The sequence below is a fragment of the Rhodanobacter sp. DHG33 genome (assembly GCF_014843005.1).
Taxonomy (GTDB): Bacteria; Pseudomonadota; Gammaproteobacteria; order Xanthomonadales; family Rhodanobacteraceae; genus Rhodanobacter_A.
This window is the reverse complement of sequence record NZ_JACYXM010000001.1, coordinates 1-111,915: the sequence shown is the minus strand read 5'-3', so window position 1 is coordinate 111,915 and position 111,915 is coordinate 1. Positions and strand designations below refer to the sequence as shown.

The 111,915-nt window shown below is 66.2% G+C and carries 102 protein-coding genes, 1 tRNA gene and 1 riboswitch (1 of these 104 only partly in view); of the genes, 44 read left to right on the top strand and 59 right to left on the bottom strand.

What is annotated here, in order from left to right; genetic code table 11:
• From IHE46_RS00515 to IHE46_RS00480, 8 genes are all read left to right on the top strand, one after another.
• Window positions 1-530: the end of a glycosyltransferase family 4 protein gene (locus IHE46_RS00515; RefSeq protein ID WP_192162475.1), read on the top strand. 595 nt of this gene lie to the left of the window's left edge; 530 of the gene's 1,125 nt are visible here — the last part of the coding sequence; its start codon lies off the left edge, out of view; the stop codon is at window positions 528-530.
• Window positions 531-713: 183 nt separating this feature from the next.
• Entirely contained in the window at window positions 714-1,580 is an 867-nt protein-coding gene (locus IHE46_RS00510) for a hypothetical protein (RefSeq protein ID WP_192162474.1), read from the top strand.
• 94 nt (window positions 1,581-1,674) lie between these two features.
• Complete coding sequence (locus IHE46_RS00505; RefSeq protein WP_192162473.1) at window positions 1,675-2,841, top strand: glycosyltransferase family 4 protein; 1,167 nt, start codon at window positions 1,675-1,677, stop codon at window positions 2,839-2,841.
• Window positions 2,842-2,911: 70 nt separating this feature from the next.
• Window positions 2,912-3,949 carry a polysaccharide biosynthesis protein gene (locus IHE46_RS00500; protein WP_225562695.1) on the top strand — a complete coding sequence of 346 codons (1,038 nt, stop codon included), beginning with the start codon at window positions 2,912-2,914 and terminating at the stop codon, window positions 3,947-3,949.
• A gap of 2 nt (window positions 3,950-3,951) precedes the next feature.
• Window positions 3,952-5,064 carry an NAD-dependent epimerase/dehydratase family protein gene (locus IHE46_RS00495; protein WP_192162472.1) on the top strand — a complete coding sequence of 371 codons (1,113 nt, stop codon included), beginning with the start codon at window positions 3,952-3,954 and terminating at the stop codon, window positions 5,062-5,064.
• Complete coding sequence (wecB, locus tag IHE46_RS00490) at window positions 5,061-6,197, top strand: UDP-N-acetylglucosamine 2-epimerase (non-hydrolyzing) (RefSeq protein ID WP_192162470.1); 1,137 nt, start codon at window positions 5,061-5,063, stop codon at window positions 6,195-6,197. The genes IHE46_RS00495 and wecB overlap by 4 nt, the downstream gene beginning before the upstream one ends.
• Before the next feature lie 7 nt (window positions 6,198-6,204).
• The gene (locus IHE46_RS00485) at window positions 6,205-6,762 is read left to right on the top strand and encodes a WbuC family cupin fold metalloprotein (protein ID WP_225562694.1); all 558 of its coding nucleotides are present in this window, start codon (window positions 6,205-6,207) and stop codon (window positions 6,760-6,762) included.
• Entirely contained in the window at window positions 6,762-7,946 is a 1,185-nt protein-coding gene (locus IHE46_RS00480) for a glycosyltransferase family 4 protein (RefSeq protein WP_192162468.1), read from the top strand. Before IHE46_RS00485 ends, IHE46_RS00480 begins: the two co-directional genes overlap by 1 nt.
• A gap of 207 nt (window positions 7,947-8,153) precedes the next feature.
• On the opposite strand, the gene IHE46_RS00475 is transcribed toward IHE46_RS00480, so the two are convergent.
• The 6 genes from IHE46_RS00475 to IHE46_RS00450 form a co-directional block, all read right to left on the bottom strand.
• On the bottom strand, window positions 8,154-9,305 hold the full coding sequence (locus tag IHE46_RS00475; protein WP_192162466.1) for an undecaprenyl/decaprenyl-phosphate alpha-N-acetylglucosaminyl 1-phosphate transferase: 1,152 nt from the start codon (window positions 9,303-9,305) through the stop codon (window positions 8,154-8,156).
• A gap of 292 nt (window positions 9,306-9,597) precedes the next feature.
• Entirely contained in the window at window positions 9,598-11,439 is a 1,842-nt protein-coding gene (locus IHE46_RS00470) for an SLC13 family permease (RefSeq protein ID WP_192162464.1), read from the bottom strand.
• A gap of 272 nt (window positions 11,440-11,711) precedes the next feature.
• Window positions 11,712-12,440 carry a tRNA (guanosine(46)-N7)-methyltransferase TrmB gene (gene trmB, locus IHE46_RS00465; RefSeq protein ID WP_192162462.1) on the bottom strand — a complete coding sequence of 243 codons (729 nt, stop codon included), beginning with the start codon at window positions 12,438-12,440 and terminating at the stop codon, window positions 11,712-11,714.
• 4 nt (window positions 12,441-12,444) lie between these two features.
• Complete coding sequence (locus IHE46_RS00460) at window positions 12,445-13,245, bottom strand: thiazole synthase (RefSeq protein WP_192162460.1); 801 nt, start codon at window positions 13,243-13,245, stop codon at window positions 12,445-12,447.
• Window positions 13,246-13,298: 53 nt separating this feature from the next.
• Entirely contained in the window at window positions 13,299-13,499 is a 201-nt protein-coding gene (gene thiS, locus IHE46_RS00455) for a sulfur carrier protein ThiS (protein ID WP_192162458.1), read from the bottom strand.
• 80 nt (window positions 13,500-13,579) lie between these two features.
• Entirely contained in the window at window positions 13,580-15,697 is a 2,118-nt protein-coding gene (locus IHE46_RS00450) for a FecR family protein (protein WP_192162456.1), read from the bottom strand.
• 250 nt (window positions 15,698-15,947) lie between these two features.
• On the opposite strand from IHE46_RS00450, the gene IHE46_RS00445 reads away from it, so the two are divergent.
• From IHE46_RS00445 to IHE46_RS00425, 5 genes are all read left to right on the top strand, one after another.
• A tRNA-Gly gene (locus IHE46_RS00445) sits at window positions 15,948-16,021 on the top strand.
• A gap of 66 nt (window positions 16,022-16,087) precedes the next feature.
• Complete coding sequence (locus tag IHE46_RS00440) at window positions 16,088-16,555, top strand: RimK/LysX family protein (RefSeq protein ID WP_192162454.1); 468 nt, start codon at window positions 16,088-16,090, stop codon at window positions 16,553-16,555.
• Window positions 16,552-17,469 (top strand): 30S ribosomal protein S6--L-glutamate ligase, encoded by a 918-nt coding sequence (gene rimK, locus IHE46_RS00435; RefSeq protein WP_192162452.1) that lies wholly within the window; start codon window positions 16,552-16,554, stop codon window positions 17,467-17,469. Before IHE46_RS00440 ends, rimK begins: the two co-directional genes overlap by 4 nt.
• A 427-nt stretch (window positions 17,470-17,896) precedes the next feature.
• Window positions 17,897-18,583 (top strand): response regulator transcription factor, encoded by a 687-nt coding sequence (locus tag IHE46_RS00430; protein WP_192162450.1) that lies wholly within the window; start codon window positions 17,897-17,899, stop codon window positions 18,581-18,583.
• Window positions 18,583-19,860, top strand: a complete 1,278-nt coding sequence (locus IHE46_RS00425; RefSeq protein WP_192163098.1) for a HAMP domain-containing sensor histidine kinase — start codon at window positions 18,583-18,585, stop codon at window positions 19,858-19,860. Before IHE46_RS00430 ends, IHE46_RS00425 begins: the two co-directional genes overlap by 1 nt.
• A gap of 6 nt (window positions 19,861-19,866) precedes the next feature.
• On the opposite strand, the gene IHE46_RS00420 is transcribed toward IHE46_RS00425, so the two are convergent.
• The 3 genes from IHE46_RS00420 to IHE46_RS00410 all read right to left on the bottom strand — a co-directional run bounded on the left by IHE46_RS00420 (window position 19,867) and on the right by IHE46_RS00410 (window position 21,756).
• Entirely contained in the window at window positions 19,867-20,301 is a 435-nt protein-coding gene (locus IHE46_RS00420; protein WP_192162448.1) for a hypothetical protein, read from the bottom strand.
• Between the two features lie 73 nt (window positions 20,302-20,374).
• The gene (locus IHE46_RS00415; protein ID WP_192162446.1) at window positions 20,375-21,319 is read right to left on the bottom strand and encodes a serine/threonine protein kinase; all 945 of its coding nucleotides are present in this window, start codon (window positions 21,317-21,319) and stop codon (window positions 20,375-20,377) included.
• Window positions 21,316-21,756 (bottom strand): hotdog fold thioesterase, encoded by a 441-nt coding sequence (locus tag IHE46_RS00410; RefSeq protein WP_192162436.1) that lies wholly within the window; start codon window positions 21,754-21,756, stop codon window positions 21,316-21,318. The genes IHE46_RS00415 and IHE46_RS00410 overlap by 4 nt, the downstream gene beginning before the upstream one ends.
• Window positions 21,757-21,819: 63 nt before the next feature.
• Between IHE46_RS00410 and IHE46_RS00405 the strand changes: the two genes are divergently transcribed.
• A complete protein-coding gene (locus IHE46_RS00405; protein WP_192162434.1) occupies window positions 21,820-22,869 on the top strand; it encodes a 2Fe-2S iron-sulfur cluster-binding protein in 1,050 nt (349 codons plus the stop codon).
• 3 nt (window positions 22,870-22,872) lie between these two features.
• Here IHE46_RS00405 and IHE46_RS00400 read toward each other — a convergent pair whose 3' ends face one another.
• The 9 genes from IHE46_RS00400 to IHE46_RS00360 form a co-directional block, all read right to left on the bottom strand.
• Window positions 22,873-23,319, bottom strand: a complete 447-nt coding sequence (locus IHE46_RS00400) for a rhodanese-like domain-containing protein (RefSeq protein ID WP_192162432.1) — start codon at window positions 23,317-23,319, stop codon at window positions 22,873-22,875.
• Between the two features lie 71 nt (window positions 23,320-23,390).
• The gene (locus tag IHE46_RS00395; protein WP_192162430.1) at window positions 23,391-23,798 is read right to left on the bottom strand and encodes a hypothetical protein; all 408 of its coding nucleotides are present in this window, start codon (window positions 23,796-23,798) and stop codon (window positions 23,391-23,393) included.
• 51 nt (window positions 23,799-23,849) lie between these two features.
• Window positions 23,850-24,308: a YiiD C-terminal domain-containing protein gene (locus IHE46_RS00390; protein ID WP_192162428.1), complete on the bottom strand. Its 459-nt coding sequence runs from the start codon at window positions 24,306-24,308 to the stop codon at window positions 23,850-23,852.
• A 149-nt stretch (window positions 24,309-24,457) separates the two neighbouring features.
• Window positions 24,458-26,047: an aldehyde dehydrogenase (NADP(+)) gene (locus IHE46_RS00385; protein WP_192162426.1), complete on the bottom strand. Its 1,590-nt coding sequence runs from the start codon at window positions 26,045-26,047 to the stop codon at window positions 24,458-24,460.
• 1 nt (window position 26,048) lies between these two features.
• The gene (locus IHE46_RS00380; protein ID WP_192162424.1) at window positions 26,049-26,954 is read right to left on the bottom strand and encodes a dihydrodipicolinate synthase family protein; all 906 of its coding nucleotides are present in this window, start codon (window positions 26,952-26,954) and stop codon (window positions 26,049-26,051) included.
• Entirely contained in the window at window positions 26,951-28,237 is a 1,287-nt protein-coding gene (locus tag IHE46_RS00375) for an FAD/NAD(P)-binding oxidoreductase (RefSeq protein WP_192162422.1), read from the bottom strand. The genes IHE46_RS00380 and IHE46_RS00375 overlap by 4 nt, the downstream gene beginning before the upstream one ends.
• A complete protein-coding gene (locus IHE46_RS00370) occupies window positions 28,230-28,484 on the bottom strand; it encodes a (2Fe-2S)-binding protein (protein WP_192162420.1) in 255 nt (84 codons plus the stop codon). Before IHE46_RS00370 ends, IHE46_RS00375 begins: the two co-directional genes overlap by 8 nt.
• Window positions 28,481-29,581 (bottom strand): FAD-dependent oxidoreductase, encoded by a 1,101-nt coding sequence (locus IHE46_RS00365; RefSeq protein WP_192162418.1) that lies wholly within the window; start codon window positions 29,579-29,581, stop codon window positions 28,481-28,483. Before IHE46_RS00365 ends, IHE46_RS00370 begins: the two co-directional genes overlap by 4 nt.
• On the bottom strand, window positions 29,578-30,522 hold the full coding sequence (locus IHE46_RS00360; protein WP_192162416.1) for a 4-hydroxyproline epimerase: 945 nt from the start codon (window positions 30,520-30,522) through the stop codon (window positions 29,578-29,580). The genes IHE46_RS00365 and IHE46_RS00360 overlap by 4 nt, the downstream gene beginning before the upstream one ends.
• 139 nt (window positions 30,523-30,661) lie before the next feature.
• Between IHE46_RS00360 and IHE46_RS00355 the strand changes: the two genes are divergently transcribed.
• On the top strand, window positions 30,662-31,363 hold the full coding sequence (locus IHE46_RS00355) for an AraC family transcriptional regulator (protein ID WP_192162414.1): 702 nt from the start codon (window positions 30,662-30,664) through the stop codon (window positions 31,361-31,363).
• 9 nt (window positions 31,364-31,372) lie between these two features.
• Here IHE46_RS00355 and IHE46_RS00350 read toward each other — a convergent pair whose 3' ends face one another.
• Window positions 31,373-32,557 (bottom strand): glycoside hydrolase family 27 protein, encoded by a 1,185-nt coding sequence (locus tag IHE46_RS00350; protein ID WP_343229965.1) that lies wholly within the window; start codon window positions 32,555-32,557, stop codon window positions 31,373-31,375.
• A 13-nt stretch (window positions 32,558-32,570) separates the two neighbouring features.
• The gene (locus IHE46_RS00345) at window positions 32,571-33,803 is read right to left on the bottom strand and encodes a glycoside hydrolase family 27 protein (RefSeq protein WP_225562692.1); all 1,233 of its coding nucleotides are present in this window, start codon (window positions 33,801-33,803) and stop codon (window positions 32,571-32,573) included.
• Between the two features lie 208 nt (window positions 33,804-34,011).
• On the opposite strand from IHE46_RS00345, the gene IHE46_RS00340 reads away from it, so the two are divergent.
• The 4 genes from IHE46_RS00340 (at window position 34,012) to IHE46_RS00325 (ending at window position 37,643) form a co-directional block, all read left to right on the top strand.
• Window positions 34,012-34,767: a uroporphyrinogen-III synthase gene (locus IHE46_RS00340; RefSeq protein ID WP_192162412.1), complete on the top strand. Its 756-nt coding sequence runs from the start codon at window positions 34,012-34,014 to the stop codon at window positions 34,765-34,767.
• A gap of 53 nt (window positions 34,768-34,820) precedes the next feature.
• Window positions 34,821-35,936 (top strand): uroporphyrinogen-III C-methyltransferase, encoded by a 1,116-nt coding sequence (locus tag IHE46_RS00335; protein WP_192162410.1) that lies wholly within the window; start codon window positions 34,821-34,823, stop codon window positions 35,934-35,936.
• Window positions 35,933-37,186 (top strand): heme biosynthesis HemY N-terminal domain-containing protein, encoded by a 1,254-nt coding sequence (locus IHE46_RS00330; protein ID WP_192162409.1) that lies wholly within the window; start codon window positions 35,933-35,935, stop codon window positions 37,184-37,186. The genes IHE46_RS00335 and IHE46_RS00330 overlap by 4 nt, the downstream gene beginning before the upstream one ends.
• Window positions 37,187-37,397: 211 nt before the next feature.
• Complete coding sequence (locus IHE46_RS00325) at window positions 37,398-37,643, top strand: GlsB/YeaQ/YmgE family stress response membrane protein (RefSeq protein ID WP_192162407.1); 246 nt, start codon at window positions 37,398-37,400, stop codon at window positions 37,641-37,643.
• Window positions 37,644-37,740: 97 nt separating this feature from the next.
• On the opposite strand, the gene uvrD is transcribed toward IHE46_RS00325, so the two are convergent.
• From uvrD to polA, 3 genes are all read right to left on the bottom strand, one after another.
• Window positions 37,741-39,960 carry a DNA helicase II gene (gene uvrD, locus IHE46_RS00320; protein WP_192162405.1) on the bottom strand — a complete coding sequence of 740 codons (2,220 nt, stop codon included), beginning with the start codon at window positions 39,958-39,960 and terminating at the stop codon, window positions 37,741-37,743.
• 26 nt (window positions 39,961-39,986) lie between these two features.
• Window positions 39,987-40,205 carry a hypothetical protein gene (locus IHE46_RS00315; protein ID WP_192162404.1) on the bottom strand — a complete coding sequence of 73 codons (219 nt, stop codon included), beginning with the start codon at window positions 40,203-40,205 and terminating at the stop codon, window positions 39,987-39,989.
• Between the two features lie 481 nt (window positions 40,206-40,686).
• Complete coding sequence (polA, locus tag IHE46_RS00310) at window positions 40,687-43,434, bottom strand: DNA polymerase I (protein WP_192162403.1); 2,748 nt, start codon at window positions 43,432-43,434, stop codon at window positions 40,687-40,689.
• Window positions 43,435-43,527: 93 nt separating this feature from the next.
• On the opposite strand from polA, the gene IHE46_RS00305 reads away from it, so the two are divergent.
• Window positions 43,528-44,061, top strand: a complete 534-nt coding sequence (locus IHE46_RS00305) for a DUF2782 domain-containing protein (protein ID WP_225562691.1) — start codon at window positions 43,528-43,530, stop codon at window positions 44,059-44,061.
• Between the two features lie 96 nt (window positions 44,062-44,157).
• Here IHE46_RS00305 and purH read toward each other — a convergent pair whose 3' ends face one another.
• The 11 genes from purH to cutA all read right to left on the bottom strand — a co-directional run bounded on the left by purH (window position 44,158) and on the right by cutA (window position 54,897).
• Window positions 44,158-45,768, bottom strand: a complete 1,611-nt coding sequence (purH, locus tag IHE46_RS00300; RefSeq protein WP_192162401.1) for a bifunctional phosphoribosylaminoimidazolecarboxamide formyltransferase/IMP cyclohydrolase — start codon at window positions 45,766-45,768, stop codon at window positions 44,158-44,160.
• An 87-nt stretch (window positions 45,769-45,855) separates the two neighbouring features.
• Complete coding sequence (locus IHE46_RS00295) at window positions 45,856-46,140, bottom strand: helix-turn-helix domain-containing protein (protein WP_192162400.1); 285 nt, start codon at window positions 46,138-46,140, stop codon at window positions 45,856-45,858.
• 178 nt (window positions 46,141-46,318) lie between these two features.
• Complete coding sequence (locus tag IHE46_RS00290) at window positions 46,319-47,143, bottom strand: DUF3426 domain-containing protein (protein WP_343229964.1); 825 nt, start codon at window positions 47,141-47,143, stop codon at window positions 46,319-46,321.
• A gap of 75 nt (window positions 47,144-47,218) precedes the next feature.
• The gene (gene prmA / locus IHE46_RS00285; RefSeq protein WP_192162398.1) at window positions 47,219-48,121 is read right to left on the bottom strand and encodes a 50S ribosomal protein L11 methyltransferase; all 903 of its coding nucleotides are present in this window, start codon (window positions 48,119-48,121) and stop codon (window positions 47,219-47,221) included.
• 188 nt (window positions 48,122-48,309) lie between these two features.
• Window positions 48,310-49,671, bottom strand: a complete 1,362-nt coding sequence (accC, locus tag IHE46_RS00280) for an acetyl-CoA carboxylase biotin carboxylase subunit (RefSeq protein ID WP_192163095.1) — start codon at window positions 49,669-49,671, stop codon at window positions 48,310-48,312.
• A 21-nt stretch (window positions 49,672-49,692) separates the two neighbouring features.
• Window positions 49,693-50,151 carry an acetyl-CoA carboxylase biotin carboxyl carrier protein gene (gene accB / locus IHE46_RS00275; protein ID WP_192162396.1) on the bottom strand — a complete coding sequence of 153 codons (459 nt, stop codon included), beginning with the start codon at window positions 50,149-50,151 and terminating at the stop codon, window positions 49,693-49,695.
• A gap of 60 nt (window positions 50,152-50,211) precedes the next feature.
• Window positions 50,212-50,652: a type II 3-dehydroquinate dehydratase gene (gene aroQ / locus IHE46_RS00270; RefSeq protein WP_192162394.1), complete on the bottom strand. Its 441-nt coding sequence runs from the start codon at window positions 50,650-50,652 to the stop codon at window positions 50,212-50,214.
• Between the two features lie 140 nt (window positions 50,653-50,792).
• Window positions 50,793-51,368 (bottom strand): TlpA disulfide reductase family protein, encoded by a 576-nt coding sequence (locus IHE46_RS00265; RefSeq protein WP_192162392.1) that lies wholly within the window; start codon window positions 51,366-51,368, stop codon window positions 50,793-50,795.
• Window positions 51,365-53,542: a protein-disulfide reductase DsbD gene (locus tag IHE46_RS00260; RefSeq protein ID WP_192162390.1), complete on the bottom strand. Its 2,178-nt coding sequence runs from the start codon at window positions 53,540-53,542 to the stop codon at window positions 51,365-51,367. Before IHE46_RS00260 ends, IHE46_RS00265 begins: the two co-directional genes overlap by 4 nt.
• Before the next feature lie 70 nt (window positions 53,543-53,612).
• Window positions 53,613-54,509, bottom strand: coding sequence for a DMT family transporter (locus IHE46_RS00255; RefSeq protein ID WP_192162388.1), 897 nt, complete (start codon window positions 54,507-54,509; stop codon window positions 53,613-53,615).
• 58 nt (window positions 54,510-54,567) lie between these two features.
• Complete coding sequence (gene cutA, locus IHE46_RS00250; RefSeq protein ID WP_192162386.1) at window positions 54,568-54,897, bottom strand: divalent-cation tolerance protein CutA; 330 nt, start codon at window positions 54,895-54,897, stop codon at window positions 54,568-54,570.
• 236 nt (window positions 54,898-55,133) lie between these two features.
• Between cutA and groES the strand changes: the two genes are divergently transcribed.
• Both groES and groL read left to right on the top strand, forming a co-directional pair.
• Window positions 55,134-55,427 carry a co-chaperone GroES gene (gene groES, locus IHE46_RS00245; RefSeq protein WP_049623107.1) on the top strand — a complete coding sequence of 98 codons (294 nt, stop codon included), beginning with the start codon at window positions 55,134-55,136 and terminating at the stop codon, window positions 55,425-55,427.
• A 103-nt stretch (window positions 55,428-55,530) separates the two neighbouring features.
• On the top strand, window positions 55,531-57,174 hold the full coding sequence (groL, locus tag IHE46_RS00240) for a chaperonin GroEL (RefSeq protein WP_192162384.1): 1,644 nt from the start codon (window positions 55,531-55,533) through the stop codon (window positions 57,172-57,174).
• Window positions 57,175-57,350: 176 nt separating this feature from the next.
• Here groL and IHE46_RS00235 read toward each other — a convergent pair whose 3' ends face one another.
• From IHE46_RS00235 to IHE46_RS00225, 3 genes are all read right to left on the bottom strand, one after another.
• Window positions 57,351-57,893 carry a hypothetical protein gene (locus IHE46_RS00235; protein ID WP_192162382.1) on the bottom strand — a complete coding sequence of 181 codons (543 nt, stop codon included), beginning with the start codon at window positions 57,891-57,893 and terminating at the stop codon, window positions 57,351-57,353.
• On the bottom strand, window positions 57,890-58,525 hold the full coding sequence (locus tag IHE46_RS00230; protein WP_225562690.1) for an ADP-ribosylation factor-like protein: 636 nt from the start codon (window positions 58,523-58,525) through the stop codon (window positions 57,890-57,892). Before IHE46_RS00230 ends, IHE46_RS00235 begins: the two co-directional genes overlap by 4 nt.
• A 337-nt stretch (window positions 58,526-58,862) precedes the next feature.
• Window positions 58,863-60,767, bottom strand: coding sequence for an LTA synthase family protein (locus IHE46_RS00225; RefSeq protein ID WP_225562689.1), 1,905 nt, complete (start codon window positions 60,765-60,767; stop codon window positions 58,863-58,865).
• Between the two features lie 151 nt (window positions 60,768-60,918).
• Between IHE46_RS00225 and glnE the strand changes: the two genes are divergently transcribed.
• A complete protein-coding gene (glnE, locus tag IHE46_RS00220) occupies window positions 60,919-63,759 on the top strand; it encodes a bifunctional [glutamate--ammonia ligase]-adenylyl-L-tyrosine phosphorylase/[glutamate--ammonia-ligase] adenylyltransferase (protein ID WP_192162380.1) in 2,841 nt (946 codons plus the stop codon).
• Window positions 63,760-64,020: 261 nt separating this feature from the next.
• On the opposite strand, the gene IHE46_RS00215 is transcribed toward glnE, so the two are convergent.
• Window positions 64,021-64,986, bottom strand: coding sequence for a mitochondrial fission ELM1 family protein (locus IHE46_RS00215; RefSeq protein ID WP_192162379.1), 966 nt, complete (start codon window positions 64,984-64,986; stop codon window positions 64,021-64,023).
• A gap of 148 nt (window positions 64,987-65,134) precedes the next feature.
• On the opposite strand from IHE46_RS00215, the gene IHE46_RS00210 reads away from it, so the two are divergent.
• From IHE46_RS00210 to IHE46_RS00190, 5 genes are all read left to right on the top strand, one after another.
• Window positions 65,135-65,716, top strand: a complete 582-nt coding sequence (locus tag IHE46_RS00210; protein WP_192162378.1) for a YceI family protein — start codon at window positions 65,135-65,137, stop codon at window positions 65,714-65,716.
• Between the two features lie 121 nt (window positions 65,717-65,837).
• Complete coding sequence (locus IHE46_RS00205) at window positions 65,838-66,044, top strand: zinc-finger domain-containing protein (protein ID WP_192162377.1); 207 nt, start codon at window positions 65,838-65,840, stop codon at window positions 66,042-66,044.
• Between the two features lie 94 nt (window positions 66,045-66,138).
• Window positions 66,139-67,266, top strand: a complete 1,128-nt coding sequence (locus IHE46_RS00200) for a glycosyltransferase (RefSeq protein ID WP_225562688.1) — start codon at window positions 66,139-66,141, stop codon at window positions 67,264-67,266.
• Between the two features lie 211 nt (window positions 67,267-67,477).
• Window positions 67,478-68,779: an O-antigen ligase family protein gene (locus IHE46_RS00195; RefSeq protein ID WP_192162375.1), complete on the top strand. Its 1,302-nt coding sequence runs from the start codon at window positions 67,478-67,480 to the stop codon at window positions 68,777-68,779.
• Window positions 68,769-69,524, top strand: coding sequence for a glycosyltransferase family 2 protein (locus IHE46_RS00190; RefSeq protein ID WP_192162374.1), 756 nt, complete (start codon window positions 68,769-68,771; stop codon window positions 69,522-69,524). The genes IHE46_RS00195 and IHE46_RS00190 overlap by 11 nt, the downstream gene beginning before the upstream one ends.
• 5 nt (window positions 69,525-69,529) lie before the next feature.
• Here the strand turns inward: IHE46_RS00190 and IHE46_RS00185 are convergent, their stop codons facing one another.
• The 3 genes from IHE46_RS00185 to lpxL form a co-directional block, all read right to left on the bottom strand.
• Complete coding sequence (locus IHE46_RS00185) at window positions 69,530-70,612, bottom strand: glycosyltransferase family 4 protein (RefSeq protein ID WP_192162373.1); 1,083 nt, start codon at window positions 70,610-70,612, stop codon at window positions 69,530-69,532.
• Window positions 70,609-71,328, bottom strand: a complete 720-nt coding sequence (locus tag IHE46_RS00180; protein ID WP_192163092.1) for a polysaccharide deacetylase family protein — start codon at window positions 71,326-71,328, stop codon at window positions 70,609-70,611. The genes IHE46_RS00185 and IHE46_RS00180 overlap by 4 nt, the downstream gene beginning before the upstream one ends.
• A gap of 69 nt (window positions 71,329-71,397) precedes the next feature.
• Window positions 71,398-72,333 (bottom strand): LpxL/LpxP family Kdo(2)-lipid IV(A) lauroyl/palmitoleoyl acyltransferase, encoded by a 936-nt coding sequence (gene lpxL, locus IHE46_RS00175; RefSeq protein WP_192162372.1) that lies wholly within the window; start codon window positions 72,331-72,333, stop codon window positions 71,398-71,400.
• A gap of 56 nt (window positions 72,334-72,389) precedes the next feature.
• On the opposite strand from lpxL, the gene waaA reads away from it, so the two are divergent.
• A complete protein-coding gene (waaA, locus tag IHE46_RS00170; protein ID WP_192162371.1) occupies window positions 72,390-73,664 on the top strand; it encodes a lipid IV(A) 3-deoxy-D-manno-octulosonic acid transferase in 1,275 nt (424 codons plus the stop codon).
• A 65-nt stretch (window positions 73,665-73,729) separates the two neighbouring features.
• Here the strand turns inward: waaA and IHE46_RS00165 are convergent, their stop codons facing one another.
• Entirely contained in the window at window positions 73,730-75,079 is a 1,350-nt protein-coding gene (locus tag IHE46_RS00165; protein WP_192162369.1) for a TolC family outer membrane protein, read from the bottom strand.
• Window positions 75,080-75,116: 37 nt separating this feature from the next.
• Entirely contained in the window at window positions 75,117-75,761 is a 645-nt protein-coding gene (locus IHE46_RS00160) for a protein-L-isoaspartate O-methyltransferase (protein ID WP_192162367.1), read from the bottom strand.
• A 241-nt stretch (window positions 75,762-76,002) separates the two neighbouring features.
• On the opposite strand from IHE46_RS00160, the gene IHE46_RS00155 reads away from it, so the two are divergent.
• From IHE46_RS00155 to IHE46_RS00140, 4 genes are all read left to right on the top strand, one after another.
• Window positions 76,003-76,653, top strand: coding sequence for a TetR/AcrR family transcriptional regulator (locus IHE46_RS00155; RefSeq protein WP_192162365.1), 651 nt, complete (start codon window positions 76,003-76,005; stop codon window positions 76,651-76,653).
• A 41-nt stretch (window positions 76,654-76,694) separates the two neighbouring features.
• Window positions 76,695-76,791: riboswitch (TPP riboswitch) on the top strand.
• A gap of 162 nt (window positions 76,792-76,953) precedes the next feature.
• On the top strand, window positions 76,954-78,831 hold the full coding sequence (gene thiC, locus IHE46_RS00150) for a phosphomethylpyrimidine synthase ThiC (protein WP_192162363.1): 1,878 nt from the start codon (window positions 76,954-76,956) through the stop codon (window positions 78,829-78,831).
• 117 nt (window positions 78,832-78,948) lie between these two features.
• Window positions 78,949-79,524 carry a DUF892 family protein gene (locus IHE46_RS00145; protein WP_192162361.1) on the top strand — a complete coding sequence of 192 codons (576 nt, stop codon included), beginning with the start codon at window positions 78,949-78,951 and terminating at the stop codon, window positions 79,522-79,524.
• A 74-nt stretch (window positions 79,525-79,598) separates the two neighbouring features.
• Window positions 79,599-80,165: an HdeD family acid-resistance protein gene (locus tag IHE46_RS00140; RefSeq protein WP_192162359.1), complete on the top strand. Its 567-nt coding sequence runs from the start codon at window positions 79,599-79,601 to the stop codon at window positions 80,163-80,165.
• Window positions 80,166-80,274: 109 nt separating this feature from the next.
• Here the strand turns inward: IHE46_RS00140 and ppa are convergent, their stop codons facing one another.
• From ppa to IHE46_RS00115, 5 genes are all read right to left on the bottom strand, one after another.
• Complete coding sequence (gene ppa / locus IHE46_RS00135; protein ID WP_192162357.1) at window positions 80,275-80,811, bottom strand: inorganic diphosphatase; 537 nt, start codon at window positions 80,809-80,811, stop codon at window positions 80,275-80,277.
• A gap of 424 nt (window positions 80,812-81,235) precedes the next feature.
• Window positions 81,236-82,717 (bottom strand): PLP-dependent aminotransferase family protein, encoded by a 1,482-nt coding sequence (locus tag IHE46_RS00130; protein ID WP_225562687.1) that lies wholly within the window; start codon window positions 82,715-82,717, stop codon window positions 81,236-81,238.
• 243 nt (window positions 82,718-82,960) lie between these two features.
• Window positions 82,961-83,995 carry a redoxin family protein gene (locus tag IHE46_RS00125; protein ID WP_192162355.1) on the bottom strand — a complete coding sequence of 345 codons (1,035 nt, stop codon included), beginning with the start codon at window positions 83,993-83,995 and terminating at the stop codon, window positions 82,961-82,963.
• Window positions 83,996-84,093: 98 nt separating this feature from the next.
• Window positions 84,094-87,255, bottom strand: a complete 3,162-nt coding sequence (locus tag IHE46_RS00120) for a TonB-dependent receptor (RefSeq protein ID WP_225562686.1) — start codon at window positions 87,253-87,255, stop codon at window positions 84,094-84,096.
• Between the two features lie 137 nt (window positions 87,256-87,392).
• Window positions 87,393-88,106: a YdaS family helix-turn-helix protein gene (locus IHE46_RS00115; protein ID WP_192162353.1), complete on the bottom strand. Its 714-nt coding sequence runs from the start codon at window positions 88,104-88,106 to the stop codon at window positions 87,393-87,395.
• Between the two features lie 522 nt (window positions 88,107-88,628).
• On the opposite strand from IHE46_RS00115, the gene IHE46_RS00110 reads away from it, so the two are divergent.
• Window positions 88,629-89,150: a hypothetical protein gene (locus tag IHE46_RS00110; protein WP_192162351.1), complete on the top strand. Its 522-nt coding sequence runs from the start codon at window positions 88,629-88,631 to the stop codon at window positions 89,148-89,150.
• Between the two features lie 4 nt (window positions 89,151-89,154).
• Here IHE46_RS00110 and IHE46_RS00105 read toward each other — a convergent pair whose 3' ends face one another.
• The 4 genes from IHE46_RS00105 to IHE46_RS00090 form a co-directional block, all read right to left on the bottom strand.
• Window positions 89,155-89,991: a 2OG-Fe(II) oxygenase gene (locus tag IHE46_RS00105; protein ID WP_192162349.1), complete on the bottom strand. Its 837-nt coding sequence runs from the start codon at window positions 89,989-89,991 to the stop codon at window positions 89,155-89,157.
• 90 nt (window positions 89,992-90,081) lie between these two features.
• Window positions 90,082-90,435: a hypothetical protein gene (locus tag IHE46_RS00100; protein WP_192162347.1), complete on the bottom strand. Its 354-nt coding sequence runs from the start codon at window positions 90,433-90,435 to the stop codon at window positions 90,082-90,084.
• A 129-nt stretch (window positions 90,436-90,564) separates the two neighbouring features.
• On the bottom strand, window positions 90,565-92,685 hold the full coding sequence (locus IHE46_RS00095) for a prolyl oligopeptidase family serine peptidase (protein ID WP_192162345.1): 2,121 nt from the start codon (window positions 92,683-92,685) through the stop codon (window positions 90,565-90,567).
• 137 nt (window positions 92,686-92,822) lie between these two features.
• Window positions 92,823-94,853: a sodium-translocating pyrophosphatase gene (locus IHE46_RS00090; protein WP_192162344.1), complete on the bottom strand. Its 2,031-nt coding sequence runs from the start codon at window positions 94,851-94,853 to the stop codon at window positions 92,823-92,825.
• Window positions 94,854-95,137: 284 nt separating this feature from the next.
• Between IHE46_RS00090 and IHE46_RS00085 the strand changes: the two genes are divergently transcribed.
• Both IHE46_RS00085 and IHE46_RS00080 read left to right on the top strand, forming a co-directional pair.
• Entirely contained in the window at window positions 95,138-95,956 is an 819-nt protein-coding gene (locus tag IHE46_RS00085; protein ID WP_192162342.1) for an isocitrate lyase/phosphoenolpyruvate mutase family protein, read from the top strand.
• Between the two features lie 276 nt (window positions 95,957-96,232).
• Complete coding sequence (locus tag IHE46_RS00080) at window positions 96,233-96,592, top strand: STAS/SEC14 domain-containing protein (protein WP_192162340.1); 360 nt, start codon at window positions 96,233-96,235, stop codon at window positions 96,590-96,592.
• 7 nt (window positions 96,593-96,599) lie between these two features.
• Here the strand turns inward: IHE46_RS00080 and IHE46_RS00075 are convergent, their stop codons facing one another.
• Complete coding sequence (locus IHE46_RS00075) at window positions 96,600-97,868, bottom strand: 6-phosphofructokinase (RefSeq protein ID WP_192162338.1); 1,269 nt, start codon at window positions 97,866-97,868, stop codon at window positions 96,600-96,602.
• 131 nt (window positions 97,869-97,999) lie between these two features.
• Here IHE46_RS00075 and IHE46_RS00070 point away from each other — a divergent pair, with 131 nt between their 5' ends.
• A complete protein-coding gene (locus tag IHE46_RS00070) occupies window positions 98,000-98,575 on the top strand; it encodes an adenylate kinase (protein ID WP_192162336.1) in 576 nt (191 codons plus the stop codon).
• 14 nt (window positions 98,576-98,589) lie between these two features.
• Window positions 98,590-99,957, top strand: coding sequence for a UDP-N-acetylmuramate:L-alanyl-gamma-D-glutamyl-meso-diaminopimelate ligase (mpl, locus tag IHE46_RS00065; RefSeq protein ID WP_192162327.1), 1,368 nt, complete (start codon window positions 98,590-98,592; stop codon window positions 99,955-99,957).
• A 352-nt stretch (window positions 99,958-100,309) separates the two neighbouring features.
• Here the strand turns inward: mpl and IHE46_RS00060 are convergent, their stop codons facing one another.
• From IHE46_RS00060 to IHE46_RS00050, 3 genes are all read right to left on the bottom strand, one after another.
• Window positions 100,310-102,274: a CocE/NonD family hydrolase gene (locus IHE46_RS00060; RefSeq protein WP_192162325.1), complete on the bottom strand. Its 1,965-nt coding sequence runs from the start codon at window positions 102,272-102,274 to the stop codon at window positions 100,310-100,312.
• Window positions 102,275-102,602: 328 nt separating this feature from the next.
• Window positions 102,603-104,018 (bottom strand): hypothetical protein, encoded by a 1,416-nt coding sequence (locus IHE46_RS00055; protein WP_192162323.1) that lies wholly within the window; start codon window positions 104,016-104,018, stop codon window positions 102,603-102,605.
• The gene (locus IHE46_RS00050) at window positions 104,015-104,935 is read right to left on the bottom strand and encodes an ABC transporter ATP-binding protein (protein ID WP_192162321.1); all 921 of its coding nucleotides are present in this window, start codon (window positions 104,933-104,935) and stop codon (window positions 104,015-104,017) included. Before IHE46_RS00050 ends, IHE46_RS00055 begins: the two co-directional genes overlap by 4 nt.
• A gap of 117 nt (window positions 104,936-105,052) precedes the next feature.
• Here IHE46_RS00050 and IHE46_RS00045 point away from each other — a divergent pair, with 117 nt between their 5' ends.
• The 5 genes from IHE46_RS00045 (at window position 105,053) to IHE46_RS00025 (ending at window position 108,708) form a co-directional block, all read left to right on the top strand.
• On the top strand, window positions 105,053-105,871 hold the full coding sequence (locus tag IHE46_RS00045) for an NAD(P)-dependent oxidoreductase (RefSeq protein ID WP_192162319.1): 819 nt from the start codon (window positions 105,053-105,055) through the stop codon (window positions 105,869-105,871).
• A gap of 18 nt (window positions 105,872-105,889) precedes the next feature.
• Window positions 105,890-106,492, top strand: a complete 603-nt coding sequence (locus IHE46_RS00040; protein ID WP_192162317.1) for an LON peptidase substrate-binding domain-containing protein — start codon at window positions 105,890-105,892, stop codon at window positions 106,490-106,492.
• A gap of 80 nt (window positions 106,493-106,572) precedes the next feature.
• Entirely contained in the window at window positions 106,573-107,805 is a 1,233-nt protein-coding gene (locus IHE46_RS00035) for an acetylornithine/succinylornithine family transaminase (RefSeq protein ID WP_192162308.1), read from the top strand.
• Window positions 107,802-108,251 carry an HIT domain-containing protein gene (locus IHE46_RS00030; protein ID WP_192162306.1) on the top strand — a complete coding sequence of 150 codons (450 nt, stop codon included), beginning with the start codon at window positions 107,802-107,804 and terminating at the stop codon, window positions 108,249-108,251. Before IHE46_RS00035 ends, IHE46_RS00030 begins: the two co-directional genes overlap by 4 nt.
• Before the next feature lie 37 nt (window positions 108,252-108,288).
• Window positions 108,289-108,708 (top strand): VOC family protein, encoded by a 420-nt coding sequence (locus IHE46_RS00025; protein ID WP_192162304.1) that lies wholly within the window; start codon window positions 108,289-108,291, stop codon window positions 108,706-108,708.
• 36 nt (window positions 108,709-108,744) lie between these two features.
• Here the strand turns inward: IHE46_RS00025 and hemL are convergent, their stop codons facing one another.
• Window positions 108,745-110,028 (bottom strand): glutamate-1-semialdehyde 2,1-aminomutase, encoded by a 1,284-nt coding sequence (hemL, locus tag IHE46_RS00020; RefSeq protein ID WP_192162302.1) that lies wholly within the window; start codon window positions 110,026-110,028, stop codon window positions 108,745-108,747.
• 14 nt (window positions 110,029-110,042) lie between these two features.
• A complete protein-coding gene (gene thiE / locus IHE46_RS00015; protein ID WP_192162300.1) occupies window positions 110,043-110,669 on the bottom strand; it encodes a thiamine phosphate synthase in 627 nt (208 codons plus the stop codon).
• A gap of 70 nt (window positions 110,670-110,739) precedes the next feature.
• Between thiE and IHE46_RS00010 the strand changes: the two genes are divergently transcribed.
• A complete protein-coding gene (locus IHE46_RS00010) occupies window positions 110,740-110,937 on the top strand; it encodes a rubredoxin (RefSeq protein ID WP_192162298.1) in 198 nt (65 codons plus the stop codon).
• A 214-nt stretch (window positions 110,938-111,151) separates the two neighbouring features.
• On the opposite strand, the gene IHE46_RS00005 is transcribed toward IHE46_RS00010, so the two are convergent.
• Window positions 111,152-111,607: a DUF192 domain-containing protein gene (locus IHE46_RS00005; protein ID WP_192162296.1), complete on the bottom strand. Its 456-nt coding sequence runs from the start codon at window positions 111,605-111,607 to the stop codon at window positions 111,152-111,154.
• Window positions 111,608-111,915: the final 308 nt, after the last annotated feature.

Here is a 111,915-nt window from a genome sequence, read left to right as displayed (position 1 = left end):
GTCTGGATCTGTTAATTGATGCAATGGCGGCTTTGCCGGCTCAGCTTGCTCGTCAGTCCCGGCTGCAGGTCATAGGTAATGGGCCCCTTGACATCGATCTTCGGGCGCATGCTGAACGATGCCTTGGCAACAGGCTTCAGTGGGCTGGACGGTTGTACGGTGAGTTGGCGCGGCAAAGTATGGCTGCCGCCGACTGCCTAGTGCTCCCTAGCCGCCACGATGGCTGGGGAGCAGTAGTATCGGAAGCCTTGATGGCTGGCACACCGGTTATTTGTAGTGACACTTGTGGTGCGAGTGAAGCTGTGCTGGCGAGTGGGGTTGGTGGGGTGTTCCGTAATGGCGATATCCACGGCCTTGTAGGTTTACTGTCTCGGCAAATTTCGTTAGGGCCACCCAAATATGCAGAGCGATTGACGCTTGCAAACTGGGCTCGGTCTTTGGGTAGTGATGAGGGTGCTCGATATCTACTTGCGATTCTGTCGCATGCAGAAGGTAAATCGGGTAAGCCCGAACCGCCTTGGAAAGAGTGAAACAACAACTAACATAAAGTGAATCATGGGAGAGTGGCGATCGATAGTTCTGTCTGTGCTACGTCAGCTTGCACTTCGGGCGGAGTCTTAACCAGGCGATGACTTTCTCATGATATGGTGTGGCTAGCGTCAAACATGACTGGTGTACTGTCTTGCGTGCTAACACTGAGGAGTGTAAACAAAATGAGTGCACTACGTAGTTTGGTGAAGCTTGCCTCTTGGCCTCGGGTGGCTTTTCCTTTGGCCGCAATCACTCTGGCTCTGAATCTCGTTGCGACGACGGCGGCCGCGTTTCCAGCCACCGCAAAGCCATTCAGTGTCTTCAATTCTGTAGCCTATGACGGCACTCCCGATTTAAGCGCCTATGGAATTAGATCCATAAAAACTATTTATGAGGCGGATCTGGATGATCCGCCTGCGTCGCATTCAAACGATCGTCAGTTCAGTATGGAAAAGGTAGATAATGCAGCGCAATCGGCGGGAAAGAATCCTGGTGAGCTGGTTGTTTTGGATATGGAGACGTGGGGCTGGAATCCTGCCGCAATGCAGAAGTATGCAAAAGCGCTACAAGAGTTCAAGCGGCTCAATCCGCAAAGCAAAGTCAGTATGTTTAACAAGCCTGCGCCATCCGCCGTTTGGAGAATTTATCAGTCGGACGCGAAGCCGCTGGTGGATCACATCGATTTCCTGACGCCGATGCTCTACACACATGGGGCGGATGCTGCGGCATGGGCAAAGGAGGCGAAACTGATCGTTCAGCTCTTGCGGCAGGAGGCTCCAGGCAAGCCGATTTATGCGTATGTGTGGCCGCAGTACAATGCGCCGCATGCGGGATGCAAGCAGGGATCGCTGGGCGCACAATTTCTGCCGGCATCGGTCTGGCGAAGCGAGTTGGAGACACTCTATCCAATAGTCGATGGGGTGATTTTGTGGTCTCCACGCTGGGCGTGTTCAGGTTCAGACGAGGAAACTAAATATCCTAAGTTCGATGCCAAGATGCCTTGGTTTGTTCAAACGGAGGCTTTCATGAAGGCCCACAATATTCACTAACTTTTTAAGAGCCCTCTAAGTGATGCGCTAACAGTGCGTGCCGCGTGATTGTTGTAGCGGCATTAGTAATTGACCTACGGAAGGAAATGAGCTGGTGGTGTTAAGGGTCGCTAACGTCATTGAAGAAGGCAAGCTGGGCGGCCCGCAGATAAGGATTATGCGTGTGGCTGCTGCCTTGATTGGGCGCGTCGATACACTTGTCGTAATGTCGAGAGATAATTCGGGTGCTTTCTATGAAAAATGTGTGGCACTCGGCATCCCCTGTCGTGTAATTGCTCTCACCCGCATTACTCGGGAATGGCGAGTCGCAATTGCATATGTGGCGTTATTTCCGAGTGAGGTAATCAAACTTGCGCGACTTTTTCGGTGTGAACGAATTGACCTGGTTCATGCGTCTGGTGGTAGTTGGCAGATAAAGGCCGTCATTGCGTCACAACTAGCCGGCATACCGTGTGTATGGCATTTGAACGATACGCTCATGCCAGGGTGGATACGCTGGCTATTTCGAGCTGTCCAGCCTTTAGCGGCTGGATTTATTTATACTGGACAAAGAGTGAAGGAATACTATGGCAGGTACGTGACCAACAATCGACCTTCTGCCATAGTGCAGCCACCAGTTGACATTCACGAGTACGATCCGGAATCGCCACCGTGTGTTGATGAAGAGCCGGCTGACTTGTTTGGCGACGGCTTCGTCATTGGTACGATAGGAAATGTAAATCCTGTAAAGGGCATTGAAACAATTATTCGTGCAGCTGCGTTGCTAAATAATAGTGGGCGCTTTGTGCGTGTCGTTGTAATAGGTCCCGTGTTTCAGCGCCAGAGGCATTATGCAGATCATCTGAAAGTGCTTGCGGATCAGGTTGGGCTAAATGACATATGCTTTTTGGGTGGGCGGGCAGATGTACGTCCCATTCTGAAACGTGTTGATGTCTATGTATGTGCCTCGCTTTCGGAAAGTTGGGGCATGTCGTTGTGGGAAGCCATGGCGATGGCAAAACCGGTTGTGTCCACCGATGTAGGCGATGTGGCGCGGTATGTCGTGGATGGTGAGTCCGGCTTTGTGGTCCCCGTTGAAGATAGTGAGGCGATGGCCGAGCGGATTGGGCGGCTCATTGATTCACCCGAGCTGCGACAACGGATCGGACACGCTGCACGTAATTTGGCCGCCGAGTTTTCGCCTGAAAACATTGCGGATAAGACACTCGAGATTTATGACCGTGTGCTAGCGTCGTCGCGGTGCCGCGGTCTACGCCCTTGAAGGTTGAAGCGACGGCTTGGCGCTGTAGAGTTGTTATGGTTGAGGCTTGTCCCTCCAAAGTAGGACGCAAATGATATTTGATGACAAGACATTGCTGGTGACGGGCGGTACCGGATCGTTCGGACATGCGGTCGTCAACAGGTTCCTTGAGACGGGTATTCGTGAAATACGCATCTTCAGCCGCGATGAAAAGAAGCAGGACGATATGCGCAAGCATTACTTGTCTGACAAGTTGAAGTTCTACATCGGCGACGTGCGTGATTTGGCGAGCGTGACCGGCGCCATGCGCGGGGTGGATTTCGTGTTCCACGCTGCGGCCTTGAAGCAGGTGCCGTCGTGCGAGTTCTATCCGATGGAGGCGGTGAAGACCAACGTCCTGGGGGCCGAGAACATCACCGAAGCGGCGATCCGGTGCGGTGTGCGCAAGGTCATCTGCCTCAGTACGGACAAGGCTGTCTATCCCATCAATGCCATGGGGATATCCAAGGCGATGATGGAGAAGGTGTTCATCGCCAAGGGACGCAATGTGGATCCTGGCAAGACGATGATCTGCGGGACTCGCTACGGCAATGTCATGGCTTCACGCGGTTCGGTGATCCCGCTGTTCGTGCAGCAGATCCTGTCGGACACGCCAATTTCGATCACCGATCCCGACATGACGCGATTCATGATGACGCTGGATGATGCGGTCGAGCTTGTGGTGTATGCGTTCGAGCACGGCAACAGCGGTGACATCTTCGTGCAGAAGGCGCCAGCCGCAACGGTGCATACGCTGGCCTGCGCGTTGCGCGAGCTGCTGAAGAAGCCCGAGCACCCGATCAAGATCATCGGCACCCGTCACGGCGAGAAAAAGCACGAAACCCTGGTTAGCCGCGAGGGCATGGCGCGTGCTGAAGATCTTGGCGACTACTACCGGATCCCGCCGGACCGGCGCGACCTCAACTACGGGGCATTCTTCGAACACGGCGAGCAACGCGTGAGCGAAGCCGGCGACTACACGTCAGCCAACACGCAACAGCTCGACGTGGAGGGCATGAAAAAGCTGCTGCTGAAGCTGCATTTCATTCGCGAGCTGGCGGCGGGCCGACCTGCCGAGCCGGAGGATTGACGATGGTGACGCGGGTGCTGGTGACTGGCGCCGATGGCTTCATCGGCAAGAATCTGGTGGTTGCGCTGGGCGAGCACAAGGATTTCGAAGTGCTGCCGGTGACGCGCGCCACGTCGGCTGCGGAATTGGCCGAGTTGGCCGGCCGCGCGGATCGTGTGGTGCATTTGGCTGGTGTGAACCGGCCCAAGGACGTCGCAGAGTTTGAGCAAGGCAACGCCGGGTTCACGGCGAGCCTGTGCGAGGCGCTGCTGGCAACCGGGCGATCGCTGCCCCTGGCGTTCGCCTCGTCGATTCAGGTGGAGCAGGACAATCCTTACGGCGTCAGCAAGCGCCACGCCGAAGAGGCCTTGGCGGACTACGGGCAGCGCAGTGGCGCGTCGGTGGCGATCTATCGCTTGGCCAACGTGTTCGGCAAGTGGAGCCGGCCTGACTACAACTCGGCGGTGGCCACGTTTTGCCACAACATCGCGCGCGGGCTGCCGATCCGCATTGACAACCCTGAATCGCCGGTGCGGCTTATCTATATCGATGACGTGGTGGCTGAGTTGTTGCGGTTTCTGGCCGAGCCCGGGGAGGGCCTGCGGTTTGCCGAAGCTGGGCCGGTCTACGCAACAACAGTAGGCGAACTCGCGCAGCAGATCCGTGCGTTCGGGAACGTGCGCCAATCACTGGTCAGCGAGCGTGTCGGCACCGGATTGGTGCGTGCGCTGTACGCGACTTACGTGAGTTTCTTGCCCCCGGAGGCCTTCAGCTACAAGGTCGAGAAACATGCCGACCCGCGGGGCATGTTCGTGGAGATGTTGAAAACGCCGGACTGCGGGCAGTTCTCGTTCTTCACCGCGCATCCGGGGATCACGCGGGGTGGCCATTACCACCACACCAAGACCGAGAAATTCCTTGTCATCAAGGGCAGCGCACGTTATCGCTTTCGGCATCTGGTCACCAACGAAACGTTCGAAGTCGAGAGCACGGGCGACGAACCGCTGGTGGTGGAAACCATTCCGGGTTGGGCGCACGACATCACCAACATTGGCGACGATGAGCTGGTAGTGATGCTGTGGGCCAACGAGATCTTCGACCGGGAACACCCCGACACGGTGGCGAGCAAGGTATGAGTGTACGCAAACTCAAGGTTGCCACCATCGTCGGCACACGGCCGGAAATCATCCGGCTGTCGCGTGTGATGGCCAAGCTGGATGCGTTTTGCGAACACGTGCTGGTGCATACGGGGCAAAACTACGACTACGAATTGAACGGCATCTTCTTCGAGGATCTAGGCATCCGCAAACCGGACCACTTCCTCGAGGCGGCCGGCAGCAGCGGGGCGGAAACGATCGGCAAGGTCATCATTGCAGCGGACCAGGTGTTGGCTGAAGTGCAGCCGGATGCGGTGCTGATCCTGGGCGACACCAATAGCTGCCTTGCGGCGATCCCGGCCAAGCGACGCAAGATTCCGGTCTTTCACATGGAAGCCGGCAATCGCTGCTTCGACATGCGCGTGCCGGAAGAAATCAACCGGCGTATCGTCGATCACACTGCGGACATCAACCTGACCTACAGCGACATCGCGCGCGAATACCTGCTGCGCGAAGGCTTGCCACCGGATCGGGTCATCAAGACCGGCAGCCCGATGTACGAGGTGCTGACGTACTACGCACCGAACATCGAGCGTTCGGATGCGTTGCAGCGCCTTGGTTTGCAGCCTGGCAAGTATTTCGTCGTCAGCGCGCATAGGGAAGAAAACATCGATTCGGACCACAACTTTGCCGGATTGATGGAAACCCTGAACGCCGTGGCATCGACGTACGGACTGCCGGTTGTGGTGTCGACGCACCCGCGCACACGCAAGCGCATTGATGCGCTGGGCGTGAAGTTGGACGACCGGATCCACCTGTTGAAACCGCTTGGATTCAGCGACTACGTGCGTTTGCAGAAGGATGCCAGGGCGGTGCTGTCCGACAGCGGTACAATCAACGAGGAAGCATCCATCCTCAACTTCCGTGCGCTCAACCTGCGCGACGCGCACGAGCGTCCGGAAGGCATGGAGGAAGCCGCGGTAATGATGGTGGGGACGCGCCCGGAGCGCGTGATGCAAGGCCTGGCCATCCTCGAATCGCAACCTGCTGGCGAGCAGCGCTTGTTGCGGCAGGTGGCCGACTACAGCATGCCGAACGTTTCGGACAAGGTCGTGCGCATCGTGCTCAGTTACGTCGATTATGTGAACCGCGTGGTCTGGAAGCGCGACTGAGCGGCATTTGTTCTGGAACTGGATGGGACGGGAAACCATGGGTGTCACGGAATTCGATGCGGCAATGCTGGATGAGCTGACAAGGCGCGCAGTCGCCTCCCCGCGCCTGCGCCAGCACCACAACATCCACACGTCGTATGCCGATCCTTGCCAGCGCTTGTTGAACGCCATCGAGCCAGGCAGCTACCTGCGGCCATACAAGCATTCAGTCAACCCGCGCAGCAAACTGCTGGTGGCGTTGCGCGGTCAGTTTGCCGTGGCGCTGTTCGACGATGAAGGGAATGTTGAGCGTGTCGTTCCGTTTGGCGCCGGAGGTGGCGTGTCGATGGGGGCCACGGTCGAAGTCAGCGGTGACTGCTGGAATTCGGTGTTGTCGCTGGCACACGGCTCGGTATTGCTCGAGGTGAAGGCGGGGCCATTCAACCCGGACGAACCGCATGAATTTCCATTGTGGGCACCCGCGGATGGTACGCCGGAAGCACAAGAGTACGCTCGTATGCTTGGAGACGCAGCGCGCAAGCATTTCTCGACCGGACAGGCGGGCAACGGCCGGACGCCACATTGATGCGCCTTTTGTTGGTGGCCGACACCTATCCGCCCGCACGCATTTCCGGCGCGGTGCAACTGCATGACCTTGTCACGGAAATGGTGGCGCAGGGACACCGGGTTACGGTGCTGATACCTGCTGCAGGATTACCGACACCTGCTGCCATCGAACAGATGGATGGCGCAACCGTGTTGCGGGTGCGCGCGCCGCAGACCAAAGACGTGGGCCTGGTGCGTCGCGCATTTGCGGAGATGTGGCTGCCGTTCGCACTGCTCAGGGGATTGCGCAAGTCGGGTCTTGCGGCAACTCGTTGGGAAGGCGTGGTGTGGTACTCGCCCACGATATTTCTTGGCCTGGTTGCCAAGCGGGTCAAGCGGGCCAGCGGTTGCCGCGGGTATTTGATCCTGCGCGACCTGTTCCCCGATTGGGCCGCGGATGCCGGCATCATGCGACGCGGCCTGGCTTATCGTCTACTGAAACACGTGGAGCGCTATCAATACCGGCAGGCTGACGTGATCGGCGTGCAAACACCCGGCAATGCGCCCATGGTCGCAGCAACTGCTGGCAGTGGCGCGCGAATTGAAGTGCTGGAGAACTGGCTGTCCGCGCCGACGCATGGCGAATGCAACATTTCGTTGCAATCCACACTGCTTGCCGGAAGGATGATCTTTGTCTATGCCGGAAACATGGGGGCAGCGCAGGGAATGGACTGCTTGCTGGAGCTGGCAGAGGATTTGGCCGGTCGTAATGACGCAGGGTTTCTTTTCGTGGGGCGCGGCAGTGAGGTGGAACGTTTGCGTGAGCACGCAAAACTGCATGACCTGCGCCACGTATTGTTCATGGATGAGGTCGACTCCAAGTCGATACCCGGTTTGCTGGCGCAATGCCATGTAGGCCTGATTGCGCTCGACCCGCGGCATACCACGCACAACATACCGGGCAAGTTTCTGACTTACCTGCGTGCGGGCTTACCCGTGCTCGCGCGAATCAATGCCGGGAATGACCTGGAGCAAATCATTGAAACCGAGGGCGTTGGTTGCGTTTGCGTCGGCGAAGCGGAGCACCAATTGGAATCACTGGCTACAAAGCTCCTGGATCAGCCAGCGTTGAGGAACGAAATGGCCAAAAAGGGCAAACCTCTGGTGGAAAGCAGGTACTCGTCTGCGTCCGCCGTGAAGCGCATCATTGCGGGGATCACATAGGAGTCAAGACTCGGATGACTCTTTGATTTCAGTGGAAGAGCTCGGGGCGCTTGGCATGCCACTGCTGGACGATCCACAACGGCATTTACCCCCCCTCTGCCTGTTGTAGCAGGTGGCCGTTGAGTACTTACATCGGCGACCAGAATACCTGACTGTATTGCGGACGGTGCACGACATTGACGTCATTATGCTAATTTCAGCAGCCTATTAGCTACCTTGTGCCCCGTCCTGGGGCGTATTGCGGTTCGCCAGCACGCCCATTGGCGTGATATCGGCATCGTTAGCAGCCGCGGCTGCGCGGCTCTGTGGCTGCACCCTGCCCATTGTGCGAGCTTGCTGTCTCGCCCAAGTGCGATTGGCCAGCGCGATGTATCCGATCATAAGGGTGATGAACGCGATGAGGTTGGAGCCGGCGCCCAAATTTAGCTGCCGGACCAAGCTGCCAGCAAAAGCAATGGTGGTAGCCAACGCAAGCAAGACAATGAGCGTAGCGCGCGGGCCCAAGCCCATACCCATCAGGATGTGATGTATATGTCCGCGATCGGGCATGAATGGCGATTTGTGTTCGCGCAAACGGCGGAACATCACGGCTAGCGTATCGAGTACGGGGAGCGCCACACACCACAGCACGTCTACTGGGGACAAGTGAGAGCCAGATTGCTGGCTCAGGCGTATCAGTATCCATGACAGCAGATAGCCGATCAGCATGCTGCCGGCGTCACCCATGAATATCTTGCGGCCCAGCAGGCCGAGATTGACGGCCAAGTAGGGCAGAATCGCTGCGACCAGCAGGGCTAAAAGGAATTGAGCTCCGGCGGGTGGAGCATTAGTGAAATGCAGGATCGCCGCTGCACAGACCAGCGCGAGGCCGCCAGCGAGACCATCGATGCCATCCATCATGTTGAAGGCATTCACCAGCCCGATTACAGCGACCACGGTGAGTGGAATGCCTAGCCACCCCAGGACCAGATCATGGCCGAACACCCGCCCCAGGGTGTGGATGTAGACGCCGGTGGTGCCGATCATGACGAGGATGGCTGCGGTTTGCACCACGAGGCGCATGCGCACACTCAGATCCTCGCGGTCGTCGAGTGCCCCCACCAAGACCAAGATCGTCGAGGTAGCGAGCAGGATTTGCGCGAAGTGCGGGAGCTGATGGCGGTCGATGAATGCGCCAACCAGCACACCGGTAAAAATGGCGAGTCCCCCGACCAGTGGCACGCTGCCTGCGTGCAGCTTGCGATGGCCAGGGTGGTCCAGCAGGCCGAGTGGTTCCGCAAACCTGCGCAACACAAGGATGGCTGCGAACGAAGTCGCAGTTGCCGCCAGTGTGGCGGCAAGCATTCCGGTGTCCAACATGGTGCGTACTCCTTAATGAGCCGTCCGCGCTGGCCCCTACCGGCGCGGATTGGCCCCCCTGAACTCTCACATTGTCACATTGGCAGTGCATTCGCCACCACTTTGGTAGCTGGCTGTTCAGGGTGGGGGCGGGTGAATCCCCTTGCTCTCCGATTCAACCGCCAATTCGTGACGGATTCAGGTCATTCACTGAACAAGTCCCCAATGCCTAGGTCCTGGTGGCACCGCAGGCGCGCCTTCCTGCTTAGGCCGTACCGGGCGAGGCGCCCCGTCGATGCCCGTCCGAGGGGCCTCAGCGGAACAGCAGATTGATCGATACCAGGGTGACCACCAGCATGGCCAGCGTCAGCGGCGCGCCCACGCGCAGGAAATCCCTGCCTTTGTAGCCGCCAGGGCCGGTGACCATCATCAGCGCGGGGTGACCGGAGCTGAGCAGGAAGGTGTTGGACGAGGACACGGCCACGATCAGCGCGTAGGCCGAGGGGTTGCCGCCGGTGGCCACCGCCACCGAGATGGCGATGGGCACCATCATCACCGTGGCGCCCACGTTGGACATCACCTGCGAGAACAGCAGGGTGAGTATGGCCAGCGTGGCCTGCAGCACCCATGGCGAGGCGTGCCCCAGGTAGTGCAGCACGTACTGTGCCACCCACGCGGCGGTACCGGTGGCATCCATCGACCAGCCCAGGGGGATCAGGCAGGCGGTGACGAAGATGGTTTTCCAGTTGATCGCCTTGTACGCCTCGTCCATGTTCAGCACGCCGGAGAGCAGCATGCCGATGGCGCCGGTCATCATCGCCACCGACAGGTCGAGATTGGTGAACAGGGCCAGGCATTTGGCCAGCACGAAGAAGCCCACCGCCTGCCAGATCTTGCCGGGACGCTGCTCTTCCTTCGGGATGTCGGTGACCACCACGAGGTCGCGGTCTTCCGCTGCCAGCGAAAGGTCGCGCCAGGTGCTGTGCACCACCACGGTATCGCCCGCGCGCAGTGTCACCGCGCGCACGTCGTCGCGCAGCACCTGGTCGCCGCGGTTCACCGCCAGCACCGAGATGCCGAAGCGCTTGCGCAGGCGCAGGTCGCCCACGGTGTGCTTGATGAAGCGGGACACCGGCGGGATCACCACTTCGGAAATGCCCGCGCGCGTGGGGTTGAACAGCTCGCCCAGCTGGCGCATCCGCGTGGACAGCTTGCACAGCTGGTTGTTGGCGAACTGGTTGAGCTGCTCGCGCGGCCCCAGCACGCCCAGCACCGAGCCCACCCAGATCACGAGGTCGGCCGGCGGGGCCATGCGTGATTCGTTGCCGGTCTTGATGGCAAGGATCAGCGGCGCGTCGTGCAGTTGTTCGGCCTCGCCGATGCTCATGCCCACCAGCGGGCTTTCGGCGGTGACGGTGAGTTCGGACGTCTCGCCGGCGATGCCGTAGGTGTCGGCGAAGTAGCTCTCGGTACGGCCGGGCGTCACCTTGAGGCGTTCGTCTTCGTGACCCGGCAGTAGCTTGCGGCCGAAGAAGTAGAAATAGCCGATGCCCACCGCGGCCAGCGCAAGGCCAGCGGGAGTCACACTGAAGAGGCCGAACTTCGGAATCGTGTGCGCACCGGGCAGCAGGTTCGCGTTCGCGCTGGCGATCAGGTCGTTCAGCACGATCAGCGGCGAGTTGGCGATCAGCGTGGTGTTGGTGGCGGTGAGGATGCAGAACGCCATCGGCAGCAGCAGCTTCGACAGCGGCACGCCGGTGCGCGCAGACAGGCGGCTGGATACCGGGATCATCAGTGCGGCCAGCGCCTGGCTGGGAATCACCGCGCTGAACAGGCTGGCCATCAGGTTGATGACCAGGCCGAGGCGGGACTCCATGCCCTTGGCCAGCCTCATCACCATGTGCGCGGTGAGGTTGAGCACGCCGGCGCGGTCCAGACCCTCGCCCATGATCATGATCGCGATGATCGCGATCACGGCGTTGCCGGCGAAGCCGTTGAATACCTTCTCCGAAGGAATCACGCCGGTGAGGCCGATTACCACCACCACCAGCAAAGCCACCATGTCGGCGCGGATCCACTCCAGCACCAGCATCAGCATGGTGAAGCCCACCAGCCCGAGCACCAGGATCATTTCGGGGGTGAGCGCGAGCGGCATCAGTACGCCCCCCGACGGGGCGTCGAATCGTGGAGTGGCAGTGGCGAATTCACGCTGCGGCGCTCGTCCCTGATTGGGTTGCGCAAGTATAAGCGGCGAGGTGCAAGTGCTGGTGAACCGTTGCCTCTGTCGCCGCTGGCTGGGGCAGGCGGAAAGTGGGGTAACGGTTGCTTTGGAAAAGGGTTTCCGTAGCGTCCCCCTTCGCTCCGAGGCTATCCCGGCAAAGATGAAGGGCAAACGAAGCACCGCCCGAAGGCGGCGCCGCTTTCACGTCATGGCGCGCGCCGGTAGAGCAGGTCCCACACGCCATGGCCCAGTTTCAGGCCCCGTCGCTCGAAGTGGGTCTCGATGCGCCACGCCGGCTTCTCGGCGTACTGGCCGGGCGCGATGGCGTTGCGCCAGCCGGGCGCGGCCTCCATCGTTTCCAGCATGTGCTCGGCGTAGGGCTGCCAATCGGTGGCCAGGTGCAGGAGGCCGTCGGGCGCCATGCGCGAGGCGAGCAGGGCGACGAAACCAGGCTGGACGATACGGCGCTTGTTGTGGCGCTTCTTGTGCCAGGGGTCGGGAAACCAGATGCGGGCCTCGGTCAGCGTGCCCGGCGGGATCTCGTTTTCCAGTACTTCCACCGCGTCGTGCTTGTAGAGGCGTACGTTGCGCGCATCGCGCGCGGCCAGCGTGTTCATCAGCCGGCCCACGCCGGGCCCGTGCACCTCGATGCCGAGATAGTCGCGCGCAGGGTCGTGCTCGCTGGCCCATGCCAGGGCCTCGCCGTTGCCGAAGCCGATTTCCATCACCAGCGGCGCAGTGCGCCCAAAGCGGGCGGCATAGTCCTGCGCGCTGCCGCTGTAATCGATGCCGAAGCGCGCCCAGTGCTCGTCGAACGCGCGCTGCTGCGCCGGCGTCATGCGGCCCTCGCGCAGCACGAAGCTGCGGATGCGGCGCATGACCTGCAGGTGTTCGGCGCCTTCGTGTTCGCCGCCGTGGTCGTGCGTGTCGCTCATGGCATCAGCCGATGGTGCCGTCGATCGGGCTGGAAGCCGATGCATAGCGCTTGCGCGGGATGCGGCCGGCCTTGAACGCAGCGCGGCCGGCCTGGATCGCCAGCTTCATCGCGTGCGCCATCAGCACCGGGTCCCTGGCGCCGGCGATGGCCGTGTTCATCAGCACGCCGTCGCAGCCCAGCTCCATCGCCACCGCGGCATCGGACGCCGTGCCCACGCCGGCATCGACGATGATCGGCACCTTGGCGCTTTCCACGATCTCCAGCAGGTTGTAGCGGTTCTGGATGCCCAGGCCCGAGCCGATCGGCGCGGCCAGCGGCATCACCGCCACGCAGCCGATTTCCTCGAGCTTCTTCGCGAGGATCGGGTCGTCGCTGGTGTAGACCATCACGTCGAAACCGTCGGCGACGAGGATTTCGGCGGCTTTCAGCGTTTCCACCACATCGGGAAACAGGGTTTTCTGATCGCCCAGCACTTCCAGCTTCACCAGCTTGTGGCCGTCCAGCAGTTCGCGCGCCAACTTGCAGGTGCGCACCGCATCCGCCGCGTTGTAGCAGCCGGCGGTGTTCGGCAGCAGGGTGAACTGGTCAGGCGGCAGCGCGTCGAGCAGGCTGGGCGCGTTCGCGTCCTGGCCGATGTTCACGCGGCGGATCGCCACGGTGACGATCTCCGCGCCGGCGGCCTGCGAGGCGGCGCGCGTCTCGTCGAAATCCCGGTATTTGCCGGTGCCGGTGAGCAGGCGCGAGGCGTAGCTGGTGCCGGCGATGACCAGCGGGTCGGTAACGTCGAGGGTCTTGAGGTTCATGGTGGGCCTTCTTCCGCGGCACTCGCCGCGATGGATCGGATGGCGAGGTGGGATCAGCCGCCGCCGATGGCGTGGACGATCTCGACCTGGTCGCCGTCGGCGAGCAGGTGGCTGGCGTGCTGGCTGCGCGGCACGATTTCGCGGTTCAACTCCACCGCCACGCGCCGGCCGCCGTAACCGGCGGTCTCCAGGAGCTGGGCAATCGTGGTGGAGGGCGCGCAATCGCGCGGCTGGCCGTTGAGCATGATCTGCATGCGGCCATTGTAGCCGCTGGCGGCGCCTTGCTCCCTCCCCTGCGTGCAGGGGGGGGTATGCAGGCCCAGCCCTTCGAGGTTCAGTGCTGCTGTTCGTACTTGCTGGGCGGTGGCGCCCTGTTTGACGACTCGGCGTGCCGTTGTGGTTGCGCCTGGGATGGCGTCGCGGAATGGGGCGCCTGCTGGAAGCGTTGCTGCGGCTGCCAGGACGGCTGGCTGTTTCCGCGCTGCATCGGTTCGTAGGAAGGATTGAAGCTTTGGCGCTGCTGCGGTTGGTAGTACGACGGCCGCAGCGATTGCCCCTGCACCGGCTGGTTGCGTGGCTGTGCGTATTGCGGGACACGTTGGAACTGCGGCGCTTGCGGAAGCGTGTCAGCGGGACGCGCGCTGTAATCGGACGGCTGCGGACGGGACGGCTCCGGACCGGAGATGAAGCTCACGCCCGGTCGCGGCTGCATGTCGGCCGGCGAGGCGCGGCGGATCGGTTCGACCGTGGGCAGCGTGCGCATGGTCGTTTCCGGACGGACGTAGCGAGCCGAGGGCAGGGTATCGGCACGCGGCGGCATGGCCTCCACGCGGTGCATGTTCGGCAGATTGGCGGGAGCAGGACGTGCCGCACCGGCTTGCGCGTTCAACAGGTGCACGTTGTCGAATGTCGTGCCCGGGCGTTGCGGTGCGCGTTCGTTCGATGGGGCGGAATTTGTCTGCGCAGCCGGAGGCGTGCGCGCCACCACGCTGCGGCGGAAATCCGCAGTAGGCAGCGAACGCATCCGCGGGTTGAACGGTTGCGTCATGGACCGCGGCGCTGGGCGCAGCGAAGTCACGCCGGCGGACGTCACGGGCGCGGCGGCAAGCTGGTGCGAGTCGACCTGGAGCAGGTCGCGTTGCACGTGCTGCCCGCTGGCAAAGGCCGAGCCGGGCACGGCGGTGAAGCCGCGCGGCGCGGCGCGGTTCGCATAGTTGACGCCCTGCGGTGCGCGGCCTTCGCGATAGAGGTTGTACTGGCTGTTGATGCGGTTGATGACCGAGTTGCGGTACATCGTGTTGTGCACGTTGATGTTGGTGATGTTGACGCGCTGGTAGCAGGCGAAATTGCAGCGGTACCAGGGGTTGTAGACCTCGCCCGGCCCCAGCGGGAACCAACCCACGGGGGCGCCGCCCCGGAGTCCGGCGGATACGCCCCAGCCGCCGCCGCCCACGAACCCCACCAGCGCCGGCGCGTACACCGGACGTTCGCGCCGGGGGCCCGGGACCCAGCCCCAGGCACCGTGGATCCAGGCCCAGCGTCCGTAGTGGTAGGGCGCGAAGCCCCACGGCAGGTCGTCCACCCAGGTCCAGCCCCAGGGGGCGATCCAGGTCCAGTGGCCGTTGCGGTACGGTGCCCAACCCACCGGTACCTGGCTGGGGTACCAGACCGTGCCGTAGTCGGGCGAGTCCTGCCAACTGCCGTATTCGTCGAGATCCTGGTAGCCGACCACGTCGGCGGATACGTAGCGCGTGTCCGCGGCCTGGGCGTAGCGCTGGTCGCGTTCGCTGCACCAGTTGTCGAAGGCGTCGCCGCTGCCGATATCGGAGACCGCTATCACGGTCAGCGAGGAATCATCGACCTGGTAGCTGCGCCCGGCGGACACGTCGTGCTGTGCGTTGTTCTCGCCGTACACCTCGGCCTGGCCGTCGAACACGGTGACGCGCGTGCCGGTGCCGCCGTTGTCCACGTCGATGCGGTAGGTGCCGGGCTGGTTCACCACCAGCGCCAGCGTGGGCGTGTCGATCTCGTAGCTCTGGCCGGGGTCGAGGTCGCGCACGCTGAGGTTCAGCGTGCCCTGGGTCAGCTCCATCTGCGCGAGGCTGTCGTTGAGGTTGAGCATGCCGAAGTCGGTATCGCCGGCCATGCGCAGGCTGCTGTTGCCCAGATCCAGTTCGGCGACCGCGCCGTCGCCGGTGGAGAGCCGGTCGCCCGTGGTCAACGGGCGGTTGAGGTCGGCGCTGCCCCAATCCTGGCTGCCGGCCGGCAGCAGGCCGAGATCGCCGGCGATGTAGGACAGGCGCGCCACGCGATCCGGCGGGGCGCCGCTGTCGCCGCCATCGTCGACGGATTGCGCCTGGGCCAGCGTGGCCGCGGCACACACGAGCAGCGCGGCCAACAGCGGCTGCCAGCGGCGGCGCCAAGGGGCAGGCAGATGGACAAGCGTATGCATTTCGGGTCTCCCGGTTCCCGCGTGGTACGAAGCGGCGGAGTGCGCCGTGCCTGGTCGCAAGCCTGCTGTTCGCCGCGCTTTGACGACCCGATTATGCCTACGGCAGGGATTAGGGTCGGCTTAGTTTTCGCGCTCGGCGCGTCGACGGTTCAGCGAGTGGATATCGATGGGCGAGGAGCGGTTCACGCCGGGCTCCGGTTCGGCGATTCCCACCATGCTGTCTCCCGGGTTACCATCCGCGGGCCGACACGCGGGTGTAGCTCAATGGTAGAGCTGTAGCTTCCCAAGCTACTGACGAGGGTTCGATTCCCTTCACCCGCTCCACTTCCCCGTATCACACGTATGAGTCGGCCAGTTCCCATCGCCACCCCAGCGAGTGCGACCACACCCATGACGGATCCGGCCACCTCGAGTCCGTGCGTGTTGGGCTGGCGCGAGCGGTTGGCGTTGCCCCAACTCGGCATCGCCCAGCTCAAGGCCAAGCTCGATACCGGCGCGCGCAGCAGTGCGCTGCATGTGGAAACGCTGGAGAGTTTCCTGCGCGACGGCGCGATATGGCTGCGCTTCACGGTACGCCCGGGGCGGCATGCGCCGGGCATCGTGTGCTGCGAGGCGCGCGCGCTGGATCGGCGTACGGTCACCGACACCGGCGGCCGCCGCACCGAGCGATGGTTCATCCGCAGCGAAATCCTGCTGGCGGGGCGGCGTTTCGAGGCTGACATCAACCTGACCGATCGGCGGCACATGCTGTTTCCCATGCTGCTCGGCCGCAGCGCACTGCACGGGCGTTTCGCGGTCGACCCGGCCCGCGCCTACACCCAGCCACGACCGCCGCAGGCGGCCACGGACCATCCATGAAGATTGCCATCCTGTCGCGCAACACGCGGCTGTATTCGACCCAACGGCTGGTGGACGCGGCGCGCGCGCGCGGCCATGTGGTGCGCGTGCTCGACCCGCTGCGCTGCTACATGCGCATCGCGCCCGGCGATGTGGCGATGCGCTACAAGGGCAAGCCCGTGCGCGACCTCGATGCGGCGATCCCGCGCATCGGCACGCAGACCACGTTCTACGGTACCGCCGTACTGCGCCAGCTGGAGACGATGGGCGTGTACACGCCCAATTCCTCCGACGCCGTGCTGCGCGCGCGCGACAAGCTGCGCAGCCTGCAGATGCTCGCCGCGCAGGGCATCGCCATGCCGGTCACCGTGTTCGGCGACAACCCCGACGATACCGAGGACCTGCTCGCGATGCTGGGCGATCCGCCCCACGTCATCAAACTCAACGAAGGCAGCCAGGGCACCGGCGTGGTGCTGGCCGAGAAGCGCAGTGCATCGCAGAGCGTGATCGAGGCTTTCCGCGGCATGTATGCGAATTTCCTGGTGCAGGAGTTCATCGCCGAGGCGAAGGGTTGCGACCTGCGCTGCTTCGTGGTCGGCGGCAAGGTGGTGGCGGCGATGCAGCGCGAAGCCAGCGCGGGCGACTTCCGCGCCAACCTGCATCGCGGCGGCAGCGCGGAGCCGGTGAAGCTGAGCGCTGAGGAAAAGCGCGTCGCCGTGCAGGCGGCGGCGGCATTGGAGCTGGGCATTGCCGGTGTCGATCTGCTGCGTTCGGACCGCGGCCCGCTGGTGCTGGAGGTGAATGCCTCGCCGGGGCTGGAAGGCATCGAAGCGGTCACCGGCGTGGATGTGGCCGGCGCGATCATCGAGCTGCTCGAGGCGCAGGCCGGCGAAGCGAAGCGCATCAAGCGTCGCGCCAAGGCAAACGCGAAATGAACGCCGTGCATGCGAGTTAACCAAGGCCTAACTCCCCCGCCTCTATAAACGATTGCACTGTCGCTGCCGATGCGTGTCGCAAGGCCTGCAGCGACGGATGCGGTAAACGGGACGAGCCCTGTATCCGGATGTGGCGTCAGACGCCACATCCGTTTTTTTATGGGCCGTATTCGTGCGTTCGTCCGTGAACGCGAAGATCAAGAGGCGGCCATCCATGGCGGCACTCCGAAGAAAAGCCGCCAAAACGATCGCCGCCGTTTTGTGGCTATCTCCCTTGGGTGCTTGCCTTGCGGGGCCCGTTTCCGGCGGTTTGCCGTCCGGCGGCGCCAGCGTTCAGGCCGCAGCGGGTTTCCTGCGGGTTTCGTGCGGTGCGAATGTTAAGCTTGCGGCTCAGGCCGGCCCCGCCGGCGGCATCGCGGAGTGACGCATGCGCGTACTGGTGATTGAAGACAACAGCGATATCGCGACCAATATCGGCGACTATCTGGAAGATCGCGGCCACGTGGTGGATTTTGCCGGCGATGGCGTGACCGGCCTGCATCTGGCGGTAGTGCACGATTTCGATGTGCTCGTGCTCGATCTCACGCTGCCCGGCATGGACGGCCTGGAAGTGGCGAAGAAGCTGCGCCACGAGGCGCACAAGCAGACGCCGATCCTGATGCTGACCGCGCGCGACGCGCTGGAGCAGAAGCTCACCGGCTTCGAATCCGGCGCCGACGACTACATGACCAAGCCCTTCGCGCTGCAGGAGCTTTCCGCGCGGCTGGAAGTGCTGGCGCGCCGCGGCAAGGGTCCGCAGAGCCGCGTGCTCAAGGTGGCCGACCTCACCTACAACCTCGACACGCTCACCGTGAGCCGCGCGGGCAAGGCCATCCAGCTCAACCCGATCGGCCTCAAGCTGCTGCAGGCGTTGATGGAAGCCAGCCCCTCGGTGGTGACGCGCCAGGACCTGGAGCAGAAGGTGTGGGGCGAGGAGCTGCCCGATTCCGACTCCCTGCGCGTGCACATCCATGGCCTGCGCGCGGCCATCGACAAGCCTTTCGACAAGCCGCTGATCCACACGCGGCATGGCATCGGCTACCGCATGGTCGAGCCTGACGCAGTCCAAGCTTGATGCAGTCCAGGCGCAAACTTCGCTTCCGGCTCATTCTTTCCTTCGCGCTGTTCGGCTTCGGCCTCAGCGCGTTGTTTGCCGTGGCTTCGTTGTATGTGCGTGCCAAGGTGGAAGATCAGCTGATCAACGCCAGCATGCAGAACGATGTGGATCAAGCGGTGGATCACGCCATCGCCGGTGAGCCCTTCCAGTCCGAACTTATTGAGGGATGGGTCAAGAGCAACCGCACGCTCTACAAGATGCCGCTGGCCTGGCAGAACCTTCCTGCCGGCGTCCACGACATCTACGAGATGGATGCCAGCGGCAAGATGCGTCACTACAAGCTGGCTGTGCAGCGCAAGGACGACATCATCGGTTTCACGCGTTACGACATCAGTCGCGAGGATCTGGGCAAGCGCCAGCTGATCACCTCGCTGATCGCGGTAGTGGTGCTTTTCAGCCTGCTCTCGCTCGCCATCGGCCTGTGGCTATCGCGCAAGGTGCTGAAACCGGTAACCCAACTCGCGCAGCGCATCCGCGATTTCCGCAAGGCCGGCAAGGCCGAGCCGCTGGCGCTGCATTTCGCCGACGACGAGGTGGGCGAGCTGGCGCAGGCGCTGGACGATTACTCGGCCCGGCTCACCGCGATGGTGGAACGCGATCGCGAGTTCAACTCCGACGTCAGCCATGAATTGCGCACGCCGCTGGCAGTGATCTCCAGCACCACGGAGTTATTGCAGGGTTCGCCCGACCTCACCCCCAAGCTCGCCGAGCGCTTGAAGCGCATCGAGCGCGCCTCACGCCAGGCCACCGAGCTGATCGAGGCGCTGCTGCTGCTGTCGCGCGCCGAGCGGCGCGGTCCCACCCGCGGCGAGACCACCGAAGTGGCCAAGGTCGCAGCCGACGTGATCGAGAGCCAGCGCCCGCAGGTACGCGGTAAGCCGATCGAGGTCGAGCTGGCAGCGCGCGAGCCGCTCAGCGTCAACGCGCCGGCCTCGGTGCTGTCGGTGGCGCTCACCAACCTGATCGGCAACGCGATCAAGTACACGCTGGAAGGCACCGTGCGCGTGGAAGTGGGCGCGGGCCGCATCGAGGTGATCGACACCGGCCCCGGCATCAAGCCCGAGGACGCCGAGCGCCTGTTCCAGCGCGGCGTGCGCGGCGAAGGTGCGGGCGGCAGCGGCGCGGGCCTGGGCCTGGCCATCGTGCGCCGGTTGTGCGACCTCTACGGTTGGCAGGTGTCGATGCGCCCACGCACCGACACCAACGGCGCCATCGCCACGATCGTGTTCGGCTGAGCCGGATCAACGCAACTTCAGGGCCAGCCAGGACAGCAGCGCGAGCAGGTTGATGCCCAGATGCGAGGCGGCTGGGCCGCCGACGCGCAGCATGAAACCCTGACTGGCGAAGTGCGATGCCAGCTCCAGGTGCGGCGGCAGATGCAGCGTGGCGAACACGTTGACATAGCCCCCGCTGTACAGCGCGTACGTGAACACCGGCGTGGCGATCAAAGGCAATTGCAGCAACTGCGCCCAGCCCGACCAGCGCACGCCGCGCTCGTCGTTCTCGAGCAACAGCACGCCCGCCACCAGCACAAAGGCATACAGCGCCAACCCGATCAGGGCGAGCACGCTGTCGCTGGCGCGGAACGGGAGCAGGCGGTACAGCATCAGGATCATGCCGTAGCAGCCGCCGGCTACTTCAAGAATGCCGATCAGGCGGAACAGGATGTTGCGCACGCATTTGCCTCGCTGCAAAAAACGGAAGCTTAGGCGATCGACGCGCAACGCGCGCTGTCTTTCGCGACACCGGTCATTCCAGCGCGTCGGCCAGCTCGTGCAGGTCGGCGATGTGCTCGTCCCACCAGCGCGCCTCGGCCGCGAACGGGAACGCCGCGGGGAAAGCGGGGTCGTGCCAGCGCTGGGCGATCCACCCGGCGTAGTGCAGCTGGCGCATCGCGCGCAGCGCGGGGACCAGCGCAAGCTCCGCATGGTCGAAGTCGCGTAGCTGGGTATAGCCATCCAGCAGCGCATGCATCGCGGCATCGTCGCTGGCGAGCATCCACAGGTCCTGCACCGCCGGGCCCATGCGCGCGTCGTCGAGATCGACGAAGTGCGGACCGGTGTCGGTCCACAGGATGTTGCCGGGGTGGCAGTCGCCATGCAGTCGCAAGCTGCGCACGGGACCGACGACATCGAGGCGCCCGGCGACGGCATCATCCAGCCGTTGCGCCGCGCTGCGATAGCCGCCTTGCAGATGCGCGGGCAGCAGCGACGAAGCCAGCACGGCCTGCATCGGCTGCGCGATCATCGTGCTGCGATCCAGCGTGCCGCGGTGGGCGAACGGTTGCCGTGCGCCTACCGCATGCAGTCGCGCGAGCAGGCGCCCCAGCCACTCCAGCTGTTCGCGCGATTCCAGCGCCGGCGCGCGGCCGCCGTGCCGCGGCGCCAGCGCGTAGCGGAAGCCGCCGTGGTGCAGCAGACTGCGGTCGTCGAACGTCAGCGGCGCCACCATCGGCACCTCGTCGGCGGCCAGCTCCTGCGCGAAGGCGTGTTCCTCGAGGATGGCCGCATCGCTCCAGCGGCCGGGCCGGTAGAACTTCGCGATCACCGGCGGCGCATCTTCGACGCCCACCTGCCACACGCGGTTCTCGTAGCTGTTGAGCGCGAGCAGGCGGCCGTCCGGCCACAGCCCGCAGCTGCCCACGGCATCCAGCACGAGGTCGGGGGTGAGGCTGGCGTAAGGGGCGGCGTTCAACGCGACGCCACCGCCTCGGCCGGCACCACCGCCATGGTGATGCGCGACATGCACACCAGTTTCTGGCGCTCGTCCTCGATGCGGATTTCCCACACTTGCGTGCTGCGGCCGAGATGCAATGCCTTCGCGGTGCCGGTGACGGTGCCTTCGCGCACGCCGCGCACGTGGTTGGCGTTGATCTCCAGGCCCACCGCGCGAAACCGCGCGGGGTCCAGCGTGAGCATCGCGGCGGTGCTGCCCAGCGTCTCGGCCAGTGCCACCGAGGCGCCGCCGTGCAGCAGGCCATAGGGCTGGTGGGTACGGGCATCCACCGGCATGGTGCCGCTCAGCCAGTCCTCGCCGATCCCGGTGATGCGTATGCCCAGCACCTGCATCAGCGTGTTGGCGCTCCATGCGTTGATGCGTGCCAGATCGGTTTCCTGCTGCCAGATGGCCATGGTCAATCCTCGCGAAACAGGTACGCATTGTCGGCCGGGGAGCATCGCGGCGACAATGTGCGCGTGTATACCGTCACCCTGAAAAGCACCGGCCGCCGCTTCGACGTGGCCGCGGGCGAAACCGTGCTGGAAGCCGCGCAGCGCGCCGGCATCGCGTTGCCGTACTCGTGCCGGGCGGGCGTCTGCGGCAGTTGCAAGGCCACCCTGCTGGCAGGCCGCTGCGAGTATCCGCGCAATCCGCCATTGGCGCTGGACGCGGACGAACGCGCCCACCACGCCGTGCTGCTGTGCCAGGCGGAGCCGGCCAGCGATCTGTTGCTGGAGGCGCGCGAGGTGGCCTCGGTGGAGGACATCGCGCGTCGCCAGCTGAGCGTGCGCGTGGCCGAAAAGCACGCACTGGCGCCCGACGTGACCGGCCTTCACCTGCAGCCCGTCGATGGCGAGCCGCGCCTGCAATGGCTGCCGGGCCAGTACCTCGATGTGCTGCTGGACGACGGGCGGCGCCGGCCGTTCTCCATCGCCAACGGACCGCAGGCCGACGGCAGCATCGAACTGCACGTGCGGCATGTCGCCGGTGGCGGCTTCACGTCGCACGTGGCCGGGGGCTTGGCCGTAGGCGAGACGTTGCGCATCGAGGCGCCACTGGGCACCTTCGTGGCGCGCGAGGATTCGGAACGGCCGATGATCTTCGTGGCCGGCGGTACCGGCATCGCGCCGGTGAAAGCCATCGTCGAGCATTTCATCGAACTCGGCACGCGCCGCGCCATGGACGTGTACTGGGGCGTGCGCCGCGCGGCGGACCTGTACCTGCTGCCGCAGATCGGGCAGTGGCAGCGTCAGGCGCGGCAGCTGCGCTTCCATGCCGTGCTGTCGGAGGAGGGCTGCGCCTCGGGCCTGCGCGTGGGGCTGGCGCACGACGCGGTGCTGGCCGACCATGCCGACCTCTCGGCGCACGACGTCTACATGAGCGGGCCGCCCGCGATGATCGAGGTGGCGCGCCACCGTTTCGTGGCGGCGGGCCTGCCGGAGGCGAGGCTCTACTACGACTCGTTCGACTACGCGCCGGACGTGCTGGCGCAGATCATCGCCGCCCGCGCGGGCATCCACCCGTAGCGGTTATTTGTTGCCCTTCGCCACCGGCAGCTGCGCCTGGTGCCAGGCGAGCACGCCGCCGCCCAGGAAATAGACCTTCTGGAAGCCCGCTTTGACCAGCCGCTGCGCGGCCTTGGTCGAGTTGCCGTTGCCGTCCTTGTCCATCACCACCACCGGCAGTTCCTTGGCCTTGGTCAGCTCCTTGTTCTCGGGGTCGAACTGGCTCATCAGCACGTGGCGCGCGCCGGGCACATGCATCTTCTCGTAGTCGGCGATGGCCGAGAGGTCGATCAGCAGCGGGCTGTCGCGGTTGATGAGCTGGGTCAGGCCGGCTGGCGTCAGCTCCTTGGTCTTGCTGAACAGCAGGCCGATCTGCACCACGATCACCGCGACCAGCAGGATCGCGAACAGCGCGGCCAGCGCCACATGGTTGCCGATGAACTGGGGCAGCTTGTGCAGGAAATCTTGCATGTCGGTTCCACGGGCGCGAAGGGCGCGCCGGTACGGTTAAACCGTCGATTATAGGCGATCCGGGTGGCGGCTCAGTTATGTCCGAGGTCGGGCATGCCGCTTTCCAGCCACCAGTGCTTGGTCTTGTCGTCGTAACGCCAGGTCTGGCGTACGACGATGCTGCGTTCGGACTGCGTATGGATATTGACGAAACTGATCTTCACCGTCTGCTGCACTTCGTCGTCGCCCAGCGGCGCAGGGCCGGAGCCGTCGTCGTAGTCGGTCACCCGCAGTTGCTGGTAGCGTTGCATGTCGAAATCGGTAAGCGGATGTGCCTTTAGCACTTCGGGGTCGACGAATTGCTGGCTGCTTTGCATGCCGTCCCAACGCACCGCGCTGTTGTAGGCGCTGAGCGTGGCGGTCAGGCTGTCGTTGCGGGCGCTCTTGGCGCAGCCGGCGAGCAGTGCGACGGCGGCGAGCGGAAGCAGGATGCGGTACATGAATGTTCTCCCCCAATGGTCCACGCATTCTGCGGCGGTGGCCGCGCGGCTTCAATCGTGGCGTTTGGCCACGAAGCGTGCGGACAGCGTGGCAGCGGGTTTGCCGTCCGTGCCGGGCACGCTGCATTCCACCTCGATGCGCGCCTTGCCGCGCGCCTGCAGCGTGTCGAAGAAGGCCGCCCAGTCCGCCTCCGCGGCGAGCCGCGCCTCGGCGTGGAAGTCCGCCCATATCGGCTGCAGATAGCGTACGGTGGATTCGCCCACGAACACGTCGCAGTGTTGTCCGCGTGCACGCAGCTCGAGTTCCACCAGGCCCCAGCCCACCAGGGTCATCAGGCTCACCAGGCTGCCGCCGAACGCGCAGCCCTTGTCGTTGACGTTGGGGGCCAGTGGTGCGCGCAGTGCGAGCCGGTGGGCGTCATGGGCCAGCAGTTCGAGATCCATCGCCTGCGCCAGCGGAATCTTGGCGCGGATGAAACGGACAAGGTCGTGGGCGGCGGAGTCGGTCATGCCGCGATTGTAGTGGGTAGCGCGCGGCACCCACGTGTTTCAGCGTGCAGCCGGCGCTCCCTCGGAGCTGGCGACTGCGCATCGGCGTCATGCCGGTTTGCGCATCCGGAACATGCGGCAGCGGCGCATGGCACCGCTGCCGCCTATGTTCATGCCGACGCGGACACGTCGTCGCTGCGCCACTGGCCATCCACGAGCCGCGCGACGCCGCCGGGATTGCGGTCGCGCAACTCCGGCGGCAGCAGCGCGTCGGCCAGGTGGTCGTAGCAGTGCAGCGCGGCGAAGCGGCGGATCGCGGAGGGCATGCCCACCGCGGTGAAGCCGGGGTGGCCGGTGCTGGGCCAGGGGCCGCCGTGATTCATCGCAGCGCTCACGGCCACGCCAGTGGGCATGCGGTTGGCGATCAGTCGCCCCACGCGCGGACGCAAGGCATGGCAGACCCGCGCCAGCGTCGCATCGTCGCGGCCATCGGCGGCGGAGTAGACGGTGCCGGTGAGGTTGCCTTCCAGCTGCGCGATCAGCGCCAGGGTTTCTGTCTCGCCGGACACGCGCACCAGCAGGCTGACCGGGCCGAAGGCTTCGCGCTGCAGTTCGTCGGAGCGTTCGATGAAGTCGCGCGCGTTGACTTGCAGCAAGGTGGGCTGGAACCGATAGCCCGGCCCCGCGGAGTGTCCGCCGACCAGGCAAGTGGCGCCGGCGCCCTGCAACGCATCCACGGCCTCCTGCAGTCCGTCCATCACGCCGCGCGAAAACAGCACCCCTGGTGCCGCTGCCTCGAAGCGCGCCAGCGCGTCGGCGACGAAGGTATCGCCGGACGCGTCATCCGGCACGATCACCAGTCCTGGATTGGTGCAGAACTGGCCGCTGCCGGCGGTGCACGAGGCGAAGAATTCTTCGGCCAGTGCCGCGCCGCGCTCGGCCAGCGCGCCGGGCAGCAGGAACACCGGGTTGATGCTGGACATTTCCAGGTAGGCCGGCACGCCTGCCGCATCGGCGGCGGTCTTCAACGCCATGCCGCCGGCGCGACTGCCGGTGAAGCCCAGCGCGCCAAGGCGCGCATCGCCGGCCATCCGCAAACCCAGCGTCCGGTCGTAGCCGTACAGCAGCTGCAGGGTGGCCGCGGGCAGTCCCGTATCCAGTATGGCGCGGTGCGCGAGCTGCGCGAGGCGTTCGCAGGTGGCCGGATGCGAAGGATGCGCCTTGGCGATCACCGGATTGCGCGCCGCGATGGCCGAGGCGAAATCGCTGCCGGCCACCGCGTTGAACGCCAGCGGGAAATTGTTGGGCCCGAACACCGCCACCGGCTTGCCTAGCGGCGCGAAATGCGAGCGCAATCCGGCCGCGGTGTCGATGGTGGGGGACGTCCACGCGAACTCGCGCACCGCCTGCGCGGCCAGCCGCAACTGGCGCGTCGTGCGCGGCAGTTCCACCTTCGCCAGCCGCGTTTCCGCGGGCAGCGCGGTTTCGGCGTGGGCCAGCGCCACCAGCGTTTCGGCATCGTTGTCGATGGCTTGTGCGTAGGCGTCGAGAAAATCGGCGATGCGTGCGGGCGGCGTGTCGGCCAGGGCAGTGGCGGCCTCCGTGGCGGCGGCCAGCGCAGCCTCCACGTCGGCCGCGCCGCACAGCGGAAAGGCCGGGCCGATGGCTTCGCCGGTGGCCGGGTTCTCGGCGCGGTAATGGCCGGCGGGTTCGCGCGGCGCCTGCCATGCGCCGGCCAGCAGCTGCGGTTGCATGTTCATGTCAGTGCGCCGGGCGGTTGGCGTTGGCGTGGCGGATGATGCGCAAGGCGTCCTCGCGCTCGGCACCTTCCAGCGCCAGGCGCGGCGCGCGCACGCGTTCGTTGCCCATGTCGACCTCCTGCTGGGTGAGCTTGATGAGCTGCACGAATTTCGGCACGGTGTCCAGCCGCAGCAATGGCAGGAACCACGCGTACAGCTCGGCCGCCGCGGCATAGCCGCCGTCGCGCGCCTGCTCGAACAACCGCACCGACTCGCGCGGATAGGCGTTGACCAGGCCGGCGATCCAGCCGGTGGCACCCATCGCGATGCCTTCGACGATGGCGTCGTCCATGCCCACCAGCAGCTCCAGGCGTTCGCCCAGCAGCGACTTCAGCGCGGCGAAGCGGCGCACGTCGCCGGATGATTCCTTCACGGCCTGCACGTTCGGATGCTTGCCGGCCAGCGCGCCGATCTGTTCGGGCGTGAAGTCGGTCTTGTAGGCGACCGGGTTGTTGTAGAGCATGCAGGGGAGGTCGGTGGCGCCGATCACGACGCTCATGTGCGCGCCCATTTCGCGCCAGTCGGTGGAGTACACATAGGGCGGCAACACCATCAGGCCTGCGCAGCCGGCGGCCTTGGCCGCACGCGCCAGGCGCACGCCCTCGTCGGTGGAGAGCGCGGCGATGCCGGGGATCACCGGCGCACGTGCGCCGACGGCCTCGACCAGGGTGTGCATGATCGCGACCTTCTCGTCGAACGACAGCGTCGCCGCTTCGCCCAGCGAACCCAGCGCCACGATGCCGGTGCAGCCGTCGTCGATCAGCTGGCGCGCATGCCGCGCGAGGAAGGCGTGATCCACGCTGCCGTCGGCGGCGAACGGCGTGGTGATGGCGGGGATGACGCCGCGCCAGAGGGAAGGCTTGCTCATGGTTCGATCTCGGTGGTTGGGCGGAAAGGGAGAGCGGCCAGCGTGGCCAGCCGCGCAGGAAACAGTGGCGGGCGACGCGGGCCGTCGTTCGGGAAGCGGCCCAGCTCGGCCAGCGCCGCGCCGCAGATGCGGCCCTGGCAGGCGCCCATGCCGCAACGCGCGGCGAGGCGCGCGCTGCGCGTGTCGGGGCAATCGTCGAGTGCGGAAAGCGGCACGTCCTCGCAGCGGCAGACCACAGTGTCGGCAGTGGCCAGCGTGCGCAGGCGCGGGTCGAGCGCGAAGTGCCGCGCCAGCAAGCCGGCGAACGCGCGCTCACGGATGCGTGCCGGCGCCAGCGCACGCGCCGCATCGACTGCGTCTGCGGCGGCGTGACCGGCCATGCTGCCCTCGATGCGCGCGGCGGCCAGTCCGGCGATGCCCAAGGCTTCGCCCGCGGCGTACACGCCGGGCACGCTGGTGCACAGCAGATCGTCGGCATGCACGCGGGCATGCGTGCCCGACCGGTCGAGCGCGCAGCCGAGCAAGGCGGCCAGCTCGACATTGGGCACCAGGCCATAGCCGATGGCGAGGTAATCGCATTCGACTTGCCGTGTTCCGTCGGCGTCGCGCAACTCGACGCCGCGCAGTTGCGTATCGCCGGATGCGGCTTGCACGAAGCTGCCGCACCGGTACGGTACGCCCGCGAGCGCGACCCGCAGCCGCGCGGCCTGCCATGCGCGTGCCGGCCAGCGCCACAGTTGCGCGGCGAATGCGGCGACGCGGGCGGCGGAAGCCTGCTCGTGGATGCCGACCACCATGGCACCGTGCTTGCGCAGCGTGGCCGCGGCGGCCAGCAGCAGCGGACCGCTGCCGGCCACCAGCACGCGCTTGCCGGCCAGCGGCCAACCCTGCTTGGCCAGCGCCTGCAGGCCGCCGGCACCGGCGACGCCGGGCAGCGTCCAGTTGAGGAAGGGCAGCTGCAATTCGCGCGCGCCGGTGGCGATTACTACGTGACCGGCATCGATTTCGACTGCGCCATCCGGTGTTTCGGCCAGCAGGCGACGGCCATCGGCGGCGACGACCTGGTGTTGCGCGCGCCACTCCACTTTGCCGGACAGTGCCTGGATCGCTGCCTGCGCCGCAGGCGGCGTGCCGTGCGCCACGTCATGCCGCCATATCTGGCCGCCGTGGCGTGGTTGAGCGTCCAGCAGGATCACGCGTGCGCCGTGACTGGCGGCGGCGTGTGCCGCGGCCAGTCCGGCAGGACCGGCGCCGATCACCGCCACGTCGCAACGCTCAATCATGGGTGGTCACCTGCATGCCTTCGCGCACCGGCGTCATGCAGGCGCGCAATTGCGCGCGGCCGTCGATGTGCACGCGGCATTCGAAACAGGCGCCCATGCCGCACAGCGGCGCGCGCGGCATGCCATGCACCGAGTCGCGGAAACGCATGGGGCTGATGCGCGCCACCGCAGCCGCGACACTGGTGCCCGCAGGTACTTCGATCGGCCGGCCATTCACCGCCAGCCGCACGACGCCCTGTGCGTTCATGCCAGCACCCGCGACGGCGCATAAGGCGCAGGGTCGATCGCCGGCGTGCGTCCCAGGATCAGGTCCAGCAGCAATTGCGCGCTGCCCGGCGCGGTGGTGACGCCCAGGCCTTCGTGGCCGGCGGCCACCCAGAGGCCGTCACGGCCCGGCACGGCGCCGAGATAGGGGCGCCCATCCGGCGTGGCGGGACGGAAGCCGGTCCACGCGCGTATTGCCTGCAATTCGCCCAGCGAGGGCATGAAGCGGAATGCGCGTTGCAGCATGCGCGCCAGCATCGATGGCGAAACGGCCGGGTCGTCGATGTCGAATTCGCGCGAGGAACCCACCAGCAACTGGCCGGTGGGACGCGGCTGCACGTTGAAGGCCACGCTGCTGCCGTCGCTGCCGTGCGCGCTGTCGGCATAGCCCAGTTCCAGTACCTGGTGCCGCAGCTTGCCGGGGTAGCGGTCGGTGATGACGAGGTGCCCCTTGCGCGGGCGCAGCGGCAGTTCGGGGACGAGTTGCGGCAGTGCGCAGCCGGTGGCGACGAGCACCGGGCCGTGCAGCACGGTGCCGTCGTCCAGCGTGACGCCGTGCGTGTCCAGTTGGCGCACGCGGCGGCCGTGGTGAAGCACCGCGCCGCGCGCGCAGGCACGAAGCACCAGGTGTTGCGCGACTCGCGGCGGATACACCACGGCCTCCTGCGGCACCAGCATGCCGGCGCAGAGGTCCGGCGCCAGCGAAGGTTCGATCTCGCGCAGTTGCGCGGCGTCGAGCGCATGCGCATGGCCGCCTGCCGCCTGGATGCGGGCCACGCGCGCCGCGATGCCCGCGGCCTGTGCGGGGTTTTCGGCCACCCACAGCGTGCCGCAGCGGTCGAATTCCGCTTCCGGCAGATCGGCGAAAGCCTCCCAGCGGTCCAGGGACAGGCGCGCCAGCGCGAGTTCGGCCGGATCGTCGTCCATCGCCACCAGGTGGCCCATGGCGCAGGCGGTGGCGCCGCCGCCGATGGTGCCGGGCTCGACGATGGCCACGCGCAGGCCCGCCGCCGCGGCTTCGTCGGCGCAGCTCGCACCCACGATGCCGGCGCCGACGACGATCAGGTCGCAGGCGTTCATTCCGCGCCGCTGCCCCAGGCGAACGGGTCGCTCTCGTCGATCAGCAGTTCGCCCTGCGCGACGATGTGCGCGCTGCCGGTGATGCGCGGCAACACCCTGCCGTCCGCCGCCGGTTCGTAGCGCGCCTCGAACATGCTGCCGAGGATGCTTTCCTGCCGCCACGCCTGGCCCGGCGCGAGTTTGCCGTCGGCGGCAAGGCAGGCCAGTTTGGCGCTGGTGCCGGTGCCGCAGGGCGAGCGGTCGTAGGCGAGGCCGGGGCAGAGCACGAAATTGCGCGCATCCATGCCGGGCGTGGGCGACGCCGCGTTGAGTTCGATGTGGTCGATTTCCGCGCCGTCCGCGCCGCAGATGCCGGCGGCTTCCAGCGCGTGGCGGATCGCTTCGGTGTAGGCGGTCAGCTCGCGCTGCCGCTGCACGTCCAGCGGCAGCGGCGTGTCTTCGGTGATGAAGAACCAGTTGCCGCCCCAGGCGACATCGCCGTGCACGCTGCCGTAGCCCGGCACATCGATGCGCAATCCGGCCGCATGGCGGTAGCTGGCCACGTTGTCGATGGAGACACGGCCGTCGTCGTGCAGGTCCACGCCCACGGTGCCCACCGGCGTGTCCAGATGGTGGCGGCCCGGTGCGATGCGGCCCAGGTGCGCCAGCGTGCGCACCACGCCGATGGTGCCGTGGCCGCACATGCCGAGGTAGCCGACGTTGTTGAAGAAGATCACGCCGGCACAGGCGTGCGCGCTCACCGGCGGCAGCAGCAGGGCGCCGACCATGGTGGCGGAACCGCGCGGCTCGCAGGCGATGGCACTGCGCCAGGCGTCGTATTCGTCGGCGAAGCGGCGGCGGCGTTCGGCCAGCGGGCCGTGGCCGAGGTCGGGAAAGCCGGCGAGGACGACGCGGGTCGGCTCGCCGCCGGTATGGGAATCGACAAATTGGATGGCGTGCATGGCAGCCATGTTCCGCGCTAGGCCGGGGCTGCGTCTAGGTGCGCTTGCCCCAGTCAAATGCGGAATTCTGCATAATCGTGGTTGCCGCCGTGAAACCCTGCCAAGGTGCGCTCTCGCTTGCGGCAATCAGGAGGGTGGCATGGACGTGAAGCTTTCGGCCGAAGACATGCAGACGCTGTTCGATGCGTTGCCGGACGTGGTGTTCTTCGTGAAGGACCGCAGCGGGCGCTACACGCACGCCAACCTCACCCTGGTGCGCCGGCTGCGCCTGAAGCGGCGCGAGGAGGTGATCGGCCGCAGCGTCGCGGAGCTGTTTCCCAGCACGCTGGGCAGTTCCTATGCCGCGCAGGACCGGCGCGTGCTGGCGGGCGAGACCATCGCCAACCAGCTCGAGGTGCACCTGCTGCCCAACCGCGCGCCGGGCTGGTGCATCACCTGCAAATACCCGCAGCGCCAGCGCGGCGAGGTGTGCGGAGTGCTGGGCCTCTCACGCGACCTTCGCCACCCCGACGGACGTCACCCGACCTACCCGCGCCTTGCGCGCGCCATGGAATACCTGCAGGAGCACTACGCCGAAGGCGTGCGCGTGGGCGAGCTCGCGGCGCTCGCCGAAGTCTCGGTGGCGCAGCTGGAGCGCCACTTCCGCAATGTGTTCCAGCTCACCCCGCAGCAGGCGCTGACCAAGCTGCGCATCGACGCGGCGATGCGCCTGCTGCGCGGCGCAGGCAGCGTGGCCGACATCGGACTGGCCTGCGGCTTCACCGACCAGAGCGCGTTCGCCCGCCAGTTCAAGGCCACCGTGGGCATGACGCCGCGCGAGTTTCGCAGCCTGCACGGCTGAGCGGGCCGTTCACTCCATTCGCAGCATCGCCACGCCATGCGACGGCACGTCGGCGGTGAAGCTGCCGTGCGCGTCCGGCAGGTTCTTGTGCGCCCAGAGGTCGCGCACCTTCAGCCGCAGCGAAGCGGGCAGGTCCAGATCGGCCCAGTTCACGGTGATCGCATGGGCGGCAGCGCTGCGGTTGAGCAGCAGCACCGCACGGCCGCCGCCCTTGAGCGGGCGCGCCCAGACTTCGTAGTCGCCGTCCTTGGCGACCCGGCGGGCCTCGACGCCCAGCGGGTCTTGGTCCACGGCGATCACTTCGCGGTTGGTGAGGATGGCCTTGGTGTCCGCGCTCATGCCGGCGAGGTCGTTGCCGGCCATCAGCGGTGCGGCCAGCATGGCCCACAGGCTGAAGTGGGACCGGTATTCCTCGCTGGTCATGCCGCCGTTGCCCACCTCCAGCATGTCCGGGTCGTTCCAGTGGCCCGGGCCGGCAAACCCGTCCAGCCCGACCTGCAGGTCGAGGATGGCGAGCACGCTGTGCTGGTAGCCGTCCTGGCCCGACCAGTGGTCGTAGATGTCGTCGGTGGTGCGCCAGAGGTTGCCGATGTTCTTCGCCCACAGCCAGGGCTTGTTGACGCCCCACTCGCAGATGCTGAAGACGATGGGGCGGCCGGTGGCGCGCAGGGCGTCGCTCATCGTCTCGTAGGTGGACGGCGCGTCCTGCGTATAGGTGGAGCACCAGTCGTACTTCAGGTAGTCGACGCCCCACGAGGCATAGGTGCGCGCATCCTGGTACTCGTGGCCCCAACTGCCGGGGCGCTTGCCGCAGGTGAGCTTGCCGGCGTCGGAGTAGATGCCGAACTTCAGGCCTTTCGAGTGGATGTAGTCGCCCAGTGTCTTCATGCCCGAGGGGAAGCGCTGCGGATCGGGCTGGATATTGCCGCTTGCGTCGCGCTGGCCCTGCCAGCAGTCGTCGATGACGATATAGGTGTAGCCGGCGTCGCGCATGCCGGATGCGACCATCGCATCGGCCGCCTGGCGGATCAGGTTTTCGTTGATGGTGCAGCCGAACTTGTTCCAGGTGTTCCAGCCCATCGGCGGCGTCAGCGCCAGCCCGTTGGGTGCGCGCGGTGGCGGGGATTCGGCTAGCAAGGTTCCAGCCGTCAGCACGCAGGCGAGTATGGTCAGCAGTATCCGCAGTCGCTTCACCGGTCGTCCTCCCTCAGTTGTCGATGCGCACCATCACCACGCCGTGCGGCGGAACCTCGGCCGCGAAGCTGCCGTTCGCGCGCGGCAGATCCGCGTGCCGCCACAGGTCGCGCACGCGCATGGGGATGCCTTGCGGGTAGCCGAGCATGTTCCAGTCCGCGGCGATGCGGCTGGCCTGTGCGCCGCGGTTGAACAGCACCACGGCGCGGCCGCCGCCCTTGAGCGGCTTGGACCACACTTCGCGGTCGCCGTCCTTGAACACGCGCTGGCCCTGCGCGCCCAGCGCATCCTGGTCCACCGCGATGACCTCGCGGTTGGTGAGGATGGAGCGGGTCTCCGCGCTCATCGTCGACAGGTCGTTGCCCGCCATCAGCGGCGCCGCCATCTCCGCCCACAGGCTGAACTGCGACTTGTATTCCTCGGCGCTCATGCCGCCGTTGCCGATTTCCAGCATGTCCGGGTCGTTCCAGTGGCCGGGGCCGGCGTAGTGCGCCAGGTCGGCCTGCATGTCCACGATGTTGGTCATGCCGTTCTGACGGCCGTCACGGCTTTCCCAGCCGTCGTAGATGTCGCCCGTGGTGCGCCAGAGGTTGCCGACGTTCTTCGCCCACAGCCAATCCTTGTTGCTGCCCCAATCGCACAGGCTGAACACGATGGGGCGGCCGCTGGCGCGCAACGCGTCGCCCATCAGCTCGTAGGAGGACTGGCCGTTCTGCGTGCCCGTATGGCACCAGTCGTACTTGAGGTAATCCACGCCCCAGGAGGCATAGGTCTGCGCATCCTGATATTCGTGGCCGCGGCTGCCGGGGCGGCCGGCGCAGGTTTTGGTTCCGGCATCGGAGTAGATGCCGAACTTCAGGCCCTTCGAATGGATGTAGTCGGCCAGCGCCTTGATGCCGGAGGGGAAGCGCGTCGGATCGGCGGTGATGTTGCCTTCGGCGTCGCGGGGGCCGTGCCAGCAATCGTCGATCACCACGTACCGGTAGCCGGCGTCCTTCATGCCCGAGCTCACGATGGCGTCGGCGGCCGCGCGGATGGTCTGCTCGCTGATGTTGCAGCCGAAATGGTTCCAGGAGTTCCAACCCATCGGCGGTGTGAGCGCCAGTCCGTTGGGTTCGCGCGGCGGGTCGGGCTGCGGGCCGCCGGCGATGGCAGGCGATACGGCTACGGCGAGCCACGACATCAAGGTGAAAATCGACAAGACCAGCCAGCGCATCAGCTTCTCCCCAGGGATGTGGAACTGCATGGCAACGCATTCGGCCGACATCGCTGCGCGCGAGGTCGAAATCGGAATAATGTCCGACAATTGAGCAATTGTGCGACAAATGAGCCGTCCATACAACATGGGTCGAACCGCGCTGGACATGCCGCCGGTAGCGGCAAGGGCCGCGGAGGGCATGGCTATACTCGTGCTCTGTTGCCCGCACGATGCGGGTTGGCCAGCCGGACGCCGCATGGGTCGCAAGCCGCACATTCCGTCGTTGCGTGGCCGCGTGGTGGTGATCACCCGACCTGCCGGCACGGCTGCGGCCTTAATGCGACGTGTGCGGGCGCGAGCCGGCGTGCCGTTGTTGCTGCCAGGCCTGTCGTTGCGGGCGATCGATGATCCGGCGTTGCCCGCGCAGATGCGCGCCGCGATGAAAGATGGATTGCTGGTGTTCACCAGCCCCGCCGCCGTGCGCTTTGCTGCCCTGCTGTCGCCTTTGCGCAGCAGGGCCATCGTGCTCGCCGTGGGGCAGGGCACGGCGCAGGCGCTGCGCCGTCATGGCGTACTCGCGCAAGCGCCGTCGCGGCAGGACAGCGAAGGCCTGTTGGATCTGCCGGTGATGCAGGACCTGCAAGGCATGCGCGTGGCGCTGATCGGCGCGCCGGGTGGCCGTGGCTTGTTGCGTGAACAGTTGGTCGCGCGCGGCGCGCAACTGCGTGAAGTGCATGTGTATCAGCGCGTGGCGCCGCGATGGGATAGGCGGCATGTCGAAGCGGTGCAGGCGTTGCCGCTTTCGGCGCGCGTGCTCGTCTCCAGCGCCGAGGCGTTGCACAACCTCGCGCAGCGGTTGCCGGCGGCAGCGTGGTCGCGTTTGCGCGCGGCGGTGGCCGTGGTCAGCAGCGAGCGGCTGGAGCAAGCGGCCCGCGAAGCGGGATTCGTGCGCATTGTGCGCGCCGAATCCGCGCTCGCCTCCGACTTGATCGAGGCTGCGGCCCCGCGCTGACCGTTTCACGAGCTTGCAACGAACGCCCGTGGGCCGCCTGCTAGCATGCGGACATGAACGAAAACGACACCACGCCGTCCACCGCGCCCGCTGCTGCGCCGCGCGCCAGCAAACCCTCCACACGCGCTGCTGCGCCGCGCGGCGGCAGCGTCGCGTTGGCGCTGCTGCTGGCGCTGTTCGCTCTGCTGGCCTCCGGTTATGTGGGGTGGCGCCAATGGCAGCAGCGCCAGCATCGCGTCGCCGATGCGAAGGCGATGGCGGCCATGCAGCAACGCGTGGCCGCACTGGAATCTGCCCTGGCGAGCGGCAGCGGTGGCCGCGCCAATCTCGCGCAACGGCTGGATGGCTTCGATCAGCTGGACCGCACGCTGGAATCTGCGCAGCAGGCGCAGGGCGATCGCCTGCGCGCGCTGGAAGGTGCGGTAGGCAAGCTCTCCGAAAGCACGCTGAGCGCACACGACGCCACCTTGCTCGACGAAACCGAATCGCTGCTGCGCATGGCCAAGGAACGCTATGAGTTGTTCCACGATGCGCAGGGCGCGGCGGCAGCCTATGCGCTGGCCGCGCAGACATTGTCCGCGGTGAACGACGGCGCGTTTGCGGGACTGCGCCAGAACGTCGAGGCCGAGCGGGTCGCCCTGCTCGCCAGTCAGCCGGCCAGCCAGGCCGAGGCACTGACCAGGCTGACGGCGTTGCGCGAGACCGTGCCCATGCTGCCGCTGAAACCGCTGGATGCGCCGGCCGGCGCCTCGTCGTCCGGCGCATGGTCGCGCATAGCGCGCGCATTGACCGGCGTGGTCAGCGTGCAGCGCGACAACGGCACGCCGCTGGCGGTGGCGGATGCGCGCTTCGCGCGCGAACTGGTGGCGCTGGATCTCGCACAGGCGCAGGCTGCGCTGCTGGCGCACGACCCGAAGGCCTACGCTGCGGCGCTGCAACGCGCCGATACTGGCCTCGCCAACCAGTTCGACGGCCATAGCGACGACGTGCAGCAGGCACACGCCGCGTTGAAACAGCTCGCGGGCGCGGTGCCGAGCGACACCTCCGTGCCGCTGGGAGCGGCGCTGACCGAGCTGCGCAATTTGCGCGCGGTGCATGCGCTGTCCAGCAACCCCTCGTCCGCGGCCAGTGCACCCGCGCCTGCAGCGGCCAAGGGAGCGGCCCGATGAACCTGTGGCGCTGGATCCTGCTGCTGGCGATCGTCGCCGCGCTGGCCGCGTTCGGCTGGCACTGGGTGGCGATCGATCCCGGCTACGTGCTGGTGCGCCTGCACGGCTGGCGCGTACAGACCACGGTGGTTGCCGCGGTCGTCATCCTGCTGCTGGCATGGGCGGTGCTCACCGCGTTGTGGCGCTTGCTGCGCTGGCCGTTCGGCGCGCTGTCGCGCCGGCATCGCCGGCTCAGCCGCAAGCGCCTGGGCGATGGCCTGATCGCGCTGATGGAAGGCCGCCACGGCGATGCGGAGCGCGATCTGAATCGCGCCTCGCGACTGGATGCGCTGCGTGGCGTCGCCTTGCTCGCGTCCGCCGAAGCCGCTTCGCGCCGCGGCGAACATGGCCGTGCACTGGAGATTCTCGCCGAAGCCTCGCAGGCCGCGCCGCAGGCCGCCCGCGTGCTGCGCGCCCGCGTGCTGCGCCGCGACGGCAAACCCGCCGAGGCACTGGCCTTGCTCGCGCCGGATGCCGACAAGGCCGCGTTGCCGCCCGGCGGCTGGCGCGAGCTGGCGCTCTCAGCACTTGCCGCGGGAGATACCCGCCGCGCGCTCGCCACGCTGGAACCGCTGCAGAAAAGCGGCGCGCTCGGCACGCGCGGCTACACCGCGCTCGAGGCCAGGGTGCTGGTTGCCGCCATCCATGCCGCGCCCGATGGTGCAGCGCTCAACACGTTGTGGTCGCAGCTGCCCAAGACGCAGCGCCGCGCCCCTGCCGCCATCAATGCCTACGCGCGCCGCGCCGCCGGCTTCGGCCTCGTGCTGCCGGCGATGGACGAGCTGGAATCCGCCTTGCGCCGCGAATGGTCGCCCGAACTGGTGGAAGCCTATGGCGTACTAGCCGGCGGCGACCTGGCCGCGCGTCTCGGCCGTGCCGAAGGTTGGCTGGCCGACCATCCGAACGATGCCGTCCTGTTGCTCGCGGCCGGCCGCATTTGCGTGCGCTCCGGACTGTGGGGCAAGGCACGCCAATACCTCGAACGCTCGCTGGCGCTGGAGCCGAGCAGCGGCGCCTGGGAGGCGCTGGGCGACGCGCACGCTGGCCGGGGCGATGCCGCACAGGCGGAGCGCTGTTACCGCAATGCCTTGGCCATGGCCCGCGGCGAAGCCGTCCAGCCCATGCCATCGGACAAGGTCGGCGTGATCGACACGAATGCCATCGCCATCGAAGAGCGCGATGAGCACGGCGTGCCGCGGCTGCGCGGATGACGGGGCCCGAGGCCCATACGGCAATGAACGAAGCAGGGCGGTCTTGAGACTATTCCTATAGTGGGCGCCCTCCCTCGGACGCATACTCGCCCTGCGTAGTGCATGTCCCGACCAGTGGATTGCCACCAGGAGCCGTCAGGCAGCGGAGTGGTCGACAGGAAGGCATGGCGGCTGCGGCGACGCTTGTTCACTTCCAAGAGAGGGACACATCATGGGCTTCATTGCGTGGATCGTGGTTGGCGCCATCGCGGGTTGGCTGGCCGGCCTGCTGGTCAAGGGCGGCGGCTTCGGCCTGATCGTCGATATCATCGTCGGCATCGTCGGTGCCTTCATCGGCGGCTGGCTGTTCGGCGTGTTGGGCATTCACCTCGGCAGCGGCTGGATCGGATCGATCATCACCGCCGTCATCGGCGCCGTGATCCTGCTGTTCCTGATCCGCCTCATCAAGCGAGCGTGACACGTAGCGGCCTCGCGAAGGCCGAGTACGCACTCCAGCCCGGACGGAGAAAAAACGCCCCTTTGTCGGGGCGTTTTCTTTGGCGGCTTTGCGAGAACTAGAGCGGCGTGAGGTTGGCGTAGGCCGCCACCAGCCACTTGTTGCCTGCATTCTCGAAATTCACCTGCAGCCGCGTATGCGCACCGCTGCCTTCGGCGCTGACCACCACGCCTTCGCCGAAGCTGGGATGGTTGACGCGCTGGCCAAGCTTGACCGGAAGATCTTCCTGCAGCGGTGCATGATCGACGTGGCGGCCGGCACCGGCATAGAGCGGCCGGCTCACCTGCACGCGCGGGCGCACTTCGTCGATCAGCTCGGCTGGCATCTCGGCGAGAAAGCGCGAAGGGCGAGCCAGCATTTCGGTGCCGTGCATGCGGCGCGATTCGGCATAGCTGATGACGAGGCGTTCGCGGGCGCGGGTGATGCCCACGTAGGCGAGGCGGCGTTCTTCTTCCAGCCTGCCTTCGTCCTCGGTGGAGCGCTGGCTGGGAAACAGGCCTTCCTCCAGCCCGACCAGGAACACCAGCGGGAACTCCAGGCCCTTGGCCGAATGCAGCGTCATCAGCTGCACGCAGTCGTCCCACGCTTCGCCCTGGCCTTCGCCGGCTTCCAGTGCGGCGTGCGAAAGGAAGGCGGCGAGTTCGTCGAGGCCGGCGTCGATGTCTTCCTGCGTGCGTTCGAAGCGGCTGGCAACGTTGACCAGTTCGTCGAGGTTCTCGATGCGCGCCTCGCCGTTGCCACGGCTGTCCTTCTCGTAGTGGTCGCGCAGACCGGTGTGGGTGAGGACGTGGTCGATCCGTTCGGCGAGGGGCAGCGCAGGATCGCTCGCCTCGTCCCCGGCGGATGCGGAGAGCAGGGGATTGAAGGTGCGGGCCATCTCGTCGATCAGCACGAGAAAGCCTTTCACCGCATTCTTCGCGCGGCCGGCCAGTTCGCTTCCCGCCAGTTCGGCGAGGGCGGCCTCCCACAACGACTGGCTGTCGTGGCGGGCGCGGCGGCGCAGCGTGTCGAGCGTGCGGTCGCCGATGCCGCGCGGCGGCGTGTTCACGGCGCGCTCGAACGAGGCGTCGTCGTGGCGATTGGCGGTGAGGCGCAGGTAGGCCAGCGCGTCCTTGATTTCCGCGCGGTCGAAGAAGCGCTGGCCGCCATAGACGCGGTAGGGAATGCTGCGCTGGGTGAGCTGTTCTTCGAAGTTGCGCGACTGCGCGTTGGAGCGGTAGAGGATGGCGCAATCGCGCGCGCTGCCGTGTTCGGCGATGTATTCGCGGATGCGCTCGATGACGAAGCGCGCCTCGTCCTGCTCGTTGTAGGCGGCGTACAGCGCGATGCGTTCGCCCTCGCCGCCGGCCGTCCACAATTCCTTGCCGAGGCGGCCGCCGTTGCGCGCGATCACCTGGTTGGCCGCTTTCAGGATGGTGGCGGTGGAGCGGTAGTTCTGTTCCAGCTTGATCGTGCGCGAGCCAGGGAAATCGCGCAGGAACTGCTGCATGTTCTCCACCTTCGCGCCGCGCCAGCCGTAGATGCTCTGGTCGTCGTCGCCCACGGCGAACACTTTGCCGGTGTGGCCGGCGAGCACGCGGATCCAGGCGTACTGCAGCGCGTTGGTGTCCTGGAACTCGTCGATCAGCAGATGCCGCCAGCGGCTCTGGTAGTGCTCCAGCACGGCGGGATTCTTCAGCCACAGCTCGTGCGCGCGCAGCAGCAGCTCGGCGAAATCCACCAGGCCGGCGCGGCGGCAGGCGTCCTCGTAGGCCTGGTAGATGCGCACCAGGGTGGCGGTGACGGGATGATCGCGATGCTCGATGGCGTCGGGGCGCTTGCCCTCGTCCTTCCAGCCGTTGATCGTCCACGTGGCCTGGCGCGGCGGGAAGCGCGCCTCGTCCAGCCCGAGGCCGGCGACCACGCGTTTCACCAGCCGCTGCTGGTCGTCGGCGTCGAGGATCTGGAAGCCTTCCGGCAGGCTGGCCTCGCGCCAGTGCCGGCGCAGCAGGCGATGGGCGATGCCGTGGAAGGTGCCCACGGTGAGGCCTTGCGTGCCGCCCGGGATCAGGCTTTCCAGGCGCGCGCGCATCTCGCCCGCGGCCTTGTTGGTGAAGGTGACGGCGAGGATCGCCCAGGGCGGCACGCGTTCCACCTGCATCAGCCAGCCGATGCGGTGGGTGAGCACACGGGTCTTGCCGGAACCGGCGCCGGCGAGGACGAGGTAGTGGCCGGGCGGGGCGCAGACGGCTTCGCGCTGCGCGTCGTTGAGCGAGTCGATCAGGTGCGAGACATCCATCGCACCCATTGTAGCGGTTGCGGCGCTCAGCTCTTCTTGAAGATGCCGCCCAGCGCCAGCACGGCGCCCACCACGATGCCGGCGATGCCCGCCCACTGCGGGAAAGCCTTCTCGTGCGTGGCGGTGAGCTTGGCTGAGCCGAGCTGGACCAGCGTGTCGGTCTGCTGGTAGCCGCCGTGGCCGAACACCACCCACAGACCGCCGACGAGCAGGACGAGACCGATGACGATCAGTGCGAAGCGCATGGGATCTTCCCTGGAAGGTATGGGCTTCGAGTATGCCGGGTCGGTCCATGCAGATGAAGTGCAGGGCTGTCGGGACAAAGCTCCGCGGAGCGGCTCTTTTTGAGTAGTGCGGCTATGGATGGCCGCCTTTTGATCTTGCTCTGTGCTCAGGGACGAGTGCACAAAATTGAGCAGTGCGGCCATGGATGGCCGCCCGTTTGATCTTCGTGTTCGTGGACGAGCCCATAAAAAAGGCCCCGAAGGCTAGGGGGAGCCTTCGGGGCCGGGGAGGCGGATGCCCAGGGGAGAGGCTCCGCGTCCGGGTGGCTGTCCAGGGAGGTGTCCAGCCATGGATGCCGTTGCGTGCATCCGATAGATAAGAACGCGCCAGAACGAAAAAGTTCTACACGGATGCGAAAAAAAGTCAGGGCAGATTCATTTCACGAAAAAGCAACGTTTTGTCCCCTGCCTGGCGCTGCCATGGCAGGGAGCGACGAAGAGCTCAGTGTGCCTCGTCCCAGTTCGCGCCCACCCCCACTTCGACGATCAGCGGCACGGCAAGCTGCGCGGCACCCTGCATGTGGTTGCGCACCGCCTCGCGTACGGTGTCCACCGCGTCTTCGCGCACTTCGAACACCAGTTCGTCGTGCACCTGCATCAGCATGTGGGCGTCGTCGCGCCCCTTGAGCCAGGCGGCCACGCCGATCATCGCGCGCTTGATGATGTCGGCGGCGCTGCCCTGCATCGGTGCGTTGACCGCGGCGCGCTCCGCACCGGCGCGGTAGGCCTGGTTGCGGGACTGCAGGTTCTCCAGGTACAGGCGGCGGCCGAAGATCGTTTCCACGTAGCCATCGCGGTGCGCCTGCGCGCGCGTGGCCTCCATGAAGGCATGCACGCCGGGGTAGCGCGCGAAGTAGCGTGCCATGTAGTCGCTGGCTTCGCCGCGGTCGATGCCGAGCTGGCGGGCGAGGCCGAATGCGCTCATGCCGTACATCAGCCCGAAGTTGATGGCCTTGGCGGCGCGGCGCTGGTTCGACGTCACGTCCTCGGGCTTGAGGCCGAACACCTCGGCGGCAGTGGCGCGGTGCACGTCGCCGCCTTCGTGGAAGGCCTTGAGCAGGCCTTCGTCGCCGGAGAGGTGCGCCATGATGCGCAGCTCGATCTGCGAGTAGTCCGCCGCCAGCACCTTCCATCCGGGTGGCGCGATGAAGGCCTGGCGGATGCGGCGGCCTTCCTCGGTGCGCACCGGGATGTTCTGCAGGTTCGGATCGGTGGAGGAGATGCGCCCGGTGGCGACGGCGCCCTGGTGATAGCTGGTGTGCACGCGGCCGGTGCGCGGGTTCACCGTGCCGGCCAGCTTGTCGGTATAGGTGGAGCGCAGCTTGGCCAGGCCGCGGTAGTCGAGGATCAGCTTCGGCAGCGCGTGCGCATCGGCGATGGCCTCCAGTGCCTCCTCGTTGGTGGAGGGCTGGCCGGTGGGCGTCTTGAGCTTCGCGGGCAGGCCGAGTTCGTCGAACAGGATCGCCTGCAGCTGCTTGGGCGAGTCGAGGTTGAATTCGCGGCCGGCCTCGCGGTACGCCTGCTGCTGCAGTTCCAGCATGCGCTTGCCGAGCTGCTGGCTCTGCTTGCGCAATTCGTTGACGTCGATCAGTACGCCGCGTTGCTCCATGCCGGCGAGCACGGGCACCAGCGGCATCTCGATGTCCTCGTACACCTTGCGCAGGCTGGGCACGCTTTCCAGCAGCGGCCACAGTGCGTGGTGCAAGCGCAGGGTGACGTCGGCGTCCTCGGCGGCATAGCGGCAGGCTGTATCCAGGTCCACCTGCGAGAAGAGGATCTGCTTCGCGCCCTTGCCGGCAACCTCTTCGTATTTCACGGTGTCGTAGCCGAGGTAGCGCTTCGCCAGCGAATCCATGTCGTGGCGCGTGGCGGTGGCGTTCCACACGTAGGATTCCAGCATGGTGTCGTGGCGCACGCCCTGTACGGCGATGCCGTAGTGCGACAGGATGTTGATGTCGTACTTGGCATGCTGGCCGAGCTTGGGACGGCTCGCGTCCTCGAAGATGGGCTTGAGTGCGGCCAGCGTCGCATCGCGCGGCAGCTGCGCCGGCGCGCCGGGGTAATCGTGCGCCAGCGGGATGTAGCAGGCCTTGCCCGGTTCCACGGCGAGGCTGAGGCCCACGATGTCCGCCAGCATGGGATCGAGGGCGGTGGTTTCGGTGTCGAAGGCGATCAGGGGGGCGTCGCGCAGCTGCGCGAGCCATGCGTCGAGCTGCGCCTGCGTGGTGACAAGCTCGTAGCTGCCGGGTGCGGCATCGCCCGGCAAGCGCACGTCCTGTATACGGTGCTCCTTCTCCGTTGCGCTGGGGGTTTCGCGTACGGGTTGAGCTTCTGCAGCGACTTCCGCGGCAGCGTCCAAATCCTTCAATGCCGCCTTGAACTCGTAGCGTGTGTACAGCTCGCGCAGCGCCGCCGCGTCGGCTTCGCGCATCGCGAGGTCGGCGGGCTGTTGCTCCAGCGCCACATCGGTCTTGATCGTCACCAGCGCACGCGACAATGGCAGTTGCGGCAGCGCTTCGCGCAGGCTCTCGCCGATCTTGCCGCCGACCTTGTCCGCGTTCGCGACCACGCCGTCCAGCGAGCCGTATTCGGCCAGCCATTTCGCGGCGGTCTTGGGGCCGCACTTGGGTACGCCGGGTACGTTGTCCACGCTGTCGCCCACCAGGGTGAGGTAGTCGACGATGCGTTCGGGCGGCACGCCGAATTTTTCCTCGACGCCGCTGCGATCCATCGTGGTGTTGGTCATGGTGTTGACCAGGGTGACGCCGGGGCCGACCAGCTGCGCCATATCCTTGTCGCCGGTGGAGATTTCCACCTCGATACCCTGCGCTTGCGCCTGCACGGTGAGCGTGCCGATCACGTCGTCGGCTTCGACGCCGGAGACGCGCAGGATGGGAAAGCCCAGCGCACCCACGATCGCCAGCATCGGCTCGATCTGCGCGCGCAGGTCGGCAGGCATAGGCGGGCGGTTCGCCTTGTAGTGCTCGTACATCGCGTCGCGGAACGTGGGGCCGGAGGCATCGCTGACGAAGGCGACGTAGTCGGGTTTCGCTTTCAACGTGGCGCGCAGCATGTTGACCACGCCGAACAGTGCGCCCGTCGGTTCGCCCTGCGCATTGGTCAGCGGCGGCAGCGCGTGGAAGGCGCGGTAGAGATAGGAGGAACCGTCGATCAGGATGAGTTTGGGCATATGGGGATTCTGGCACGCGGGACACGAAAACGTGATTCACGGGAGGGCAGCCCCCTCGCTGCTATGCTTCGCGCCTCTTTGGAGGTCGCCGCCATGAAAATCGCCGCTTGCCTGTTCGCCATCTCCGCTTTCGTTGCGCTGCCGGCATGGGCGCAGTCCGCCAGCAACCCGTCGCCGCAGTTCGCGCCGGCGCCCCCGCCGCCGGGCATGAACGATCCGGGCGTGAAGGAAACGGCGCCGCCGGCCCCGCCTGCGTCGTCCAGCAGCGGCAGCACGCCTGCCGAGGTCACCGCCACGCCGGTGCCGGGCAAGCCGATCCCGCTGCCCGTGATGCCGGGCGACAAGGGGCCGCCCAAGACGATCAAGGGCGATTCGCCCGCGGACGATGTGAGCGTGCATACCGAGGGCGATGCGGTGTACCAGGAATACCGCCGCGGTGGCCGTGTCTACATGGTGGTGGTCACGCAGAAGAACGGCCTGTCCTACACCTATACGGTGGACAACAACGGCACCATGAGCCCCACCGAAGGCGCGCCCCCGGTGAAGCCGGTGATGTACAAGATCCTCGAGTGGGGCAAGAGCAAGCCTGCCGAGTCGGACGACAGTTCGCAGGGCGACGGTCACTGACGAGCGCTGGGTGCACTTCCGCCACTTTCAGTGGCGGAGTGTTTGATTTACCCCACGGATTTCAGTGGCAAAGCATTTGCCTTACTTCCATCACCTTCAGTGACGGAAGTGCCGCATTCCTGTGAACACCATCGCCATGCCGTGTTCGTCCGCCGCGGCGATCACTTCGGAGTCGCGCATCGAGCCGCCGGGCTGGATCACGGCGCTGATGCCCGCCGCTGCCGCGGCGTCGATGCCGTCGCGGAACGGGAAGAAGGCGTCGGAAGCCATCACCGAGCCGCGCACTTCCAGCTTCTCGTCGGCCGCCTTGATGCCGGCGATCTTCGCGCTGTACACGCGGCTCATCTGGCCGGCGCCGATGCCGATGGTCTGGCGATCCTTGGCGTAGACGATGGCGTTGGACTTCACGAATTTCGCCACCTTCCAGGCAAAGATCAGGTCGTCGATCTGCTGCGGCGTGGGCGCCAGCTTGGTCACGACCTTGAGTTCCGCCGCCTTGACCATGCCGGTGTCGGCGGTCTGGATCAGCAGGCCGGAACCCACGCGCTTGACGTTGTTGCCGGGATGCGCGGCCACCAGGTCGGTGCCGGCGGGCACCGGGATTTCCAGCACGCGCACATTGCCCTTCTTGGCGAATGCCTTGAGCGCGTCGTCGGCATAGGCCGGCGCCAGCACCACTTCGACGAACTGCCGCGACACGATGGCCTGCGCGGCGGCGCCATCGACGATGCGGTTGAACGCGATGATGCCGCCGAAGGCCGAGGTGGGGTCGGTCTGGTAGGCGAGGTCGTAGGCCTTGCCGATACCGTCGAGGCTCACCGCCACGCCGCAGGGATTGGCGTGCTTGACGATGACGCAGGCGGGCTTGGTGAAGCTGCGCACGCATTCCCAGGCAGCGTCGGCATCGGCGATGTTGTTGAACGAGAGCTCCTTGCCCTGCAGCTGCCTGAAGGTGGCCAGCGTGCCTGCTGCGGGATACAGGTCGCGGTAGAACGCGGCGCTCTGGTGGGGATTTTCGCCGTAGCGCAGGTCCATCAGCTTGACGAAGCGGCCGTTGCTCTGCGCTGGGAAAAGCTCATGGCCACCGATCGCTTCGTGGGCATCGTCCAGCTTGAGGCCGGAGAGGTGATCGCTGATCGCACCGTCGTAGTTGGCCACGTTGTTGAACGCGGCGACCGAGAGCTGGAAGCGCGTGCCGCGCGAGAGGCCGCCGTGCTGTTCGATCTCGGCGAGCGCCGTCTCGTACTGGTCCGGCGAGGTGAGCACGCCCACGTCGTTCCAGTTCTTCGCCGCCGAACGCAGCATTGCCGGACCGCCGATGTCGATGTTCTCGATGGCGTCTTCCAGCGTGCAGCCGGGCTTGGCGACGGTAGCCTCGAACGGGTAGAGGTTGAGCACCAGCAGGTCGATGGGCTGGATGCCGAGCTCGGCCATCACTGCGTCGTCGGTGCCGCGGCGGCCGAGCAGGCCTCCGTGCACTTTCGGATGCAGGGTCTTCACGCGGCCGTCCATGATCTCGGGGAAGCCGGTGACGTCGCTGACGTCCTTCACCGGGATGCCGGCTTCGCGCAACGCCTTCGCGCTGCCGCCGGTGGAAAGCAGTTCCACGCCCTTCGCGGCGAGCCGGCGACCCAGTTCGATCAGGCCGGTCTTGTCGGAAACGCTGAGCAGGGCGCGGCGGACGGGGACGACGGCGGGGGCGGGCATGGCGGCTTCCTGACGGGGAAAGCCGAGAATTATAGCCGAGTCCGGGGTGCGGCCGCCGTTTGGACGGCCAAATGCGGGAGCGGAGGGTTACAACAGGCCGTGCGCGGCCAGCTTCTTGCGCAGGGTGGCGCGGTTGATGCCCAGCGCCACGGCGGCGCGGCTCTGGTTGCCGTCGTGGAACGCGAGCACCTCGCGCAGCAGCGGGCCTTCCACCTCGTGGATCACCAGCGCATGCAGGCCTTCGCCACAGTCCGCGTCGCCGAGGTCGGCGAGGTAGCGGCGCACGGTGCGGCTGACGCATTCGCCAAGCGCACTCTGCGAAGCGACCGGGCGGGTGGCCTCGACGGGCAATCTCACGGCGTTCACTGACATTTCCCTCTGTGTGTCTCGCGCGGCTGCTTGGACCGCTGTTCTGATGATTGCGCGACCGCGTCGGCGATCGCCCGTTGCAAGCTGTTGGCGATGCGCGGGACGGTGGAGTCTACCCGTGTGGGCCACAGATTTTAAGTGCCGCGTCTGGTGCGGCTGGTGTCATAAACGTCCCGGCGCGCTATTCGAAATCGAACTGGTAGGCCACGGCGGCGTTGCCCGGGTCCTGCACTTCCAGCAGCAGCGCCGTGGTGGCGCCCGGTGCGAGCCCGCGGTGCAGCACGTCGGGGTCGTCCAGGTAATCGGTGGGGAGCAGCCGGCGCATCGACAGTCGATGGCCTTGCGCATCCGACAGGGTAACCATCACCACCGGCCAAGGCTGCGCGAAGGCGGCATCGTTGCGCAGGCTGAGGCTGATCATCAGCGCATTAGCGGCGTTGGGATGCGTTTCGACGTTGCTCGCGAGCAGGTGCAATTGCTTGGGCGCGGCGACCAGCGGCAAGCGGCAGCCCAGCGTGTTGCAGGTGCCGCGCAGCCAGCCACCGGTCGTCGGGTCGCGGATCAGGTCGTCGCGATCGACCCATGCCAGTTCGGCGGCCAGTGCGATGGCCAATGCGCTGCAGACCAGTATCCAGGGCCAGCGTCGCGGGCGATCGGTGTCGCGCGGCGTGCGGCGCTTGCGCTCGGCGCGCGAGGGCTTGCGCTTGCGGGAATCCTTCACGAAGCGTGGCGCGAACACCAGCTGCGAGAAATCCTCGGCCTCCGCGGCGATCGGCGCGTCCGGTTCCGTCGTCGCGACGGGCTCGGGCGCCGGCCGCTGCGGGCGGTACACCACCAGCTCGATGCGCGGCGGCGCCAGCGCCTGCTCGTTCGTGGGCATCTCCTGGAACGGTTCCGGCGGCAGCTGTTCGCTAAGGGTGGCAAGGCTGTCGAAGCCGGCACCGCAATGCCCGCAGAGCACATAGCCGTGGGCCTGCACCAGCGCCTGCGCGCCGAGCGAGAACACGGACAGACATTCGGGACATTGCGCGTACATGCGGATCGTTGTGCGGAACGAACCGCGAGCTTAGCAGGCCGGACGTTATCGGCCGCGGCGCGTTCCGCTGATGCGCACCCAGCCGTCGCGGATGTCGACGCGCAGCGCTTCGAACCACTCGGCGTAGCGCGCCAGCAGTTCGTCCTGCTGGCCGTCGAGGATGCCGGAGATCGCGAACGGCGCGCCGGGTTTCGCGGCATGCGCGAAGATGGGGGCGAGTTCGCTCAGCGGACCGGCGAGGATGTTCGCCACGAACACATCGGCTGCGGCCTTCGGTTCGTCGCCCGGCAGGTAGGCGTCGAGACGGGCCGCCACGCCGTTGCGTTCGGCATTGTCGTGCGAAGCGAGCAGCGCCTGCGGATCGTTGTCCACGCCGATCGCATGCGCGGCGCCCAGCTTGAGCGCGGCGATGGCGAGAATGCCCGAGCCGCAGCCGTAGTCGATCACCGACTTGCCCGCGAGTGCGAGTCCATCCAGCCATTCCAGGCACAGCGCAGTGGTGGGGTGGGTGCCGCTGCCGAAGGCGAGGCCGGGGTCGAGGCGTACGACCACGCTTTCCTCGTCCGCCGGCGGTTCGATGTTCCACGGGTAGATCCACAGGCGCCGGCCGAAGGACAGCGGCTGGTACTGGTCCATCCATGCGCGCTCCCAGTCCTGGTCCTCCACCGTGCGGAAGTCCAGCTGGTCGGGCTCCAGCCACGGCAGCAGTTCGCCCAGTGCGGCGGCGAGGCCGCGCCTGTCCGAGTGCTCGTCGAACAGGGCATTCAGGGTGATCGTGGGCCACAGCGGCAATTCGCCCACGCCCGGCTCGAAGATCGCCTGCTCGTCCGGCGTTTCCGCGTCGGCATCGCGCAGCGTGATCGACAGCGCGCCCAGGTCCTCCAGCGCTTCTTCCACGCGGGGCTGCTGTTCGAGGCGGGCGGTGAGGGAGAGTTCGAGGAAGGGCATGGCGAAATTCACTCCCTCTCCCCCGTCAACAGATTGGCGAACGGGGGAGAGGGTTGGGGTGAGGGGGCACTCTTGCGGAGAGGTGGATAGGAGCGTGCTTCGATCGAGACTGTCGCAAGCGCCCGCCCCTCACCTCAATCCTCTCCCCCGAGGGGAGAGGAGGCAAACGCGAGCCGCGCATCGTCTGATCAATGCGCTGCTTTTTCCTTCTGCTCCGCCATCCGCTTCTCGAGGTAGTGGATGTTCTGGCCGCCGTGCTGGAAGCCTACGTCCGCCATGATGCGCTGCTGCAGCGGGATGTTGCACTTCACGCCTTCGATCACTGTTTCGGCCAGTGCCAGGCGCATGCGGGCGATGGCGGTGGCACGATCGGGGCCGTACACGATCAGCTTGCCGATCATCGAATCGTAGTTCGGCGGGATCTTGTAGCCGTCGTACAGGTGCGTGTCGACACGCACGCCGGGGCCGCCGGGGGCCTCGAAGCGCTTCACCGTGCCGGGGCTGGGCAGGAAGGTGTCCGGGTCCTCGGCGTTGATGCGGCACTCGATGGCATGGCCGTGGATCTGGATGTCTTCCTGCTTGATCGACAGCTTTTCGCCGCCGGCGATCAGCAACTGCTCGCGCACCAGGTCCACGCCGGTGATGAATTCGGTCACCGGGTGTTCCACCTGGATGCGCGTGTTCATCTCGATGAAGTAGAAGCGGCCGTTCTCGAACAGGAACTCGAAGGTGCCGGCGCCGCGGTAGCCGATGCGCAGGCAGGCTTCCACGCAGACCTTGCCGATCTCGGCGCGCAGTTCCGGCGTGATGCCGGGTGCGGGCGCTTCTTCCACCACCTTCTGGTGGCGGCGCTGCATGGAGCAGTCGCGCTCGCCGAGGTGGATGGCGTTGCCCTGGCCGTCGGCCAGCACCTGGATTTCCACGTGGCGCGGGTTCTCCAGGAATTTCTCCATGTAGACCATGTCGTTGCCGAAGGCCGCCTTGGCCTCCTGCTTGGTCATCACGATGGAGTTGCCCAGATGCGCCTCGGTGCGCACCACGCGCATGCCGCGGCCGCCGCCGCCGCCCGCGGCCTTGATGATGACCGGGTAGCCGATCTCGCGGGCGATGCGCAGGTTTTTGTCGATATCGTCGCCCAGCGGGCCGCCGGAGCCGGGCACGCAGGGCACGCCCGCGGCCTTCATCGCCTTGATCGCCTCCACCTTGTCGCCCATCAGGCGGATCACGTCCGCGGTGGGGCCGATGAAGATGAAGCCCGATTTCTCCACCTGCTCGGCGAAGTCGGCGCGTTCGGACAGGAAGCCGTAGCCCGGATGGATGGCCTGGGCGTCCGAGATTTCAGCCGCGGCGATGATGCGCGGGATGTTGAGGTAGCTCTCCGCGGACGGCGCCGGGCCGATGCAGATGGCTTCGTCGGCCAGGCCGACGTGCTTGAGGTTGCGGTCCGCGGTGGAGTGCACCGCCACGGTCTTGATGCCGAGACTGTGGCAGGCGCGCAGCACGCGCAGGGCGATTTCGCCGCGATTGGCGATGACGACTTTTTCGAGCATGGGCATGTTGGCTCAGCCCGCTCAGGCGATCACGAACATCGGCTGGTCGAATTCGACCGACTGGCTGTTCTCGACCAGGATCGCCTGGATGGTGCCGGACACGTCGGCCTCGATCTGGTTGAACATCTTCATGGCCTCGATGATGCCCAGCGTCTCGCCGGCCTTCACCTGCTGGCCCACCTTCGCCAGCGCCGGGGCGCCGGGGGTGGCGGAGGCATAGAAGGTGCCGACCATCGGCGCCTTCACCACATGGCCCGCCGGCAGGCTGCTGGCGGCCGGCGCGGCTTCGACGGCGGCGACCGGCGCGGGGGCGGCGACAGCCACCGGCGCGGCGGCCACGGCGATCGGTGCGGCCACGGCCACGCCACCCTTGGGCACGCGCGACAGGCGCACCACTTCCTCGCCTTCCTTGATTTCCAGTTCGGCGAGGTTGGATTCCTCGAGCAGGTCGATCAGCTTCTTGATCTTGCGCAGATCCATGGGATGGCCTTCATGTCATGGCGTCGCCCGCGGGCGACGGGAAAGGGAAAATCGAATCGGCTATGCCGCCAGCCGGGCGATGGCCGCATCCAGGGCCAGCCGGTAACTATCGGCGCCGAAGCCGCAGATCACGCCCAGCGCGATATCGGCAAGGTAGGAGTGGTGCCGGAACGCCTCGCGGGCGTGCACGTTGGACAGGTGCACCTCGATCAGCGGGATCGCCACGGCCGAGAACGCGTCGCGCAGCGCGATGCTGGTGTGCGTGAAGGCGCCGGCATTGCACAGGATCGTCGCCACCTGCTCGTCGCGCGCCTGGTGCACGCGGCCGACCAGCTCATGTTCGGCATTGGACTGGAACCAGGCCAGCTCGTGCCCCGCCGCCTGTGCCTGCGCGGCCAGCCGTGCATTGATGTCGGCCAGCGTGTCGCGGCCGTAGATGGTCGGCTCGCGTACACCCAGCAGATTGAGGTTGGGCCCGTGCAGAACGAGGATCTTGGCCACGCCATGCCTTCGACGACGTCCGGACGACCCGGAACGGGCGCAGTGTGCGCGCAGTTGCGGATGTTGTCCAGTTCGGCGCAGATCGGCGATGTTCGATGGAGAAGCCGTGCGTCAGCGTATGTGTGACGGGGTTCTTGCGATCACCCTTGATCGCGAGGATCAAATGGACGTCCATCCTTGGGCGCGCTTCCCGTAAACCATCGTTCGAGCGTGGCCCTGTCCAGCGGGCCGCGCTGCGTGGCGATCACGTGGCCATCGGCCCCGATCAGCACGCTATAGGGGAGCATCTCGCCGCTATCGCCCCACAAAAGCGAAGTGCTGGGCGACTCCATTCGGCCCATCAGGATGGGGTAATGCACGGCATGGGCGGCCAGAAAGTCGCGAACGCGCGTGGGATCATCCATGGCGATTCCCAGCACGATGGTCGTGTTTTCGCCGAACTTGGCCCGGGCACGATCCAGCGCCGGAAGCTCGTCCAAGCAGGGTCCACACCAGCTTGCCCAGAAATTCAGCAGTACGCGCTGGCCGCGGTAGTCCGCCAGCCGGTGCAGGTGTCCCTGCAGGTCCGGCAATTCCAGCGCGGGCGCCGGTTCGCCGGCCTGGGCCACCGTCACGCCAGTGGGCGCGTGCGCCAGCCGGCTTTCATGTTGCAACCAGCCACCCAGCGTGGCGGCCAGTGCGGCCGCGATCAGGATGACGAGGTTGTCGCGACTCACCGTGCCGCCTCATCCAATGCCTGTTCCACCAGCGCCGCGGTCAGTACGGTGGGCAACTGCTTCCCTTCGCCGCCGCCCTTGGGGAACACCACGTAAAGCGGCACGCCCGGCGAATGGTAGTGCTGCAGGAAGGCGGTGATCGCCGGGTCTTCGTTCGTCCAGTCGCCCTTCATGTAGATGGCGCCGTCGCGCTTGAGCGCGGCGTGGAACGCGTCACCGTCCAGCACCGCGTGCTCGTTGGCCTTGCAGGTGATGCACCAGTCGGCGGTCATGTCCACGAACACGGGCGTGTTGGCGGCGCGCAGTTCGGCGAGTTTCGCCGGGCTGTACGCCACGGTGCCTGCCTGTGCCGTCGTGGTGTTCGCCATGGCCGGCAACTGCGCCAGCAGGTACAGCGGCGCTGCGGTCAGCACGACCAGCAGTGCGGTCAACACGTGATGCAAGGGGCTGCGCCCACGGCTGCGCTCGAACCACCAGAGCACCAGCGCCAGCAGCACCAGGGCCACCAGCAGCAGGCCCACGGCGTCGGCGCCGCGCTGATTGGTCAGCACCCAGGCCAGCCAGGCCGTCGTGAGGTACATCGGGAAGGCCAGCACCTGCTTCAGCGTCTCCATCCAGCGGCCGGGCTTAGGCAGCCAGCGCGCCAGCGCAGGTACATAGGCGATGGCCAGGAAGGGCAGCGCCAATCCGATGCCGAGCATGAGGAACACCAGCAACGCATGCACGGCCGGTGCGGCGAAGGCGTAGGCCAGCGCGCTGCCCATGAAAGGCGCCGTGCAGGGGCTGGCCACCACCACGGCGAGTACCCCGGTGAAGAAATCGCCGGCCGTACCGCTGCGGCTTGCCAGGGTGTTCCCGACATTGCCCAGCGACGCGCCGAACTGCACCACGCCCGACATCGACAGGCCCAGCGCGAAGATCACACAGGCCAGTAACGCCACCAGCAGCGGCTGCTGCAATTGCGTACCCCAGCCCAGCGCGTGGCCGGCCGAACGCAGGGCAAGGATGCCGACACCCAGCGCGAGGAAACTCACCAGCACGCCGGCGGTATAGGCGAGCGCATGGCGACGGCGTTGCGCGGGGTTTTCGCCGCCTTCCAGCAGGCTTACCGCCTTGAGCGAGAGCACCGGCAGCACGCAGGGCATCAGGTTGAGGACCAGGCCGCCGCCCAATGCCAGCAGCAGCGCGGCGAGCAGGCTGGTCTGCAGCGGCCCGGTAGGCGCGCCTGGGACGGCAGTGCCTTCGGCCGCCGCGCCACCGGCGAGATCGATGGCGGCGTCGCGCGTCATCAGCGGATAGCACACGCCGTTGTCCTTGCAGCCGAGGAAGCTTGCTTCCAGCGTCACCTGCTTGCGACCCGCGGTGTCCCCCTCGATGGCGACCGGCAATGCGAGGTCGCCGAAGTACACCGTCACCGTGCCGAGCTGCGCGTCCTGATGCTGCACGCCGCCCGCGGGCCACGCGGGCGTGCCGAGCTTGAGGTCGCCGGCGTCCTTGAGCTTGAGTGCGATGTGGTCGCGATAGACGTAATAGTCCTTCGGCATCGTCCAGCGCAGCAGCAGGTGATGCGCGTCCTGCGCCAGCGCGGAGAACCGGAAGGCTTGTTCCTGCGGCAGCGGTTCGGACGAGGCGTCGTTTCCGTTTCCGCCGAGCTGCTGCAATGCGCCGCCCAGCGTTTTGTCTGCGGCAGGCGCCGAGGCGGAAGCAGGCAACGGCAGGTCGAGCTGCTCGGTATGCGGCGGGTAGCAGATCTTCGGTTCCACCTCGTGGCAGCCCTGGTACCGCACGCTGAGCACGAGGTGCGTGGTGCCCGGCGCCACGGTATAGGGAATGCTGGCGTCGACGGCGTGGTGATAGGTCTCCACCGGGCCGAGGTAGGGGTCGACGTGTTTCTCGCCGGTCGGCAGCTGCGCCTCGCCCAGGGTGATGCCCGGGCCGGCGGTGAATTTCATGCGGCCGCGATAGAGGTAGTAGTCCTGCGCGATGACCCAATGCAGCTTGAGCGTGCCGGGGGTGCCGGCATCGGCGCTGAGCTTGTAGGCCTCGGTCACCGGCAGGATGTTGTCGTCCTGGGTCTGCGCGAACGCGGCAGGCGCCAGCATGCCCCACAGGCCGAGCAGAAGGAGGGCCAGTGCAGGCAGTCGGGCGGCCACACGGCCGGTGATGAGGCGCATCGCGATTCCAGTGTGCGGCGGGGAAGGGCCATTATGGATCATGCGGCCCGGCCTTCCGCACGCTGCGGCGTCATGCCTCTCCGGTAGCCAGCGACGGCGCCTTGCGGCGCAAGCGGAGCAGGCCGGTGGTAAGCGCCGTGCCGAGCAGGATCACCGCGCAGCCGCCTAGCATGCGGGCACTTACCGGTTCGCCGAGCAGCAGCGCGCCCCAGAGCACGCCGAATGCCGGGATCAGGTAGGGGATGACCATGATCCGCACCGCGCCGACCCGCGCCAGCACCCAGAAGAACATCACATAGGCCAGCGCGGTACACAGCACGGCCAGCCCGGCCGCCGCCAGCCACGCCTGCGGCGGCGGAGCCTGCGCCGGCCAGAACAGCAAGGTCGGCGGCAACAGCAGGAGTGCGGCGACCATATGGCTGCCGACCGTCACCACCAGCGGCGTCACGCCGGCCAGGCGCAGGTGCGTGTAGTGCACCACGTAACCGTACAGCGCCGTGGCAGCCACGCCGGCGAGCAACGCCAGGCCCGCGCCCGGCCCCAGCGCGAGGCTGCCCTCGGCCAGCCAGACCACGCCGGCGAAGCCGACCGCCAGCCCGGCGCTGCGCCAGGCATCCAGCCGCTGACCCAGCCACAGCCAGCCGACCAGGGCGGCGAACATCGGCGTCATGCCGTCGATGATCGACGCCAGTCCCGCCGGGAGGCTGCGCGTGGCAAAGGTGAACAATGCGAAGGGCAGCGCCGAGTTCGTGAGTCCGACGATGGCGATCGGCCACCAGTGCGCGCGCCACTCCGCCCGGCGCTGGCGCGAAGCCAGCAGCGGCAGGAAGCACAGCGCCGCGCCAATGGCGCGCAGGCCCGCCAGCGGCAGCGCGCCGAAGGCGCCGGCGCCCATCCGCATGAACAGGAACGAGCCGCCCCACAGGGCGCCCAACGACAGCAGCACGGCGTAGTCGATCTTCTTCATTTCGGTTGGGCGGTAAGGGAGATGGGCGAAGTCTGCCGGGTGCCACTGACAGGAGTTGTCAGCAGTCTTGGGTCGCGCTGCGCAGCCAATCCAGATAGGCCGCGTGGCCACGCTCGATCGGCAGCGCGATCAGCTCGGGCAGCTCGTAGGGATGCAGTTCCAGCAGCCGCGCCTTGAGGGCTTCGAAGCGGGCGGCCGTGGTCTTGATGAGCAGCAGCTCCTCGCCGTCGGTGTTCACCTGCCCCTGCCAGCGGTAGGTGGACAGCACGCCCGGCAAGCGGTTGACGCAGGCGGCCAGCCGTTCCCCCACCAGTGCCTCCGCCAGCTTTTGCGCGCTGTCGGTGTCGGGGCAGGTGCACAGGCAAAGCAGGATTTCGGGGACGGTCATGGCGGCAGGCGGCGGCTCGGACAGCGCACGGTAGCAGAGGCCTCTTGAAACCCGAGCCTGTCCGCCCCATCCGCTGTTTCAAGGCATGAACCAGTCGGCCCGGGCCTCCGCTACTTGCAGGTGAGGGGCTTGAATCGTCAAAATTGGCACTCATCTTTGCCGAGTGCTAACAGCGGCCCATGGGTCGGCCTGTCAGTCCTCAACTCTTTTCATCACCAAAAGCTTGGGAGCCACCCATGAGCAAACTGCGTCCGCTGCACGACCGCGTCATCGTCAAGCGCCTGGAAGAGGAGCGCGTCTCCGCCGGCGGCATCGTCATCCCCGACAGCGCCACCGAGAAGCCCACCCGCGGCAAGGTGATCGCCGCCGGTACCGGCCGCATCCTGGAAGACGGCAACGTGCGCCCGATGTCGCTGAAGGAAGGCGATGTGGTGCTGTTCGGCAAGTACGCCGGCCAGGAAATCAAGATCGACGGCGAAGAGCTGGTCTTCCTGAAGGAAGACGACATCGTGGCGGTGATCGAGGGCTGAGCGCGTACATCGCGCTCGCCAGTTGCCGGGAGCTCGCTTCGGCAACGCTTTCGAAACGACAAACCACCTTTCCTTATTTCAAAATTTTTGAGGCAAAAATTTTATGGCCGCTAAAGAAGTCCGCTTCGGCGAAGACGCCCGCTCGCGCATCCTCAAGGGCGTGAACACGCTCGCCAACGCCGTCAAGGTCACCCTGGGCCCGAAGGGCCGCAACGTCGTGCTGCAGAAGAGCTTCGGCGCCCCCACCGTCACCAAGGACGGCGTGTCCGTGGCGAAGGAAATCGAACTGGCCGACGCCTACGAGAACATGGGCGCGCAGATCGTCAAGGAAGCCGCCTCGAAGACCTCCGACAACGCCGGTGACGGCACCACCACCGCGACCGTGCTGGCGCAGGCGTTCATCCGCGAGGGCATGAAGGCCGTCGCCGCCGGCATCAACCCGATGGACCTGAAGCGCGGCATCGACAAGGCTGTGATCGCCGCCGTGGCCGAGCTGAAGAGCCTCAGCAAGCCCACCGCCGACGACAAGGCCATCGCCCAGGTCGGCACCATCTCCGCCAACTCCGACAGCGCGATCGGCGACATCATCGCCACCGCGATGAAGAAGGTCGGCAAGGAAGGCGTGATCACCGTCGAGGAAGGCTCGGGCCTGGACAACGAGCTGGACGTGGTCGAGGGCATGCAGTTCGACCGCGGCTACCTCTCGCCGTACTTCATCAACAACCAGCAGAGCCAGCAGGTCGAGCTGGAAGACCCGTTCATCCTGCTGTACGACAAGAAGATCTCCAACGTGCGCGAGCTGCTGCCCGTGCTCGAGGGCGTGGCCAAGGCCGGCAAGCCGCTGCTGATCGTCGCCGAGGAAGTGGAAGGCGAGGCGCTGGCGACCCTGGTGGTCAACACCATCCGCGGCATCGTCAAGGTCGCCGCCGTCAAGGCGCCGGGCTTCGGTGACCGTCGCAAGGCGATGCTGGAAGACATGGCCATCCTGACCAACGGCCAGGTGATCTCCGAGGAAGTGGGCCTGCAGCTCGAGAAGGCCACCGTGGCCGATCTGGGCCGCGCCAAGAAGATCGTGGTCACCAAGGAAAACAGCACCATCATCGACGGTGCCGGCGAAGCCGAGAAGATCCAGGCCCGCATCAAGCAGATCAAGGCGCAGATCGAGGAGACCTCCTCCGACTACGACCGCGAGAAGCTGCAGGAGCGTGTGGCCAAGCTGGCCGGCGGCGTGGCCGTCATCAAGGTCGGTGCCGCCACCGAAGTCGAGATGAAGGAAAAGAAGGCCCGCGTGGAAGACGCCCTGCACGCCACCCGTGCGGCGGTGGAAGAAGGCGTGGTGCCGGGCGGCGGCGTGGCGCTGATCCGCTCGCTGAAGGCGATCGAGAACCTGAAGGGCGACAACGAAGACCAGAACCTCGGCATCGCCATCACCCGCCGTGCGCTGGAAGCCCCGCTGCGCGAGATCGTGTTCAACGCCGGCGCCGAGCCGTCCGTGATCGTCAACCAGGTCAAGGAAGGCAAGGGCAACTACGGGTACAACGCCGCCACCGGCGAGTTCGGCGACATGATCGAGTTCGGCATCCTGGACCCGACCAAGGTCACCCGCTCGGCGCTGCAGTACGCGTCCTCCGTGGCCGGCCTCGCCATCACCACCGAAGCGATGGTGGCCGAGCTGCCGAAGAAGGAAGAGCACAACCACGGCGGCGCCCCCGGTGGCATGGGCGGCATGGGCGGCATGGATTTCTGATCCGGCCGCGCCGTTTCCCGAGCACCGCCGCGCAGCGGCAGAGGCGAGGGATGTGCCACACGAAAAACCCCGCCTCGGCGGGGTTTTTCTTTGGCCGAGTCACATGGGCGCGGCTGAAATCGAACGGCCCCGGGAGTTGCCTCCCGGGGCCGTCGAGCTTGCAGGGTAGCTCGGGATCAGTGACCCGCGGCGCCGCCGACCTTCGCGTCGGCCTTCACGCCGACACTGGCGCCCGCAGCACCCGCGTCGACCTTGGTGCCGGCGTCCACGCCGGCCGAACCATTCGCTGCACCGGTGGCAGCACCGGCTGCATTGCTAGCGGTGGATTCGGTCTTGTTCAGGGCCTTCTTGCCGGCATGCTTCGCCTTGTGGGCGGTCTTGTGGGCTGCATCGCCAGTCGAGTGCAAGGTGTCGCCAGCGGCACCGGTGGCCTGGCCGGCAGTCTGCATGGCGCTATTGGTAAGCGAGCCGGTGTTGAGCCCGGCCGATGTCTTGGCTGCCGCGCCGACGCTAGCGCTTTGTGCGAAAACGGGGAGGGCCACCAGGCCCGTCGAAGCAACCAGGGCAGCGAACAGGATCGTCTTTTTCATCGGCCAAACCTCCAAGGTGGGAATGCTGCGCGCGTATCGCGGCGCGGCGGAAGCCAAGCTAGAAACCATGCGCTGGCTGGCGCCTGAATCGATGCGGTCGGATTTTCGCCGGGTCGGGCGTTCGTTCATCGTTTGCCGGCAGAGCGGCCCGACAGAAGTATCTTGATGAGAAAGCGGACTTGCGCCGGTTCGCGGGTGTCGACCTTCACCACGGGCAGGCGGAACCCTTTCGCGGCTAGCGCATGGCGGAACTCGTCCAGCCTGAATTCGGAGGCGAGATCGCTGCGCGTGACGCCCACGGTGAAGCTTGCGTCCGGCGCCAGGCGTGAAAATTCCTCGAGCATCGAGGTGGTGTAGGCGAGCCGTTCCGGGTCGCAGGCATTCACCAGGACGAGAATGCCGGTGGCGCCGTCGCAGACCATCGGCCACATGAAGTCCAGGTGCCTCTGCCCGGGTACGCCATAAATATGCAGCCAGTCGCCGTCGTCCAGCCTGGCCGTGGTGTAGTCGAGCGTGAACTTCGCCGAGGTGTGGCCGATGGCGACAGGCATCCGTGTGCTCATCGGAGCGACGTCGGAAACGGATTCGATGGCGGTGGTCTTGCCGGATTCCACGTTGCCGACGAACACCAGCTTGTTCTTGAAGCTGTCTATGTCGGCGTTGGAGTCCGGGAGTGCGCGCCTCGCCTGCGGTTGGACGAGGCCGGCGCCGATGCGGAGGCCTGTCGGGCTTCCTGCTTTACCCATCGCAGCCTGCTGCATCTCGTTACTTCTGGTTCTGCTTCTTGGCACGGGGACAAGCCGGGGAATGCGTGCTGTCGACGAAGCTGCTTCTGCGACAGAGGCATTGCAGGACCGACTTCAACCGCGTGTTGGATGGATCGCGCATCCCTGGGGAAGGGTGCGGTGCGCACTTCGTGGGGCGTGATCCAAGCTAATCGACCCAGGTCGATGGCGGGAATAGGAGAAATCCTAAAAACGAAGCGGCAGCGCGAATGACGATAGGGTCTGGGCCCCGCAGTACTCCTCCTTTCTCTGTCTCGTCGGCTGGCGCGAACCTCGCGGTTGAACGACGGCGCCAGGCAGTCCGGGCAGAGATTCAACGCACGGCCTGAGCCTGGCTACCGGCTGCAGGTGCCGCCATCACTGGCGCCGAACTGGCTGTCGTGGCGGGAGGTGGCGTGGGCGCCTTCCCGCCCACTTTCGCCAGCAGCGGCTGCAGTTTGTGGTTCATGCGCAGCTGTTCGACGCTGGCCATGGATTGGTCGAGCTGGCGGGTGGCGTCGTCCACGTCCGGCAGCGGGGCGCCGGGGGCACGCGTGAGCGTGACGAGTTGGGGGCCGATTTGCTGGGTGAGTGCGTAGTAGGCATCGTCGTGGATGCCGGCAGCGTCGAGCAGTTGGCCGGGCATCAGCCATGCGGCGGTGTCCTCGTGCACGGGCTGTGCGGTGCTGCGCGGATCGACCAGCAGCCACGTACCGGGTTGCGCAAGCATGTCGCCGCCATTGACGAAGCCGTTGGTGCGGTAGACGTCGGTGAGCGCGGGCAGGTGGTCGCCGTAGAACAGCAGCAGGGTGGGGCGCTGGCGCTTGGCGAGTATGTCGGCAAGGCGGCCCAGCTGCTGGTCGGCATGCTGCATGTGGTAGATGTAATTCTGCAGCTCGGTCTTGTCCTTGCCCACGATGCCGGCCGGCACGGCGATGGCGTCGCGCGCGGCGGTGTCCTTCGGCTCCACGTCGTAGGGACCGTGCGCCTCGATGCTGATGGCGAAGATGAATTGCGGCGGCCCGCTGTCCTTGAGCTGGCTCAAGATCTCGTCGGTCATCGCGCTGTCGGCCATGTATTTGCCGTCGTTCGGCGCGTCGTGCGGGAAATCCGCCTGCGACACGAAGCGCTGGAAACCCAGGGACTTGAACGCGGTGTTGCGGTTCCAGAACGTGGGATCGTTGCCGTGCACCGCCACCGTTTCGTAGCCGTGCTCGTCGAGCACGTGGACGAGGCTGGGCACCTGCTTGCGGCCCATCTGGAGGTAAGGGAACTGCAGGTTGTCGAAGTAGCGCAGCGACAACCCGGTGAGCATCTCGAATTCGGTGCGGATGGTGCCGCCGCCGAAAGTGGGCACATACAGCCCGCCACTTGTGCCGTGCGCGGCAAGGCGATGCAGGTTGGGCGTGAGGTCGGTGTGCGCGTAGCCGTTGGTGATGGTGGGATCGAAGAACGATTCGCTCTGGATCACCACGATGTCGGGCAGTGCGGCGGCGTTCGGCGTGTCGACGCGCTTGCGCAGCGAATCGACGGACCGGTCGATCAACTGCTCGGCCACGGCGCGATCGGGCTTGGGCTTGTGCAGGCTGTATTGCAGGTCGAACATCACCAGCTCGCTGATGAGACCGGCATGCACGCGGGTGGACGCAGCCGACCACGGTTCCATCCACAGCACGTGGCCGTTGTAGACCTTGGCCCAGCCACTCCAGCCGGCGAACACGCTACCCAGCAACAGGGCCAGCACACCGCCGGCCACGAGGCGCTTTCCGCCGGTGCGGCGCGCGAACAGCGGCGGTTCGAGGCGCCACGCCGCCACCAGCACCAGCACGCCCGCGATCAGCGCCAGGTAAGGCCAGGGGCTGTGCGGCAGGTAACCGGCCAGCAAGTGCGTGCCGCCCTTGCGCAATTGGCCCACCATGCGGAAATCCGCCGGCAGCAGCGGCGTGCCGAGGTTCGCCACCTTCAGCGCGTTGATGCCGTAAACCAGCGCCAGCAGCAGGTATGCCAGGCCGAACGACAGCAGCAGCCGGCGTGTCATCGCCAGCAGCAGGCAGGCGAACAGTAGGCCAGGCAGGGCATTGGCGATGAGGAAGCGCGGCTGGTCCAGCATGCGCAGCGGCAGCACGCCCTGGCCGCCGTCGAGCAACCCGGCGAGCAGCACGAATACACATGACACCACCAAAAGCATGGCAATGCGCGACATCGTGCGGCGTAGATCGGGCAGGGCAGGTGGGGTCATGGCGAAACCGGGGGTTCGGTTGTCATGGAATCGGAGCACCAAAGTAATCAGGGTGACATGAATCGAGTGTTGCCTGGGATACTTTCGACAACGTGTCGATGCGGGCAGCGGTGCACCGGCACGCGTGGCGTGGGTACGGCACAATTCAGGAATGCCTCTCGAATCCCCCCCGTTGCGTGCCCTGGTCGACAACCGCTATGCCGAGCTAGCCGCCGCCTGCCGCGCCGCCGGTGTGGCGCTGCACGACGATGCCGGCGTAGCCGAGCGCATCCGGCGCACCCTGGCGGCCAGCGATTTCGCCTTTGAAACCTGGCGCGCCCAGCCGGCCCTGCTGTCGCCTGCGGGGCTGGAGCGGCTGCGTTCGAACGCGGATGCGGCGGCACGCATCGACGCATTGAAACTGCCCGAGGACGAAGCGCCGACACTGTCCGCGCTGCGCCGTTTCCGCCATGCCGAGGCGCTGCGGCTGGTGTTCCGCGACGTCAACGGCCTGGACGAACTGCCGGAAACCCTCTCTGCCACCAGCGTGCTGTACGAGGCGCTGCTGGAAACCGCGCTGGGCTGGAGCGAACGTACGCTGGTCGCACGCTACGGCCAACCGCGCAGCCATGAAGGGGAGCGCCAGCGGCTGGTGGTGGTGGGCTTCGGCAAGCTGGGTGGCGCGGAGCTGAATTTCTCCTCCGACATCGACCTCGTGCTGGCCTATCCGCATGGCGGCCAGAGCGATGGCGCTCGCCCGCTCGACAACGGCGAGTACTTCGTGCGGCTGGTGCGGCAACTGGTGCGGCTGCTCAACGAGCCCACGGTGGACGGCATCTGCGCACGCGTGGACCTGCGCCTGCGGCCATTCGGCAACGCGGGGCGGCTTGCGCTGTCGTTCGCGGCCATGGAGCAGTACTACCAGCGCGAAGGCCGCGACTGGGAGCGTTATGCATGGATCAAGGCGCGCCCGGTGGCTGGCGACCGCGCCGCCGGCAAGCAGCTGTCCGAGCTGCTGCGGCCCTTCATCTATCGCAAATACCTCGACTACACGGCGTTCGCCGGCCTGCGCGAAATGAAGGCGCTGATCGACGCCGAGGTGGCGCGCAAGGACCTTTCCGACAACCTCAAGCTCGGTGCGGGCGGTATCCGCGAGATCGAGTTCATCGTGCAGCTGGTGCAGCTGATCCGCGGCGGCCGCGAACCGTCCCTGCGTGTCCGCGGCCTGCTGCCCGCGCTGGCCGCCTGCGAGGCGCGCGGCCACATTCCCGCCTCGCGCGCCAAGGTGTTGCGTGAGGCTTATGTGTTCCTGCGCAGGCTGGAGAATCGCGTGCAGATGCTGCGCGACGCGCAGACCCACGACGTCCCCGGCGACGCGTTGAGCCGCGAGCGCATCGCGTTCGGGCTGGGATGGCCGGCATGGGAGCTGCTGGCGGAGGAACTGGCGAAGCACCGCGAGATCGTCGCCAACGAATTCGCCGCCGTGCTGATGCCGCAGGGTGGTCGCGGCACGCAGGCGCCCGCGGCGGACGCCGCCCTGTGGCAGGCCGCCTGCGCCGGCACGCTGGACGCCGGCATGATGGAGGCCAGCGGTTTTGTGCCTGGCGTGGAAGTGGCCGATGCGCTGGCGAAGCTGCCGCAGGGCGGCGCGGTGCGTGCGATGTCGGCGCGTTCGCGCGAGCGGCTCGATCATCTGATGCCGCAACTCATCGCCGCCGCGCGTACCGGCGCCGCACCGGTGCCTTGCCTGCTACGCCTGTGCCGGCTCACGCAGGCGGTGGCGCGGCGCTCGTCCTATCTCGCGCTGCTGGAGGAACAGCCCGCGGCGCGCAAGCGGCTCGCCACGCTTTTCGCCGGAAGCACCCTGCTTGCCGAGCAGGTGATCGCCCAGCCGCTGCTGCTGGACGATGTGCTCGACCCGCGTATCGACCAGTTGCCGCTGAAGCGCGTGGACATCGCGGCCGAGATCACCCGCGTGCTAGCCACGCTGGAGGAGCGCGAGGCGGAGGCGGAGCTGGAGCGCATCAACGAGTTCCAGTCGTCCACCGCGTTCCGCCTCGGCCTGGCCTTCAACGATGGCCGCGCCGATGCTGCGGCCACGGCGCGGCGCCTCGCCGCACTGGCCGAGTCGGTGGTGGGCGCGGTCACCGCGCTGGCCGAGCGCGAGCTGGTCGCCCAGCATGGCCGCCTGCCCGGGGAGGGTTCCGGTTTCGCGGTGCTGGGCTACGGCAGCCTCGGTGGCGAAGAGCTGGGCTTTGCTTCCGATCTCGACCTGGTCTTCGTGTACGACGGACGGCGCGCCCAGGCGATGAGCGACGGCGCGCGCCCGCTCGAAGGCGCCCGCTGGTATCAGCGCCTAGCGCAGCGCGTGATGAATTGGCTCACCGTCTCCACTCGCGCCGGCAATCTGTACGAGGTGGACACGCGATTGCGTCCCGACGGTTCGAAAGGTCTGCTGGTGAGCAGCCTGGACGCCTTCATCGCCTATCAGCAGAGCCGCGCGTGGACCTGGGAACATCAGGCGCTGTTGCGCGCCCGTCCGGTGGCTGGCGATGCCGCCTTGGGCGCGGCCCTGGGCGCGGTACGCCGCGATGTGCTCGCTGCGCCGCGCGACCCTTCGCGGGTGTTGGCCGAGGTGAGCGAGATGCGCCGCCGCTGGCGCGCCGAGCGCGACCGCTCCGATGCGGCCCTGCTCGACCTCAAGCAGGGCCGCGGCGCCTTGCTCGACATCGAATTCGCGCTGCAGGGGCTGGTGCTGGCGCATGCAGCGCGGCATCCCGCCCTGCTCGGCGTCACCTCGAACGCATCCCTGCTCCTTGCTTGCCGCGACGCAGGTCTGCTCGACGCGGTGCAATCATCCGCACTGGCGCATGCGCACGCCACGTTTTTGCGGCGCGCATTGGCCTGCACGCTGGATGCGCGCTCGCGCATCGCGCCGCGCGATGCGGAGCTGGAGCAGCTGTGCGATGGCGTGAACGCGGTTGTCGCTGCGTTGGGATTCGCGTTCGCCTGAGTGCTGGTTCGACATTCCCACGCGACACGCAGCGGGGCCGTCTGCACAAAGACCCATGGAAGAGCGAGGCTCAGCAGGAGCACTCACCTACCGCTCGGGCAGGAGTATGGCCTCCGGTTTTCAAATTGGCGTTGTGTGGATGCGCGTCTATCACGCAGGCAGCACCGGCAGGTGGCCGAATCGCCTTGTCGCTTGCCGTGGTGCGGCGCTCCTCCGCCGTAGATTGAAGAGGGCCGGCGATCCCGGGCAGGCCGCAACCCCTCACCCTGCAGACATGCGCTCGCGCAACTGCGCCGCTATGGCCGCGGTTTCGCGCAAGGGCGGCTGGTACGTGCCGGCGACAGCATCGATATCGTGCAGCAACCCGCGTTCGCGCAGGGCACGATGGAAGCGCGCGAGCTTGTCCGGCAGTGGCGCGGTGACGTGGGTGTGCACCGCGCAGCCCACCGCGCAGGCTTCGCTGAGCATGTTCACCGAATCGGGGGTCACCACCAGCCGGTCGGCCCAGCCCAGCACGCCAGGGTACGGATTGCGGCCGTCGTCGGGACCGGCCCACACCAGTCCCGGCACGCCGGCCAGCATGTCGCGGAAGATGGCGAGCCCCTCCGGCGAGGTGCGCCGCGAGGCCAGCACCAGCAGGCTGCCGCCTTCGTATTCGCGGCGCTTGAGCAGGCGGGTGGCGAGTTCGCGCGCGTAGCCAGCGCCCAGCTCGAGCTGCTTGCGCGACCCTCCCAACAGCACCCCCACACGCGGTTGCGGCAACTCCTCGAAACCGGGGCAGGCGTCGCGGCCGTCGGTCAGCCAGCCCTCGTCCACCGGGTTCAGCGAGCCCAGCGGCACGAGCACGTTCGGGCCGCTCAGTTGATCGTGTTGCGGCGCGATCACCGTGTCCCAATGCGCCGGATCGATGCGCGGATCGAGGATCTGCACGGTGTAGCACCGCCCTTGCGAGAGCCGCCGCAGCATGCGCGTGAACAATGCCGCGGAGCGCCCGCAGCCGATGGCGAGGCGGGGCCATGGCGGCGCGAACTGCGCGCGCCGGTCCGCCGGCAGCGCGAACGCGTCACCCCCTGCGAAGCGCGGCGCCAGCCAGGACCAGGGCGCGCGTGGTTCCAGCTCCAGATGGCGCACCGGCATGCCCATCAGCTCGGCCAGCGCCAGTGCCTGCCGCTGGTTGCCCGCAGCGGCATCGGTGATCGCCCAGCATTCATTCCTCAGGGGTGACATGCGGCGATTGTTTCCCTCGCGTACACGCTGCGTTGCTTCGAGTCGCGTTTATCGTCAGGCGGCTTGCTCATACACTGGCGCAGCATAACGGCGAACGGCCGGTTTCCGGCTGCCGCTTTTCCCTAGCCCATTGTCGCGGAGAACCCCCATGCGCATGTTCCGTTGCCTCCTGATCGCTGGCTTGCTCGGCGCCGCAGCCACCGTCCAGGCCAGCCCGGTCACCTACAAGCTCGACCCCGGCCACACCATGGTGCTGTTCAGCTGGAACCACTTCGGCTATTCCAACCCCACCGCCAACCTCGGCCTGGGCGAAGGCACGCTGGTGTTCGACGAGAAGGACCCGGCGAAGTCCTCGGTGGACGTGACCCTGCCGCTCAGCAATCTCGATACCCATGTGTCGGCGCTGGACAAGCACCTCAAGGAGGCCGATTTCTTCAACGCCGACAAGTACCCGACGGTGACTTTCAAGAGCACCAGCGTGGTGCCGGTGGACGGCAGCCATTTCAAGGTGACGGGCAACCTCACCGTGCACGGCGTGACCAAGCCGGTGACGCTGGATGCGACGCTGAACAAGGTCGGTCCGCACCCGATGATGAAGGTGCAGGCCATCGGTTTCGACGCCACCGCCACGCTGAAGCGTTCGGACTTCGGCATGGGCGCTTATGTGCCGATGGTGAGCGACGAGATCAAGGTGCGCATCACCACCGAAGGCGAAGTGCCGAAGAAGTAAGCGGCGGTACGCGCATTGCGCAAACGAAGCCCGGACCGGCGACGGTGCGGGCTTCGTTGTCTTGCCGGCCCGGCCGGCCTGTTACCATGCACGGTCTTGCACTTCGTCCGGAGCCATCCCCATGTCCGCCTCTTCCGCAGCCGTTACGCCGATCCTGGCGAATGCCGAAAATCGTTACGAAGTGACGCGTTCCGACCTGCCGCTGTCCTGCCCCATGCCGGGCATGGCGCTGTGGAATTCGCACCCCAAGGTGTATCTGCCCATCGTCGACGATGGCGGCGAGTCGCTTTGTCCTTACTGTGGCGCGCGTTACGTGCTGCAGGACTGATTCCGCCTACCGTTCAGGGTAGCTGCGGCATCGTTCTTGCTTTGGTTTCAGGATGAAACTCGTGCATCAGGATGCAGACTCGCAGGCAGGAACCATGTCCGGGAGTGTCGAAGCCACACCGCGACTGACCATCGTGCAGTTGATCCCCGCGCTGCAGTCCGGTGGCGCGGAGCGTTCCGCCCTGGAAATCGCGCGCGCCCTGGTGCAGGCCGGGCATCGCTCGGTGGTGATCTCGGCCGGCGGCCGCCTGGCGGACCAGCTGGTGGCCGAGGGCAGCGAGCACATCTCGCTGGATATCGGCCGCAAGTCCTTGGCCACGCTGGGGCGGGTCGGTGCCCTGCGCAAGCTCCTGCGCGAAATCCGCCCCGACATCGTGCACGCACGCTCGCGCCTGCCGGCCTGGCTGGGCTGGTGGGCGCTGAAAGGAGTGACGCCGCGGCCGCATTTCGTCACCACGGTGCACGGGCTTAACACGCCCGGCCGCTACAGCGCCATCCTGCTGCGTGGCGAACGGGTGATCGTGGTGTCGCAAACCCTGCGTGATTACGTCCTCGGCCATTACCGCTGGCTGGAGCCGGGACGGGTGCGGGTGATTCCGCGCGGTATCGATCCCGAAGCATTCCCGTACGGGCATCGCCCCGACGAAGCGTGGACACAGGCGTTCTTCGCCGAATATCCCGCGCTGGCCGGCGCGCCGCTGCTTACCCTGCCGGGTCGCGGTACGCGGCTCAAGGGTCACCATGACGCCATCGAGCTGCTGGCCGATCTCAAGCGCCGCGGCATCGACGCGCGCCTGCTGCTGCTGGGCGTGATCGAGCCGGGCCGCGAGGCCTACGTGGAAGAACTGCGCGCGCTGATCCGCGAGCGCGGCGTGGAGTCGCAGGTGGCGCTCACGCCGCCGCGCGGCGACGTGCGCGACGTCTACGCGATTTCCAGCCTGATCCTGCAATTGTCGAACAAGCCGGAGTCCTTCGGTCGCACCGTGGTCGAAGCCTTGTCGCTGTGCCGGCCGGTGCTGGGCTACGCACACGGCGGCGTGGGCGAACTGCTGGCCGAGCTGTATCCGGCCGGGCGCGTGCCGCCGGGCGACCGCGAGCGATTGGTGGAGCGCGCCGCCGAACTGCTGCGCGTGGCACCGCCGATTCCCATGCTGCAGTCGTACCGTCTGGCCGACATGCAGCAGGCCACGCTGGCGCTCTACGGCGAAGTGGTCGCCGGCTAGGGTCCGCCCGCCACTCTTCGCTGCCGTGTGACGGTTGCGGTGAGGCAAGCGGAGGGGCGAAACCGTTGCCCGCATGCCTACACCGGCGTTTGTTCGTGGGTCGCAGCCCGCTTTTCGTACGCTCGGGCGTGACGATAACTTCCCGCGCGGGGCATGCGGAGCCATTGGGCAGGCTCTTACAATGCGGGCTCATCGTCGCCACGGCTCCTGCATGACGTTCTCGATGGAATCCCTGAAGTCCGCCTTGCGCTCGCCCCTGTTGCCGTACTGGCTGGTGGTTGCGTTGCTACCGTTCGGGCGCAGCAGCGAGTTCGGCACTTTCCTCTGTGCGGTCGGCGCGATCGCATTGTTCGTGCGCGCCCCGCATGCCTTGCGCGAACTGCCGGGTGCGCAGCTGTTGCTGTGGTTGCTTGGTGCCTACCTGGGCGCAGCACTCGTGTCGTGCTTCGGCTCGCTGGCGCCGGGCAAGAGCTGGAGTACGGCAGCGGCGCTGCTGCGCTATCTGCCGCTGGGGTTGTATGCCTGCTTCGTGATCCGCGACGAGCATCGCCTGCGCGCCTTGTATGTGGCGATTGCCTGCGTGCTGGCGTGGTGGGTGCTCGATGCCTGGGTGCAGGCGTTCACTGGCTGGAGCTTGGGCGGGCATGCCGAAGCCGAGCGCATCTCCGGCATTTTCGGCGCGCGCAACCTCAAGCTTGGGCCGACGCTGGCGGTGCTGTCGCCGTTCGCGCTGTGGGCGGCGCGACGGCGCTGGGGGTTTGCTGGGCTGGCCGTCGCCTTCCTGCTGATGCTCGGGCCGGTATTGCTGGCCGGTTCGCGTGCGGCCTGGCTTTGCTATGGGCTGGTCGCATTGGGCTTCGCGTGGTGCGAGGCGCATTCGTGGCGACGCTTTGCGCTGTACTGCGGGCTGGGCCTGGTGATGTTGGCCGTGGCCGGCGGTATCGCATGGCGCACATCCACGCGTTTCGATGCGCGCATGCAGCGGACGCTGGACGCGCTGCACGGCACGCCGCACGGCCTGGACGAGGCGCTCACGGGGCGCCTGGAGATCTGGCACGACAGCCTGAAGATGATCGCCGCGCACCCGGTCAGCGGCGTGGGCGTGCGTGCCTTCCGCTATGCCTATCCGCAGTTCGCGCCTGCGAACGATCATTTCGTGGTGGCGGAGTCCTGCGGCGAGGGCGAGGGCGCCTGCCACGCGCACCAGATCGTGCTGGAAATCCTCACCGAAACCGGCGGCCTCGGCCTCGTGCTGTGGCTGGCCGGGGTGGTCCTGGCGTGGCGTGCGTGGCGGCGCGTAGGCCCGGCGGCGCGCGAGCGCGCCTTCCCGGCCACGCTGGCGCTGGCGGTCATGCTGTTTCCGTTGAACACCCATCTGGCCTTCTATTCGGCATGGTGGGGGCTGCTGTTCGCATGGCTGCTGGGACTGTGGTGCGCCAGTCTGTTCGTGATCGGCACCCCTGCCGTACTCCCCATGGAAGCATCCACTCGCGAGGTCGGTGATGGCGCGTGAACCGCTGTCGGTGGTGGTGATCACCTTGAACAATGCGGCCACGCTGGACGCTTGCCTGAGCGGCGTGGACTGGGCCGACGAGATCGTGGTGCTGGATTCCGGCTCCAGCGACGACACGCTGGCGATCGCAGAGCGCCATGGCGCACGCGTGGACATGCACCCGTTCGACGAGTTCGGTCCGCAGAAGCAGCGCGCTATCGAGATGGCCAGCCACGACTGGATCCTCAACCTGGATGCCGACGAAGTGCTTTCGCCGGCCAGCCGCGCGGTGATCGAACGGGCGTTGACGCAGCCGAAATACGCGGGCTTCCGCCTGCCGCGGCGCGAGCGCATGTTCTGGACCGTGCAGCACCCGTGGAGCTGGCGCAACGCGCACCTGCGCCTGTACGACCGCCGCCGTGGCCGCATGAACGACGTGGAAGTGCATTCGGCGATGGAAGTGGACGGCCCCGTGAAAACGCTGTGGCGTGCCGACTTCATCAACGACAGCGACCCCGACATCGCCGGCCGCATCGACCGGATCAACCGCTACAGCAGTGCGCTGGTGGCCAACAAGCTGCGCCGCCGCCAGCGTTTCACCGGGTTGCGCATGGTGCTTTACCCGCCGGTGTTCTTCCTGCGGCAGTACCTGTTCAAGCGCTACTTCCTCAACGGCTGGGCAGGCTTCATCGCCAGTGTGGTGGGCGCTAACTATGTGTTCCTGAAATACGCCAAGCTCTACGAGGCGCGGCGACGGATGCGCTGAGCGGGCTAGTTCGACAGGTCGCCCAGCTGGCGTACGAACTCGGTGGCGATCACCAGCGTGCCGAAGTGCCGCAGGGCGAAGTCGCGCGCGGCGGCGGCCATGGGACGGCGCTTCGTGTCGTTGCACAGCGCGAGAATGCCTTCGCGCCAGGCATCGGTGTCGCCGGGCGGCAGCAGCAGGCCGGTGACGCCGGGTTGCAGGGTTTCCGGAATGCCGAAGGCATCGCTGCACAGCACCGGTACGCCGCAGGCCTGCGCCTCCACCGGTGTGCGACCGAAGGCCTCCGTCGAGATCGAGGGGAAGGCCAGCATCGATAGCGCGTTGTAGTACGGGGCCGCATCGTCGACCCAGCCAAGCTGGTGGTGGCGTTCCGGATACGGCGAGGCGGCAATGTTCCTGCGCAGTCGCTCCGTGTCGATGCCATCGCCCAGCCACAGGCAATGCAGGCGAGGTTCCTGGGCCATTGCAGCGTTGGCGGCTTCGAGCAGGGTGTAGATGCCTTTGCCCTCGTGCAGGCGGCCGAAACAGCCCAGTACGAGGGCATTTTCTTCCAGCCCAAGCTGCCGCAGCGCCGCGGCGCGTTGCACCGGATCCGGGCGGCACAGTTCCGTGTCCACCGGGTTGTACAGCACCTGCACGCGGTCGGCAGGCATGCCGTGTTCGATGTAGTCGCGGCGTGCGTATTGCGACACCGCGAAGAAGCGTTGCGCGCAACGCGCCACCAGTCGCCCCGAAAGGCCGTTCATCGGCTTGAGGCGGTGGCGGAACAGCGCTACCGGGATGCCGAGCAAGCGGCCGATCAGGATCAGCGGCCAGTATTCCTTGCCGAAGTCCCCCACCAGCCAATCCGGCCGGAGGCGGCGTGCGGCGGCGATCGTTGCGCTGTAGCCGCGCAAGTCGAAGATGTTGCGGAAGCGGCCCGGATGCAGGCGCACCGATGTGCCCGCCAGCGCCTGCGCCATCGGGGCACCGGGATGCACCACTGCTTCGACGATGTGGCCGGCCTTGGCCAGTCCCTGGGTCAGGGTGACGAAGTGGGCTTCGGCACCGCCGTTCTCACGGCTGGTGCCGGCGAACAGGAATTTCATCCGTGCCGGTCCTCGTAGCCGGTGAGCGCACGCCATGCGAACTGCGGCAGGATGTGGCTGCGCGCCACCGCCACGCGCGGCAGCCGCCACAGGTCGTCGCCCGGTCGCGCGCGGCCGCGCCGGATGGTGGTTGCGGCCACGTAGCCGGCTTCGCGCGTAGCGGCGACCACGCGCTCGTCGTGATCGCCGTAGGGGTAGCAGAACTGCGTCACGGGCGCGCCGATCAGGTCTTCCAGGTCGGCTTTGTTACCGGCGATCTCGTCGTGCAATTGCGTATCGCTGCACTGGTGGAGGCGCGGGTGCGTGCGGGTGTGCGCCCCCACTTCCATGCCGCCAGCGTGCCAGGCGCGCAGCTGGGCGGCGTCCATCATCGGCTTGCGCACGCCGAGCTTGCCGTCGTCCCAGTCGTTGTAGCGGCCCAGTGCGCCGCTCACCGCGTAGCAGGTGGCGCCGAAGCCATGGCGTTGCAGCACCGGCATCGCGTTCGCAAGGTTGTCGGCATAGCCGTCGTCCAGCGTGATCACCGCGACACGGCCCTGCCGTTCGCCGCGCAGGTACGGCATCGCCGCACTCATCGACAATCCCGTGTAGCCGAGCCGCTTCAGCAGCGCCATCTGCCGTGCGAACGAGCGCGGGTGCACGTACAGGCTGCGCCAGCGCTTCAGCTCGCGCGGCGGTGCGGCGATGTTGTGGTACATCAGGATGGGGATGGGCATGGCGCTCATGGTGCGTGCGCCACCTTTACGCGAGCTTTCAGAACCTGCCTGCGCCCATCGGGCAGGGGTTCAATATAGGGGGGGCAGGCAGGGGGGGCGCGTCTTGAAACGTTTGTGCACCCAGAGGTATTGCTCGGGCGCTTCGCGTGCCATCTGCTCGATGCAGCCGTTGACGCGGGCAGTGTCGGCTTCCGCGCTGGGCCCGGGGAAATCGTCCAGCGGGGCGGCCAGGCGCAGCACATAGCCGCTGCCGTCGGGCAGGCGGCGATGGAAGAACGGGATCACCGCGGCGCCGGACAGCCGCGCCAGATGGTGCGTGGCGGTGATGGTGGCCGCGGGCACGCCGAAGAACGGTACGAAGGCGTTGTCCTTGCTGCGCATGTCCTGGTCCGGGGCGTACCACAGCGTGCCGCCGTTGCGCAGGTACTTCACGGTGCCGCGGATGTCGTCCTTGTCGAACATCGCATCGGCGTAACCCAGCCGCGCGCGCAGCACCACCCACTCGAACACAGGCGAATCCATCTTGCGGTACATGCCGGCGATGCGGATGCGCTGCGAAACGAGCCGCGCGCACAGCTCGAGATGCGAGAAGTGCCCGCCCACCAGCAGCACGCCGCGGCCCTGCGCACGGGCGGCTTCCAGGTGTTCGATGCCCTCGATCGTCACCGGCACGCGCTCGATGGCGCGGTTCGACCCCAGCCAGCCCAGCGCGAATTCCATCAGCATCAGGCCGAGGTCGCGCAGATTGGCGTTGACCAGCGCTGCCTGCGCCTTGGCATCGAGTTCGGGAAAGCACAGCGCGATATTGGTCGCGGCCACCGGCCGCCGCGCATTGGGCACGATCTCGATCAACTTGCCGAGGCCGCGGCCGAGCGCCATCCGCGCGCGATAGGGCAGCAGCGCCACCAGCTTGATGACGCCGATGCACAGCCAAGCCGGCCAGTGGCGGGGTGAAAGCAGGGAGCGGTGGAAGTCGGGGCGTGGGGTGCCGGGCATCCGCCGCATTGTAATGGACGGCCGCCCGCGCCCCCTATAATCGGGCGCCCTCTGCGGAGCCTGCCTTGCGCTTCCTCTACACCCTCGCGATGTACCTGGTGACGCCGCTGATCGTGCTGCGGCTGGCGCTGCGCGGATTCCGCTCGCGGCCGTACTACTGGCGCTGGGCCGAGCGCTTCGGTTTCTTCAATGCGCCGTTGAACCTGCGCGACAGCCTGTGGGTGCATGCGGTGTCGGTGGGCGAGGTGAATGCGGCCGAGCCCCTGATCAAGGCGCTCAAGCGCGACTATCCCGGCGCGCCGCTGGTGGTGACCACGGTGACACCCACCGGCACCGCACGCGTGCGGCAGCTGTTCGGCGACAGCGTGTTCCATATCTATCTGCCCTACGACCTGCCTTATGCGGTGAACCGTTTCCTTGCCGGCGTGCGGCCGCGGCTGGCGCTGATCGTGGAAACCGAGATCTGGCCGAACCTGTATTTCGCCTGCCGGCGCCGCGGCATTCCGCTGATGATCGTCAACGCGCGCCTGTCCGAGCGGTCGCTGCGCGGCTACCGGCCGCGGCCGTTGCGCGGCATGGTGCGCGCGGCGCTGAGCTGCGTGGACCTGGTCGCCGCGCAATCGCAGACCGATGCGGAGCGTTATCGCCTGATCGGTGCGCCGCCCGAACGCGTCATGGTCTGCGGCAACCTGAAGTCGGACATGCCGGTGCCGCAGGACGCACCGGCGGCCGGCGAGCGCCTGCGCGAACACTGGGGAGCAGGGCGGCCGGTATGGATCGCCGCCAGCACGCACGAGGGCGAAGAGCAGGCCGTGCTGGAAGCGCACCTCGAGGTGCTCAAGCATTTGCCCGACGCGTTGCTGCTGATTGCGCCGCGCCATCCCGAGCGCTTCCGCCCGGTGGAGCATGCCGTGCGGAGCCTCGGTTTCGCGTTCGGCAGCTATGGCGCCGATGGCATGCCTTCGCCGTCGCACCAGGTGTTCGTGATCGATGCGATGGGCCAGCTGATGCCGTTCTACGCTGCGGCGGGCGTGGCCTTCGTGGGCGGCAGCCTGGTGCCGATCGGTGGACACAATGCGCTGGAGCCGGCATCGCTCGGTACGCCGGTGCTGGTGGGGCCGCACACCTTCAATTCCGAGGAGATCACCGCCAGCCTCATCGACGACGGCGGCGCGCTGCGCGTGCCCGGCAGCGGTGCGCTGGGCGAGACGGTGCTGCGGCTGTTGTGCGACGAAGGACGCCGCCGCGACATGGGGCGTGCCGCGCGGCGGGTATTCGAGCGCGAACGCGGCGCGGTGGGACGCCTGATGGCATTGATCGCCGCGCAGCTGCGGAAGTGATCGCACCGAAACGACGAAGGCCGGGCAACCGCCCGGCCTTCGTCGTCATGGCGCTTGCCTGAGGCTTACTGCAGCAGCGAGTTGATGTTCTGCAGATCGTCGAGGCTGGCAGTGCCGGCACTCTGCTTCAGCAGCAGGCGGTCCAGCACCAGCTGGTGGCGCGCCTGCGAGTAGCTACCTTCCGACTGCGTGAGGGTCTGGATCGCCAGCAACACGTTGACCATGGTCTGCGTGCCAACGTTGAAGCCGGCGCGGGTGGCGTCCAGCGCCTTCTGCGCGGAATCGACCGCCGCCTTGCCCGACTCTACCTGGCTGATGCCGGCCAGCACCGAGCGGTAGTAATTCAGCGCACTCGCCTTCACCTGGCGGCGCTCGATTTCCATCGAGTCCTGCGCGGCATCGCGGTTGTAGATGGACTGACGCACCTGCGACTGGACCATGCCGCCGGAGAAGATCGGTACGTTGAGCGAGAGCCCCACGGTGGTCTGCGATGGGACGTTGGAATGGATGGCCGCATCCTCGTACCAGCTCGCGCTCTTGCTGTAGCTGACGCTGGCGGTGATTGTGGGTAGGTGGCCGGAACGCGCCACGGTGACATTGGCGTCGGCTGCGCGCACGTTCTGCTGCTGTGCCAGCAGGCTGGGATTGTTGATCAGCGCCTGCTTCACCCATGCGTCGGGATCGGAGGGCTCGGGCAGGTTCATCGGCAGGTCGTCGCGCAGCTTCTTCAGGCTGCCGGTGGGCTGGCCTGTGATCTGGCTGAGCGCTTCGCGATCGTTGTCCAGGGTGTTCTGCGCGGCGATGGTCTGCGCCTTGGCCGCCTCGTAATAGGACTTGGCCTGGAATTCGCCAGTGATCGCCGCGATGCCGACCTTGTACTGTTGCACGGCCTGATCGTACTGCTCCTTGTACGCCTCCTCGTTGGCCTTGGCGAAGGTGAGCTGGTCCTCGTCGGTGAGTACCGTGAAATACGCCGTGGCGACGCGCACGTAGAGGTTCTGCAGCGCGGCTTCGTAGGTCTCGTCCTGCGCGTTTGCCGAGGCATGCGCGGCCTTGAGGCCAGCGTACTTGCTGAAGTCGAACACCGTCTGGCTGAGGTCGAGGCCGAGGCTGCGCGTGCGGCTGTGACCGAACGAGCTGGTGCTGATGAATTGGTTCGGGTTGCTCGGATCCTGTACATCCTGACCGCCACCACCGGTGGTCTGGTTCAGCGAGTACGTGCCGCTGATCTGCGGCAGCAGCAGGGCACGCGCCTGATTGACGCCTTCGCCGGTGGAGAGGCGGGTGGCATCGGCCTGGGCGAGCGTCGGGTCGTTGGCGCGTGCCTGACGATAGGCATCCATCAGGTCTTCGCCATGGCTGGGCAACGAGACGGTGGCCAGTGCCAGTGCCAGGGTGAGCAGCTTCAAACGCATGGATTGCCTCGTGGGGACGGTCGGGACGGTGAGGTGTTCAGAGCGCGAAACGTGGCGCGGGTGCAGCGTTGACGAGGTAGGGCAGGTCGGTTTCGAGCAGGCTGTCCTCGCCTTCGCCGGTGATCAGTACGACTTTCTGCACGGGCGATTCGCCGCGGATCGCCAGCAGGCGACCGCCCGGCTTCAGCCAGCCCATCCAGCGCGAAGGCACTTCGGCCACGGCGCCGGTGGCGACCACCACGTCGAACTGGCCGTCCGGCTGCCAGCCGTTCACGGCTTCGCCGGTGTGCAGCTGGGCGTTCGTCACGCCGGTGGCCTGCAGGCGCTTGCCGGCCGTGGTGGTGAAGTCGGCGTGGATGTCCACGCTGACGACTTCGGCGGCGAGGTTGGCGAGGCAGGCGGTGAGGAAGCCCGAGCCGGTGCCGATCTCCAGCACACGGTCGGTTGCCTGCAGGTCCAACGCCTGCAGCACGCGGCCTTCCAGCACCGGCTTCATCATCGTTTCGCCGTGGCCCAGCGGCAGGCACAGGTCGGCGAAGGCGAGCTGGCGGTGCTCGGGGGCGACGAACTCCTCGCGCCGCACGCGGCCGAGCGTGTCGAGTACGCGACCGTTCAGCACCTCCCAGGGACGCACCTGGTTTTCCACCATGTTCGTCCGTGCCTGCTCGAAGTTCATCGCCATGTCTGCCGGGTTCCGTAAGAGTCGAAAAAAGACCTGAAAGGATAAGGGCTTGGCCCAGCTTCGACAACGGCTAGACTGCGGCCAGCACGTTGCATCACGAAGTGCCGGAAGTCACCGCGATACACTGACGCAAGTCATGTCCCGGGCAGTGTCCGCGGACACTTTTACCGCCGTGTGGCTGGAAATAAGTAAACCAGGGCGTATAATAAAGACCTCGCATTGTTTTGGGAAGGCTTCGGACATGAGCATCATTTCGTCGGTCAGGTCGCAGGGGCCGGGGCGACCGAAAGACTTGGAGAAGCGCGCAGCGATCCTCGCGGCGGCCAAGGCGCTGTTCATTCGCAATGCCTTCGCCGGCACCAGCATGGATGCCATCGCCGCGGAAGCCGGCGTCTCCAAGCTCACCGTCTATAGCCATTTCGGCGACAAGGACAATCTGTTCCGCGAGGTGATCCGCGCCCGTGTCGAGGATCTGCTCCCGGAAAACACCTACGACTACGACGCGCATGCTCCCATCGAGCAGACCCTGCTGCGCGTGGCGCTGATCCATGCGCGGCTCGACTGCGACGCCGAGACGGTGGGCACTTTCCGCGCCATCCTCGGCGATTGCCGCCAGGGCAACCCGCGCTTCGGCCGGCTGCTGTGGGAGGAAGGCACGTTGCGCACGCACGGATTGATGGAACGCCTGCTGCAGCATGCGGTCGATGCCGGCCAGCTCGCCATCGGCGACGTGCCGCGCGCCTGCGTGCAGTTTTTCGCGCTCATCAAGGGCGACCTGTTCATGCGCCGCATGTTCGGCTGCGTGGATTGCAGCGAGAGCTATGCTGCCGAGATCGAGGCCACCGCCCGTGCCGGCGTGGCCACCTTCCTGCGCGCCTACCTGCCACGCTGACCGCACTCGCGGCCCGAGGCCGCTTCGTGCTTGAATAGCCATTCCAGAAGCGGGGGTGCCGGCGAAACGGTCGGCTGAGAGAGTCCCTTCGAACCTGATCCGGTTAGCACCGGTGGAGGGAGCTTCATCGCACGACGCATGCCTGCCGTGCGCTTGGCGCCGCCGCTTCGGTTACTTCATGCGAGTTCGTTCGCAAGGCCCGCACATCCGTGTACGGCCTCTACGAATCCCTCGCAGAGCACCGCGCATCCTTGCGCGGATTTTCAAAGAAGCTTAGCCAAGCCGGAGCCAGCCCATCCCATGAATGCCTTGCCGTCCGATCTCGCGCGCGCCGCGCAGGAACTCTCCGCCGCGGTGACGCGGCCGATCCCTGGGTCCCGCAAGATCCATGCACAGGGCAGCCGCGCCGACCTGCGCGTGCCGTTGCGCGAGATCGCGCAGGCCGACACGCCGGCGATGTTCGGCGTGGAGAAGAATCCCGCCATCACCGTCTACGACACGTCCGGTCCGTACACCGATCCGGATTATTCGGTGGACCTGGCGGCCGGTCTGCCGGCGCTGCGCGCTGCGTGGATCGCCGAGCGCGGCGATACCGAGGCGCTCGACGGTCGCAGTTCCGAGTTCGGCCGCCGCCATGCGAATGCGCCGGAGTTGGCCGCGATCCGATTCCCGCAGCTGCCCACGCCGCGCCGCGCGAAGGCGGGCGCCAACGTCACCCAGATGCACTACGCGCGCCGCGGTATCGTGACGCCGGAGATGGAATACATCGCCATCCGCGAGAACCAGCGCCTCGAAGCGCTGGGCAACAGCGCGTTGCGCGTGCAGCATCTTGGACAGTCCTTCGGTGCCGCGATTCCGCAGATCATCACGCCGGAATTCGTGCGCGACGAAGTGGCGCGCGGCCGCGCCATCATCCCCGCCAACATCAACCATCCGGAAAGCGAGCCGATGATCATCGGTCGCAACTTCCTCACCAAGATCAACGCAAATATTGGTAATTCCGCAGTCACGTCGTCGATCGCGGAAGAAGTCGAGAAGATGGTGTGGTCGATCCGCTGGGGCGGCGACACCGTGATGGACCTTTCCACCGGCAAGCACATCCACGAGACGCGCGAGTGGATCCTGCGCAATTCGCCGGTGCCGATCGGCACGGTGCCGATCTACCAGGCGCTGGAGAAGGTCGGCGGCGTGGCCGAGGAGCTGACCTGGGAACTGTTCCGCGACACGCTGATCGAGCAGGCCGAGCAGGGCGTGGACTATTTCACCATTCACGCTGGCGTGCTGCTGCGCTTCGTGCCGCTCACCGCCAAGCGCGTCACCGGCATCGTCTCGCGCGGCGGCTCGATCATGGCGAAGTGGTGCCTGGCGCACCACAAGGAGAACTTCCTCTACACGCACTTCGAAGACATCTGCGAGATCATGAAGGCGTACGACGTGTCCTTCAGCCTCGGCGACGGCCTGCGCCCGGGTTGTGTGGCCGACGCCAACGACGCCGCGCAGTTCGGCGAGCTGGACACGCTGGGTGAGCTCACGCAGATCGCGTGGAAGCACGACGTGCAGACCATGATCGAAGGCCCCGGCCACGTGCCGATGCAGCTGATCAAGGAGAACATGGACCGCCAGCTGGAGAAGTGCGGCGAGGCGCCGTTCTATACGCTGGGGCCGCTCACCACCGATATTGCGCCGGGCTACGATCACATCACCAGCGCGATCGGCGCGGCGATGATCGGCTGGTTCGGCACCGCCATGCTCTGCTACGTCACGCCAAAGGAACACCTGGGCCTGCCGAACAAGCAGGACGTGCGCGACGGCATCATCGCCTACAAGATCGCCGCGCATGCGGCGGACCTGGCGAAGGGGCATCCCGGGGCGCAGGTGCGCGACAACGCGCTGTCGAAGGCGCGTTTCGAGTTCCGCTGGGAAGACCAGTTCAACCTCGGCCTCGATCCGGAAAAGGCCAAGGAATTCCACGACGAGACGCTGCCCAAGGATGCGCACAAGAGCGCGCACTTCTGCTCCATGTGCGGCCCCAAGTTCTGCTCGATGAAGATCACGCAGGACGTGCGCGACTACGCCGCCGAGCACGGCACCGGCGAAACCGAGGCCCTGGTCGAAGGCATGGCCGAAAAGGCCGCCGAGTTCCGTGCGCAGGGTGCCGAGGTGTATCGCAAGGCCTGACGCCGCACGCGATGGCCGAATGGATGAAGCCAGGTGAAGGAACCTTCACCTGGCTTTTTCATGCGCCTGCCTAGGGTGGAGTGCCATGCCCGTTGCAAACAGCCGCAGGAGCCAGCCATGTCCAAAGCCAAGCCCTTCGTCAGCGACCTCTCGGCCATCCGCAAGCGTGCGCGCCAGGACATCGACAAGGGCGCGATGATCGCGGGCTACAAGGCCGACCGTGCCACCGTAGTGAAGCTGCTCAACCACGCGCTCGCCACCGAGATCGTCTGCGTGCTGCGCTACAAGTACCACTACTACATGGCGTCCGGCATCCATTCGCAGGCGATCAAGCAGGAGTTCCTGCAGCACGCGAACGAGGAGCAGGGCCATGCCGACTTGCTGGCCGAGCGCATCACCCAGCTCGACGGCAAGCCGAATTTCTCGCCCGATGGCCTGGCCACGCGCAGCCATGCCGACTATGTCGAGGGTGAGGACATCGTGGACATGATCAAGGAAGACCTGGTGGCCGAGCGCATCGCCATCGACAGCTACCGCGAGATGATCGACTACGTGGGCAAGGACGATCCCACCACCCGACGCGTGCTGGAAGGAATCCTCGCGATGGAAGAAGAGCATGCCGAGGACATGAATTCCCTACTGGAGCAGCTGGGCAAGAAGGGCGAGCCCGCCCGGCCCGCGAAGCGACGCTGACAGAGGGTGTAGCAGCGCGCCGGGTGGATGGGCGCCGTGCACGCATCCGGTTGGCCGATGTGGAAGGAGGCAGCATGAGTCGACCCGTAGGCATGCCGGCGGCCATCGCCGGGGAATTGCGGCATAACTGGGGCTGGTTGCTCGCGCTGGGCGTGTTGTTGCTGATGCTCGGCATCGTCGCGCTGGTGGATTCGGTGGTCGCCACCGTCACTTCGGCGCTCGTGTTCGGATGGATCCTGTTGCTGGCGGGCATCATCGAAGGCGTGCAGACATTCCGGCACCGCGGCAGCGGCCACCTGCTGCTGCATGCGTTGAATGCCGTGCTGGCCGTCGTCGTGGGCTTCATGCTGCTGCGCAACCCGTTGGCCGGTGCCGTCGTGATGACCCTGCTGCTGGCGATCTATTTCGTCGTGGGCGGCGTGTTCCGCATCGTGGCGGGTTGGGGCGTGCATGCGCCGGGCCGCGGGTGGGTGATCCTCAACGGCATCGTGACCCTGGTTCTCGGCGTGCTGATCTGGGCGCAATGGCCGGCGAGCGGACTGTGGGTGATCGGCCTGTTCATCGGCATCGACCTGATCGTCGTCGGCTGGTCGCAGGTGATGACCGCCCTGGCCGTGCGCAGCCTGCCGATGCAGATCTGATCCGCGGCGCGGTTGCCGCGAAGCGCAAGGTCCGCGTGCGCAGCGGCCTGGAGCAGGCATAAAAAACGGTGCGCCGCTTCGCAGCGGCGCACCGTTTCCATGCGGAGGATCAGGCCTTGGATGCTTTGTAGCGCTCCACGCCGGCGACGATCTCGGTCTTCGCCGCGTCGGCGCCTTCCCAGCCGTCCACCTTCACCCACTTGCCCTTCTCGAGATCCTTGTAGTGTTCGAAGAAGTGGCCGATGCGTTCCAGCCAGTGCGGCGAAACACCCTTGATGTCGTTGATGTGGGCGTAGCCGGGAAACACCTTGGGCGAGGGGATCGCCAGCAGCTTCTCGTCGCTGCCGGCCTCGTCGGTCATCTTCAACATGCCGACCGGATGGCAGCGGATCACCGAGCCCACCGTCAGCGGCAGCGGCAGGATCACCAGCACGTCCAGCGGATCGCCGTCGCCGCCCAGCGTGCCCGGCACGTAGCCGTAGTTGCACGGGTAGCGCATCGGCGTGGACAGGATGCGGTCGACGAAGATGGCGCCCGAATCCTTGTCCACCTCGTACTTGACCGGCTCGGCGTCCTTGGGGATTTCGATGATGACGTTGATTTCGTCCGGCACGTTGCGGCCGGCGGGAACCAGGTGCAGACCCATGGGGATGTCCTTGCGCGATAGGGTGGAAAGTCAGCTCGCTAGCATAAGGCAAAAGGCTGCTGCGATGCAGCAGCGACGGCTGAACGCCAGGGCCGGAGGGCTGCCGCGCTTCCTCCGCGTGAGCGTTGCGGGCGCTTCGTGAGCGACTTGCTTGTGCTGCCCGCGGCGCGACGGCCAGCTATGGATCTAGGTTTCCAGCCGCTGCCCCTATCGCGCAGGCAGGAGTGACTCCAATCGCTAGGCCCTACGGCACGGTTTCACCGTTCGCATCATTCCAACGATGACGCGTGGATCAGCAAGGAAAGGAACCCGGGTGGCGGCAGGTGACCGGAACTACCCTGTTTCTTGCGATAGCGAAAGCAGCCTCGCCCATACAAACAGAAACGTTGGGATCGCGGATATCGCGGCTCCCGGAAAGCAGGTTCTAAACCTGTCGCGCGTCCATGTCGTCCAGGCATTGGCCGAACAGCTGCATGGCTTCGCGCAGCGTCGTGACCGACAGGCCGCAGTAGCCCAGCAGCAAACCGGGACGCGCAGGCGGGACCAGATAGTGCGGGGTCATCGAGTACAGGCCCAGCCCGCGTTCGCGTGCGAGCTCGACCAAAGCCTCGGCGCGGGTGTGGTCGTAGCCGCGCAACCAGGCCACGACGTGCATGCCGGCAGGCGAGCCGGCGATCTCCACGCGATCTCCCGCGTACTGGCGCAATCCTTCGGTCAGCGCCTCGCGACGCGCCTGCAGCTCCTTGCGGGCAAGCCGCAGATGGCGTTCGAAGCCGCCATCCTCCATGAAGTGCGCCAAGGCGGCCTGTTCGATGCCGGGGCTGGCGACGTCGCTCAGGTACTTGGCATTGACGAAGTCATCGACCAGCGCCACCGGCAGCACCATGTAAGCCAGCCGCAGGGTCCCGAACAGCACCTTGGAGAAGGTGCCTACGTAGATCACGCGGTCGCCTTCGTCGAGCGAACGCAGTGCCGCCAGCGGATGGGCGTCGTAGCGGAACTCGCCGTCGTAGTCGTCCTCGAGGATCCAGCATTGGTGTTTCTCCGCGTAGCGCAGCAGCTCCAGCCTGCGCGGCAGCGAAAGCACGGCGCCGGTGGGAAACTGGTGCGAGGGCGTCACGCAGACGAGGCGGGGCGAAATTTGCGGCAGTTCGGCGCAGACCAGACCGTCGTGGTCGGTGCGCACGGGACATATCCGTGCGCCGTGCGCGACCAGCGCCTGGTGCATGCTGAAATAGTGCGGCTCTTCCAGCGCCACCGCATCGCCTTCGTCCAGCAGTACGCGCGCCGCGATGGTCACGGCCTGCTGGGTTCCGGCGACGACCATGACCTGCTCGGGCGAGACGCGCACGCCGCGGCGGTGCGCGAGGTAATCGCAGATCTGTTTGCGCAGGGCCGGCAGGCCCTGTACGTGGGTGATCTGGGGTGGAGTGTAGATGGCCGCTCGCGCCAACTCCCGCCCCCAGATGCCATTCAGCGCCGGGTTGATCTGCGAATGGCCGTACTGCAGTTCGTAGCGCAGCCCGCGGTGTTTCGTGGCGATGCCGGGAATGCGCACCAGCCGAGCCCGCTGCGCAAAGCGCGACGGCGGCTCGATCGTCGGTGCGGCGGGGAGCAGCGGCGGATGGGTCTGCAGCGATGCCACGTAGCTTCCCGAGCCGGCGTGACCTTCGATGAAGCCTTCGGCGCGCAGTTGTTCGTAGGCGGCCAGCACGGTGGTGCGGGACAGTTCCAGTTCGCGGGCGAGCTCTCGCGTGGGCGGCAGGCGGGCGCCGGTCGTCAGGCGGCCGTCGAGGACGGCCTCTCTGAGCGCCCGGGCCAGTTGCGCGTAGTGCGGGCCATGGCCGTCGAGTTCCAGGAACATGTCTGCGCTTTCGGAGAGCGTCTCCGCAATATTCGTGGCCATGGAGGAGTTGCCTCCGCAGTATACGATCCGTCTCGATGAAGCGATGCCCGGGAGAGGAGTCATCAGATGCCGGGTCGCATGGGTATCGCGCGCAGGGAGGCCGTCGGCCCGATTCATCCAGGTACCGTAGCAAACCGCCTGCCGATCAGATGGCGGCGGGACCCGTGATGTAGATATGGCGGGATTTCTGGAAGCCCGCATGGCTCAAGCGGAAATCGCCTTTGCCGGCATGCAAGGGGTAAATCAACCGAAGCTGAAACTGTAGACCTGCAACCCCTTCGCAGGAATGTGCAACTTCAACAAGTGGCTGCCGTCGGCACGCCCATCGAATAGGGTGTAGAGATGACTGCCCTGAACAGTGACAGGTGGTTGCAATTTGCCATCGACCGTCACTTCCAGGGTGATGGGGGTGTCTGCGTTGGCGACCATGTAAAGCTTGGTGGCCTTGAATCGCATCGCGATGCTTCCTTCGGAGCCGGCCAAGGCTGCGCACTCGTCCGTGATTCTCCACAGGCCCGTTAACGCGTAATGGTTGGGTGCGGGTTGACCTGCGGTGGGAAAACGACGCAGGCCGTTGTGTCCGTCCTCGGAGCTGTCCAGGCCTGTCTGGGCCTCGGTGCCCAGCAGCATTTCCGGCGTATCGCCATCGGTGGTGGCGTCGCCATCTGTAGCGCCAGTGTCGGGCAGCGCGCTCAGGCCAAGCAGTGTGCGTATCGCATTTTCCATGCGCAGGTAGCCGCCTTCGCCGTACTGGTGGCCGATCAGTTGGCCGTTCTGGTCGATCAGGTATTCGGCGGGCCAGTACTGGTTGTGCCATGCCGACCAAGTTGCATGCCCGCTGTCCATGGCGACCGGGAAGGTGACGTTCAATCGCTGTACGGCGGTGGTGACGTTGGAAGGATTCTTCTCGAAATCGAATTCCGGCGAATGCACACCGACCACCATCAATCCCTTGTCCTTGTAGGTTTCGTACAGGTGCTCGACATGCGGCAACTCGCGCACGCAGTTGATGCACGAATAAGCCCAGAAATCGACCAGTACGACCTTGCCGTGCAGGCTGGCCATGGTCAGCGGCGGCGAGTTGATCCAGTGGTCGATGCCGGTGAAGTCCGGGGCTGCCGTGAGCTGTGCCGCGGCCGTGCTGCCGGAGAGGGCAAGGCCAAACGTTAGAAGGGAAGACAGGACGAGGGGTTTCATCGGACGGCACCGTTGTACGGAAGTGGGTATCGGGAGGGCGGCATAGAGAAGCGCGCCATCGGGCCCGGGCAAGCTGTCCATGTGTCTCTGCATCTTCGGGTCTCCGGGCCATCGGGAAATCCCGATGGCCCCTCTGTCATGCCGTGACCAAACCGCAGGTCCGCACCCTTCTGTACGACTCACCAATCGTAAGTGATGCCGAACTGGACGTAACGTGGTGCCTCCAATGCGACCGGCGTCATGTAGAGCGAGTTGGGACTGGTCGTGGTTCCGTAATTGGCGAAGACTTGGATGTACTTCTGTTCGTTGAACACATTGTGCACCTGGGCTTGGAACCCGAGCTTCTTGCCTGCCCACAAGGGCCGGTATTCGACGCTGAGGTTCAGCTGATGCGTCCATGGTGTACGGCCCGTGCTGCCGGGGGCGGCTGGCTGTCCGCCACACCAGTGGTAAGAGCCGTTCTGGACGGTCGCGTATCCAGTCGGATCGGATTGGTTCGGGCCGAAGAAGCCGAGGCAATCGTTGGGCGTCCCTGAAGCTATGGTGTAGATGCCGCTGGCCGTCCACTCCGGTGCGATCTGGTAGGTGCCATAGGCCTTCAGCACATGCCGTCGGTCATTCGCCTGATCGCCGTTGGCGTATTGCATCAGCGAGCCGAAGTCCCACTGCGTGGTCGCCGATCCGGAGTTGCCGCCCTGGCCTATATTCGATTGCACCGGTCCTTCGGTCGTGCCGAAACTGTGGGAGTACACGTAATCGATCTTGCCGTACCACGTGCCGTCGAACGGATGCTCCAGGTACATCTCCAGCGAACCGTACTTGCGCGTGACCTTCGGGAAGCCGAACTGCGAGGGCGATACGGTCCAGCTGTAGTAGCCGCCATGGCCATCCGCGATCCGGAAGGTATTGGTCGAGCCCGGGTTGATCAGTACGCTGCCGTTGAGATCGACGTTGGCGCAATGAGCGCCGATCGTACCGGCGGCTCCTGGGTTCTGTGCTAGCAACTGGGCGCATTCCGTGTTCGTGTCGTCGACGTCGTCGATGATCCTGCCCAGGGTGCGCCACATGCCTGTGACGCCATACACCCACGACTTGTTGATCTGTTGCTGCATGCCGAGCACGAATTCGTCCTGGTATTCAGCTTTGAGGTTCGATGAAGCCACCGTCTTGGGATCCAGCGGCTCGCCATACTCGTTGTTGGTCGATACGGCGCCGGCCGGATTGGATGGGAGCGGGGTAAGGCCTGTTGGAACGCCGTTCGCATCGATGCCGGTGTAGTTGTAGTACTCATTGGTGTACAGCGAGCCCGCGGCTTCGCGCAGTGCCACGCCGGCCGGCATCGCCAGGTAGTAGCGACCGGCATTGCCGAACACCTTCAAGGTCGAATCACCGAACACATCCCAGCTGAAGCCGATGCGCGGCGACCACTGCGGACTGGTCAGCCGCAGGTAGGCCACGTGATCCGGGTTGTAGTTGGTGAACTGGTCGTTGCGCAGACCGAGGTTCAACAGCAGGTTCGGCGTGACCTGCCAGTTATCCTGCAGGTATTGCGCACGCTGGGTGACCTGTATCGTCGCCTGGGTGATGAAGATGTATTTGTTGACTACATAAGGGCTCGCGGATGGACCCACGTAAGGTTGGATCGATGGGTTGGTACCGACGACAGGCTGACCCGGCGTGACTGTATTGTATTCCCACGCATACCCGGGCCCGGTCATGGCATTGCCCGCATCGACATCGTTGGTGGTGTCGTTGTCGATGCCGAACTTGATGTCGTGATTGCCCAGCTTCCACTCAAGATCCACGCGCAGGTTGCTCACGGTGGACTTGTGATTGGGGTCATTGATCTGGGTGTTGACATTAGTGTTGGCGATGCCGCCGCTGGCGCCATTCGTGTAAGCCGGATTTTCCAGGTTCGCATTGATGATCGACGGCAATGCCGGATCGAATCCCGCATAGGGCGGCTGCACCGTGTAGTAGGTGCCGTCCATCTTGCCGTACATGGCATTCAAGGTCAGGTTATCGGTGATGTACGACGTGTATTTGGCGATCCAGATGCCAAAGGAATTCTTGAAACTCTGGTTCAGGCTGTTGAGCGCCCCGGTCTGATGGGTGGTGTAGTCGTAATTGTAGAATGAGCCATTGAACTGCTCGGAATTCTTGACGCCGGTCAGCGAAAGGGTGTTGTTCGCATTGATGTTCCAGTCGAGCTTCGCGTAGAACTTCGGTAAGTTGTAATGCTGGTTTTCGACCAGATTGTTGCCGCCGGCATTCGCGGTCACATTCTGTATCGACGTATGCTCGGTCTTGTCCGCCTCGGCCGAGATGAAAAAGAACAGAGTGTCCTTGATCAGCGGGCCGCCAACGTAGGCGTCGTAGACCGTGTTCCACTGGCTGTTGCCTTTCTGGTAGTCGTAGATCTGGCCGTAGTTGGAGGCCCTTGGGTTCGACCAGTAGATGTTGTCTTCGTCGCTGGTCGCCCACGCCGGTTGCCACAGCACTTGGCCGCCGAAGTGCCAGTCGTTGGTGCCGCTCTTGCCGACCTGACTGATCACGCCGCCGGCCGAGCGACCGTATTCGGCGCCGTAGCCGCTGGTCAGCGTTTCCTGCTGCGCGATGGAACCATAGGGAAGTGAGATGCCGCCCGTGTTGCCGAGTGGATCGGAGGTGTTGAAGCCATTTATGTAATAGGCATTTTCTGCGACTGATGCGCCTCCAAAGGAAACGACCGGGTCGCCGGTAGTGGCGCCGGCTCCTCCACCCATCATCATGCCGCCGCCGAGCATCGCGGCTCCCGGTACGGCGCCTGGTGCCAACAGTGCGATGGCTGCAGAGCTCCGTGCCAAAGGCAAATGCTGCAACTGCTCAGCCGTGATCACCGTGCTCTCGCGGGTCGAAGTCACATCGATCGCGGGAATCGTATTGGCCGTCACCGTCACCGTGGACAGGTTCTGCGCATTGGCGCTGCTGGAGGCCGTCGCGAAGTCGATCTCGATGGCGCCGCCAGCGTTCGGCACGACGTCCTTGTGCGTCTGGATGGCCTGGCCATTCTGCAGCAAGGTCACGTCATACGCGCCGATGGGCAGTGTGACGGAATAGCGCCCCGACTTGTCGACCTGCACCGCGCGATTGAAGCCCGAGCCGCCCGTGATTTGAATGGTCTCGCCGGTAGCAATCGGTGCTTGGCCAAAAATCGTGCCGGTGGTGGCCTGCGCATGGACAGGCGCAAACGCTGTCGCGCCGTAGAGCCCCAGCATGGCGGTGATGGTTGCACTCAGTGCCGTGCGATTCATCCGATGCCCGCGACATTTGTGTTCGATGTGATGTTGGTTGCTTTGCATGCCACGCCTCTCCCAATGTGATTGCCGAATCCGGATGTTTGGTATCGCCCGGATGAATTCGTGTTTCCCGTCAGAATCAATGCATTCATCGCCACATGCGCCACTCCTTTGCGAGAGTCGGAACAGCCGCTGGCGTGCTAGCCGATTAACGACTTCCTGCTGCAGAAATAGCTGCCGAGCAAGGCATGCAGCGCAACCAAACGGTTCGCGTGGCCAACGCCGCCGGCATGACCAAGCACGTGATAGATCTGCGCGAGTGCGTCGGCGCGTTGTGTCGGATTCAACGAACCGCCGACGAGGCCGATGTACGACTGAAGCACACGGAACGCCGTTGCCAACAGATCCGGGTCCACCGTGATGTGTGCTTCGGCATCGGCTGGCGAGGCATCGTCGCCTGGTGGAACGGGAGCGATCCGCGACACGGCTGCACGGACGACGGAAGCCTCCATGTCGCGCATGGAGCCTTCGCCAGCGACCAGCCAACGCGGGGAAATCCCGAGCGCACGCGCGACGATGATGCAATGTTCGCGCGAGATGTCGCCGCGGCAGCGAGACCAGTTGTGTATGGTGTCTTCCGAAAAGCCGCAGCGTTGGGCGATGGCCGCAGCGCTGCCCTCGATGCTGATCAGCAACTGCATGCGTGCGGCGAGCTCGTCCAAGCCGGAAGGAAGGGGCGGTAGCGAGGACGTCCGTGCCGAGGCCCTGGTTTGCGGGCTGGGGGAGATCGTTTCCGGAATCCTCTCCATGGCCGGCATGTGATCGCCATTGCCGGCAAAATCGCGGGAGCGGAAATCACTGCCGGTGACGGGTTGAGCGGACTGTGTGTCGAGCTGGGAAATGGCTGTCGACATCGAACTGCTCCATAGAAATGACCGGGCGATAGCGTTGCGTCTGGCGATCAAGGGAAGGAGCGAGCCGGCAGGCCAGGCGCATGTGTGAGGAACTGCGTGTCGAGATGTCAACGACTCGTTACAAAAACGTCTTGCGAGCAAGCCTAGGCAGGGCGAATGCTTCGGTACACGACCAATTCACGTGAAAAAGTCGAAGCCAATTCATTGGCGAGCGCACGTTCGCGGCAGTCGCCGCGCACGATGTTGCGAAGGAAGTCCGGTCGCGTCTTCGGGCGATGTCGCCGGGCGAGGAAAGAAAGCCATCGCACCCGAAGAAGCCCATGGCGCTCGCGCACACGGCCTTAAAAAAAGCGAGGGGATTGGTTATGGATGGAAGGCGCGGCACTCTCTAGCCTGCATCCGTCGGAGGATGCGCCGGCGCCGCATGGCATTGTGGCGAGGCGGCTTTTCCCCACCCCGCGGACGGATCTCCCCATAGCCGTCCGTGGGGCCTTTATAGAGGTCACCGGGAGTCACGGTACGATGCCCATCCTGTCGAGACTCCCGGCGACCGCTGCGCCCCGTCCGGCCATGCTGTTGATCGGCGGCACCGTTTTCGTGGGCACGCTGGACCTGGTTTTCGCGTGCGGTTATTGGAGGCTGCTGCATGGCGTGCCTCCCACCCGCATCATTCAGGTCATCGCTTCCGGCGTGTTGGGGCGGCGCTCCTTCGACGAAGGGGGCGCCAGCGTGCTGCTCGGGCTGTTCCTGCAGTACGCGATCTCATTCGTGATGGTGTGGGCCTATTACGCCGTCAGCGGGTGGGTTCCCGCACTGATCCGCCGCGGGATCTGGATTTACGGTGTGCTGTATGGCCTGTGGCTGTATGTGGCGATGAACGACATCGTGGTGCCGCTGTCCGCCGCGATGAAGGGATCGACCATCGCCAGCTGGGTCGTCGGCAGCATCCTCGAGAGCGCACTGTTGATCGGTCCGCCCATTGCCTGGATCGCGCGTCGTGCGCGAGCGGGATCGATGGAGCGCGACGTGCAGCAGACGGCATGATCCGTCAGTAGGGCTTCTCGCGCAGCCACTTGGTCGCGATCCATTTTTCGCCGCGCAGCACCGGCAGGCCGGCATGCAGCGAACTGGCGTCGCCACCTTCGTAGGCGAAATAGACGGCCGAACCGCGCAGTGCGGTCACGGTGAGGCCCGCTTCGGGGAAGGCGGTGCCACCGCCGGCTTCGGGCGTGTTGAGGTACATCACCACGCTGGCGACGCGCTGGCCGCCGCGCGCGGTGATGGTGGAGTAGCCGGGCTGCGTGGGATCGAACCAGTCGAAGTGCGGCTGGTATTCCTGTCCGGGAAGGTAGTGCAGGATCTGCAGCCCCTCGCCGTGGCTCACCGGAATGTCGAACAGCGCCGCGATGCGTTGTTCGAGCTGCGCCACCAGCGGAAGCTCACCCAGCTTGAAGAACATGCCGACACTGGTGCGCCGGTGGTCCACCTGATGTTCGCCGCTCGCATCGATGGTGAGCGCGCGCGCCAGGCGCGGACGCGCCAGCGCGATCAGCTCGTCGCATTCCTCGTCCGTCAGCAGGCCCTCGAGTACGCGCAGCGCGGGCTTGTCCATGCTCAGCGAGACTTTCACTTCGCGATCCCCCGCTTTCGCCAGCGGCGCTTCGGGGTGCCTGGTGCGACGCACGAGCGGCGCGTCGGCATCGGTATCCGCAAGCAGACTGGCTAGCGGCAGCTTCAGCACCTCGGCCACAAAGGTGCGGCTTTGCCGCGGGTCGTAGCCGTGCGAGCGCATCAGTTCCACCACGGTTCGCGGCGCATGCCCGGCGCGGCTGGTGGCAAGTATCCATTCGCGCAGTTCGGGGTTGATGGCGGAGCGTGTGTTCATGGTGCAAGGTTGGCCGTGAGCTTGCGCAAGTTTACTTCACAAGGCGGTAACCATTTGCGGTTGGGGCCCTGCAGTTGTCGCGAGCGCTTTTCAGAACGATGGGAGCAGCGCGAGGACCACGAGCAACAGGATGCTCAATACAAAGTAGAAGATCCAAAGCAATGCCCCGTTGGCATCGAACGAAGTGATGTACGCAAAGAGCAGAAACAATACTGTCAGCAGTATCAGAGCGCGCGTGGCGAACCGGCTTCGAAGCCGAGGGAACAATCTCGCAAGGATCACGACGAATATCTGCGGTAAGGCGACCATCGCCCAATTTGATGGAAGCCATTCGATCAGTTCCTGGAACGATTCGCCTGACCGAAGCAGCGACACGGCTGTCACGATGCCTGGAAGCAAGAGTGCGGCGATGGCGATCCAGGCGAATTTCAATGGATTTTTCATGGGCTCTCTATACCTCCGTGCCCAGTTCAACTGGAGTTGACGAAAGTGCCAGAAATGGCCGGACTGCTGCCCCGAAACGACGCGAGCCGGCACTGGTCCGGCTCGCGTACGCTGCATCGGATTGGGGTTTTACTGCAGCTTGTCCCACAAGAAGTCGTACACCATCGCGTGCATGTGCGCCGACTGCTTGTTGTCCGCACCGGCGCCGTGGCCGCCTTCCAGATTCTCGTAGAACCACACGTTGGGGATGCCCATGCCTTCCATCTTGGCCGCCATCTTGCGCGCCTGCGCGGGGCCGACGCGATCGTCGCTGGTGGTGGTGTAGAACAGCACCGGCGGGTAGTGCGTTTCCTTGTGCACGTTCTGGTAGGGCGAGAAGGTCTTGATGAAGGACCACTGCTTCGGGTCGTCGGGGTTGCCGTATTCGGCGATCCACGAGGCACCGGCGTCGAGGTGGACGTAGCGCTTCATGTCGAGCAGCGGCACCTCGCAGGCGATGGCGCCGAACAGCTGCGGGTACTGGGTGAGCATGTTGCCCATCAGCAGGCCGCCGTTGCTGCCGCCCTCGGCGCCGAGATGTTGCGCGGAGGTGACGCCGCGCTTCACCAGATCCTCGGCCACCGCGGCGAAATCCTGGTAGGCCTTCGGACGGTTGGCCTGCAACGCGGCCTGATGCCACGCCGGGCCGTATTCGCCGCCGCCGCGGATGTTGGCGATGACATACACGCCGCCGCGGTCCAACCATGCGCGACCGACGCTGCCGCTGTAGAACGGCTGCAGCGAAACCTCGAAGCCGCCGTAGCCGTAGAGCAGGGTGCGGTTGCTGCCGTCGAGCTTCATGTCCTTGGGCGCGATCTCGAAATAGGGCACGCGGGTGCCGTCCTTCGAGGTGACGAAGTGCTGGCTCACGTTGAACTTCGAGGCGTCGAAGAAGGCCGGCTGGTGCTTGATCGTCACGGCTTCGCCCTGGCCCAGCACGCCGCGTTCCAGCGAGGGCGGGGTGAGGAAACCGGTGACGGTGAGCCAGTACTCGTCGCTGCGGTCGGGGTCGGTGTCGACCACCGCCACCGTGCTCATCGCCGGCGCGCCAGGCATGGCTTCGCGCTGCCAGTCGCCGGCGGTTGCGGAATTTGCTGGGGGCGTCAGCACTTCCAGCCTGCTCTGCACGTCGTGCAGTTCGTCGAGGATGAGGTGGTGCTGCGTCCACGCGTAGCCGGAGAGCGCGGTGTGCGCGTCAGGCTTGAACAGCACGGTGAACGCGCGCTTGCCGGCCATGAAGTCATCGAACTTGGTGGCGATCAGCGCGCCGTTGGGATAGGTCACGCCGCCCACCGTCCACGGCGAGCGCAGCGTCACCAATAGCCATTCACGATGAGCATCGGCACTGGCATCGCTGGGTACGTCCAGCTTCACCAGCTTGCCGTCCTTGCGCAGGAAGGTTTCGGTGTGGAAGAAGTCGTTGGCCACCCGCACGAAGTCGCGTTCAAAGCCGGGCGTGAGGTCACGAAAGGCACTTATTGCGAGATCGTCAGCCTTGCCTTCGTAAACCATGGTCGCACTGGCGAGTGGCGTGCCGCGCGTCCATTCCTTGGTGATACGTGGATAGCTGGACTTGGTCATTGAGCCGGGGCCGAAATCGGTGCTGATATAGATGTGGTCCTGGTCGATCCAGCTCGTCTGAGTCTTGGCGATCGGTAGCTCGAAGCCGCCTTTCACGAAGGACTTGGTGGTGGTATCGAACTCGCGCACTGTCACTGCGTCACCGCCGTCGGGCGAGAGCGAGATCAGACACCGCGTGTAAGAGGGCTTCAGGCAGTCCACGTCCTTGAACACCCAGCGCTTCCCTTCGGCCTTGTTGAGCGCGTCCACGTCCAGCAGGGTTTCCCACTGGGGATCGGACTTGCGGTATTCGTCCAGCGTGGTGCGGCGCCAGAGGCCGCGCGGGTGCGCCTTGTCCTGCCAGAAGTTGTAGAGGTAGTCGCCCATGCGGCTCGTGTAGGGGATGCGCGCATCGGAATCGAGCACTTCGAGGATCTGGTCGCGCGTGTGGTCGAAGTCGGCGGAGCTGGCGAAGGCCTTCTCGGTGATCGCGTTCTGCGCCTTCACCCAGTCCATCGCGCGCGCATCGTGGGTGGCTTCCAGCCAGAGATAGGGGTCGTCGGCGGTCTGTTCGGCGGCCTGGGCGACGCCGGCGCCGCCCACGGTGATGCCCAGCGCAAGCGCGAGCCAGAGGGAGGTCTTGGAAGTCATGGAAGCTCCTTGGGAGGTACGGCGGAAGTCCGGTTGTGCGAGTGTGATGGCGCGACGCGGTGCCTGCCTGTGGCTGAAGTCAGGTGCCCGAAAAGCGACAGGCCCCGCGAACGGGGCCTGTCGCCGTGCCGGACCGCTCAATGCAGCAGCGGAATGATCAGCAGCGCCACGATGTTGATGATCTTGATCAGCGGGTTCACCGCGGGGCCTGCGGTGTCCTTGTAGGGGTCGCCCACGGTGTCGCCGGTGACGGCGGCCTTGTGCGCCTCCGAGCCCTTGCCGCCGTGGTGGCCGTCCTCGATGTACTTCTTGGCGTTGTCCCACGCGCCGCCGCCGGTGGTCATCGAGATCGCCACGAACAGGCCGGTGACGATGGTGCCGATCAGCACGCCGCCCAGCGCCTTCGGCCCCAGCAGCAGGCCCACCACGATGGGCACGATCACCGGCAGCAGCGAAGGCACGATCATCTCCCTGATCGCCGACTTGGTGAGCATGTCCACCGCCTTGTCGTACTGCGGTTTGCCGGTGCCGTCCATGATGCCGATGATGTCGCGGAACTGGCGGCGGACTTCTTCCACCACCGCGCCTGCCGCACGGCCCACCGCTTCCATCGCCATCGCACCGAACAGGTAGGGGATCAGGCCGCCGATCAGCAGGCCGATGATCACCATGTGGTCGGAGAGGTCGAAGCTGTAGGTGGTGTCCGGATGATTCACCGCGAGGTTGTGCGTGTAGTCGGCGAACAGCACCAGCGCGGCCAGCGCCGCGGAACCGATGGCGTAGCCCTTGGTCACCGCCTTGGTGGTGTTGCCCACCGCGTCCAGCGGATCGGTGACGCCGCGCACTTCCGGTGGCAGATCGGCCATCTCGGCGATGCCGCCGGCGTTGTCGGTGATCGGGCCGTAGGCGTCCAGCGCCACGATCATGCCGGCCATCGACAGCATCGAGGTCGCCGCGATGGCGATGCCGTACAGGCCGCCATGCTCGTAGGCACCCCAGATCGCTACGCAGATCGCCACCACCGGCAGGCCGGTGGCCTTCATCGACACGCCGAGGCCCGCGATGATGTTGGTGCCGTGGCCGGTGGTCGAGGCCTGCGCAATGTGCTTGACCGGCTTGAAGTCGGTGCCGGTGTAGTACTCGGTGATCCACACGATGGCGCCGGTGAGCACCAGCCCGATCAGTGCGCAGAACCACAGGTTCAAGGCGCCGTAGCTGAAACCGCCCATCAACTGCATGGTGATCGGGTAGAACGCTGCCGCTGCCAGAACGCCCGACACTGCCACGCCCTTGTACAGCGCACCCATGATCGAGCCGCCGGGCTTCACCCGCACGAACAGCGTGCCGATGATGGAAGCGATGATGGACACCGCGCCCAGCAGCAGCGGATACAGCACGGCGGTGCTGCCCGCGTTGGTCAGCGTGAGGCCGCCCAGCAGCATGGTGGCGATCACCGTCACCGCATAGGTTTCGAACAGGTCGGCGGCCATGCCCGCGCAGTCGCCCACGTTGTCGCCCACGTTGTCGGCGATCACCGCCGGGTTGCGCGGGTCGTCCTCGGGGATGCCGGCTTCCACCTTGCCCACGAGGTCGGCGCCCACGTCGGCGCCCTTGGTGAAGATGCCGCCGCCCAGGCGCGCGAAGATCGAGATCAGCGAGCTGCCGAAGGCCAGGCCCACCAGGGCATGCAAGGCGTCTTCACTGGCTACGCCGCTGCGGTCGAGGATCAGCCAGTAGCCGGCCACGCCCAGCAGCGCCAGGCCCACTACCAGCATGCCGGTGATCGCGCCGCCGCGGAACGCCACGTCCATCGCCGGGCCCAGGCCCTGCCGTGCCGCTTCGGCGGTGCGCACATTGGCGCGTACCGACACGTTCATGCCGATGTAGCCGGCGGCACCGGACAACACGGCGCCGATGAGGAAGCCACCGGCGGTGGCCCAGGAGAGAAAGAAGCCGATCAGCACGAACAACAGTGCGCCTACCAGGGCAATCGTGCCGTACTGGCGATTGAGGTAGGCGCGCGCGCCTTCCTGGATCGCCGTGGCGATTTCCTGCATCCGTGCATTGCCCGGCGAGCGCGCGAGAACCCAGCGTGCCGACAAGGCACCGTACAAAACTGCCACCACCGCACAAGCGAGCACGATCCACCAGCCATACTGCTGCAGCATCGGAGCCTCCCCATGAGTTGTTGGCCGTCCGGAGCGGGCGGTCGAGGGGAGTATAGGCAGAGGCTTGTGCACATCCCGTTGTGCGGCGCAACGTCCGCGGGAATGCGAAGGTCGCGCGGCGGTGCGCGGCCTTCGCCGCCATGGCGCGGATTTGGTATATCGCGATGTCGAGGAGGAGGCCGCTGGCGAGCCCGCACCGAACTGCGCAGCTTGTCGCGGTTTCTGCAGTCATGTCGCGGGCAGGTTGTGACATGGGTATGTGCGCGGCGTAGTAGGCTTCCGGAATGAACACCATCGACTTCGCGCCACGCCGCGCCGCCTTCCGCAAGCTGCACGAAAGCGGCTGCTTCATGCTCCCAAATCCCTGGGATCCCGGTTCGGCCCGAGCCTTGCAACAACTCGGCTTCAAGGCGCTGGCAACCACTAGTTCGGGGTTCGCATGGTCGCGCGCGCATGCCGACAACGCGATGGACGTGGAGGCGGTGCTGGCGCATTACCGTGCGATCGTGGCGGCCACCGATCTGCCGGTGAACGCCGATTTCGAGGATGGACATGCCCGCGACCTCAAGGAGCTGGCGGACAACGTGCGTCGCTGCATCGATACCGGCGTGGCGGGCTTGTCGATCGAGGATTCCACCGGCGACACTGCGCGGCCGTTGTACGAACTCGATGAGGCAGTGGCGCGCATGCGCGCCGCACGGGCGGCGATCGATGCTTCGGGCCAGGACGTGATGCTGATCGGTCGCGCCGAATGCTTCCTGGTCGGGCACCCCGATCCCTTGGACGAATCACTGAAACGGCTGCAGGCCTATGCCGCCGCCGGCGCGGACTGTCTGTATGCGCCGGGCGTACGTACCCGCGAACAGATCGAAGCCGTGGTGAGTGCGGTCGCGCCGAAGCCGGTCAACGTGCTGGTGGGCCATGCCGCGCCATTCACGCTGGCCGATCTCGCGAAGTTCGGCGTGCGCCGGGTGAGCGTTGGCGGCGCACTGGCGGGAGCTGCCTGGGGCGGTTTCCTACGTGCCGCGCGCGGCCTGGCCGAAGGGCGTTTCGACGGCTTCGCCGGCAATGCCACGCATGCGGAATTGAACGGCCTGTTCTGACGCGACTTCGGTTCGGTGGGCGGAGATGACAGTCGAGCCGCTGGCGATGGGTTGCGCCATTTTCAGGGCGACGCACTTCGGCAGGCCGTTGCTGTCGCAGTGCAGTGCGGCGTCGCCGGTAGTCTGAGAAGCGATCGCAGCGGTCAACGCGAGGGGTGTCGGTCATCGGCATGACTTGCAGGCGGCGGAAGCGTCTGCGATGCCGCAGGGCAGCGTTCACTACGAATTCACCGCTGCCTGTCATGGTGGTCCAGGGTTTTCCTGGAGACGACAGCCATGATCACACCCATTGCTTTTGACGCGGAAAACGTCATCGGAATGCGCATCGACGGCCGGGTTGTCGCCGAGGACATGGATCGGATCTCGGCGATGGTGGAAGAGAGGCTGACCCGGTACGACAAGCTGCGGGTCTACGTCGAAGTACCTTCGTTCGAAGGCATTTCGATCGAAGGCTTCTTCAAGGACCTGCAGCTCGGCTTGCGGCACTGGCACCGCTTCGAGAAGGAGGCGGTCGTGTCGGACGACCAATGGATGCACAAGCTCGCGCCGCTCGGCGGCCATCTGGTGTCGGGACTGGAAGTGAAGGTCTTCGCCACCCGGGAAGCCATCGCGGCCAAGGCATGGATCGTCGCCTGACCGGGAACTAGACCTCGAAGGGCCGGAGTTTTTTCGGCACGGGCGCATTCTTGAGCGCCACGTATTTCGGCAGGCCGTCCTTGCCGTAGGGCAGGGGCGCCTCGCCTGCGATCAGCGGCGCCAGGTAGCGGCGTGCCGCGGCCGTGATGCCGAAGCCGTCGCGGCTGATGAAGCCCTTGGGCATCTTCTTTTCGCGGTTGGCGATCTTCGCCAGCGGCGCAGGTTCGATCTTCCAGCGGTAGGGCGCGTCGCTGCCGCGGACGATCACCGGCATCACCGCGTTCATGCCGGCCAGCGCGTACTCCACGGCGGCCTTGCCCACGGCGTACGCCTGCTCGGCGTCCACCTTCGAGGCGGCATGCCGCGCGGAGCGCTGCAGGTAGTCGGGCAGCGCCCAGTGGTACTTGTAGCCGAGCTTCTGCTTCACGAGGCTGGCCAGCGTGGGTGCCACGCCGCCCAGCTGCACGTGGCCGAAGGCGTCGCGCGTGCCGGCATCGGCAAGGAACTGGCCGGCCGCGTTGCGGATGCCTTCGGAGGCGACCACGGTGCACCAGCCCACGCGTTCCACCGTAGCCTTCACTTTCGCCAGGAACGCGGCTTCGTCGAACACGTTCTCGGGGAACAGGATGATGTGCGGCGCCTCGTCCGGGCCGTGGCCGGCGAGGCCCGCGGCGGCGGCGATCCAGCCGGCGTGGCGGCCCATCACTTCGAGGATGAAGACCTTGGTCGAGGTCTCGGCCATCGAGGCCACGTCGAGGCTGGCTTCCAGCGTGGAGATCGCCGTATACCTCGCCACCGAACCGAAACCGGGGCAGCAGTCGGTCACGGCGAGGTCGTTGTCCACCGTCTTGGGTACGCCGATGCAGCGCAGGTCGTAACCCATCGCCTTGCCGATCTGCGAGAGCTTGAGCGCGGTGTCGGCGGAATCGTTGCCGCCGTTGTAGAGGAACCAGCGGATGTCGTGCGCGCGGAACACTTCGATCAGGCGCTCGTACTCGGCACGGTTGGCCTCCAGCGATTTCAGCTTGTAGCGGCAGCTGCCGAACGCACCGCCCGGGGTGTGGCGCAGCGCCGCGATCGCGGCTTTCGTTTCCTTGCCGGTGTCGATCAGGTCTTCGCGCAGGGCGCCGAGGATGCCGTTGCGTGCGGCGTAGGCCTGCACGCCCTTCGCCCGCGCCGCCTCGATCACGCCGGCCGCCGTGGCGTTGATGACGGCGGTGACGCCGCCGGACTGGGCGTAGAGCAGCTTGCCTTGGACGGGGCGGCGGATCGGCATGGCGGGTCTCCTGGCGGGGGCACGAAGCGTTTTGCGCCGTGACTTTCGTTTGACTATAGCGGGCCGCAAACGCTAACGTGGAACCCATTTCCAAGCGAATCGGCGGCTGCTTGCCGCCATTGTGGAGCGATATGCGACTTGTGCTACTCGGCGCGCCCGGTTCGGGCAAGGGCACCCAGGCCGCCAGGCTGAAGAACGATTTGGCCGTGCCGCACATCTCCACCGGCGACATGCTGCGCGCGGCCGTGGCCGCGGGCACGCCGATCGGCCTCAAGGCCAAGGCCGTGATGGACGCCGGCAAGCTCGTCTCCGACGACATCCTGCTCGCCATGCTGGAAGAGCGCCTGGCGCAGCCCGATGCGAAGAGCGGCTTCATCCTCGACGGCTACCCGCGCAACCTCGCGCAGGCCGATGCGCTCGACCATCTGCTGACCCGCATTCACCAGCCGCTGGACGCGGTGGTGAAGCTGGACGTGCCGAACGAGACGATCATCGGCCGCTGCGAGATCCGGTATGCTGCCGAGCACCGCAAGGACGACGACCCGGCCGTGGTGCGCGACCGCCTCAAGGTCTACGCCGAGCAGACCGCGCCGGTGGCGGATTTCTACGCCCAGCGCGGCAAGCTGCAGGTGGTCGACGGCGTGGGCGAGCTGGACGAGGTCACGGCGCGCGTGAAGCGTGCGCTGAAGGTCGAGACGGCCGCCTGACCCGCACGCCCTCCATGCGTCTGCACATCCTGGGCATCTGCGGCACCTTCATGGGCGGCGTGGCCGCGCTGGCGCGCGAGCTGGGCCTTACCGTCGAGGGCTCCGACGCCAACGTCTACCCGCCGATGAGCACCCAGCTCGAAGCGCTGGGCATTCGCCTGATGGACGGCTACAAGGCCGAGTACCTCCAGCCCGCGCCCGATCTCGTGGTGGTGGGCAACGCGATGACGCGCGGCAATCCCGCGGTCGAATACATGCTCGACGAGCAGCTGCGCTATATCTCCGGTCCGCAATGGCTGGGCGAGACGCTGCTGCCGGGGCGCGACGTGCTGGCCGTGGCCGGCACGCACGGCAAGACCACCACCACCAGCCTGCTGGCGCATCTGTTGGAGCAGGCCTCCAAAGAGCAGGCAGACCTGTCGCCCGGCTTCCTGATCGGCGGCGTGCCGGGCAACTTCGACGTCTCCGCGCGCAAGGGCAGCGGCAAGCCGTTCGTGATCGAGGCGGACGAGTACGACAGCGCGTTCTTCGACAAGCGCTCGAAGTTCGTGCACTACCGCCCGCGCATCGCCATCCTCAACAACCTCGAATACGACCACGCGGACATCTTCCCCGACGTGGCGGCGATCCAGCGCCAGTTCCATCATCTGGTACGCACCGTGCCAGGCAACGGCCGGCTGATCGTCAATGCACACGACGAACATCTCGCCGAAGTGCTGGCGATGGGCTGCTGGACGCCGGTGGAGACGTTCGGCATCGGCCGCGGCGACTGGCGGGCCGAACTGATCGAGGCCGATGGCAGCGCATTCCGCGTGGTGCACAAGGGCGCGCCGCTGGGCGAAGTGCACTGGTCGCTGCTCGGCAACCACAGCGTGATGAACGCGCTGGCCGCGCTGGCCGCGGCGGCCGCGGCAGGTGCCGATCCGCATTCGCTGCTGCCTGCCTTCGCCAGCTTCGAGAGCGTGAAGCGGCGCATGGAGCTGGTGGGCGACGTGGGCGGCGTGCGCGTGTACGACGATTTCGCGCATCACCCCACCGCCATCGCCACTACCCTAGCGGGCCTGCGCGCCAAGGTGGGCAAGGCGCGCATCCTGGTGGCGCTGGAGCCGCGTTCCAATTCGATGCGCCTCGGCGCGCACGCGGAGGCGCTGGCGCCTTCGCTGGCCGATGCCGACGGCGTGGTATTCCTGCACCGCCCCGAGCTGGCGTGGGATGCGCAGCGCGTCACCGATGCACTGCAAGGCCGCGGCAGCACAGCACCCAGCGTCGATGCGCTGCTGGCGGCCCTGCGCGAAAAGACAAAGCCCGGCGACCACGTGGTGTTCATGTCCAACGGCGGTTTCGAAGGCGCCCCGCGACGCTTTGCTGAGTTGCTCGCATAAGATTTCCCCCTGAAATCCCGTTCAAAGCTCACTTGATGGTGCGCTTTAAAACCCCTCAGTTCCCAGATACGGCGAGGTGTGGCCGCTGTGCAGGACGTGTCGACGAGAGTGGTTCCAACGTCCTCGACATAACCTGCTCGTAGTTCCGGCGGATTGAATAAGGCCCTTTCTCTGGGTTACTTCTCTTTGGGCCAGCAAAGAGAAGTAACTCGGGCGCCGGCAGGCGACCGAAACTGCTTTGTTCCTTGCAACAACACCAAGCATCTCTCCCCATAAACCGGAGAGAAGACTTCGAATGTCCCAGCAGAATGGCGCTCCCGCTACGGCAGCAATCCCTGCGTAGCCATCGGAATCAGTTCTCCACCACCGGCAACGCGATGTAACTGGCCTGCCCCGGCGCGTGATACACCCGCTGGGTGGCCTTCACGTAGTCGGCAGGCTTAGCGAAGAAGATGTTCGGCACGAAGGTCTGCGGATTGCGGTCGTACAGAGGGAACCAGCTCGATTGCACCTGCACCATGATGCGGTGGCCGGGCAGGAACACGTGGTTGGCGGCGGGCAGATCGAAGCGGTAGACCAATGGCTGGTTGGCGGCGAGCGGCTCGGGCTTGTCGTAACCGGTGCGGTAGCGACCGCGGAAGATGTCCATCGCCACCGCGAGCTGGTAGCCGCCCATTTCCGGTTGTTCGGCCACCTGGTCGGGATAGACGTCGATCAGCTTCACCACCCAGTCGCTGTCGGTGCCGCTGGTGGAGGCGACCAGGTTCACCGCGGGCGCGCCGGCGATGGTGACCGGTTTGTCCAGCGGTGCCGTTTCGTAGCTGAGCACGTCGGTGCGGCCGGAAGCTTCGCGCTGGTCGTCGACCAGCCATTCCGACCAGGTGAGGCCGTTGTCGTAGCCGACCGGCTGGATCGGCCGCGCGCGGAACGGAATCGGGCGTGCGGGATCGGAAATATATTCATCGTAGGCGTCGCCACCTGCAGGTGCGTCGAAACCAAGCTGCATGCCGGGTTGCAGGTATAGCGCGCGGCTCTTGGCGCCGCAGCCGCTGTCGCACGACAGCGGCCAGCGATCCAGCCGTTGCCACCGGTTGGTGCCGGTCTGGAAGGCGGTGACCGCGGCGAGGTCGGCCTTGGGCGCGCCGTCCTTGAGGTATTGCGCGAGGAACGGACGCAGGATGTGTTCGCGGAAATACTTCGCGGTGTCGCTGCCGAAGCGGATTGCGCCCAGCGAGCTGCCTTCCTCGATTTCCTGCCCGTGGTGCCAGGGGCCCATCACCAGCTTCACCATGTCGCCGTTCGTGTCCTTGGGCTTGATGGCGCGGTACACGGCCAGGTCGCCGTAGATGTCTTCCTGGTCCCACAGGCTGTGCACCAGCATCACCGGCACGGTGAGCGGCTGCGCGGCAAGCACCTTGTCCATCGCCTGCTGGCTCCAGAACGCGTCGTAGGCCGGGTGTGCCACGAGCTTGTTCCAGAAGCCGAGCTGGCGCATGCCGTAGGCATCGCCCATCGCGCCGGTGGAAACGTAGTGCATGAACAGGTCGTACTCGTCGTGGAAGCTGGTCCACCACTTCGCAGTGTTGTCGCGGGTGGCTTCCTGTTCGTAGATGTAGCTGAGGTTCTGCGCACGGAAGGCGCCGTGGTGGAACCAGTCGTCGCCCATCCAGCCGTCCACCATCGGGTTCATCGGCACCGCCGCCTTCAGCGCGGGGTGCGGGTGCACCAGCGACATCAGCGGTTCGAAGCCGTCGTAGGAGATGCCGATGGTGGCGACCTTGCCGTTGGATTCGGGGACGTGCTTCACCAGCCAGTCGATGGTGTCGTAGGTGTCGGTGGCGTCGTCCACCGGCGTCGGGTTGAGCGGGCCGTGCACGGGGCGGTTCATCACGTAGTCGCCCTCGGAGCCGTACTTGCCGCGGATGTCCTGGATCACGCGGATGTAGCCGTCCTCGGCGATCACGTCGGCAGCGTTGTCGTAGCCTTCCAGCAGCGGTTCGAGGTGCCCGCTCATGCTGTTGTGGGTGAGCTGGTGCGCGTCGTAGGGAGTGCGCGTGAGCACGATGCCGGCATGCTTCGCGCCGCGCGGGACGAGGATCACGGTGTTGAGCTTCACGCCGTCGCGCATGGGGATCATTACGTCGCGCTCGACATAGTCGAAGCTGCCCGTGGCCGGCTTGAAGCTGGCCGGCGTTTCGCTGGGGTAGTCGGGATACTTGGCTTGCGCAACATCCGTGGCCCACGGGGCGCCGCTGGCGGCGAGCAGGGCGGCGAATAGCGCGTTCTTCAGACACGCGGCGGCACGGCATGGCGTCATGGCGATGGGTTCCCCTGCAGACGAAGTGGCCGGGGCAGCTTACTGCGACGCGTCGCCGGATGGCCACGCCTTCACCGTGGGCGACAAGAGGCGCTCGAGTGACGCCCGACAAAGGCGCCCCCCGCTTTCGATGCGTATCCGCGTTCGTCCCGGGGAGCGGTGCTGCTCGTCGCGGCATGCGGTTGGCATAGATGCCGTGCCAGACGCAGAGGCACTGCTACTGGCTTCGTGCGAACAGGCGCAACCCGGCAATCAGGGAGGGGGCTCATTTCCAGGCAAGTTTCGAAGGCGCGCCACGGCGCGTCGTCGATCAGTTCGTACGCGGCTGTCAGGCCAACGGTGCGTCGAAGCTCGGCGGCCGGCGCAGGTATTCCCGCCGAGCGGACGTCCAGACGCCCAACCCGAAGCCCAGCGTGACCAGCAGCAACACGGCACTGCCGAAGGCAATGCCCAGCGTACCCAGCAGCCAGTAGCCGCCCCAGTACACCGCCATCCCGCCCAGGGTCACCACGAAGTCGACCATGCCGCGTCCGAAGCCGCCTTCCGGGCCGACCAGGTGCACCGCCAGCGCCGTGAGGCTGGCACCCAGGGTCACGATGGCCGCGTCGATCAGCATGCGTACCGGCTCCGCGGCATGGGTGAGCACGATGCCGAGGCCGGTGTAGGCCACGGTGGTGAGCACGGTGATGGGCACCAGCACCGCCAGCGCGTCGATCAGCGTCTGCTGGTAGTCGGCACGGGTCGGCGGCGCCAGCGTGAGGTAGAGGTCGGCGAGGTTGGGTCGCATCTGCCGCATGCCGCGGCCAAGCTGCGGGAAGCGCGACAGGCCCAGCAGGACCGCGTAGGCACCCACCACCGCTGCATTGAAATGCTGGCGGTGCATCATCGCCAGCACGTAGAACGCCACGATGGCCGCCACCAGCACGAGGCGCAGCGCGATCGCCAGCGGATTGTCGTGCGGCAGCAGCAGCCGGCGCACCAGCACCATGCGCAACCGCCATGTGGGCTTGGCGCGGTAGCGCGCCAGCGCCTGCTCCATCGCCCATTGCGATGTGTTGTCGAAGAGGGCGGCGATGCGCTTGGCCAGCTTGCCGCGACGCGCAGGGGTGCCGTCGAGGCTGCGTGCGCGGGAGCGGCCGAGCTGGACGTTCTCCAGCGGCGAGGTGTTGGCCTCCTGGTCCTCGATGCGCAGCATCGCGCGGAGGCTGAGGCGCGCGATCAGCGCCGCCAGCAGCAACGCCAGCGGCACGGTCCACGGCGAGGCGACCAGCGCCTTGCCGAGTTGGCTGGCCAGTCCCGGCTGCCAGCCGGCCAGTATGAAGAGGGCCCAGACCAGCAGATTGACGTAGCGCGCGGAACTGGCCGCCAGCCCGATGGCCGCCAGCAGCAGGATGCCCGCGCCGCCCTGCAACGCATGCGGTACGCGCATCAGCAGTGCGACCAGCGTAGGCAGCAGCACCCATTGCGCGACCTGCAGCGTGCCCATCGCCGCGAGCCGTTGGCGGAAGCCGGGCAACAGGAAACTCTCGGGGCGGCACAGCCCGCGCACGGACAGCCCCAGCAAGGTGAACCAGAACCATGCGCCGAAGCCGAACAGTGTGGCGGCCACCCCGGCGATGCCCGCTCCGACTGCGGGCGTGCAAGCCAGCAGGATCGCGCCGACCAGCCAGGTCAACTGCAGCAGCAGCGCGGCGACCAGCACTTGCCGGCAGGGCTGCAACCACAGCTGCCACACCGCCCTCATGCCAGCTCCACGAACAGGTCTTCCAGCGTGGGCGTCTCGATGCGCAGCGTGGCGCCTTCGCGTGAGGCCAGCGCGTGCAGGCTTTCGGGGTTGGCATCCTCCACCAGCAGTTGCGCCTCGTCGCCCTTGAGCGTGGCCTTCAGCAGGCCGGCGACCACCGGCGCCTGCGGCCAGCCGCCCGTCCGCACGAGCACCACGCGGTGCAGGCGCTCGCGCAGTTCGGCCAGCGGGCGGGTGAACTGGATCGCGCCGTCGCGCAGCAAAGTGATGTCGGCGTCGGCGCGCTCGAGGTCGGCGGTGATGTGGGTGGAGAAGATCACCGTCTTGCCCGGTGCCTTCATCAGTTCCAGCAATTCGGCCATGAAGGCGCGGCGCGCCTGCGGGTCGAGACTGGCGACCGGTTCGTCCAGCACCAGCAGGTCGGGCTCGGGCGCGATGGCGCGCACGATGGCCAGCTTCTGCCGCTGGCCCTGCGACAGTTCGCCGATCTTCTGCTTCGGGTCGAGTTGCCAGTCGCCGAGCAGGCGCTCGGCCAATGCGTGGTTCCAGCGCGCGTAGAACGCGGCGGTGAAGTCAAGGTAGGCGCGCACCTTCATCCACGGAAACAGGTCGAAGGTCTGCGGCACGAAGCCGATGCGATGCATGCGTTCGCCGCCGGGCTCGGTCATCGTTTCGCCGAACAGTTCCACCGTGCCTGCATCGATGGGCGAGAGGCCGAGCAGGCAGCGCAGCAGGGTGGTCTTGCCTGCGCCGTTGCGGCCGAGCAGGCCGATGACGCGGCCGGGCGGCACCTCCCAGTCGATGCCGCGCAGCACTTCGCGCTGCTTGAAGCATTTGCGCAGGCCGCTCACGCGCAGCACGGGCTCGACTCGCGTATCGGCAAAAGGCGGCATGGGTGTGGCGGCGATGGTGGACATCCTTGCGCAAGCTCCCCTTGGTCAGACGGCTAATGTGCCGATGCGCGGCAGGCCCGTCCAGTGGACGAAGCGGCAGACGCGATATCCTGCCGGTATTCCAGCCAGGCCGACCACGCCATGAGCCATCTTTCCGGCAAGACCCTGTTCATCACCGGCGCTTCGCGCGGCATCGGCCTGGCGATCGCGCTGCGTGCCGCGCGCGACGGCGCCAACGTCGTGATCGCCGCCAAGAGCGGCGTGCCGAATCCCAAGTTGCCCGGCACCATCCATACCGCTGCCGCTGCGATCGAAGAAGCGGGCGGCCACGCGCTGGCGATCAAGTGCGACATCCGCGAAGAGGCCGAGGTGCACGCCGCAGCCGCGCAGGCGGCCGACCGCTTCGGCGGCATCGACATCGTGGTGAACAACGCCAGCGCGATCTGGCTCGCCGGCGTGGAAGGCACGCCGATGAAGCGCTTCGACCTGATGCACCAGGTCAACACGCGTGGCACCTTCCTCGTCACGCAGGCGTGCCTGCCATACCTGAAGAAAGCCGCGAACCCGCACGTGTTGATGCTGGCGCCGCCACCCACGCTGGATCCGAAATGGTTTGCGCCGCACACCGCGTACACCATCGCCAAGATGGGCATGAGCCTGTGCGTGCTGGGCATGAGCGCGGAGCTGGCTCCGCGGGGCATCGCGGTGAATGCGCTGTGGCCGCGCACGGTGATCGCCACCGCCGCCATCGCAATGATCGACGGCGTCAAGCCCGAACATTGCCGCACGCCGGACATCGTGGCCGATGCGGCGCACGCCATCCTTACCCGTCCCGCACGCGATTACACCGGCCAGTTCGCCATCGACGAAACCGTGCTGCGCGAGAGCGGCGTGACCGATTTCGACCGCTATGCCGTGCAGGCAGGCCAGCCCTTGCTGCCCGATCTCTTCCTCGGCTGAGCCGGCTGCTCGCGACGCATGGCCGGCCGATCCTCCCGCACCGAATTGCCGCTGTTCCCGTTGTCCACGGTGCTGTATCCGGGCGGCCGGCTGGAGCTTCGCGTTTTCGAGCCGCGCTATCTCGACCTGGTGCGCGAGTGCGCGCGCAACGAAAGCGGCTTCGGCGTCTGCCTGATCCTGGCGGGGCGCGAGACGGGCGAGCCGGCGCTGCCGGCGGCGGTGGGCACGCTGGCGCACATCGTGGATTTCCATCACGGTGCGGACGGCTTGCTCGGCATCGTGGCCGAGGGTGGGCAGCGCTTCCGGGTGCGGCGCACACGCGCACGATCGGATGGCCAATTGCGCGGCGAAGTGGAGTGGTGGCCGGAGGAGGCGCCCGCGCCGGTGCCGGTGGAACTCGCGCTGCTGCAGACGATTACCGAGCGGCTGGTCGAGGCGCTGGCGCCGCAGTGGAAGCAGGCACCACGCGAGTGCTACGACGATGCGCGCTGGCTCGGTTTCCGCCTGGCGGAGCTGTTGCCGCTGGGCAGCGACGAACGCCAGCGCCTGCTGGAACTGACCGATCCGCTGCAACGGCTCGCCGAACTGCGCGACATCCTGCCGCGATTCCAGAAAGCCTGATTCCGAAAGCGTGGCCGGCACCCCGATGCATGAGGGGCGTGCGTGCGTGGATAATGGCCGTTCTGCCCCGGAGTCTCCCCATGCCGCAACACGATTCGTCCACGTCCCTGATCGGCCTCGGCAAGCGCTACTGGCTGCCGGTGTACAAACCGCGCGACGTGGTGCTCGATCGCGGCCAGGGTGCGCGCGTGTGGGATACCGAAGGGCACGACTTCATCGACTTCGGCGCCGGCATTGCGGTGAACGCGCTGGGCCACGGCGATCAAGACCTGCTTGCGGCCCTTACCGGACAGGCCGGCAAGCTCTGGCACGCCAGCAACGTGTTCTGGACCGAGCCGCCGCTGCGTCTCGCGGAGGAACTGGTGCAGGCCAGCGGCTTCGCCGAGCGGGTGTTCCTGTGCAACTCCGGCGCGGAAGCGAACGAGGCGGCGATCAAGCTGGTGCGCAAATGGGCGGCCGCGCAGGGGCGCGCGCCCGAGCAACGCGTCATCGTCACCTTCAAGGGTTCGTTCCACGGCCGCACGCTGGCCACGGTGACCGCCACCGCGCAGCCCAAGTACCAGGAAGGCTACGAGCCGCTGCCGGGCGGCTTCCGCTACCTCGACTTCAATGACGCCACCGCGTTGGAGGCCGCCTTCGCCGCCGGCGACGTGGCCGCAGTGATGCTGGAACCGGTGCAGGGCGAAGGCGGCGTGGTGCCGGCCGCGCCGGGCTTCCTCAAGCGCGTGCGCGAGCTGTGCGATGCGCACGGCGCGCTGCTGGTGCTGGACGAGATCCAGTGCGGCATGGGACGCACCGGCGCGCTGTTCGCGCACACGCACGACCAGGTGCAGCCGGACATCGTGACCCTGGCCAAGGCGCTGGGCTGCGGCTTTCCCATCGGCGCCATGCTGGCCGGCGCGAAGGTGGCCGAGGTGATGCAGTACGGCGCGCACGGCACCACCTTCGGCGGCAACCCGATGGCGGCCGCCGTGGCGCGCGTGGCGCTGCGCAAGCTGGGTTCGGTGGATGTGCTTGCGAACGTGGCAAGGCAGGCCGATGCGTTGCGCGCGGGGCTGGAAAGCATCAACCGCGAGTTGCACCTGTTCGAGGAAGTGCGCGGGCGCGGCCTGATGATCGGCGCGGTGCTGGCGCCGGCGCACAAGGGCAAGGGCGGCGAGATCCTGGATCACGCTGCGGCTCACGGTCTGCTGGTGCTGCAGGCCGGCCCGGACGTGCTGCGCTTCGTGCCGCCGCTGACGATCAGCGACGAGGAACTGGCGGAAGGCCTGCAGCGGCTGCATGCGGCGCTCGCCGCATTCGCGGGGGCATGAACGGGATACCTTGCCCGTTCTGCGCGATTGCGGCGGGAGAAGCGCCGGCCAGCATCGTTGCGGACGATGGCGACATGCTGGCCTTCATGGATCTGCGGCAGGCCGTACCGGGACACGTGCTGGTGGTGCCGCGCCGCCATGCGCCCGATCTCTGCGCGCTGACTCCGGACGAGGCGGCAGCAGCGATGCGCATGGCGCAACGCGTGGCGTTGGCACTGCAGGACGAATTCCATCCAGCTGGTTTCAATGTGTGGCAATCGAATGGCCTGGCGGCAGGGCAGGAAGTGTTTCACTTTCACCTGCACGTGCAGCCGCGCGGCGCGGCGGACGGCTTGTCGCGGATCTACTCCGGGGATGTGCCGGAGCCGGTGCCGACGGACAGGCTTGATGCATGGGCGCAGGCCTTGCGGCAGCGCATGCACGGTCGGTCACATGGCGATTGGTAAGATAGGTACTTCCCCTGACGACCATCGGCCGAAATCCATGAAATACCTGCACACCATGGTGCGCGTGCGCGACATCGATGCTTCGCTGCGTTTCTATTGCGAAGGATTGGGGCTGCGTGAAGTGCGCCGCATGGAAAACGCCCAGGGCAAGTTCACCCTGGTCTTTCTTGCCGCGCCCGGCAGCCCCGAGGCGGAAGTCGAGCTGACCTACAACTGGGGTTCGAGCGAGGATTACGGCAGCGCGCGCAATTTCGGCCACCTCGCGTTCCAGGTGGAGGACATCTATGCCGCCTGCCAGCGGCTGATGGACATGGGCTATACGATCCACCGCCCGCCGCGCGACGGCCACATGGCCTTCGTGCGCTCGCCCGACCTGATTTCCGTCGAGCTGCTGCAGGACGGTCACCTGCCGCCGCAGGAGCCATGGGCGTCGATGCCCAATACCGGCAACTGGTAAGGCCTGGCGCACCGCCCTGCATGGGCGGTGCGCGTTTCAGCCCTTCGCTTCGGCCAGTGCCTCGCGCGCTGCCTGCAAGGTGTCGGCGATGTCCTGGTCCGAATGCGCGCTGGACAGGAAGCCCGCCTCGAATGCGCTGGGCGCGAGGTATACGCCGCGCTTCAGCATGCCGTGGAAGAAGCGGTTGAACAGCGCGGTGTCCGCCGTGGTGGCCTGCGCGTAACTGTCCACCTTCGCCGCGCTGAAGAACAATCCGAACATGCCGCCCACGCGGTTGGTGCTGAACGGCACGTCTGCGCCGTCGGCCACCGACTGGAAACCGTCGCACAGCAGGCGCGTGCGTGCGGCGAGCGTGTCGTAGAAGCCTGGTGCCTGCACCAGCTCCAGCATCGCCAGCCCCGCCGCCATCGCCACCGGGTTGCCGCTCAGCGTGCCGGCCTGGTAGATCGGACCGCTGGGCGCGATTTGCTCCATCAGGTCGCGGCGTCCGCCATAGGCACCCACCGGCATGCCGCCGCCGATGATCTTGCCGAAGGTGGTGAGGTCGGGCGTCACGCCATACAGGGCCTGCGCACCGCCCAGCGCCACGCGGAAGCCGGTCATCACCTCGTCGAAGATCAGCAGCGCACCGTGCTGCGTGCACAGGGCGCGCAGGCCCTGCAGATAGCCGTCCAACGGCGGGATGCAGTTCATGTTGCCGGCGACCGGCTCGATGATCAGGGCGGCGATCTCCGCGCCGTGCTCGGCGAACAAGGCCTTCGCGGCATCGAGATCGTTGTAGGGCAGGGTGAGCGTGAGGTCGGCATTCGCCTTGGGCACGCCGGGCGAGGTGGGTACGCCGAAGGTGAGCGCGCCGGAGCCGGCTTTGACCAGAAAGCTGTCGCCATGACCGTGGTAGCAGCCTTCGAACTTCACGATCTTCGTGCGGCCGGTGGCGCCGCGTGCGAGGCGGATCGCCGACATGGTGGCTTCGGTGCCCGAGTTCACCATGCGCACCATTTCCACCGACGGCACCAGCTTCGCGATGGTTTCGGCCATGGTCACTTCGGCGGGGCATGGGGTGCCGAAAGAAAGACCGTCCTTCACCGCGCGCTCCACCGCTTCGCGCACCGCGGGGTGGTTGTGGCCCACGATCATCGGCCCCCACGAACCCACGTAGTCGATGTAGCGCGCGCCTTCCACGTCCCACAGGTAAGCACCGTCGGCGCGTGCCGTGAAGAACGGCTCGCCGCCCACGGACTTGAACGCGCGCACCGGCGAGTTCACGCCGCCGGGCAGGCGTTGCTGGGCGCGCTGGAACAGTTCGTGGTTGGTGCTCATCGGTGGGCTCTCGGTCAATCGGATGAATAGAGGCGGGCGAAACGCTGCGCGGCAGCGCGTGCGTCCGGCGCGGAAAAGACCGCCGAGATCACGGCGAGGAAATCCGCGCCGGCTTCGACCAGCGAGGGCGCATTGTCCGGCGTGATGCCGCCGATCGCCACCCGCGGCACGCCCAGCGCGGCGCTCTGCCGCAGCAGAGCGGGCGATGCGCGCACCGCATGCGGCTTGGTGGGCGACGGGAAGAAGGCGCCGAAAGCCACGTAGTCGGCGCCGGCCGCCGCTGCGGCACGCGCGAGTTCGAGCGAGTCGTAGCACGACACGCCGATGATCGCCTCGGTGCCCAGTGCGGCACGCGCCGCGGCAACGTCGCCGTCGTCACGGCCCAGGTGCACGCCCGCGGCGCCTGTTTCGGCAGCGAGCGCGACGTCGTCGTTGATGATGAGCGGCACGGCATGCGTGTCGCACAGGCGCCTGAGCGCTACGGCCTCGGCGAGGCGCCGCGCGGCATCCGTGGTCTTGTCGCGGTATTGCAGCACGCGCGCGCCACCGGCCAGCACCTGCGCGGCCGCATCCAGCAGGTCGGCGCGCGGGCCGTCGGTGATCGCGTACAGGCCGCGATCCGGGAATCGGGTTTGGGTCATCGTGCAGCTTCCGCAACGGCAGGCGAGTTGCGAGAATGCACCATTCACCCTCGAACAAAGAAGCCCGACGATGAGCGACAGTGCAAGCCAGGTTCCCGGTCAGCGCAAGTGGATGTGCGTGGTCTGCGGTTACATCTACGACGAAGCGCTGGGCGTGCCGGAAGAAGGCATCGAGCCCGGCACACGCTGGGAAGACGTGCCCGAGGCCTGGACTTGCCCGGATTGCGGCGCCACCAAGAGCGATTTCGAGATGATCGAGGTCGATTGATCGCCGATTTCCGTCAGCAGGCGGCCCGATTTCGCCATCTTCCCGCCTGCGAACGGGCCTGCCGATCCGCTGAGATGCTTCCACGCGCAAGCCATGCGCGTTTCCCCGGAAGCACCACCATGCAACAGTTCATTCCGTTTGAAGACGAGTGGGACATGCTCGATGCGGTCTGCGTGGAAGCATTGATCCCTTACCGCGTCGGTCTGGTCGTCGCTCAGTCCACCGGCCCCGTTTCGCCGTCGATCGCCAACGTATCGCCGTCACGTACGCCGATCCGCTTGACCGTGCCCGCAGGCAGCTCCAATACGTAACGCGCTGGTCCTGTGCTGGGGTAGATCGGGCAGGGATCGGCCTTGCATGGCGGTACGTCCAGTTGTGCGGATACCAGCCTGCGTTCGGCATCGAAGTACAGGATGTCGAGCGGGATCAGCGTGTTCTTCATCCAGAACCCACGCGGCGCCGTGTCGGGGAACACGAACAGCATGCCGCGATCGGCGGCCAGCGACGTGCGCATCATCAGGCCGTGCTCGCGGGCGACCTCATTGGTGGCCAGTTCCGTCGTGAAACGCTGGCCGTGCAAGATCACGGCAATGGGTGCGGCATCATGCGATGGCGCACAGGCGCTGCAGCACAGCGCAAGCAACGAGGTGGCGATCAGCGGCTTCGGCATGGTGCGGCGCTTGCGGGCGTAGTGGGCGGCGAGTGTATGTCCGTGCAGTGTCACTTTTGTGTTGAAAATTTTGCGTTGCCCCCTTCCCAGCCATGCATGGCGGCGCTATGATTCTCGCCCCTTCGACGAGCGCCTTGCTTCGAAGGGTTCGCGACATCCACCCGCCTCGAAAATACTTCGCAGCAGGTGTTGACGGACCGGAAAGACGATGTATAGTAGGCGGCTCACCGGGACGAAATGTCCCACAGCGGAAAGCTCCGCGGTGATGTGATCTTTGACAGTGTGCACAGGTGAATTGTGTGGACGCC

Excerpts from the sequence above, each read along its gene's own strand:
- IHE46_RS00010 (WP_192162298.1), top strand. The coding sequence starts at position 110,740 with ATGAGCGACAGTGCAAGCCAGGTTCCCGGTCAGCGCAAGTGGATGTGC.
- IHE46_RS00155 (WP_192162365.1), top strand. The coding sequence starts at position 76,003 with ATGAGCATCATTTCGTCGGTCAGGTCGCAGGGGCCGGGGCGACCGAAA.
- accC (WP_192163095.1), bottom strand. The coding sequence starts at position 49,671 with ATGCTCGAAAAAGTCGTCATCGCCAATCGCGGCGAAATCGCCCTGCGC.
- thiC (WP_192162363.1), top strand. The coding sequence starts at position 76,954 with ATGAATGCCTTGCCGTCCGATCTCGCGCGCGCCGCGCAGGAACTCTCC.
- IHE46_RS00200 (WP_225562688.1), top strand. The coding sequence starts at position 66,139 with ATGTCCGGGAGTGTCGAAGCCACACCGCGACTGACCATCGTGCAGTTG.
- IHE46_RS00500 (WP_225562695.1), top strand. The coding sequence starts at position 2,912 with ATGATATTTGATGACAAGACATTGCTGGTGACGGGCGGTACCGGATCG.
- IHE46_RS00185 (WP_192162373.1), bottom strand. The coding sequence starts at position 70,612 with ATGAAATTCCTGTTCGCCGGCACCAGCCGTGAGAACGGCGGTGCCGAA.
- IHE46_RS00025 (WP_192162304.1), top strand. The coding sequence starts at position 108,289 with ATGAAATACCTGCACACCATGGTGCGCGTGCGCGACATCGATGCTTCG.
- IHE46_RS00130 (WP_225562687.1), bottom strand. The coding sequence starts at position 82,717 with ATGGCCACGAATATTGCGGAGACGCTCTCCGAAAGCGCAGACATGTTC.
- IHE46_RS00335 (WP_192162410.1), top strand. The coding sequence starts at position 34,821 with ATGAACGAAAACGACACCACGCCGTCCACCGCGCCCGCTGCTGCGCCG.
- IHE46_RS00115 (WP_192162353.1), bottom strand. The coding sequence starts at position 88,106 with ATGTCGACAGCCATTTCCCAGCTCGACACACAGTCCGCTCAACCCGTC.
- thiE (WP_192162300.1), bottom strand. The coding sequence starts at position 110,669 with ATGACCCAAACCCGATTCCCGGATCGCGGCCTGTACGCGATCACCGAC.
- IHE46_RS00190 (WP_192162374.1), top strand. The coding sequence starts at position 68,769 with ATGGCGCGTGAACCGCTGTCGGTGGTGGTGATCACCTTGAACAATGCG.
- hemL (WP_192162302.1), bottom strand. The coding sequence starts at position 110,028 with ATGAGCACCAACCACGAACTGTTCCAGCGCGCCCAGCAACGCCTGCCC.
- IHE46_RS00055 (WP_192162323.1), bottom strand. The coding sequence starts at position 104,018 with ATGAGGGCGGTGTGGCAGCTGTGGTTGCAGCCCTGCCGGCAAGTGCTG.
- IHE46_RS00400 (WP_192162432.1), bottom strand. The coding sequence starts at position 23,319 with ATGCAAGATTTCCTGCACAAGCTGCCCCAGTTCATCGGCAACCATGTG.
- IHE46_RS00440 (WP_192162454.1), top strand. The coding sequence starts at position 16,088 with ATGACGGATCCGGCCACCTCGAGTCCGTGCGTGTTGGGCTGGCGCGAG.
- IHE46_RS00315 (WP_192162404.1), bottom strand. The coding sequence starts at position 40,205 with ATGCGCTTCGCACTGATCGTCATCGGTCTCGTCCTGCTCGTCGGCGGT.
- IHE46_RS00205 (WP_192162377.1), top strand. The coding sequence starts at position 65,838 with ATGTCCGCCTCTTCCGCAGCCGTTACGCCGATCCTGGCGAATGCCGAA.
- IHE46_RS00105 (WP_192162349.1), bottom strand. The coding sequence starts at position 89,991 with ATGAACACACGCTCCGCCATCAACCCCGAACTGCGCGAATGGATACTT.
- IHE46_RS00330 (WP_192162409.1), top strand. The coding sequence starts at position 35,933 with ATGAACCTGTGGCGCTGGATCCTGCTGCTGGCGATCGTCGCCGCGCTG.
- IHE46_RS00355 (WP_192162414.1), top strand. The coding sequence starts at position 30,662 with ATGGACGTGAAGCTTTCGGCCGAAGACATGCAGACGCTGTTCGATGCG.
- cutA (WP_192162386.1), bottom strand. The coding sequence starts at position 54,897 with ATGACCGTCCCCGAAATCCTGCTTTGCCTGTGCACCTGCCCCGACACC.
- IHE46_RS00460 (WP_192162460.1), bottom strand. The coding sequence starts at position 13,245 with ATGAACCTCAAGACCCTCGACGTTACCGACCCGCTGGTCATCGCCGGC.
- rimK (WP_192162452.1), top strand. The coding sequence starts at position 16,552 with ATGAAGATTGCCATCCTGTCGCGCAACACGCGGCTGTATTCGACCCAA.
- wecB (WP_192162470.1), top strand. The coding sequence starts at position 5,061 with ATGAGTGTACGCAAACTCAAGGTTGCCACCATCGTCGGCACACGGCCG.
- IHE46_RS00165 (WP_192162369.1), bottom strand. The coding sequence starts at position 75,079 with ATGCGTTTGAAGCTGCTCACCCTGGCACTGGCACTGGCCACCGTCTCG.
- IHE46_RS00120 (WP_225562686.1), bottom strand. The coding sequence starts at position 87,255 with ATGCAAAGCAACCAACATCACATCGAACACAAATGTCGCGGGCATCGG.
- IHE46_RS00510 (WP_192162474.1), top strand. The coding sequence starts at position 714 with ATGAGTGCACTACGTAGTTTGGTGAAGCTTGCCTCTTGGCCTCGGGTG.
- IHE46_RS00340 (WP_192162412.1), top strand. The coding sequence starts at position 34,012 with ATGGGTCGCAAGCCGCACATTCCGTCGTTGCGTGGCCGCGTGGTGGTG.
- trmB (WP_192162462.1), bottom strand. The coding sequence starts at position 12,440 with ATGAGCGACACGCACGACCACGGCGGCGAACACGAAGGCGCCGAACAC.
- groES (WP_049623107.1), top strand. The coding sequence starts at position 55,134 with ATGAGCAAACTGCGTCCGCTGCACGACCGCGTCATCGTCAAGCGCCTG.
- IHE46_RS00070 (WP_192162336.1), top strand. The coding sequence starts at position 98,000 with ATGCGACTTGTGCTACTCGGCGCGCCCGGTTCGGGCAAGGGCACCCAG.
- IHE46_RS00140 (WP_192162359.1), top strand. The coding sequence starts at position 79,599 with ATGAGTCGACCCGTAGGCATGCCGGCGGCCATCGCCGGGGAATTGCGG.
- IHE46_RS00180 (WP_192163092.1), bottom strand. The coding sequence starts at position 71,328 with ATGCCCATCCCCATCCTGATGTACCACAACATCGCCGCACCGCCGCGC.
- IHE46_RS00225 (WP_225562689.1), bottom strand. The coding sequence starts at position 60,767 with ATGACCCCACCTGCCCTGCCCGATCTACGCCGCACGATGTCGCGCATT.
- polA (WP_192162403.1), bottom strand. The coding sequence starts at position 43,434 with ATGCCCAAACTCATCCTGATCGACGGTTCCTCCTATCTCTACCGCGCC.
- IHE46_RS00385 (WP_192162426.1), bottom strand. The coding sequence starts at position 26,047 with ATGAACATGCAACCGCAGCTGCTGGCCGGCGCATGGCAGGCGCCGCGC.
- IHE46_RS00375 (WP_192162422.1), bottom strand. The coding sequence starts at position 28,237 with ATGATTGAGCGTTGCGACGTGGCGGTGATCGGCGCCGGTCCTGCCGGA.
- IHE46_RS00210 (WP_192162378.1), top strand. The coding sequence starts at position 65,135 with ATGCGCATGTTCCGTTGCCTCCTGATCGCTGGCTTGCTCGGCGCCGCA.
- IHE46_RS00450 (WP_192162456.1), bottom strand. The coding sequence starts at position 15,697 with ATGCATACGCTTGTCCATCTGCCTGCCCCTTGGCGCCGCCGCTGGCAG.
- accB (WP_192162396.1), bottom strand. The coding sequence starts at position 50,151 with ATGGATCTGCGCAAGATCAAGAAGCTGATCGACCTGCTCGAGGAATCC.
- IHE46_RS00090 (WP_192162344.1), bottom strand. The coding sequence starts at position 94,853 with ATGCTGCAGCAGTATGGCTGGTGGATCGTGCTCGCTTGTGCGGTGGTG.
- IHE46_RS00045 (WP_192162319.1), top strand. The coding sequence starts at position 105,053 with ATGAGCCATCTTTCCGGCAAGACCCTGTTCATCACCGGCGCTTCGCGC.
- mpl (WP_192162327.1), top strand. The coding sequence starts at position 98,590 with ATGCGTCTGCACATCCTGGGCATCTGCGGCACCTTCATGGGCGGCGTG.
- IHE46_RS00390 (WP_192162428.1), bottom strand. The coding sequence starts at position 24,308 with ATGACCGACTCCGCCGCCCACGACCTTGTCCGTTTCATCCGCGCCAAG.
- IHE46_RS00475 (WP_192162466.1), bottom strand. The coding sequence starts at position 9,305 with ATGTTGGACACCGGAATGCTTGCCGCCACACTGGCGGCAACTGCGACT.
- IHE46_RS00110 (WP_192162351.1), top strand. The coding sequence starts at position 88,629 with ATGCCCATCCTGTCGAGACTCCCGGCGACCGCTGCGCCCCGTCCGGCC.
- IHE46_RS00345 (WP_225562692.1), bottom strand. The coding sequence starts at position 33,803 with ATGCAGTTCCACATCCCTGGGGAGAAGCTGATGCGCTGGCTGGTCTTG.
- IHE46_RS00360 (WP_192162416.1), bottom strand. The coding sequence starts at position 30,522 with ATGCACGCCATCCAATTTGTCGATTCCCATACCGGCGGCGAGCCGACC.
- groL (WP_192162384.1), top strand. The coding sequence starts at position 55,531 with ATGGCCGCTAAAGAAGTCCGCTTCGGCGAAGACGCCCGCTCGCGCATC.
- IHE46_RS00495 (WP_192162472.1), top strand. The coding sequence starts at position 3,952 with ATGGTGACGCGGGTGCTGGTGACTGGCGCCGATGGCTTCATCGGCAAG.
- IHE46_RS00380 (WP_192162424.1), bottom strand. The coding sequence starts at position 26,954 with ATGAGCAAGCCTTCCCTCTGGCGCGGCGTCATCCCCGCCATCACCACG.
- IHE46_RS00305 (WP_225562691.1), top strand. The coding sequence starts at position 43,528 with ATGAAAATCGCCGCTTGCCTGTTCGCCATCTCCGCTTTCGTTGCGCTG.
- uvrD (WP_192162405.1), bottom strand. The coding sequence starts at position 39,960 with ATGGATGTCTCGCACCTGATCGACTCGCTCAACGACGCGCAGCGCGAA.
- IHE46_RS00425 (WP_192163098.1), top strand. The coding sequence starts at position 18,583 with ATGCAGTCCAGGCGCAAACTTCGCTTCCGGCTCATTCTTTCCTTCGCG.
- IHE46_RS00395 (WP_192162430.1), bottom strand. The coding sequence starts at position 23,798 with ATGTACCGCATCCTGCTTCCGCTCGCCGCCGTCGCACTGCTCGCCGGC.
- IHE46_RS00480 (WP_192162468.1), top strand. The coding sequence starts at position 6,762 with ATGCGCCTTTTGTTGGTGGCCGACACCTATCCGCCCGCACGCATTTCC.
- IHE46_RS00470 (WP_192162464.1), bottom strand. The coding sequence starts at position 11,439 with ATGCCGCTCGCGCTCACCCCCGAAATGATCCTGGTGCTCGGGCTGGTG.
- IHE46_RS00060 (WP_192162325.1), bottom strand. The coding sequence starts at position 102,274 with ATGACGCCATGCCGTGCCGCCGCGTGTCTGAAGAACGCGCTATTCGCC.
- IHE46_RS00255 (WP_192162388.1), bottom strand. The coding sequence starts at position 54,509 with ATGAAGAAGATCGACTACGCCGTGCTGCTGTCGTTGGGCGCCCTGTGG.
- IHE46_RS00430 (WP_192162450.1), top strand. The coding sequence starts at position 17,897 with ATGCGCGTACTGGTGATTGAAGACAACAGCGATATCGCGACCAATATC.
- IHE46_RS00050 (WP_192162321.1), bottom strand. The coding sequence starts at position 104,935 with ATGTCCACCATCGCCGCCACACCCATGCCGCCTTTTGCCGATACGCGA.
- prmA (WP_192162398.1), bottom strand. The coding sequence starts at position 48,121 with ATGCCCTTCCTCGAACTCTCCCTCACCGCCCGCCTCGAACAGCAGCCC.
- IHE46_RS00145 (WP_192162361.1), top strand. The coding sequence starts at position 78,949 with ATGTCCAAAGCCAAGCCCTTCGTCAGCGACCTCTCGGCCATCCGCAAG.
- IHE46_RS00235 (WP_192162382.1), bottom strand. The coding sequence starts at position 57,893 with ATGAACGAACGCCCGACCCGGCGAAAATCCGACCGCATCGATTCAGGC.
- IHE46_RS00040 (WP_192162317.1), top strand. The coding sequence starts at position 105,890 with ATGGCCGGCCGATCCTCCCGCACCGAATTGCCGCTGTTCCCGTTGTCC.
- glnE (WP_192162380.1), top strand. The coding sequence starts at position 60,919 with ATGCCTCTCGAATCCCCCCCGTTGCGTGCCCTGGTCGACAACCGCTAT.
- lpxL (WP_192162372.1), bottom strand. The coding sequence starts at position 72,333 with ATGCGGCGGATGCCCGGCACCCCACGCCCCGACTTCCACCGCTCCCTG.
- IHE46_RS00370 (WP_192162420.1), bottom strand. The coding sequence starts at position 28,484 with ATGAACGCACAGGGCGTCGTGCGGCTGGCGGTGAATGGCCGGCCGATC.
- IHE46_RS00100 (WP_192162347.1), bottom strand. The coding sequence starts at position 90,435 with ATGAAAAATCCATTGAAATTCGCCTGGATCGCCATCGCCGCACTCTTG.
- IHE46_RS00215 (WP_192162379.1), bottom strand. The coding sequence starts at position 64,986 with ATGTCACCCCTGAGGAATGAATGCTGGGCGATCACCGATGCCGCTGCG.
- IHE46_RS00125 (WP_192162355.1), bottom strand. The coding sequence starts at position 83,995 with ATGGACAGCTTGCCCGGGCCCGATGGCGCGCTTCTCTATGCCGCCCTC.
- IHE46_RS00030 (WP_192162306.1), top strand. The coding sequence starts at position 107,802 with ATGAACGGGATACCTTGCCCGTTCTGCGCGATTGCGGCGGGAGAAGCG.
- IHE46_RS00095 (WP_192162345.1), bottom strand. The coding sequence starts at position 92,685 with ATGACTTCCAAGACCTCCCTCTGGCTCGCGCTTGCGCTGGGCATCACC.
- IHE46_RS00005 (WP_192162296.1), bottom strand. The coding sequence starts at position 111,607 with ATGCCGAAGCCGCTGATCGCCACCTCGTTGCTTGCGCTGTGCTGCAGC.
- thiS (WP_192162458.1), bottom strand. The coding sequence starts at position 13,499 with ATGCAGATCATGCTCAACGGCCAGCCGCGCGATTGCGCGCCCTCCACC.
- IHE46_RS00160 (WP_192162367.1), bottom strand. The coding sequence starts at position 75,761 with ATGGCGATGAACTTCGAGCAGGCACGGACGAACATGGTGGAAAACCAG.
- ppa (WP_192162357.1), bottom strand. The coding sequence starts at position 80,811 with ATGGGTCTGCACCTGGTTCCCGCCGGCCGCAACGTGCCGGACGAAATC.
- IHE46_RS00075 (WP_192162338.1), bottom strand. The coding sequence starts at position 97,868 with ATGCCGATCCGCCGCCCCGTCCAAGGCAAGCTGCTCTACGCCCAGTCC.
- purH (WP_192162401.1), bottom strand. The coding sequence starts at position 45,768 with ATGCCCGCCCCCGCCGTCGTCCCCGTCCGCCGCGCCCTGCTCAGCGTT.
- IHE46_RS00295 (WP_192162400.1), bottom strand. The coding sequence starts at position 46,140 with ATGTCAGTGAACGCCGTGAGATTGCCCGTCGAGGCCACCCGCCCGGTC.
- IHE46_RS00260 (WP_192162390.1), bottom strand. The coding sequence starts at position 53,542 with ATGCGCCTCATCACCGGCCGTGTGGCCGCCCGACTGCCTGCACTGGCC.
- IHE46_RS00365 (WP_192162418.1), bottom strand. The coding sequence starts at position 29,581 with ATGAACGCCTGCGACCTGATCGTCGTCGGCGCCGGCATCGTGGGTGCG.
- IHE46_RS00035 (WP_192162308.1), top strand. The coding sequence starts at position 106,573 with ATGCCGCAACACGATTCGTCCACGTCCCTGATCGGCCTCGGCAAGCGC.
- IHE46_RS00325 (WP_192162407.1), top strand. The coding sequence starts at position 37,398 with ATGGGCTTCATTGCGTGGATCGTGGTTGGCGCCATCGCGGGTTGGCTG.
- IHE46_RS00230 (WP_225562690.1), bottom strand. The coding sequence starts at position 58,525 with ATGCAGCAGGCTGCGATGGGTAAAGCAGGAAGCCCGACAGGCCTCCGC.
- IHE46_RS00085 (WP_192162342.1), top strand. The coding sequence starts at position 95,138 with ATGAACACCATCGACTTCGCGCCACGCCGCGCCGCCTTCCGCAAGCTG.
- IHE46_RS00410 (WP_192162436.1), bottom strand. The coding sequence starts at position 21,756 with ATGGCCATCTGGCAGCAGGAAACCGATCTGGCACGCATCAACGCATGG.
- IHE46_RS00195 (WP_192162375.1), top strand. The coding sequence starts at position 67,478 with ATGACGTTCTCGATGGAATCCCTGAAGTCCGCCTTGCGCTCGCCCCTG.
- IHE46_RS00080 (WP_192162340.1), top strand. The coding sequence starts at position 96,233 with ATGATCACACCCATTGCTTTTGACGCGGAAAACGTCATCGGAATGCGC.